Here is a 115,343-nt window from a genome sequence, read left to right as displayed (position 1 = left end):
CCGTCGGCAATTCCTTGCCGAGATAAGCGATGCGGCCTTCTGATGGGAGAAGACGCAGAATGGCGCGACCGAGCGTGGACTTGCCGGAACCGGATTCACCCACGATGCCGATGGTCTGGCCTTCTTTCAATGTCAGCGAGACATTGTTGACGGCGGTGAGATAGTTCGCAGCGCCGAGCCATGGTTTGCTGATAAGAAAATTGACCTTCACATTGTCGGCGCGAACAAGCACCGGCGCGTCGTCACGGGGAGGGGCCTTTTCGCCTTCCGGCTCCGCATCGAGCAGCATCTTCGTATAGGGATGCTCCGGTGCGGTGAAGAGCTTTTCCGTTTCGTTGGTTTCAACCACTTCGCCCGAACGCATCACATAGACCCGGTCGGCGAAGCGCCGCACGATGCCAAGATCATGCGTGATGAAGACCACCGCCATGCCCAACCGCTTCTGCAGATCGGCCAGAAGATCGAGAATCTGCGCCTGAATGGTGACATCCAGCGCTGTCGTCGGTTCATCGGCAATCAGGATATCCGGTTCGTTGGCGAGCGCCATGGCGATCATGACACGCTGCCTTTGTCCGCCTGACAGTTCATAGGGATAGCTGTCGATGCGGCGTTCAGGTTCTGGAATACCAACCAGCTTGAGCAGTTCAAGAATGCGCGGGCGCGCCTGCTTCTTGTTCATGCCGCGATGATAGCGAAGCGGCTCGGCAAGCTGGTCGCCGATGGGGTAAAGCGGATCGAGCGACGTCATCGGCTCCTGAAAGATCATGGTGATCTTTGCGCCGCGGATATTGTTCAGTTTCTTTTCGGACATGCCGATCAGATCCTGACCGCGATAGAGCGCCTGCCCGGTTGCCTTGCCGTTCTGGGCCAGAAGGCCCATCATGGCCATGGTTGTCTGACTTTTACCGGAGCCGGACTCGCCGACAATGGCGATGGTTTCACCGGCTTTGACATCCAGATTGATGCCGCGCACTGCCTCTACCGGACCGTCATGCGTGTCGAATGTGACCTTCAGGTCGCGCACGCTCAGAATGTTTTCACTCGTCATCTCAGCGATCCTTCGGGTCAAGGCTGTCGCGCAGGCCATCGCCAAGGAAGTTCAGCGCAAACAGGATGATGGTCAGCGTTGCGGCAGGCCAGATCAATTGCCAGCTTGCGCCGCGCATGTTCTGGGCACCTTCGGAAATCAGCAGCCCCAGAGAGGTGAGGGGGTCCTGAACACCGAGACCGAGGAAAGAGAGGAGACTTTCGAGCAGGATTGCCTTCGGCACCAGCAACGTCACGAAAACGATGACCGGGCCGAGCGCATTCGGAATGATGTGGCGGGTGATGACGCCGCGCCGTGTCGCGCCTAACGCTTCCGCAGCCTGCACAAATTCCTGACGTTTGAGGCTCAATGTCTGTCCGCGCACGATGCGCGCCATATCCAGCCACTCCGTCGCGCCGATGGCGATGAAGATGATGAAAATGGATCGCCCAAAGAAGACGAGCAACAATATCACAAAGAAGATGAAGGGCAGCGAATAGAGAATATCCACGAGCCGCATCATCACATTGTCGATGCGCCCGCCGAGATAACCGGAGACAGCGCCATAGGACACGCCCAGAACCAGTGCCATCGCCGAGGCAAGCAGGCCGATGGCAAGCGACATGCGCACACCGATGAAGATGCGCGTCATCAGATCGCGGCCCAGATTATCGGTGCCGAGCAGAAAATAATTGCGCGCCACGTCGAGGGTCAGCTTGCCCGACAGCCCGTCTGTAGCGATCTCGATTTTCGGATTGCTGAACAGGTCGGAGCGCTGGAAATAACGCAGCACACGTTCGTCCGTCGGACGCTGTGCGGTGAAGTCGACAACGACATTGTTGCCGTTCAGTTCCGGTTCGCCGGCAACTTTCAGCCGCGCACGGGCAAGTTCGCGTTCAAGGCCTGGCATGATTGTATCTTCACGCGGATAGGCTTCGAGGCTCGGTGCCACACGCACGAACTGCGGATAAATCTTGTCATAGGGGTGCGGGCTCAGCATCGGGCCGAAAATGCCCAGAAAGGCCATCAGAAGAAGGACGATAGCGCTTGCCACGGCAGCCTTGTTCTTGCGCAGGCGCAACCATGCGTCCTGCCAGAGCGAGCGGCTTGGAACTTCCAGCCGGGCTGTTTCCGTCGGTACAGTAAGATCAGTCATAGCGAACCCTCGGATCAAGCCATGCATAAAGAAGATCGACGATCAGGTTGAACACCACGACGAAGACCGAAATGACAACAACGGTTCCCATGACGAGGGTGTAATCGCGGCTAAGCGCGCCCTGCACGAAGTAACGACCGATGCCGGGAATGCCGAAGATCGTCTCGACCACGACCGAACCTGTGAGCAGGGCTGCAGCCGTCGGGCCGAGATAGGATACGGCGGGGAGCATGGCGGCACGCAAGGCATGCACGCCCACGACCACACGCGATGGCAAGCCATAGGCGCGGGCAGTGCGCACGTGATTGGCGCGCAATGCCTCAATCGTCGCGCCACGCACGAGACGCGCAATGACGCCGACCTGCGGCAATGCAAGCGTCAGGACCGGCAATATCCAGTAGGTTATATTGGCCGAAGACCAGCCGCCCGCAGGAACCCATCCGAGAATGACGCCGAACAGAAGGCTGAGGAGAGGGGCCACGACGAAGTTGGGCGTGGTGATGCCGAATGTGGCCAGCGCGACGACGAAATAGTCGACAGCTGAGTTCTGCTTCAACGCCGCCAGCGTGCCGAGGAATGTTCCGATGATCGCTGCAAGCGTCAGACCGAGCGTGCCGAGCATGATAGAAACCGGCAGGCCGGAAGCGAAAAGATCGTTCACCGAGAAGTCGCGTCGCGTGAAGCTCGGTCCAAGATCGCCGTGCAGAAGATTGCCCAGATAAATCAGATACTGCTGCCATAGCGGCGCATCCATATTATAGGCCTTCTTGAGGTTCTCCAGGATCAGTGGATCAATCGGCCTTTCAAGGTCGAAAGGTCCGCCGGGCGCAAGCCGGATGAGAAAGAACGTCAGCGTGATGATGATGAATATCGTGGGTATCGCACTACCCAATCGTCGGAGCGTATAGCCCAGCATGTTCTTTTCCCTTCTTTGCCGTACCGCTTTGAACGATCCGGCAAATCCCACTAAGGGCTTGTTTCATTTTGTTTTTAGTTCTTTGTCGATAACCAGCGCGTGCCGTGCGAATTCATGAGGTTATCTTCGTAACCCTGAACACGGTCGGCAACGAGGGCGGTGGACGAATAATACATCAGCGGCACGACAGCGCCGTCGCCGAGCAGTATCTTCTCTGCTTCAGCCAGGATTTTTGCGCGCTCGGCGAGATCGGTCGTCGTTGCAGATTTTGCCATCAACGCGTCGTAATCCTTGTTCGACCATTCGGCATAATTGAAGTAATTGCCGGTGGTATAAAGCTCCAGGAACGAATTCGGATCGTTGTAATCGCCGATCCAGCCGTCACGGGTGATGTCGAACATCCCCTTTTCCTGAAGGTAGTTGTAGAAGGTGGCGCCTTCGACTTCGTTGAGCGTTGCCTTGATGCCGATATTGCCCAGCATGTTGGCAAGCGCTGCCATGGTATTCTTGTGGTTTTCCGAGGTGTTGTAGCGCAGCGTCACGGAAAGGCTGCCCGGTTGGACACCGGCTTCCTGCAGCAATTCCTTGGCTTTATCTTCGCGGTCCAGCACATCCTCGTCGCCGAAATCCAGCTTCGGCGCGTCCTTGACGTAATTCGCAATGCCGGGCGGCACCATGGAACTGGCTGGCAGCATCACGCCGCGCCAGACTTCATTGGCGAGGAACTCACGATCGACGGCCATCGATATGGCCTTGCGCACGCGCGGATCGCGCAGCTTGCTCGATGGCTCGCCTTTGATGTCGACATAATAGATACCGAGATAGGGAGCGAGGCGGAACTGACCGCCGAGGTTCTTCTTCACATAGTCCATCTGTTCGGCAGGGACATCGGAGCAGATATCGACTTCCTTCGCCTCGAAGCGGCGCATGCAGCTTGCGCGATCCTCGAACGGTATCCAGTTCACCGCATCGATCTTCACATTGGAAGCGTCCCAGTAATTTGGGTTCTTCTTCATGGAGATCTTGTCATTGGGAGTGAAGCTGACAAGCGTATAGGCGCCATTGGTCACCATGTTGCCGGGCAGGGTGAACTTGTCGCCGAACTTCTCGACAGCCTTCTTGTTGACCGGGAAACCGGTCTGATGAGTGAGAAGTTCGAGGAAATAAGGGGCAGGGTTCTTGAGAGTGATTTGCAGCGTCTTGTCGTCAAGCGCCTTCACGCCAAGCTGATCGACCGGCGTCTTGCCGGTAGCAACTTCCTCGGCATTCTTAATGGCGTAAAGGACGCTGGCATAACCGGCAGCCGTCTTCGGGTCCATGATGCGGCGAAAGGAAAACTCGAAATCACCGGCGGTAACAGGGTCACCATTCGACCATTTGGCATTTTCGCGCATGTGGAACGTGTAGGTGAGGCCGTCCTCGGAAATATCCCACGATGCAGCCGCTCCGGGAATGGCTTCGCCCTTCTCGTTTTGCACCAACAAACCTTCATAAAGGTCGCGCAGAACACGGTTTTCCGAAACGGTGGTGGTATGGTGTTGGTCCAGCGTGGCGGGATCGGTATCGTTGCCCCGGTTGAGCACTGTTTCTGCCGATGCGGCACCGGTTAGCGCCATCAGGCAAACGCCTGTCATCAGGAATCCGCGAACCATTGTAAAAACTCCCATATGCTTTTTAAAAAATGTTAGCCCCGACAAAAGAGGGCCCTCCGGAACTGCCGGAAGAGAAAAGGGCCGCGCCAACAGGCGCAGCCCAAGCTGAAAATTTATTGCTTAAACGAGAGCCAGCGCGTCTTGTGGCTGTCCATGAGGTTGTCGTTCCAACCGTCGATCTTGTCCGAAACAAGGGCGCGCGACGAATAATAGAGGATCGGGATATTGCTCATCTCATCGAGCTTCAGCTTTTCGGCTTCCGCCAGCGTCTTGGCACGCTCGTTGAGATCGAGAATCTTTTCGGCCTTTGCCATCAGCGCATCGTAATCGGCGTTCTTCACCTTGGAATAGTTGAAGCTCACATTGCTCTGGCTGATGAACAGGAAGTTCTGCGGATCGTTATAGTCACCGATCCAGCCTGCACGGGCGATGTCAAATGGACCGTCGTCGCGCATGAAGTTGAAGTAGGTCGCACCTTCGGTCTCGTTCAGTGAAGCCTTGACGCCGATATTGCCGAGCTGATCGGCGATGGCGGCCATGGTATTCTTGTTGTTTTCCGAGGTGTTATAAAGCAGTTCGATTGAAAGCGTGTTCGGTTCGACGCCAGCTTCCTTCAACAGTTCCTTAGCTTTGTCTTCGCGTTCCAGCATGTCATCGGAATAGTCGAGCTTCGGCGCATCCTTCACATAATTGGCGATGCCCGGAGGAACCATCGAATAGCCCGGAAGCATGGTGCCCTGCCAGACCTGATCGGCGATGAAATCACGGTCGATAGCCATGGAAATGGCCTGCCGGACGCGTGGATCCTTCAGCTTGCTGTCGGCGGTCTTGCCCTTTACCGGCAGATAATAGACGCCGAGATAAGGCGCCATGCGGAATTCCTTGGAAAGGTTCTTCTTCACATAGTCCATCTGCTCGGCCGGAACGTCGGAGCAAATCTGCACTTCCTTTGCCTCAAAACGGCGCATGCAGCTTGCGCGATCCTCGAACGGTATCCAGTTGACCGTATCGATCTTCACCTGATCCGCTTCATAGTAATACGGATTCTTCTTCATCACGATCTTGTCGTTCGGTGTGAAGCTTTCCAGCATATAGGCGCCGTTCGTCACCATCTTGCCGGGCGTGGTGAACTTGTCGCCATTTTCCTCGACGCTTTTCTGGTTCATCGGGAAGCCGGTCTGGTGGGTCAGAAGCTCAAGGAAATACGGAGCAGGGGCGTTCAACGTGACCTTGAGCGTATGGTCATCGACGGCTTCAACGCCGAGCTGGTCAGTCGGCTTCTTGCCACCGGCAATATCTTCGGCATTCTTGATGATGAACAGCATGCTGGCGTACCCGGCGGCTGTCTTCGGGTCCATCAGGCGGCGGAAGGTGAACTGGAAATCACCGGCCGTGACCGGATCGCCGTTCGACCATTTTGCGTCATCGCGCAGATGGAAGGTGTAGACCGTACCGTCTTCGGAAACATCCCAGGATTTGGCAACGCCCGGAACTGCTTCGCCGTTTGCGTTCTGAATAGTCAGGCCGTCATACAAGTCGCGCATGACATTGCCTTCAGCCACCGTCGAGGTGCGGTGATGATCCAGTGTCGCCGGATCAGTGTCGTTGCCGCGATTGAGAACGACTTCAGCCGAAGCTGCGCCAGCCAGCGCCAGAAGACACACACCTGTCAGTAGAAATTTACGATACATTTGAGAACCCCTCCTTTGAAATTTTTGGAATGGCCCGCATCTTATGGATAAGCGCGCCACTTGCAAGAGAACTTATCAACACTTTGACTTAATTAACATATTCACATTTTCTTGAGCGAATTAAGTGCTCGCATTCTGGTACGGAACTATGGGTTTTCGCCGGATTTACAAAGTAGAAATGCTCGCTGAGCGCGCCCGAAAAACGCCGTAATTTCCGCCGTTTGCGACGTTTGAATGTCAGCTGAAACGAGGTGGAAAAACGGTCCGATTCGCTGGAAGTTACATGCTCGTTTTCAGTGCTATTTCTCTGGTGCTTGGTGCCGCGAATATTCAGGGCTTAGCCATCGATAGCGCCGCAAGCGGTTGTCGCCATGTTTCAAGACAGATGGATATGAGTTAGTTCCATAATACATGTTATGTGATCGACGTATATAGCAGGGGTGGGTTCTAGCTTGAAGTGCGACTTGCGAACGATAACAATGAGTTATCCCAAGCAAGGAACCCGTCATGGACCGCACCTACGCGCATATTGACTTGGATGAGCGGCGCAAGATCGCGCGCTGGCGTATGGCAAATATTTCTGTCGAAACTATCGCCGAGAAACTTGGCCGTCACCGTTCAACCATTTTCCGTGAGCTCAAGCGCAATCAGTTTAACGATGATGAGATCAAGGATCTGACCGGTTATTACTGCACGGTTGCGGATCAGAAAGCGCGTGAGCGGCGATCGCGGCAACGCAAGCTCATTCGTTTTGCTCATTTGCGTCAATCGGTTGTCGACCGCATAAGCCATGGGTGGTCACCACAACAGATTGCCGGCAGAATGCGGTTGGAACGTCACCCCATTTCTGTCAGCCATGAAACGATCTATCAGTTTGTCTATTCTGCCGAGGGTCGGAAAGATGGGCTTTGGAAGTATCTGCCCGAGCGCCGTACCAAACGACGGCCACGACATGCAAGACGACGTCATGGACGCCGTTTTTCGCCGGAACTGAGCATCCTGCACCGTCCAGACGTAGTGGCCAAACGCAAACAGTTTGGGCATTGGGAATGTGATTTGATCCAGTTTCGCAAGAAGTTCGGCAAGGCCAATGTAACGTCTCTGGTCGAACGGGTCAGCCGCTTTACCGTCCTGTTGCGCAACAATGATCGTCAATCAAGGCCGGTGATGGACGGTGTGATTAGGGTACTCCAACCCCTGCCCCAAATGGCGCGTCGCTCGATCACCTTTGATCGGGGCACCGAGTTCACAGAATGGGCCTATCTGCAGGCAGGGACTGGATCGCAAACATGGTTTTGCGACCCACAATCACCCTGGCAAAAAGGCACTGTCGAAAACACCAACAGACGCACCAGACGCTGGCTTCCAAGAGACATCGACCCGCTGGCAATAACTGACCGGGATCTGACATTCATTTGCAGTCGCCTCAACAATACGCCGCGCAAATGTCTGGGTTACAAAACACCGGCAGAGATCTTCCGTCAGAAACTTGTCGCAAACAGACATCGCTATGAATAAACTCATACCGAAAAGTCGCGCTTCAGCCTGAATTCACATTTCAATAATTCCGATTGGTCGAACAAGGATTATGACGCGCTGATTATAAGATCGGAAACGATGACGACACCAGAGCGCGGGCTGAAACCCTTGCTCAGGCAGAGCGTATTCTGCTGAAAGAGGTTCCAGTCATCCCACTGCTCTACCCATCTTCACAAGCGCTCGTGGCAGACAAGGTTGAAGGCTACAGCGACAATCTGATGAACATACACGCAACCCGCTGGCTGTCTCTTAAAAGCAAATGAAATAAAGGCTGGTTGTATGGCCATCGCGCGGACAGGTCGCGCGGTGGCCTGATTCCAATGTTTCAATCAAAACAGGAAATGCTCTAGCATAGCACTTTCAACTGAATCAGTTTCCGACGAGATCAAAACGGTGGGGTATGAATCCAGCAATCGAGCAGCTCTTTCCCGGCTTTGAGACGCGGGAGGTGGAAACGAATGATGTTCGTTTCGCGGTCATGACTGGTGGTAAAGGCCTGCCGGTTCTGTTGCTGCACGGTTATCCGGAAACCATGGCTGCATGGCATCGCATTGCCCCTGAACTCGCCCGCTCCCGCACAGTCGTCGTGCCTGATCTGCCGGGCTATGGACGAAGCCGCATCACGTCCAATCCGGTTGGATCCGGATCAAAACGCCGGATGGCCGCTAGTCTGGTCGCGTTGATGCAGGCGCTCGGGCATGAGCGGTTTGTTGTGATCGGGCATGATCGCGGTGGGCGTGTCGCCTATCGCATGGCACTGGATCACCCGGACAAGGTGGTTGGACTGGTATCCGTGACAGTCGTACCGACTCCGGAAATGTGGGAAGGCGCCAGCAAGGCTTTCGGCATGGGGGCGTGGCACTGGTTCATGCTGGCACAGCCCGAACCGCTGCCTGAAATGCTTCTTTCCGGCAATCCTCGTTTCATGATCGATACGTCCTTGCAGAAGATGGCGCATGGTCTCAACAAGCTGCATCCGCTTGCACTTGCGGATTATCGGGAAGCCTTTGACAGTGCGGAAGTCCGGCACTGGATATGCGAGGATTATCGCGCAGGCGCAGGTGTGGATGAAGCTGACGATCTTGCGGACCGGGCGGCAGGACGGCGCATTCATGCGCCGGTTCTGGTTTTCTGGGAACAAGGCCGACGCTATGGCGGCGGGCGTGAACCGCTCGATATATGGGCAGACTGGGCCATCGATGTTGACGGCGAAGGACTGGTTGGCGGGCATCTTCTGCCTGAGATGGCTTCAGGTCCAATACTGACTCGGTTAGACCCGTTCCTGCGGAGAATCGATGCCTGTGCATTGGCGGCAGAACAAGTACGTGACCGTTAATCTTATTGAAAATCCCGCTATGTGGCTTTATGCGAAAGCAATCTTCCATATTTTTCCGTGGCAGAGACGTAATGAAATTTTATTTGCCGGGCCTAGCAGGAAATCTGTTGCGCCAGGCTGACACCCGCATCGGAGGAGAACCGGAATGGATTTCACCCTGACACGCCGTCAGACATTGATGGGACTTGGTGCGTTGGGCATCAGCACGGCTTTCGGCTCCCCTGCCCGCGCCGCGACGCGAAATCTGGCCGTTCTCCATCTGGCGAGCCATGCACCGAGCTATATCGCGCACGAGCGTGGCTATTTCAAAGATGCTGGTCTCGATATCGAGTTGAAGTTCTTTGAAGCCGCCCAGCCCATGGCTGTTGCCATCGCATCCGGCGATGCAGATTTTGGTGTGACGGCAATGAGTGGCGGTCTGATCAGTTTGGCCGACAAGGGTGCGATCAAGGTCATCGGCGGTGCGCTTGCAGAAGAAAAAGGCATTACCGGCAATGTCATTCTGGCCTCCAACAAGGCCTATGAAGGCGGATTGACGGACCCGTCCAAGCTGGCAGGACACAGTTTTGGCATCACCACGGCAGGATCGTCATTCCATTTCATGGCGCACAAGATTGCCAAGGCCAACAATATTCCTCTTTCTGAAATCCAGCTGCGGCCATTGCAGAAGCTCGGCGCTGTTGTGGGTGCCCTGTCGACCGGGCAGATTGATTCCTGGGCCATCCAGCCCAATATCGCCAAGAAGCTCATCCGTGAGGGCGCTGCAAAGCAGATCGGCCTCGTCTCAGACTATGCGCCGGATTATCAGGTCACGACAGCATTCACATCTACCAAGAATGCGAGCGACGAGCGCGCCATGACTGAAGCCTTCGTCAAAGCCTATTCCAAGGCTATCGATGACTATAATGCGGCCTTTGTCGACAACACGGCAGACGACGCTGCGCGCGACGACATTGCAAAGATCGTGCACAAATATGTCGAAAGCGACAGCCCGTTCGAGACGGCAAAACAAAACCTGATCGATGGCGCTATGCGCATCAACAAGGGGCTGGCCCTGTCGCTCAACAGCTGCGTGGAGCAGCTCGACTGGTTCCGCTCCGAAGGTATGGTCAAGGAAGCTGTGACACAGGAAAAGCTGTTCGACACATCCTACGTCAAGACAATTTGAGACTGACCAAGGCTGGCTGAAATTGAACATTCAGTGCCCGACAGGTTTTGTCGGGCACAAAGTCCGACGACAGGCATTCCAAACCGGGATGTTAGAGCGCATCCCGAAAAGTGTGAAACGGTTTTCGGAAAAGATGCGCGTTGAACCAAAAAGATAGAGCGCGGATTTGATCCAATCATATCGAAACGCGCTCTGACGTCGAAGGGCGGACTTTCTGACTGGAGTTGAAATGGATCTGCAACTGAAGAATATCAGCCATTCCTATGGTCCGGTCGAAGTTCTCAAAGATATATCGCTTACCATCCCGCAGGGGCAGATCGTCTGCCTGATCGGCCCTTCGGGCTGCGGAAAGTCCACACTCCTGCGTTTTCTGGGCGGTCTTGAGCGGCCATCTTCGGGCGAAGTGCTGCAGATAGGTTCGCCGCCGAAGGATTCACTCAATCCCCTCACCTATGTTTTCCAGCACTTCGCGCTGCTGCCATGGCGCAGCGTGGAAGGAAATATCAAGCTGGTGCTGGAGGATCACGGTCTTGGCCGGGCGGAAATGGACAGGATCGTAACCAATGTTCTGAAGCGCACCCGGCTGTCGGATTTCCGACAGGCATTGCCGAAGCAGCTTTCGGGTGGCATGCGCCAGCGCGTGGCGATTGCACGCGCCTTGTCGGTACGTCCTGCCGTAATGCTGATGGATGAGCCCTTGTCGGCGCTCGATAGCCAGACACGGGAACTGCTGATGGATGACCTGATTGCGCTGTGGACGCGCCAGCCATTCACCTCAGTCTATGTCACGCACAATCTCAACGAGGCAGTGCGGCTCGGTCATCGGGTGGTGGTACTGTCGCGAAGGCCGGGACGGATCAGGGAAATAGTCGATATCGATATTCCCCTTTCCGAACGTCATCTTGGCGACCCTGTTCTGGAAGAAAAGCAGAAGCAGCTCTGGGAGCTGATGCGGGCGGAAGCGCAGGCAGCAGATCAGGAGTTGATCAATGGTTGAGATCGCAGAAATGAAGCAGTCCAGCCAGGATGTTCGCCCGGTTCCTTTCCGAGGTGGCGGTTTCGCACCTCAGCCGGTGCGCCACATGGCCCTAATCCTGTTTATAGCGCTGCTGGCGCTGGCGGAAATCGGAACCCGCAGCGGCTTCATATCCAATCTGACATTGCCGCGCCCATCCGCCGTGCTGGAAACCTTCGTCCAGCTCTGGCAGACCGGCCTTCTGTGGCAGCATCTGCTGCCATCGCTGCGGCGGCTTGTTGTCGGCGCCAGTCTTGGCATCGCGGTCGGTGTGAGTCTCGGGGTAATGATCGGCTTGTTCAGCTATGTCCGCGCCGGTCTGGTGCCGCTCGTTGCCGCCCTCTTTCCGATCCCGAAGATCGCACTCCTGCCGCTTTTCGTGATCTGGTTTGGCATCGACGAAATGTCGAAATATATGCTCATTGCCTTCGGCACCTTTACGCCCACCGTCGTCGCCACTTACGGCGCGGTCGACAATGTGGATCGTTCGCTTGTGCGCATGGGCCAGAGCTTTGGTCTCGGATGGTGGTCGATCGTGCGCAAGATCATCCTGCCCGGCGCATTTCCTGCGATCCTGTCCGGGCTGCGAGTGTCGATCTCCATCGCCATCATTCTGCTGGTCGCAGCCGAAATGCTCGGCGCCCAGTTCGGCGTCGGTTCCTATATCCTTGAAGCCGGATCACTCTACGATCTCGAAAAGCTGTTTGCCGGAGTCACAATCCTGTCGGTGATGGGACTGATCGTCAATTTCATCATCGGGCAGATCGAGAAGCGTTTCCTGACCTGGCGCGGCTGATCGCAATAATATTTCGTATAGACATATTTTGTCGACAGAATGAAATGCGTTGTTCGCTTTTCGTTGCATGTTCTTACCGGGGCGTTATACGAAGGGACTCTATCGCAAATTTTTGCGTCTCATTTTAGATGGGCAAGACACCGCGTCTTGTCTGTTTCCCCATTCATGAGGCGCTACCCGAAAAGGAGCGGAAATATGAGCCGTTATGGCAAAGCACATCGTCAGTTCACCGGATGTGACGAGCGATGAGCGCCGAACCAAGCCGTATTCAGCCGGAAGAAACACGCAAGACCGCAATCGCGCTTAAGGATGTGCAGATTTCGTTCAAGCTGGCCGATGGCGGCCGCTTCGATGCTGTCGCCGAAAGCAATCTTGAAGTTGCTGAAAACGAGTTCGTGGCGATTGTCGGTCCGACCGGCTGCGGAAAATCCACATTGCTCAATGCCGTTGCCGGGCTTCTTGTACCGGCCAGCGGTACTGTCGAAATCAGCGGCCAGCGGCTGCAGGGTCTCAATCGCAAGGCAGGTTATCTCTTCCAGCAGGATGCCCTCATGCCCTGGAAGACTGTCTTGGACAATGTCTCCATCGGGCTGGAAATTGCAGGCACCTCGAAGGCTCAGGCGCGCGAACAGGCCCGTGAGTGGCTCGGTCGCGTCGGTCTTGCCAGTTTCGGCGACCGCTATCCGCATATGCTGTCGGGAGGACAGCGCAAGCGCGTCGGCCTTGCGCAAGTGCTGATCCGCAATCCGAAATATCTGCTGATGGATGAACCCTTCGGTCCCCTCGACGCACAGACGCGGGTTATCATGGGCGACCTTCTGCTGGACCTGTGGTCGCAGGACAAGAAGGCGGTCATGTTCGTGACCCACGATCTGGAAGAGGCTATCGCGCTGGCGGATCGCGTCGTCATCATGTCCGCCGGGCCGCGGGCCCGCATCATGGCCGAATATAAAATCCCCCTCGCCCGCCCGCGCGAGATTTCCGAAATTCGTCTCGACGACAAGTTTCACGAAATTCATCGCGAAATATGGAGCGCGCTCAAGGAAGAGGTTCTCAAGGGCTATCAGCAGACGAGTGGGGAAAAGAAATGAAAAAGCCTATGCTGTTTCTGGCGCAGCTCAGCGTGGCTGTCGCCGTTATTCTGGTCTGGCACCTCTTCACCGCCACCCATCTGCTGGGTAATCCGGCCAAAGCGAAGTTCTTTTTTGCGACGCCGGGCGATGTGGCGCAGCGCATCTACAAATGGTTCTCCGATGGAACGATCTGGTATCATCTCGGCATCACATTGCTTGAAGCCATGCTGGCCTTTGCCATTGGCGCAATTGGCGGCGTGCTGATCGGGTTCTGGTTTGCACGCAAGCCCCTGCTCGCAGCAATCTTCGACCCCTATGTGAAGGCAGCCAATTCGTTGCCGCGCGTCGTGCTGGCGCCGATCTTCGCGTTGTGGCTCGGCCTCGGCATCTGGTCGAAGGTGGCGCTCGGCGTCTCATTGGTCTTTTTCATCGTCTTCTTCAACGTCTATCAGGGCGTGAAGGAAGTGAACCAGACAGTGCTCGCCAATGCGCGTATGCTTGGCATGAACGAGCGCCAGCTCCTGCGCAATGTCTATCTGCCATCGGCGCTGTCTTGGATGTTTTCAAGTCTGCATACGGCTGTCGGCTTTGCCGTCGTCGGCGCGGTTGTCGGCGAATATCTCGGCTCGTCGGCAGGTCTCGGCTATCTGATCCATCAGGCGGAAGGCGTGTTCGACGTCACCGGTGTCTTTGCCGGAATGCTGGTGCTGACAGCATTCGTACTGCTCATCGATTGGGTCGTGTCCATCGTCGAGGAGCGCCTGCTTGTCTGGCGCCCGAAAGCTGCCGGACACAATGGTTAAGAGGATTCAAGGAGGAAACCATGAGGACAACACGTAGAGATATATTGCTGGGCGCCGCCGCTTTCGGGCTTGCGGGTATTGCCTCGCGCTTGCCTGCCTATGCGCAGAATGCATCGGCGACGCCGGAAAAGCCGGAGCTAATGTTCGGTGTTGGTGGCAAGCCGCTCTTCTATTACCTTCCCCTCACCATTGCCGAGCGCAAGGGTTTCTTTGAGGAAGAAGGCATCAAGGCGACCATCAATGATTTTGGTGGCGGCGCAAAGTCCCTGCAGGCGCTGATCGGCGGTTCGGTCGATGTGGTGACGGGCGCATACGAACACACCATTCGCATGCAGAACAAGGGACAGGACATCAAGGCCGTCTGCGAGCTTGGCCGCTTTCCGGGCATCTGCATCGGCGTGCGCAAGGATCTCGCCGGCGAGATCAAGACGATTGCCGATCTCAAGGGCCAGAATGTCGGCGTCACGGCGCCGGGCTCTTCGACCTCGCTTTTGCTGCAGTATGCGCTCATCAAGAACGGTCTGGCAGCAGATGCCGCTTCGATCATCGGTGTCGGCGGTGGCGCAAGCGCGGTCGCAGCCGTCAAGAAGGGCGAAATTGCAGCCCTCGTCCATCTTGACCCGGTCATCACGCGACTGGAAGTGGATGGCGACATCACCTTGCTTCTGGATACGCGCACCGTAGAAGGCACGCGCCAGCTTTTCGGTGGCACCAATCCGGCCGCGACCGTTTATGTGCAGCAGAGCTTCATCGATGCAAATCCGGTAACGACGCAGCGGGTCGTCAACGCTTTCGTCAAGTCGCTGAACTGGATTCACAAGGCTTCTGCCGATGACGTGGCTGATGCTGTGCCGGAAGAGTATCTGCTGGGCGACCGCGAGCTTTACAAAACCGGCTTCGAGAAGTCCCGCGCCATGTACTCCGAGAAGGGCCTGATTGCGGAAGACGGCTTCAAGAGCCTGTTCGAAATGCTCAAGGCGCTCGATCCGGAACTGGCAAGTGCGGATATCTCATTTGCGCAAACTTTCGATCCACGTTTCGTGGAAGCCGCAAAGGCATAATCCGCGTTGGGCAGGGGTATTCCCTGCCCTTTGCACCTTCGTCGACGGAAATTCAAAAGCGGCTCTTGGCAAAGCGCTCCTGCAGCCATTGCGCGGCTGGCCCCTGCCGTCGCCGCTTGTTCCAGATAAGCTCAAGCGCGACCGGATGCGCACCTTCGTCGAACTGCAGTTTCGGAATGACGAGTTCCGGTGCCAGCGGTGAATCCTGCAAAATATGTTCGGGAATGAATGCCCAGCCGATCCCCCGCGTGAGGATCTGCAGGATAACCCAGTGGCTCTCCACCCACCAGACCTCGGCACCCACTCGCAGACGACGGCTTTCAGCCGTATCACTGTGCTTTCGGGCCATGATCTGGCGAAACGATCTCAAATCTTCCCAGCTGACCGCCGTATGAGCCAGTTGATGCTCTCGCCCGCAGACGAGAACCAGAGGCACCCATCCGATGGTGTGGAAGCCAAGTTCATCCGGCATCTGCTCGGCGCGCCACATCACGCCGAGGTCCGCCTTTCCTTCCAGCACAAGCCCGCTTATTGCCGTTGACGGCGGAAAAGTAAGCTCCAGTTCGACATGCGGGTATTCCTGCGCGAAGGCTGCAAACAGCGTCGCGATAGCCGGTTCGGGATAAAGCTCGTCGATTGCAACCACGAGACGGCTTTCAACATGATCGCCGAAATTTCTGGCGACGGAAATCAGATGTTCACGCCGGGCAAGCAGCAACCGCGCTTCCGGCAACAGCCTCGCACCGGCATCTGTCAGCACCGGATTGCGGGATGCACGGCTGAACAGCTTGACGTCAAGATCGTCTTCCAGCGAGGAAACCAGCACACTGACGGCGGACTGCGCCTTACGCAAATATCGCGCAGCAGCGGAGAACGAGCCGTGATCCGCTGAGACCACAAAGGCCTCTAGCTGTTCGAGTTCGATACTCATTTATCGCAAATCCAGATAGTATCTAACTTTTCTTATCGCCAGAATAAGATAGAAGCACGCGCATTAACAACAGGGATTAAAGGAAATGCGCAGTTTTATGGACCGTGTCCGCCACGCAACGATGTTCGAAATCATCGGTCTGGCGATCTTCATACCCGGTTCCGCCTTCATTCTGGACAAGCCTGCAGCAGAGATGGGCGTGATCGGGGTTGTTTCGGCAACCACCGCAACCGTGTGGAATTTTCTGTTCAATCTGGGCTTTGACAAGGCGATGCTGCGTTTCACGGGTAGCGTCAACAAGAGCATGGCTGTCCGTGTTCTTCACGCAATCCTTTTTGAAGCCGGATTGATCGTGCTGCTGATCCCGTTCATCGCCTGGTATCTGGGAATTTCGCTGATTGCCGCCCTTGTGATGGATATAGCGATTGTCGTTTTCTATCTGGTCTATGCGTTTGTGTTCAACATTGCATATGACAGACTGTTCCCGCTACCGCTCGGGCAGACCGCAGAAGCGGTTTGACATCGCTTCAAGAGTGGCGCGGCCGCGCCTTAGAGGCTGAATCCAAAAGCGGCATATGTGTGCGAAAATGGTGATTTTAGAGTACCGGAGCACAATGTACTTTTGGGTACATGAGCACCGGAACGGAGACAAATTGCCATTTGCAGCCACACAGGGCGAGTTTTGGAGCGCACTCTCAACAGGGGGCGCGGCGCTTGCGCAGGTTTGCCTGCCGTTGCTCCCAGGCGATGAGCAGCAGGCTTGCCAGCACGATGAGGAATGCACCGGCAAACACATTTGCTGCCGGAACTTCCGCCCAGATGAGATAACCGTAGATAAAGGCCCAGATGAGCCCGCTATATTCCACTGGCGCCAGCGCCGAGGCGGGTGCATGGCGAAATCCTTCATAGAGAAGGAACTGGCCCAGCGTCGATACAAGTCCCAGACAGATCATCAGAAGCCAGCCGGAGAGATCGGGGTCCTGCCATGTCCACGGAAAGGACAGCGCGCAGGCCAGACCGAAAAGCAGGCCGGTGGCATACATCTGCGTCATCGTGGTTTCGCTGCGGCTGACGAGCCGGACAAGGATCGTGCTGCACGCCCAGCAGAAACCTGCCATGATGCACATGGCGGCGGGAATGAGATTGGGCGAATGGGTGGGATTAGCAGCAACCGTTACACCGACAAAACCGACGGCGCAGGCGATCCACCTCCCCGGTCCGATTTTCTCCTTGAGCACGAGGATCGACAGGAACATGACCATGATCGGTGCGGAGAAATAAAGCGTGGTCAGTTCTGCCAGCTCGAGATGGCGGGCCGCATTGTAGAACAGCAGCCACGCGCCAAGCATAAGTGCGGCACGAAGGACGATGGTGTTGCGATATGGGCTTCGGAAAATGGACGGATGGCGGCGATAGCGTATCAGTACGCCGGTAATGACTACGATCACCAAACTGCGCATGAACAATATCTGCGGCACCTGATAGGTCGCGACGAGCCATTTTACCATCGCGTCCTGAAGGGCGAAACAGGCGTAACCGCCGCAAGCAAGCGCGATGCCTGCGAGCGGTCTTGAGTTAACTGACCCGGTGACCATGGATTCCTCGATCCGGCCCTAGAATCCCTACTGCGGAAAGGGCCACGAACGCTGAATTTGCAGGACTGGAGCGTGTAAGCAAGGGGCTGATATATGACGGCCGCAGACAGGTGTGCCAATGTAGCTAGATTGCAACAAATTGGGAGGCTAAAACACCAGAGATCGATGCGCCGCAGTTCCTGCCGTCACGCCATCAGCGACCGACCAGGCGACGCTGTGCGCGCCACGGGTAATATCGCCCGCCGCAAAAATTCCGGGAACCGTTGTCGTCTTCAACCCGTCTGTCTGTATCGTTCTGCCGAGTGGCAGTTCATCCATTGCGCAGCCGAACGTGTCGGCAATCTGGCTGTTCAGCCAATTGCGTGGCCCGATGTAAAGCGCATTGAGTGGGACCAGTCGCCCATCTTCAAGCTCGATCTCTGAAATGTCGATCCCCTCGCCGTGCAACGCGCGGACCGGGCTGTGTTCTATCTTCACGCCGCGCCGTTCCAGTTCTGCGAATGCCTCCGCATCCGGCTCCAGTCCCTTGTCAATGAAGAAGGTTGTCGATCCCCATTCGGAGATCAGCATAGCCTGATGCACCGACATCGGCGACATATTGAGAACGCCAAGCTGATGGTCGCTGAATTCATAGCCGTGGCAATAAGGACAATGAATGACGGAATTGCCCCATCGCTCCGTGAGGCCGGGAATATCCGGCAGTTCATCCGATATGCCGAAAGCAAGGATCAGTCTGCGCCCTTCAATGATTTCGCCGCTATCAAGTTTGATCGCGAAGTTGTCGATTTCGCCATTACCGGAAACAGCCTTCCCTTGTGTGAACGTGACAGTCGGATAGGCTTCGACCTGCGCTTTTGCTGTTTCCAGCATGGACAGCGGGTTGCTGCCGTCCTGCGCAAAGAAACCATGCGAATGTTCGGCGAAACGGTTGCGCGGCTTTCCAGCGTCGATCACGCGGACAGATCGTCTGCCGCGCGCCAGATAGGTTGCGGCAGACAAGCCAGCGAAGCTGCCGCCGATAATGATTGCATCATGATGCATGACTGCTCTCCAGATCGAATGTTACGCCGCGCTCCAGCGCGCGCTGATGAAAATCCGCGCTCAGCATGGCCAGCGTGACCTCGCCAAAACGCTCCAGAAGAAGGTTTTCGGCGTCTGTGAATGCCTTGCTGAGCGAGGCATTGACTGCCTGCTCCACCAGACAGCCTGGCATTTCGGTGCGGTTTCCCATGGCCAGAAGCGCTGGTTCCCCGATGGCCTCGTAAATATCGCGCAAGGTAACCTTATTGAGGTCGCAGGCGATCTCCCACCCGCCGCCATGTCCCTTTTCCGAGCGAACATAGCCCTGCTCACGCAGGCCGCCCATGACACGTCTCACGACGACTGGATTGGTGGTCATGGCCTTGGCGAGAACCTCCGATGTGACCGGCCCTTTATGTTCCGCCATGTGGAGAAGGACGTGCAGAACGCCCGATAATTTGCTGTCTCTTTTCATGTAACTATAAATGTTACGAGAATCAGTAAATGTCAACACAACCAGTGAAAAGCATTGGGTCAGATAATTGTGATCGTTACGGAGTGGTTTGGATTATCTATAGATTTCAGGTTTGTAACGGCTGCCAAGACGGTAACGATTGCCAGCGTAGATCAGCTTGTTGACGGTCGCAACCGTTTCACCCGTCCATGTCCGGCGGTCCAGAAGCAGGCAGGCAATACCATCATCGAGACGCAGCAGACGCGCAATTTCCGCGTCTGGTGTTATCGCCGAAATGACCTGCTCAACCTCGGTCATCGGGGTGCTTTTCTGAAGATAATCGTAAGTCGTGATAGCCCGGAAGTCCTGCAATTCGTAATGCTGCACGAGGCTCGTATTGACGAACCGCTCCTCAAGTTGCACCGGCACCTCGTTTTCGAGGTGCACAATCAGCGAATGGGCGATGGGGATACTCTTATGCAGTTCGAACGCATTGAGCAGTTCGGGCGTCGGTTCGATAATGTCGAGGGTGACGACTTCGGCGCGGTGCTGCCCGCCGCGCGCCTTGATTTCGTTGGCGATGTTGACGACTTCGATCAGCGTCGTTTCCGGCTTCGGGGGCGCGACGAAAGTGCCGACGCCCTGAATACGCTTCAATATGCCCTGATCGGTCAGTTCGCGCAGGGCCCGGTTGACTGTCATCCGGGAAATGCCGAGTGCATCGACCAGTTCATGTTCCGAAGGCAGGCGATGATTACCGGGCCAGCGACCGGAGCGGATGTTGTCCAGCACCTGCGCCTTGACCTTCTCATAGAGCGGCCCGGCGGTTTCGGGCAGTTCCATGTCGGCGGCATGATGGGATTCCGATTTGTCGCCAGCACCCATGAGTCACATCCCTGTCCGTATGATCGTTTTCAAGCCGTTCGCTTCACCGGCAATCAGCCGGGCATAGGCGTCCGGAACCTCATCGAGCGAAATTTCCCGGTCGACAAGCTGCAACAGCGACGCCTCAAGATCGGGCAGGACTTTTGCAATTTCACGCAGTTCGTCCTGATAGGCATGGCAGCCGATCAGGCTGATCTCCCGCTCGACCAGACTATTCGGATCAAGCTCGATCATGCCGTGGGATATGCCGACCAGTGCCAGCGAACCGCCGCCGGAAAGCACGTCGAGCATTGCCTTGAGGACGCCGATATTGCCGGTGGCATCAATGGCATAGCGGATTGGCTGGCCATCGAGTGCGGCTTCAATTGCCGCCTTGTCGAGCGGAACCCTGGTTGCGCCGGTGACAGTTGAAACAAGACTGGCGCGCTGCTCGTTGCGGTCGCAGACCAGCACCGGGCCGTCATGCAGGTGGGAAAGAAGAAGCGCTGCAAGCCCGCCGATTGGCCCGCAACCCACAACGAGAACCGCCTCGCCCGACGGTACGCGCTGCTTGCGGATGGCGTGCAACGCCACCGAAAGCGGTTCGCCCATGGCGGCGACCACCGGGTTGATGGCCGGATCGTAATGAACGAGGAGCCGTGCAGGAAGTGCTGTCTCCTCGGCAAAACCGCCATCGCAGACTTCACCGATGAACCCCAGCGTCTCGCAGACATTGTGCCTGCCGCTTTTGCAGGACTGGCATTCGCCGCACCAGTAGCGGGAGTCCGCGATCACCGTATCGCCGGGTTTGAAGCTGGTCACGCCAGCACCAGTTTCAGTCACGACACCTGCAAATTCATGGCCTGCGACCGAAGGTGACTGGTTGATCCACTGCCCGGTCATGAAATTATGCAGATCGGAGCCGCAGATACCGGCAGCCGATACTTTCAGCCGGACCCAGCCCGGCTTAGGCCGCAACGGCGGGTCGATTGTCTCGACCTGCAAATCCTTCGCCGCATAGAGCCGGACAGCCTTCATCGTCAGCCTCCCCGGCTCTTTCTAGAGGTAATCCCTGCGGATTTCCGACACGGCGTTCTCGTGTGAGGAGAACCCTTCGTAACGCGCCAGTGTGCGGGCATGTTTTGCAAATTCCGGATAGGCGGAAGCCGTCACATAGCCGATGGACGACCGCTTGACGAAATCCGTTACCGAAAGCGGACCATAGGTCCGCGCCCAGCGGCTGGTCGGCAGCACGGCGTTCGGGCCAAGGCCGAAATTGCCGATGACGACCGGCGTGTGCGGTCCCATCAGGATTTCGGCAGCTTCGGTGATATGGCCGAGATGCGCGAACGGATCGGTAGAAAGAAGCTCCAGATGTTCCGGCGCATAGTCGTTGATGAACTTGTAGCTCTCTTCCACGGATGACGTCAGGACGATACCGCCATATTTGCCGGTAAGCACGGTTTTGGAGAAGCCGACGCGCTGTTCGGTCATGCGCGCCCAATGGTCCGGCAATGCAGCCAGCGCCTCTTCCGCGACGCGGCGGCTATGCGTGACGAGCCACGCCGACGAGTCCGGGCCATGTTCCGCCTCGATCAGGAGGTCGAGTGCCGCAAGTCCACCCTTCACCGTATCATCGGCAAAAATGACAGCCTCGGAAGGGCCAGCAGGCAGGCCGGGATCAATGACACCGCCAAGCAGGCGCTTGGCTGCAACCACCCATGGGCTGCCGGGGCCGACGATCTTGAGCGCCGGTTTCACCGTTTCTGTGCCATAGGCGACAGCAGCGACTGCCTGCGCGCCGCCGACCTTATAGACGGTTTCCACACCGGCAAGTCGTGCGGCAACGAGTGTTGCGGCATCGACCGAACCATCCGGTGTCGGCGGGGTGACGATGGCAAGATCAGGCACGCCTGAAACGACAGCCGGAACGGCGGTCATCATGGTGACGGACGGAAAGGCTCCCTTGCCACGCGGAATATAGAGCGCGACGGAGCGGATCGGGGTGAAGCGGTCGCCCGCAAAGGCGCCCGGACGCATTTCCTTCAGCCACATGGCCTCCGGCTTCTGCTCCTCGTGGAAATGGCGGATATTATCGATGCCGAACTGGATGGCGTCGATCACGTCTTTTTCCACCTTGTCGAACGCGGCATCGAACTCGGCTTCCGTTGCCTTGATGCTCGCCGGATCGACTTCTGCCTTGTCGAGATCGCGCGCAAAGCGGACAAGCGCCGCGTCGCCTTCGGTGCGAACGGCTTCGATGATCGGCTTGACCTTCTCGATAAAGCCCGACAGGTCGGTTTCCGAGCGCTTGAGAAGTTCGGCGCGCGCTGCGTCGTCCAGTTTAGCCAGTTCGTGAAAAGAAACATCGGACATGATCGGCTCCTTGCTGGTTGCGGAGGTGGCGCAACCGGTCATTTCGATTTGAGGAAGATGTCGAGCCCGACCAGCCGGTCGAGCAGAAAGATAGCAGCAGCGGCACAGGCGATGAAGACGACGGAGATGGCCGCAAGGTCCGGTGTGATGATGGACCGGATCGAATTGTAGATCTGCACCGGCAGCGTGACGATGCGTGCATCGACCAGAAGCAGGCTTACCAGAAATTCGTTCAGCGCCAGAATGAACATCAAGAGCGAGCCGCTGATGACGCCCGGCACGACGACCGGCAGTGTGACGAAGAAGAAGGTCGAGATCGGCCCAGCCCCGCAATTGGCGGCGGCGAGTTCCAGATCGGCATCGAGATTGGCGGCACTTGCCGTTACGGCCCAGATCATGAAGGGCAGATTGATGACGCAGGCTGCAATCCCTACCGGCCAGAGCTGGCCCAGAATTCCTGCCTGACCGAAAACCAGCATGAGACCGATGCCGGAACCGATCAGCGGAATGGTGAAGGGCAGCAGCAGGTAAATCTGGATTGTCTTTTCAAACCGCACGGCATATTTCGCTAGCGCTATGCCAGCCAAGGTCCCGACCGGAATGGCGACAATGGTGCAGATGAAGGAGACATAGAGCGAGCGCAGGAATGCATCCCAGAGGTCGCTCGTTCCGGCGATCTTCTGATACCATTTCAGCGAGACCCCTTCCGGCGGGAAGGTAATCATGTTGCCGGATGTGAAGGAGGCTCCAAGCACCACGATGGTCGGTGCGGAAAGCAGCACCAGAACGGCGATCACGAATGTCCATATGACGATGGATTTTGACAGTGGCGAGGTCATTTGCGCGCCCTCCCCATGGCAAGCGTACCGGCCCCGAACAGCGTGAACACGATCCCGACGAGGATGGAACCGACGCCGACCAGAAGCAGCCCAAGCGTTGCGCCCAGTCCCTGATCGGATGTGCGGAAGAACTGGTCATAGATCGCATTGGCGATGAAATCCTGCGACCCGCCGCCAAGAATGGCCGGTACGGCAAAATCGGTGAGCGACAGCGTCATTACCACCAGTCCAGCGCCGATCAGGCCTGGACGGGCCATAGGCAGGACAACATGGGCGAAGGTCCGCAGCCAGTTCGCACCGAGCGAACTCGCCGCCGCTTCCATTTCCTCCGGTATGGCCGTCAGGGCTGGCGCCAGCATCAGCACGGCGAATGGCAACATATATTGAATGAGGCCGAACAGAACTGCCGGATAATTATAGAGTAGCCGCATTGGCGCGATACCGACAAGGCCAAGCGCTTCGTTGACCATGCCCTGATTACCGAGAATGATGAGCCAGCCATAGGCGCGCACGACCTGACCAATGAAGAAGGGCAGGAACAGCGCGATCAGCAGGAATTTGCGCAATGCAGCCGATGGCGTGCGCACCATGAGATAGGCATAGGGAAATGCCAGAAGAAGCGTGAATGCGGTCACGACGAGCGAGCCGAACAGGCTGCGCCATGCCACGGTTGCAAAGAGGCTTTCCGTCAGTGCGCGCTTGTAATTGGCGAGCGTGTAATAGTCCGACATCAGGAACGTCGAAGTGTCGAGCGTGCGCAGGCTGGTATCCGCGATCTGGATCAAGCCCAGCACCAGCAGTCCGACCAGAACAATCGCCGGAAGCAGCATCAGATAAGGCACGGCGCGATTGAACCGCGCGGGCCACAAAAAGGCTGCGATTGCTTCCAGCGCGTCCATGATGCGCCATGTCATGGGATAGGCAGTGCGTGCCGCTCGCATGTTTCAATTCCTGAATGTTTGCCCGAAATGTTTGCCCGGATATGTCGGGCATCAGGATCGCCCTTTCGGGCGACCCGTCTTGTTTTCACGGAGCTGGATCAGCCCTGCATGATGGCCTTGAACTTCGAGAACCATTCGCTTTCGTTTTCCACCTGCACCTTTGCCGAAATACGGATGAGGTGTTTGAAATCCTCGTCCTTGGTCGGATAGGCCGGGTCGTTCACCAGATCGGCGGGCGGGGTCAGGCCCGGCACGACACCCGGCAGGCCAAGGCCGTCGAGCCAGACCTGCTGCGCATCCTTGGTAAGCGCGAAATTGATATATTCCTTGGCCCAGTAAAGTTCGTTTTCCGGTAGGCCCTTTGGAATCCAAAGGCCGTCTGTGTCGAACTTCGCGCCCTCTTCCGGAACGGTCCAATCGATCTTGACGCCGTTCTTCTGGGCTTCGCGCGCATTGGTGGAAATGGTGCAGGCCAGATCGATTTCGCCCTTCTGGAACCAGGTGGTGAAATCCGGGTCTTCGCCGAGAAGCGGCTGCTGCTGCTTCACCTTGGTGATGAAATCCCATGCGGGCTGCATGTTGCCCGGAATGTCTTCCAGCTTGCCGCCACCGGCAACCTGCGCCGGGAAGTGGAAGCCGATGCCATCATTATAGAGCGCAATGCGTCCCTTGAACTTCGGATCGAGCAGAGCGTGCCACGACTTCGGCGGGCCATCCGGGAAGGCTTCCGGACGATAGGCCAACACATAGACATAGCCATAGGTGTTGACGATCGGATAGCCGTCGAGACCAACCGGCTTGGCAAGATCGGTGGTGTTCTTGAGATTGGACAGGTCCGACAGGTCTTCCGTCACGCCGCGCAATGCCGATTTGGTCGCATTGGTGGTCGTATCCCAGTTGACGTGGATCGGTGGAACACGCTTCTGCGCGACCGCAGCCCAGAGCTTCGGCTGGATTTCGTTGTCTTCCGTCAGGTCGTGACGGATGGAAATGCCGGTCTTGGCAGTAAACGGATCGGAAACGCCGGCTTTAAGCGCCTCCACCCAGCTGCCACCCCAGGCGCGCACGATCAGTTCCTTCGGCTTTGCCGGCTCTTCAGCAAATGCGCGCGACAGGCCGAGCGATGTCGTGCCGGCTGCAGCGGCAAAAGCGCCTGCGCTTTGCAGGAAGCGGCGGCGGTCGAGTATCAGAAAAGGTTTCTTCAGATTGCTCATTTTGTTTCTCCTCTGGAGTTTCCCCGTAACGTTTTAGTTCATGCGGCAAAGACGATGAGATCGCGGGCGTTCCAGCCAAGATGCACGGTTTCACCTTCCGCAAACTGGCTATGGCCGATGGGATCGTGGTCGAAGACGCGCATCAACACGTCTCCCAAGGCAGGAACCCGCAATTCATAGACGATGCGTTCGCCTTCAAAAATCGCGTCGGTAACGATGCCTTCAAGCACGGTATCGAGTTCTGCATGTGCCGCGGCGCTGCCGCCAATACGGATCTGTTCGGCGCGGATTGCACACGAGACATTTGCGCCGGAGCCAATCGGTCCGCGCCCCTCGCCTGCCACACCTACCAGAGCTATTCCGGCATCGACCCGCACGAGATTGCTGTCGAGCGAAGACGCCTTGCCGGAAATGAAATTGGTGACGCCGATGAAGTTCGCCACAAAGGCGTTGGACGGATTGCGATAGGTCTCGGATGGCTGTGCCATCTGCTGAATTTCGCCACCATCCATGACGATGATTTCGTCAGATACGACGAGCGCTTCGCGCTGGTCATGGGTGACATTGATGGTCGTAACGCCAAGTTCTCGCTGGATGCGGCGAAATTCAAGCTGCATTTCCTCGCGCAGCTTGCGGTCGAGTGCCGCCAGAGGTTCGTCGAGCAGAAGCAGGTCCGGTTCGAAAACGAGGGCGCGCGCGATGGCGACACGCTGCTGCTGGCCACCGGAAAGCTCGTGCACGCGCCGTTCGCCGAGGCCGTTCAGACGAACGAGGTCGAGATAGCGTTCCACCCGCTCAGGGATAGAACGCGCATCGAAGCGGCGCATTTTCAGCGGAAAGGCGACATTTTCAGCGGCCGTCATATGCGGGAAAAGCGCAAGCTTCTGAAAAACCATGCCGATGGAGCGCTTGTGCGGCGGTACGGCGCTGACAGCTTCATCGTTGATGAATATTTCACCGATGCTCGGTTTCTGGAAACCGGCGATGAGGCGGAGAAGCGTCGTCTTGCCGGAGCCGGATGGCCCGAGAATGGTCAGAAAACGGCCCTTGGCGAGATCGAAAGATGCCGCACGCACGGCATGGAAGCCGTTATAGATCATGCTGACATTGTTGACCGATACGGCAGCCGGTCCGTTGGAGACTTTACGGCCAGTTCCGGTTTCGGTTGTATTCATCGTTGTTTCCCATTTCAGTCAAAGTACCGGAAGGTATTTTATGAAGTTATTTCAATCCTGTTTCACAATCCGCTGATATTCCGCTGGAGAGTATCAAATGGATGCAAGGTAGCCTCCGTCTATCGGGATCACCTGCCCCGTGACATACGACGACGCAGCGCTTGCCAGAAACACCACAGCGCCCGCAACATCTTCCATCGCGCCGAAACGGCCCTGCGGAATCTTGCCCAGCATCGCCTTCTGCCAGTCGTCATTCTCGTAAAACACATCGGTCATGGCAGTGCGGAAATAGCCCGGCGCAATGCCATTGACGCGGATGCCGGAAGGCGCCCATTCTGTCGCCAGAGCATGGGTCATGCCCATGAGGCCGGATTTGGAAGAACCGTAGGGAGCGGCGGTTGGCACACCGACATAGGAGGTCAGCGAGCACAGATTGATGATCGTTCCCCCCTTTCCGCTGTCCGTCATCTGGCGGGCAGCAGCCTGCGCACAGAAGAACGCGCCTTTGAGATTGGTCGCCACGATGCGGTCCCAAAGCGCCTCGTCCACATCGAGCGAGGGGCGGATTTCTTCATAGCCTGCATTGTTGACTAGAATATCAAGACCGCCGAGCGCTTTCGAGGCTTGCGCGACAGCGGCTCCACAGGCGGCAACATCGCGCACATCGAGCGAAAGGGTGGCCGAGGCGCGGTCATGGGCGGCGATACGGGATGCCGTTTCGGAGAGGTCGTCGGACTTGCGCGCTGTAATGGCGACATCGGCACCAGCCGAGGCTAGCGCTTCGGCAATGGCCTGTCCCAGTCCCCGGCTTGCACCGGTAACCAGCGCTTTACGCCCGCGAAGGTCGAAAAGCGATAAAACCTGCATCATGTTCCCCTGCGGACCTTTGGCAAAACAATATTGTTGCCCGAACTTCTAACTGTTCCGGGTCGAATGTTTAGCAATTTTTTGTGGTCTGCCCAGCATAGGAACATCTTTTTCATAACTTGTCTATACATATATATACAAAATTGGATTTTAGTCTTAGAACTTCTCTCCCAAAGGCGCGCGACAAGTGACGCGCTGCACCAGAGGAGAACGTGAATGGCGCAGGAAAATGCCCGGTTTGGCGATCTGATTCGGCCCGAAATCCGTGGTCTCAGCCCCTATAATGCCGGTCTCACCATTGCCGAGGTGGAGGCGCGCTATCATCCTCCGGCAATCGCAAAACTCGGCTCCAACGAGAACCCGCTTGGACCGTCACCCAAGGTGCAGGCGCTCTTTTCCGGTGCCCATGATCTGCTGCGGCTCTACCCCGACCCGTCGGGACGCGAACTGGCGCAGGAAATTGCGATCGAGTTCGACTGGCCGCAGGACCGCATCATTCTCGGCAACGGATCGGAAGACCTGATCGGCGTAATCTGCCGCACCGTTTTGCGGCCGCGCGACCGGGTGGTCACACTTTACCCGTCCTTTCCGTTGCACGAGGATTATGCGACGACCATGGGGGCAAGTGTCGAACGGGTTGAAGTGACGCCGTCGCTTGAAGTCGACGTTGATGCGCTGGTGGCTGCAGTTGCGACCGCTCCACGTCTCGTGATGTTCGCAAATCCGCTCAATCCAGTCGGGAGCTGGCTGACACCGGAGGCTTTGCAGCGCGTTGTCAATGCGGTCTCGCCGGAGACGTTGCTGGTCGTTGACGAAGCTTATGCTGAATATGCAGCCGGTGACGATTATCCGTCTGCCGCCACACTTCTGCGCGACAGTGGCCTTCACTGGGTGGCGCTGCGTACCTTCTCCAAGGCTTATGGGCTGGCCGGTGTGCGTCTGGGATTCGGGCTTGTCAGCGACCTGGAATTGCGCGGGTTTCTGGACCGCGCCCGCACACCTTTCAACGCCAATGGCATTGCACAGACTGCGGGGCTGGTTGCGCGCCGGGATAAAGACCATCTCGCAAAGGGTATCGCGCTTGCGCTTAGCGAGCGGGACCGGATGGCCGGTTTCCTGAGCGATCGACAAATCCGTTTTGCGCCCTCCAAGGGGAATTTTCTGTTCATTGACGTGAAATCGGATTCTGTTGCGTTTGCCGAAAAACTGCTGGAAGACGGCGTCATCGTGAAGCCTTGGAAGCAGCAGGGCTACACGACTTTCATCCGCGTCAGTGTCGGCGCACCGGAAGAAAATGATCTTTTCATGCGCACTTTCGAAAACGCCACAGGACTGGCTTGAGTTTGAAAGCAGGTTTCGGGAGGCTGTCTCCTGATCTCGTGCTAGAAAGGTCTCATGAGAGACCTTTTCGACCAGATTGAACCGCGTAAAATCCTGGCGCCGGGCGCCGTGCTTCTGCGTGGCTTTGCGCTTCCAAGTGAGGATGCTGTTCTGAAAGCCGTGGCCGATGTTTCTGCCGTGGCCCCCTTTCGCCATATGACCACGCCGGGCGGATATCGCATGTCGGTTGCGATGACGAATTGTGGAGAATTCGGCTGGGTCACGGACCGGACCGGCTATCGCTACAGTACCGACGATCCGGAAACCGGCCTTCTCTGGCCGACGATGCCGGATTCCTTCCGCGCGCTTGCCCAAACTGCTGCTCGTGAAGCCGGTTATCCTGATTTTGCGCCGGATGCCTGTCTCATCAATCGTTATGAACTGGGTGCGAAACTTTCATTGCATCAGGACAAGGACGAACAGGATCTCAACAATCCGATTGTTTCGGTGTCGCTCGGTCTGCCTGCGACTTTCCAGTTTGGCGGGTTGAAGCGAACCGACCCGATTGCGAAATATATCCTGCATCACGGTGACGTGGTTGTGTGGGGCGGACCTTCACGTCTCTTCTATCATGGCATACTCACCCTGAAGCGCAGCGAGCATGAAAAACTGGGTCCGTTTCGCCTCAATCTGACATTCAGAAAATCGCGCTGACAGTTGCCAAACGCGGTTTTCGGAACGGACAAGCGACAGAAATCGCCTTTTAATTGCGGCGAAGGACCGTTCATTGTGCGGCGATTTTGTGGCAAGTGGAGTTTTAGTTAAACGCCCCGCCGTCGCTTTTACTCTCCGGACGCTCCTTCGCAACCTTATCGCGGTAGCCACTGGCTCGGTAGGCGGCAATCGGTTCGATGGCCCCGCCGGTGCGGCGACGTGCTTCCGCGAGGATCGGTTCGCCGTCGGTTCTATAGGCGCGTTTCAGGGTATCGGATGCCATCAGCGCATCGTTTTCCTGCTGATAGGTTTCCAGTGCCTCACGATCCACCAGAAGCGCCTGCGCATAGGCACGGCGGATTTCATTGGCGGATGAGATCAGGCTCTCCAGCGGGTCGGTCACATTGTGCGACTGGTCGATCATATGGGCCGGATGGAAGTCGGCCACACCACGATAATCTGCATCCACCAACTCATTGAAAACAAGGAATAATCGATACGGATCGATAGACCCGGCATCGAGATCATCGTCGCCATATTTGCTGTCGTTGAAATGGAATCCGCCGAGTTTCCCGAACTGAATCAGCCGCGCAACGATCATTTCGATATTGGTGTTGGGCGCATGGTGGCCAAGATCGACCAGACATTGTGCCTTCGGCCCTAGTGTCGAGGCGATGAGGTAATTGGTGCCCCAGTCCTGCACCACCGTCGAATAGAAGGCCGGTTCATACATTTTGTGTTCGGAGAACAGGCGCCAGTCGTCGGGTAGTGCGTGATAGATTTCACCCATGGAAGCCAGATAGCGCTCAAAGGCGCGGGTGAAATTCTGCTGGCCCGGAAAGTTGGAACCATCGCTCACCCAGACGGTCAAGGCTTTGGAACCTATGGCTTTTCCGATTTCGATACATTCGATATTGTGCTCTACGGCTTGCGCCCGCACTGCCGGATCGACATGGGTAAGCGACCCGAATTTGTAAGAAAGATTCTGGTCTGCGCCGTCGGCAAATGTATTGGAGTTCATGGCGTCGAAGCCGAGACCAAGCGCTTCGGCATGGGCTTTGAGCTTCTTCGGATCGGCCTTGTCCCATGGAATATGCAGGGAAACATTCGGTGTGGCACGGCAAAGCTCGTTGATGACGGCGCAATCATCGAGCTTGTCGAAAATGCCGCGCGGTTCGCCCTTTCCCGGAAAGCGCCCAAAGCGGGTGCCGCCTGTGCCTGTGCCCCATGAAGGCACGGCCACGTAATAGGCCGCCACCTTGTCTGTAATCGTGTCGATCTCGATGCCACGGCGCAAAAGCTGTTCGCCGAGCGCCTGATAATCACTCTTCAATGCATTTTCGAAACCGGAATTATGCTCGGCGATGAAATCTGCCGCAATGCGTTGCTCGGACATGGTTCCTCCCAGAATGTCCAGATTATATGGTCAGCGCGGAAAACTCTGCTGGTTTCCGGCGTCGACATTGATGATGTTGCCGGTCGACTTGGCCGAAGCATCGCTTGCAAGAAAGTAGATGGCTTCGGCAATGTCTTCGGGGAAGACATTCAGCTTCAGCATGGAGCGCTTGCGATAATGTTCCTCAAGCTCGGAAACATCAATCTTCGAGGATGCTGCACGCTGTTCGCGCCACTCGCCGTCCCATATCTTGGAGCCGCGCAGGACAGCATCCGGGTTGACCACATTGACGCGGATTCCGGCATCTGCACCTTCCAGCGCCAGACAACGCGCCAGATGGATTTCTGCGGCCTTTGCAGCGCAATAGGCCGAAGCATTGGGCGAAGCTGCAAGCCCGTTCTTCGAGGCGACAAATACCACATTGCCGCCGATTTGCTGGCGGCGGAACAAGCGAAACGCCTCCCGCGAAACGAGGAAGTAGCCGGTCGCCAGAATGTCGATATTGCGGTTCCACATGGAAAGTTCGGTGGCTTCTACCGGCGCGGATGATGCAATACCAGCGTTGGAAACCAGAATGTCGATGCCGCCTAGCTCGACACTGGCTTCGACAAACGCACTCGCGACGCCTTTTTCGTCGGTGACGTTCAGTTCGACACTGCGCACCTGATCGGCACCAAAGCGCTTTACGAGATTTTCGTGAGCGATTTTGAGCGATCCTGCATCGATATCCGCCAGAACCACGCAAGCACCCTCGCCTGCCAGCCGTTCTGCTGTGGCAAAGCCGATGCCACCAGCGCCGCCGGTAATGAATGCAATGCGCCCCGCGAGGCTCTTCGGCTTTGGCATGCGCTGCAGCTTGGCTTCTTCAAGCAGCCAATACTCGATATCGAAGGCTTCCTGTTCAGGCAGGCCCTGATATTCCGATACGCCGGATGCACCACGCATCACATTGATCGCGTTGACATAAAACTCACCGGCGATGCGCGCAGTCGCCTTGTCGCGTGCGAAGGACAGCATGCCGACACCGGGGATCAGGAAAATTACCGGATTGGGATCGCGCATCTTCGGCGAATTGTCGTGCTTGCACGCCTCGTAATAGCGCTTGTAGTCGGCGCGATAGGCTTCCAGTGCACCCTCAAGTCCGGCAACCACGGCATCGATATCGGGCTTGGCCGGGTCGAAATTAACGACCAGCGGACGGATTTTGGTGCGCAGGAAATGGTCCGGGCAGGAGGTGCCGAGTGCCGCGAGCGGATGCAATTCTTTCGAGTTCACGAATTCCAGCACGGCATCCTGATCATCGAAATGACCGAGCTTGCGCTCATCCTTTCCGATAAGTCCGCGAATTTCCGGCATCAGCCGCGCGGCAATGGCCCGGCGCTCGGAAACTGGGAGGCTCTGCGTGACAGCGCCGCCGAAAGCAGGCTTGCCTGCCGTCTTCTGATCCAGCCATTCAATGGCCTTGTTGATGATGGCGAGCGTGGTTTCGTAGCAGGCTTTAGCATCATCGGCCCAAGTGAAAAGTCCATGACTTTCAAGGACAACGCCCTTTGCCTTGGGATTTGACTTCACGAAGGCTTCAAGGTCAAGACCGAGCTGGAAGCCGGGACGACGCCACGGTAGCCAGCCGATTTCGCCACCGAAAATCTCGCCCGTCAGTTCACGGGAATTCCGGGATGCGGCGATTGCGATGACCGCATCGGGATGCATATGGTCCACATGCCTGAAGGCGACAAAACCATGCAGCGGCGTATCAATGGAAGCGGCGCGCGGGTTGAGATTGAAGGTGCAGTGCGGCAGGAAACCGACCATGCGGTCCTCGTCCTCGACACCCTTATAGATACCTTTCAGCGCGTCGAGCTTGTCCTGATAAAGCGTGGCAAAGCCATCGAGCTTGATTGTGCCGACATCACCGCCCGAACCCTTGACCCAGAGAACCTGAACTTTTTCGCCAGTCAGCGGATCGGTTTCCTCCACCTTGGCGGAAGTGTTTCCGCCGCCGTAATTGGTGATGCGCTTGTCGGAACCGAGCAGATTGGAGCGGTAAAGCAGCTTGCCCGGCTCATCCATCGTTGCTGCTCTGGCGTCATCCCACCGGTTTTCGAGAAGCCTGCTCTGGGCCACCATGTCATCCTCCCAAGTCTGTTATGGTGAATCGCAAGCCGCCTGTACGTTGCATGCCCGTTCAATGTGCCAGCGATCATGTTGCGGCAGATATGACGTATCAAACGAATTGCTGTCAATCACAAACGATCATAATCAATCATTAATGTGATTATCGTGCGCCATTGTGATTGTTTATGATTGACAGGCGCGACATTTATGCCCGATACAAAGACAAGGAGGAGCCATGCACGAAAGAGAGCGCCACCGCATCATCCTGAGTGCTGTTCAGGAAAAGCCGGTGATTACCATTCAGGATCTGGTGGAATTGACGGAGGCGTCGGAAGCGACCCTTCGCCGGGATATTGCTTCTCTCCATATGCAGGGCCGTATCAAGCGCGTGCGTGGTGGCGCAGAGGCTATTCATCCGCCGCAGTTCGGCAATCTTGCGGGCCGTCCTTTCAAGGTTTCGGAATCGGAAAACGCGGATTGCAAGCGCGCAATAGCTCGTGAAGCGGTTGCGCTGTGCGAGGAAGGCGACAGCATCATCATTAATGGCGGGTCCACGACTTTCCAGATGGTGCATTATCTTGCTCCGCGCCGCCTTCAGGTGCTGACCAATTCGTTTGCCATCGCCGAACATCTTCTGCACCAGTCGAAAAGCACGGTGATCGTGCCCGGCGGTGCGATCTATCGCGACCAGAGCCTTATCCTGTCACCTTTCGACAATGACGTTATTCGTAATTTCTACGGACGGCGCATGTTTATGGGCTGTCAGGGGATCAGCCCGCTCGGCGTCATGGAATCCGATGCGCTGATCATCCAGAGCGAACAGAAACTGATGGGCCAGGCGGACGAACTTGTCCTGATGGTCGATTCAACGAAATTCACACGCCGTTCCAGCCTCATCCTTTGCCCTCTCGACCGGGTCAGCACGCTGATCACCGATGACGGCATTTCGGATGAAGCGCGGCGCATGGTGGAAAATGCGGGCATCCGGCTCATCGTGGCGCAGGTCTCCGCAAATGCTGGCAAGGGCGACCCACGGGAGGATTCCGCCGAGGTGGCCTGAGCCGGAACAAGCGAAACATATGTCTTTATACTGGGAGGAATGAGACATGAAACTTTTCAAGAAACTGGCATTAGGCACTGCACTGGCCGTTGCCTTCATGGCTGCCCATGCGCAGGCCGCCGACATGAAGATCGGGCTTGTTGCGAAGTCGCTCGGCAACGGCTTCTTTGAAGCTGCCAACAAGGGCGCGCAGGAAGCTGCGAAGGAACTGGGCGGCGTAGAGGTCATCTATACCGGCCCGACCACCACGACGGCGGAAGGTCAGATTGAGGTCATCAATTCCCTGATCGCGCAGGGCGTGGATGCCATCGCTATTTCGGCCAACGACCCGGATGCTGTCGTCCCTGCCCTGAAGAAAGCCGCACAGCGCGGCATCAAGGTGATCTCGTGGGATTCGGGCGTCGCACCTGAAGGCCGTATCGTCCACCTCAACCCGTCTTCCAACGAACTGATCGGCAAGATGTGTCTCAAGCTCGCAGCCGATCACCTGCCGGACGGCAAGGGCGATTTCGCGATCCTGTCTGCCACCACCACCTCGACCAACCAGAATATCTGGATTGGCGAGATGAAGAAGCAGCTCAAGGACTTCCCCGGCCTCAATCTGGTGACCACCGTTTATGGTGACGACCTGGCCGACAAGAGCTACCGCGAAGCGCAAGGACTGCTGACTTCAAACCCGAATGTGAAGGTCATCGTGGCACCGACGACTGTTGGCGTTCTCGCTGCCTCGCAGGCCGTGAAGGATGCAGGCAAGATTGGTGATGTCTATGTGACCGGCCTTGGTCTTCCGTCCGAAATGGCCGGCGCCATCAAGACGGGTGCAACCAAGGAATTCGCCATCTGGAACCCGATCGACCTTGGCTATTCGGCAACCCAGATTGCCTATCATCTTGTAAAGGGTGATGCCGATGGCAAGCCGGGCTCGGAAATCGAAGCCGGACGCATGGGCAAGATCAAGATTGGTGACAATGGCGAAGCCGCAATGAGCGATCCGTTCGTCTATGACGCGTCGAATATCGACGAATTCTCCAAGGTCTTCTGATCGGTAAGCGCGTCCCGAAAAGTGGAAACCGGTTTTCGGAAAAGATGCGCGTACAAAAGAAGCGGCATTGGATATGCAACCCCAATGCCGCCTATCGTTTTCCAAACCCGACTTCAGGTATCTGCTATGAATGCAGCCTTTCAATCCAGCGGCCTATCCGGCGGAGAGCCGACGCTTTCCACCACGGATCAGCCCATTCTGGAAATGCGCGGCATAGCCAAGACGTTTCCGGGCGTGCGTGCGCTTGATGACGTGAACATCGCGCTTTATCCCGGCAAGGTGACGGCGCTGATCGGAGAGAATGGCGCTGGCAAATCCACGCTTGTGAAAATCCTGACTGGGATCTATCAGCCCGACGAAGGCGAAATCTTCATCGACGGCAAGCCGGTGCATTTCGCAACTGCACAGGATGCGACCGATCACGGCGTAACGGCCATTCATCAGGAAACCGTGCTCTTCGACGAATTGTCGGTGGGTGAAAACATCTATCTCGGCCATGCGCCCCGCACGAAGTTCGGTTTCGTCAACTGGAAGGCTGTTTATGCACGCTCGCAGGCGTTGCTTTCGTCGCTCGAAACGACTGTCGATGCCCGTATCAAGCTGAAAGAACTGTCCATTGCCCAGCGCCATCTGGTCGCCATTGCCCGCGCGCTGTCGGTGGATTCGCGCATCGTCATCATGGATGAGCCGACCGCGGCGCTCTCGCGCAAGGAAGTGGACGATCTGTTCCGCATCGTGGCGCGGCTAAAGGCACAGGACAAAGCCATCCTGTTCATCAGCCACAAATTCGATGAAGTATATGAAATCGCCGATAATTACGCGGTTTTCCGCGACGGGCACGCCGTCGGCCACGGCACGCTTGCTGATACGCGGCAGAATGAGATTGTCCGCATGATGGTCGGGCGTTCTGTCGAACAGGTTTTCCCCAAGCAGGATGTCGCCATCGGCAAACCAGTGCTCAAGGTCGAAAATTATTCGCATCCAACCGAATTTCGCGACATTTCCTTTGAGCTGCGCAAGGGTGAAATCCTTGGCGTCTACGGCCTTGTGGGGGCCGGTCGCTCGGAATTTGCACAATCGCTGTTCGGCATCACTAAGCCTTCCCATGGCCGCGTGACGCTCGAAGATCGCGAGATCAGCATCCGCCGTCCCGGCGATGCGGTGGCGCATGGCATCGTCTATGTGCCGGAGGAGCGCGGACGCCACGGGGCCGTGCTGCAACTGCCGATCTTCCAGAATGTATCGCTGCCGTCGCTTGCCCGCACCTCGCGCAATGGTTTTCTGCGCATGGCGGAAGAACTGGCGCTGGCGCGCAAATATGCCGAGCGTTTCGACCTGCGCGCCGCCGCCCTTTCCGTACCGGTAGGTACGCTGTCCGGCGGCAACCAGCAGAAGGTCGTCATCGGCAAGTGGCTCGCGACCAATCCGAAGGTCATCATTCTCGATGAGCCGACCAAGGGCATCGATATCGGTTCCAAGGCAGCGGTTCACGCCTTTATCAGCGAATTGGCTGCAGAAGGGCTCAGCATCATCATGATCTCGTCGGAACTGCCGGAAATCATCGGCATGTCTGACCGTGTGATGGTCATGCGCGAAGGGCTGATGGGAGGCATCTTTGAGCGCGCCAGCCTCGACGCGGAAGTGCTGGTGCGCGCCGCCACCGGAAACACGGAGTAGACGATGAAACAGTCGCTCAAGCAGCGCGAACTCCTGCTTCTTGTCATCATCGCTATTCTGGTGGGGCTGTTCGCAAGCCGCGCTCCGGGTTTTGCCAGCGCGCATAATCTGGTGAATATTTTCAACGACACGTCCATCCTCATCATTGTCGCGCTTGGACAGATGGCGGTGATCCTGACCAAGTCTATTGATCTGTCGGTCGCCGCCAACCTCGCCTTTACCGGCACGGCAGTGGCGATGCTGAATGCGACCTATCCGGGCCTGCCGCTCGTGTTTCTCATTGTGCTGGCCATCGGCATCGGCGCGGTTCTGGGCGCCATCAATGGCATTCTGGTCTGGAAGCTCAACATTCCGGCGATTGTCGTCACGCTTGGCACGCTTACCATCTATCGCGGCATGGCTTTTGTGCTCTCCGGCGGCGCGTGGGTGAACGCGCATCAGATGACCGCACCCTTCCTCAACACGCCGCGCACGTCCTTTCTTGGCCTGCCGCTCCTCGGCTGGACGGCGATCCTGATTGTGGCGCTCGTCTATGTACTGCTGACGCGGACATTCTTCGGCCGCGCGCTTTATGCTTCCGGCGGCAACCCGACCGCCGCCGTCTATGCCGGGATCGACGTCGGCCGCACGCGCTTCTTCGCCTTCGTGCTGTCGGGTGCGCTCGCCGGGCTTTGCGGCTATCTCTGGGTGTCGCGCTACGCCGTCGCCTATGTGGATGTTGCAGCCGGATTCGAACTCGACAGCGTTGCGGCCTGCGTCATTGGCGGCATCTCGACACTTGGCGGGATAGGTTCTGTTGCCGGTGCGGTTCTCGGTGCGCTGTTCCTCGGCGTCATCAAGAACGCACTGCCGGTCATCGACATATCGCCCTTCTGGCAGATGGCGATTTCCGGCTCTGTTATCATCTTGGCCGTGATCTTCAATGCACGACAGGAAAAGCGGCGCGGACGCATCATCCTGCGCGACAAGGCTGCAAAAACTTACGAGGAGGTTGCGGCATGAATAATGAACAGCGCCGTCATATCCCCGACCGGCTCGGAACGCCATTCTCCCGCATCTTCGCAAGCTGGGAAATGCTTTTGCTTGGCGTGGCAATTGCGATCTTCATCGCTAATTCCTTTACCTCGCCCTACTTCCTCAATGCCTGGAACCTGTCGGACGCCACGTTCAATTTCACCGAAAAGGCATTGATCGCCTTTGCGATGACGCTTCTCATTATTTCCGGTGAAATCGATCTTTCGGTCGCCGCGATCATTGCGCTCGCCTCGACGGCGATGGGGGCAGCGACGCAGGCAGGTGTCGGCACACCCGGCCTCGTGATGATCGGCATCGGCACCGGCCTCGTCTGCGGCGCAATCAATGGCGGGCTGGTGGCCGGGTTGAAACTGCCATCCATCGTTGTGACCATCGGCACGATGAGCCTTTTCCGCGGTATTTCCTATATTGTGCTGGGCGATCAGGCCTTTGGCGGCTACCCGGCAAGCTTTGCCTATTTCGGACAGGGCTATGTTTTCTGGGTGATCTCTTTCGAATTCGCACTGTTCGTTCTGTTTGCCGTTCTGTTCGGCGTGCTGCTGCACTGGACCAGCTTCGGACGCCGCATCTATGCCATCGGCAACAATGAATTCGCAGCGCGCTTTTCCGGCATCCCAGTCGAGAAAACCAAATTCGTGCTCTTCTTATTGACCGGCGTGATGAGCGGTATCGCCGCCGTCTGCCTCACCTCGCGCCTTGGCTCGACACGCCCATCCATTGCACAAGGCTGGGAACTGGAAATCGTCACCATGGTCGTGCTGGGCGGCGTGTCGATCCTTGGCGGCTCGGGCACAATTGTCGGCGTGGTGATTGCGGCCTTCGTCATGGGCCTTGTGACCTTCGGGCTTGGGCTTCTCAATGTGCCGGGCATCGTCATGTCGATCTTCATCGGCCTCCTGCTGATCGTCACCATTTCACTGCCGATCCTCATCCGGCAGTTCAAAACGAGGCGTGCAGCATGACTAGCGAACGCTATGCATTTCGCATGAAGCTCAATCCGGGCATGGAAGCGGAATATCGCCGCCGTCATGATGAGATATGGCCAGAACTGGTGGACCTTCTCCACAAGGCAGGTGTGTCGGATTACGCGATCTATCTCGATGAAGAGACCAATATCCTGTTCGGCGTGCTGGTACGTAAGCCCAATCACGGCATGGCCGCCCTGCCTGATCATCCGGTGATGAAAAATTGGTGGGTGCATATGGCGGATATCATGGCAACGAATGCCGATAATTCGCCGGTTTCCGTGGACCTCAAGCCAGTGTTTCACATGCCATGAAGCGCATTGCCATTCTGGATATAGGCAAAACAAACGCTAAAGTCGTTGTGCTTGATGCGGCAAGCGGCGAAGAAATCGTCGCAAACCGCATCTCCAATACGGTGCTGTGCGATGGCTCCTATCCACATTATGACATCGAGGCTCTGTGGCGCTTTTTCCTGAAAAGCCTTGCCGCTTTTGTCAAAGAGCCGGGCTTCGACGCCATTTCCATCACCACGCATGGCGCGGCGGCGGTTCTCGTCGCGAAGGACGGCACGCTGGCCATGCCTGTCCTCGACTATGAACTCGACTATCCGGCTGAAATCCGCGCGGCCTATGCGGCCATAAAGCCGGATTTCAAAGATACATTCTCGCCACCGCTGTCGCTCGGCCTTAATCTCGGTGCGCAGCTTCATTATCTGAAGACGGTATTTCCCGCCGATTTTGCGCGGACGCATTTCATATTCACCTATCCACAATATTGGGCATGGCGTCTGACCGGCATTGCCGCTTCGGAAGTGACCTCGCTGGGCTGCCACACCGATTTATGGCTACCGCAGAAATCCGCCTTCTCGCCCCTCGTTGACCGGCTGGACGTTCGCGCAAAATTCCCGCCGCTTCGGTCTGCCTTCGATGCGTTGGGCGAAGTTCTGCCCGAGATTGCATCAGAAATCGGCCTTTGCAAAGCCGTGCCGGTTCTTTGCGGCATTCACGATTCCAATGCATCGCTGCTCGCGCATCTAATGGATCGGGAGGGCCCGTTCTCGGTCGTCTCGACCGGGACGTGGGTGGTGAGTTTCGCCGTTGGCGGCAATTTCGACGGGCTTGCCCCGGAACGCGACACGCTTGCCAATGTCGATGCCTATGGTCGTGCTGTTCCATCCGCCCGTTACATGGGCGGGCGCGAATTCGATATCATGACGGAAGGATTGACCGTCCCCCCGGTCATCGACCAGCCCGATATTGCAGCAAAGGTTCTGGCGCAGCACATCATGGCGCTGCCGTCAGCCGTGCCGGGTTGCGGTCCCTATCCGAGGTCCAATCTTCGCTGGATCAATGTTGACACAGCCAGCGATGCAGAGCGCTATGTAGCCGCCTGCATCTATGCGGCGCTGATGACGGAAACCTGTCTCCATCTGCTGGGTGCCGATGGACCGGTTATCGTCGAAGGGCCGTTTGCCGGAAACCCGGTCTATCTTGAAGCGCTGGCGAATTTTACGGGACGAGACGTCGAAGCTGTATCAGGATCGACCGGCACGTCGCTTGGTGCCGGATTGCTCGCAGGTGCAACGGTTCCGGAGAAACACGGCAGGATTTTCAGACCGGGCAATGAAGCCTACGCTGATTACCGAAAGCAATGGATAAAGAATACGACATAAATTACTGAAATAATATATAATATGCCCGGAAATAAAATGATCTCTGGGTTGTTTTCCTAACATGTCTCCCAAAACCGGTTCCCACTTTTGGGAGACATGTTCTAGTTCAAAGCTTTCTGCCGTGTCTCCACATCGATGAAAAAGGCGATAATACCGGCCAGCGCCAGAAGTCCCGCAAACAGTGCCACGGCGACATAGAAGCTCTGGCTGATGACGAGTGCCAGCGCGGACGGCGCAAGCAAGCCGCCAAGGCGGGCCATCGCACCCGCCGCTCCCATTCCGCTTGCGCGCAATCCCGTCGGATAAAGCTCCGGTGTGAAGGCATAGAGCGCGCCCCATGTGCCAAGCAGGGCAAAGCTCATGATGAGAATGGATGCACCGACAACCGCTGAACTGTTGGCCACTGTAAAGAGAGCACAGGCAGCTGCGCTGATGAACAGAAAGGTGATCAACGTCTTCTTGCGTCCCCACGCTTCCACGCCATAGGCGGCGAGTGCGTAGCCCGGCAATTGGGCCAGTGCAACCACGACAAGGAAGCCGTAGCCGCGGACGAAGCCAAACCCATCACCGGCAAGCTTGGCCGGTATCCAGGTGAAAATACCGTAATAGGACACCGAAACGAGAAACCAGATTGCCAGCGTCGTCAGCGTGCGCTGGCGCAGATTTGGCGACAGAAGCTTTTCGCCTGTCACCATAAGGGGCGCTTCAAGCCGGGCCTTCGGCGGTAACTCCGGTTTGCCATTACGGCGAAGCACGCGGTTCATGACCGATTTGGCTTCTTCCGGGCGTCCCGATTTCAGAAGATGCATCGGGGATTCCGGCACCCAGAGGCGCAGCCAGATGCCGATGAGCGCCGGCGCAGCGGTGACGATGAAGATATAACGCCATCCATCTTCTACGCCTGCAAGGCTGGTGGCCCATGCCGCAAGGGCGATGACAACGGTGCCGACCGCCCAGAAACCTTCGAGCATGACGAGCCAACGGCCGCGATTTTTGGCGGGAAGGAATTCGGCCATCATCGCATAATCGACCGGCAATGTTCCGCCGACTGCCACGCCCGTCATGAAGCGCAGGAAGAGCAAAATGCTGAAACTTGGCGCAAATGCCGAAAGCAGTCCGAATACGGCATCACAGGCGACAGTGATGAGAAGCACGCGACGGCGACCATATTTATCGGCCAATCGTCCGAATACGGCTGCGCCGATCAGCATGCCGAGAAAGAACAGCGTGCCGGTCTGCAATGCTTGTGGGACGGTCAGGCCAAAAGTCTTTGCAATGGCAGCACCGGTAAAGCCGACCGCCAGCACCTGCATGGCATCGGCGGCCCAGACAAGGCCAAACACACCCAGAAGACCGCGCTGAAATGCGCCCGTACCCGCCTGATCGAGCGTCTGTTCGATGGTAACTTTCATGCCGCGACGTGTCCCCTGCTACCGGCTGAAGATATGCTGCCTTTTACAGCGCCGACGATGGGCTGCTGTCAATCGCCCTTTTCAGATATTGCCCGATCTTTTGCCTGCAAATATTCCCAGAAGCTCTCGGCATGGGCCGGAAGTGCCGCATCGTGACGATAGATACGGACCTCAACCGTGAAATCCCAATAGGGATCAGTTGAGGCTGGCACAAGTTCACCGCGTTGCAGTTCATCATAAATGAGGCTTTCGGGCAGCCAGGCCATCCCCCAGCCTGCAAGCGCCATGGCCTTCAGACCGATCGACATGGTGTTTTCGTGAACCACCTGACGCTTGAACGCGGTACCGGATGCAAATTTTTGCGACAGGGCAGCGCCAAAGAAGGAAAAGTCGCCATAGCTCAGATATGGCAATGGCTCCCCGCTGGCAACGGCATGATCAAGGATCGGGCCTGTCGGAGACGGGCGCGAGACCGGCATCAGCCGTTCCGTGCCGAGCACGATATAAGGAAACTGCGTGCGGTCGATCAGGATCGGCACTGAATTATGCGCATAGGTCAGGAAGAAATGAACCTCTCCTTCCGTCAGCGTCGCGATATTGTCCTCGAAGCCACCCCGATCCGGACTGAGCAGAGAGCGTATGCTGCCAACATCGTCATCGATCTGCTTCAGCCAGTGCGGAAAGAATGTGACTGTCAGCGTGTGCAAGGCTGAAAATGTCAGGACGGGGTTTTTGACCTCGCGGCTCGGCTGCAGCGCCTTGCGTGTGTTGTAGAACTGGCGAACGGTATCCTGCGCGACCGGCAGAAAGGTTCGTCCCTCGCGAGTAAGCTCTGCAGGAAAAGTCGCGCGATTGACGAGAGTAACGCCAAGCCAGAGTTCAAGCTGCTTGATGCGACGGGAAAACGCGGATTGCGTCACATGCCGGGTATCCGCCGCGCGCGAGAAACTAGACGTTGCCGCCAGCGCGATGAAGTCTTCCAGCCATTTCAGTTCCATTGGGTCGGGGCCTTTCCAACAAAGGGCAATAAGGCAGTATGTTTGGTTCGGCTCGAACGAGACCTTTTTCCTGCTACCTTACCCCTTATGCAATTTCTGCATAGTGATTGCAAAACATAGCATTGGCAGCTCTCAAGCTTTTTCCATACCGTCCGGTAAAACTGTTAAACGCGCATCTGTTCCGAAAACCGCTTCACGTTTTTCGGAGTGCGCATAATCAATCACATAGATGTCCGAGGACGTGTTTTGGCCAGGGTAATTTATTTGAACGGCGCTTTCGTTGCTGAGAACGAGGCGAAAGTGTCGGTGTTCGATCGCGGCTTTCTGTTTGGTGACGGTATTTACGAAGTCAGCGCTGTCATCGATGGCCGCCTTGTTGATAACGAACTTCACCTCGCCCGTCTGGAGCGCTCCGTCAGGGAACTCGGAATTCCGTTGCCTGCTTCGCTGGACGCCATTCGCGCCGCACAGATCGAGCTGATGAAGCGCAATGAACTGCATGAAGGCGTCGTCTATATGCAGGTGACGCGCGGCGAAGCCGAACGCGATTTCGTCTATACCGACGACATCAAGCCGAATTTCGTCATGTTCACGCAGGCCAAGAACCTCGCCAATTCGCCGTCGGTCCAGAATGGCGTAAGGGTGGATATTGCACCGGATACGCGCTGGGCGCGCCGCGACATCAAGACCGTCATGCTTCTGGCGCAGGTGCTGGCAAAGAAGCAGGCCAAGAGCAAGGGCTACCATGAAGTCTGGCTGGTTGAAGACGGCTTCGTTACCGAAGGCGGTTCATCGACGGCATTCATCATCACCAATGACAATGTGCTGGTAACGCGGCCGAACTCGCACGCTATCCTCCCTGGCTGCACGCGTCGCGCCGTGATCAAGATCGCGGAAGAACAGCACCTTCGCATTGAAGAGCGCCTGTTCACGGTCGATGAGGCGAAGGCCGCCAAGGAAGCGTTTCTCACGAGCGCATCAAGCTTCGTGACGCCAATCATCGGCATTCAGGATCATACGATTTCCGACGGCAAGCCGGGGCCGGTCACCCGCCGTTTGCAGGAGATCTACATGGATATGGCTCGCACGGGATCTGAGCCGGTACTTCAGCCGTAACTAACGAACGGGTTTTGCCTGCGAGGTTGCGAACAAGACCTGTTTTCTGCAAAACGATAGAATCCTAGAGCAAGGCCCGTCGATGCGGGCTTTCCTCATGCGCATTATCGAGGCCAGCACACGGAAATAACCATGACAGGCAAGGCACGCGACTACGGCATCATCTGCGGCATCATGCAGCCGGGCGAAAACAACGCCATCACCGATGTTCCGGGCGTGCGCGTGGGGCACCGCACCTTGCGCAACGGCGATATCAATACCGGCGTGACAGCAATCATCCCACATGACGGCAACATATATCGCCGCAAGGTACTGGCCGCTTGCGATGTCATCAATGGTTTTGGCAAAAGCACAGGTCTCGTGCAGGTCGAGGAACTGGGCACGCTGGAAACGCCGATCCTGCTCACCAATACATTTGGCGTCGGAACCTGCGCCAATGCGTTGATCCGAGAGGCGATTGCAGGCAATCCCGATATCGGGCGCACCACGGCGACCGTCAATCCGGTCGTTCTGGAATGCAATGACGGCCCGCTCAACGACATTCAGGCCATGGCCGTCACGGAAGCCGATGCGCAGGAAGCGTTGCAGATTGCGGGAACAGACGTTGGCGAAGGCAATGTCGGTGCAGGAACCGGTATGAGCTGTTTCGGATTCAAGGGTGGCATCGGCACATCCTCGCGCCGGTTCGAACTTGGCGGCAAGGTGCATCACCTCGGTGTTCTGGCGCTGACCAATTTTGGCCGCGCCGGTGATCTGGTTCTTCCGGACGGGCGCAGGCCCTCGCCGAAGGCCGAAGCACAGCCGGAAAAAGGTTCAGTCATTCTGGTGCTCGCGACAGATGTTCCGATGGAACACCGACAGTTGAAGCGCGTGACCCGCCGCTGTGGCGCGGGACTAGCACGTCTGGGTGCATTCTGGGGCCACGGAAGCGGTGATATCGCCATCGGCTTTTCAACGGCGGTGATATTCGACCATGATGAAACGCGTGATGTGGTCGAGATCGCGGTGCTCAACGAAAGCCGTATCGACACGCTGTTTCGCGCAGCAGCTGAATGCACGCAGGAAGCCGTCCTCAACTCCATGTGCATGGCTGAACCTATGCGCGGACGCGCCGCAAACCGCCGCTCGCTGGCCGACTGGCTGGAAAGCAACAAAGATTAGGCCCGGCAACCTCTGACGGGGTCCACATCAAATCCTGATATTTTCTGTGTATTGCCACATTTGGCTTCGATCATTCCCTAATGGTCGAAGTCGAAGGATGGCAATATGCGGCAAAACCGCGACTCGGCGCGACCCATGGCACGCTCCCACGAGTTTGGGCTGCTTAGGCACAACCGTTGGCGGTATAAGGGCGCTTCGTTTTCGGGGTAGTCATATACCGAATCGATGACAGCGCTGAAATTTCAGGACCAATTTTTTGACGACATCGTTTGTTCGCCTGACTGTACTGGGAAGTATCCTGCCATTGCTGGCGGCATGCGTCACCGTTGGTCCCGACTATCAGAAGCCAAATGTGCTGACGCCTGCTGGTTGGAACAGCAAGGCTGACAAGCGTGCCCCTCAATTGGGCGATTGGTGGAAAAACCTGAAAGACCCGGTTCTGGATCAGCTGATAGCGGACGGAATTGCCGGTAGCCCGGATGTTGCTACTGCGAAGGCGAAGGTGCGGCAGACCCGCGCCAATTACACCTCGGCCGGTGGCGCGCTTTATCCGCAGTTGGATGGAAGCGGAAGCTTCACGCGATCTGACAGTGGAACTACTCTTGCCTCCAATCAGTCGAGCATGGGTTTCAAAACCCAATGGGAACTCGATCTTTTCGGCGGCAACAGGCGCGGTGTGGAAGCAGCCTACTACAATGTCGAATCCGCAAATGAGCAATTGCGGGCAGCGCTCGTTACGCTGATCGGCGACATCGCAACCAACTATGCAAACTTGCGCGGTGCGCAGGCCAATATTGCCATTGCGCAGCGCAATGCGGCGTCCCAGCGGCAGACCGTAGCATTGACGCGCAGCCAACTGGAAGCCGGACAAATCTCGCAGGTCGATCTTTTGAGCGCCGAGACACAGGCAGCATCGACTGAAGCCCAGATACCAGGTCTGCGGATCAGCTACGCCCAATATCTCAATCAGTTGTCAGTGTTGACGGGCCGGTCTTCTTCGGCACTGGCGAGCGTTCTGGACAAATCACGTCCGATACCCGCGATCCCACGCAAAATTTCAGCCGGCCTGCCTGCCGATTTGCTGCTTAGCCGCCCGGATGTCCGCGCAGCGGAACGCGATTATGCAAGTTCAACTGCCAGCATCGGCCAGAAGCAGGCCCTCCTCTATCCAAGCATTTCGCTCACCGGTAACATCAACACCGGCGGCGCCAATTTCGGCGACCTTGGAAAACTGTCTACAATCAGCTGGGCTTTTGGTCCAAGTTTGAGCGTACCGATCTTCCATGGCGGCCAGTTGAATGCGGATGTCGACGCGGCGAAAGCGGCACGCGACCAGTCGTTTATCGCCTATCGGAAGTCAATCCTGATGGCGCTCAGCGAAGTCGAGAATGCCAGCGTATCGCTCAACCAGAACCGTTTGCGCACCGCGCAGCTACAGAAAATCGTTGGCAACAGCCGCAAGATCAACGAGCTGACGCTGGAGCAATATAGAGCTGGCACGAAGAGCTTCGTTGATGTGCTGACTGCACAACGCGACCTTCTGAGCGCAGAAACCAACCTTAGTCAGGCCCGGACCGATCTGGTCCTGAATTATGTCGCCCTGCAGAAAGCACTGGGTGGTGGCTGGAACGGCATCATTGATGTTGCGAAACCTGAAGTCGTTGACGGCTATACAGGTCCGCGCATCGTCAAGACCCCGCCGCTTCCTCCGCTGACAACCGATAAGAGACCACTATGAAACCCAAGTCGAAACGCCGTTTTCGCTGGCGCCTGTGGCTGGCCGTCCTCATCGCATTGCTGATCGTGGGCTATTTTGTCGTCCGCTCCCTCACGAAAGAAGAACCTCTGCCCGCCACGACTGAAATCAAGCGCGGCGAGATCGAAAGTTCGGTTCTTGCAACGGGTACTTTGCGGCCTAAAAATCTGGTTGCCATCGGCGCGCAGGCGACAGGCCGCATTCTCTCGCTCAAAGTCAAACCGGGCCAGCAGATAAAGGCCGGCGAAGTCGTTGCCCTGATTGACTCGACCAATCAGCAGAACGAGCTGAACAAGGCCCAGGCGTCGCTTCGCCAGAACGAAGCCACCCGTGCACAGAACCTTGCCGATCTGGAGCTGGCCAGGCAGGATCTGGCGCGAAACCAGATGATGATCGGCAAGAATGCCGTTGCACGTGCGGATTACGATAAGGCGGTCAGCACCGTAAAGTCGAAGGAAGCACAGGTCGCCAACAGCGAAGCGGCGATTGCGGCGGCGAAAGTCGACGTCCAGATCGCCGAAACCAATCTCGCTTATACCCGCATCACAGCGCCCATTGACGGCACGATCCTTGCGACGGTGGTTCAGGAAGGCCAGACCGTTAACGCGCAGCAAAGCGCGCCGACGATCGCTATTCTCGGGCAGCTCGACACGATGACCGTCGAGGCGGACATTTCGGAAGCGGATGTTACTCAGGTTCGCGAAGGAATGCCGCTTTATTTCACCATATCGGGACAAAACCTGAAGCGTTATGACGCGACGCTGGAAAAGATTGAACCGGCTCCGGATTCCATCGTCAGTGACAAAAGCTTCACGACAACGGCTGTGAGCGCATCGAGCTCGGCGACTGCCTCGGCCATTTACTACAAGGGTATTTTCAGCGTTCCCAATCCGGATGGGCTGCTCAGAACCTACATGACGACCGAGATTCACATTCTGCTTGCGAAGGCTAAAGATGTCTTGATTGCGCCTGTGACCGCTCTCAAGGACACGAGTGAACCGGGCAAGGCCACGGTTCGCGTGGTGACAAGCGCAAACAAGATCGAAGAACGCACGGTCGAAACCGGCATTACCGACAAGGTCAACACCGAAATCCGTTCGGGTCTGAGCGAGGGGGACAAAGTCGTCACCGATAATCAGGTTACCGTTCCTGCCTCGGACAGTTTCTGACATGAGCGATACGCCGCTTCTCTCGCTCAAGGGCGTTTCCCGACAATATCCGTCGGGTGACGACTTCACGACGGTTCTAAACCATGTGAACCTGACCATCGAGCGCGGAGAGATGGTGGCGATCATTGGCGCGTCCGGTTCGGGCAAATCCACGCTGATGAATATTCTCGGCTGTCTGGATCGTCCGTCGGAAGGCGAATATCTGATTTCCGGTCGCGCTACGTCGGAGCTTGAAGCTGATGAGTTGGCACAATTGCGGCGTGAGCATTTCGGTTTCATTTTTCAGCGCTATCATCTGCTTGGTGAACTGGATGCCGTAGGCAATGTCGAGATCCCGGCCATTTATGCAGGCCAGAAAAAGGCGGAACGGCGCGAAAAGGCTGAAATGATCCTTCAGCGGCTTGGTATGGGTGAACGCACCCATCACCGGCCCAGCCAGCTTTCCGGCGGCCAGCAGCAGCGCGTTTCCATCGCTCGCGCCCTTATCAACGATGCTGATGTCATTCTGGCGGACGAGCCCACGGGTGCGCTCGACAGCCATAGCGGCGAGGAAGTCCTTGGCATCCTTCAGGAGCTGAACCGCGAAGGACGCACTATCGTCATCGTCACGCATGACCGGCAGGTTGCAGCGCGGGCGCAGCGCATCATCGAAATTCGCGACGGCGAAATCATCTCCGACACACATAACGGTGAGACGGAGCGGCGAGTGATGTCTGTGCCGGTTGAGCAGCAGCAGGCCAAGCCAAGACTGCTCGCCGGGCTTCGCGACCGCTTCAACGAGGCATTCGCGATGGCGCTCCGGTCGATGAATGCGCATCGGCTGCGCACGTTTCTGACGATGCTCGGCATCATTATTGGTACGGCATCGGTCGTCTGCGTCGTGGCGCTCGGGCAAGGGTCACAGCGGCAGATTCTCGAGCGGATCAGCGATCTTGGCACCAATACGCTCTACATCAGTCCCGGCAGGGGATTTGGTGACCTGAAAGCCGCGCAGATCACGACGCTCAATCTGGGCGATGCCAAGGAGATCGCGAAACTGCCTTACGTGGTAGCTGCGACGCCATCCGGTTCGACAAGTTCCACGATCCGTGTCGGCGACAAGGAAGTCAGCGTTTCGGTGAATGGTGTGGGTGCGGAATATTTCGTCACACGCAACAGCAAGTTGCTCGAAGGCCGGTTTTTCGATCAGCGCAATGTCGATGATCTGGAACAGGTGGCTGTGGTTGATGAAACAGCCAAGACGACACTCTTTCCCCATGAAGTGGGGTCCGTCATCGGCAAGATCATCCTTTTGAACAAAGTGCCAGTGCGCATCGTCGGTGTCGTCAAGGCCGAGGAACGTGGACCGGGTGGCGCGCAGACGCTTGAAGTCTACCTGCCCTACACGACTGTGCAGACACGTATGACCGGCTCACGTTCATTGCAGATGATCCTCGTTCGCGTCGCCGACACAATGGACCCGTCGGAAGCCGAAAAACTGATTACGGCTTTCCTGACCAAACGGCATGGCGAGAAGGACTTTTCAGTCTTCAATACCGACAGCCTGCAAAAGACCATTCAGGCCACAACGGCGACGCTTGCCCTTCTCGTGTCCAGCATTGCAGGCATATCGCTTTTTGTCGGCGGCATTGGTGTCATGAACATCATGCTTGTCGCCGTATCCGAAAGAATCAACGAAATCGGTGTCCGCATGGCCATTGGCGCACGCCAGAGCGATATCTTGCAGCAGTTCCTGATCGAGGCGATTCTCGTCTGTCTGATTGGCGGCGTGCTTGGTGTTCTCATCGCTGCCGGATTCGGCCTGCTGTTTGCGCAGTTCAGTTCGATGTTCCAGCTCATCTATTCTCCCGCCTCCATCGTGGTTGCGCTTGTCTGCTCGAGCCTGATCGGCATCGGATTCGGCTTTATTCCGGCTCGCAACGCCTCCAAACTCGATCCGGTCGTCGCCCTCGCACGGGACTGATCGGTGAGTCTCGGACTTGACGACTCTCTGCCGCCGGATGCCGTTCACGGCTGCAAAATTAACAGGTAGCGGAAACTACCCATGATTGTTGCATTGCGCATAAATCAATATAAGAAATATCTTTATTAGATTGATATTATTTATTTTATATATGCAACCGAAGGTAATATAGCCTTTGGGAGGCTATGCATGAGGATATATGTCCCGCAAGAAATTTCTGTCTTTGGGGTCGTTTCGGAAGGGGGTTGTTAACCTTCATTTTTTATTACTTGGGCTCATTCAGGCGACAGTATCTATGGTTCAGGTATCATGCGTAATTTGAGAGAAAATTTCCCCCAGTCTACAGGAAATCGTGCAGAGAACGCTCAGGACCCGAAGCAGCCTAGCGGTCAGACGGGCAGTCAAAATCCCGCCAGTGACGATGCCTGGAAAATCCATTTTTCGCTCGGTGCGAATGTTCGTTTTACCCGCACGCCAGAAGTTGAGCTTTTGCGTCGTCGCGGCGAGGAACTCCCGAGCATCAATGAGCGCACTCAAACTGAAGCTGCGCCAGAGATCAGTGTCGAGAAGGTTGCCGAAGCCCAGCCTATGGCTGTCGCAAAATTGCAAAAGACCGTGTCGCAGAGCATGGTTCGCTCGCCAATAGCACCGGTGCCGCCTGCAATGCCTTTGGTTCCTGTGGCAGTTGTCGCAGCTCCTGCAGAGCCCGCTCTGGAAGTAGCCCCAGTTGTGGCTGAACCGGTCGCGGCTGACATTGTAAATCCGGCCCAGCCATCGGCCTTTGCCTATCTTTCAGACTTCGCTTTCTGGGAAGGTTGCGACATCGATACGGCAATCGTGCCGGCGGAGCCTCTGGTTTCTGCTGTTCCAGCAGAACCGCGCAAGCCTTTGCCGACCGTTGAATCCATTCTGGCACAGTTTCGTATTCGCGAATGGAACAAGCGACCGGAGCCACCTGCAGTAACCCCGATTCAGCCAGTCGTACAGACACCGGCTGCCGCTGCGCCAGTTGAAACGGTTGCACCGAAACCTGTTGCCACCGTTCAGGTCGAAACGCCCGCGCCGCAGCCGATTGTGGCTGCGCCTGAGATCACACCCGAAGTTATCGGCGAAGCCACCGAGGACGAAGTTGTACTCACCGTTGCGGAAGCGGAGGAACATGTCGTTGAGGAAGTAGTGGTTTCAGAGCCGATCATCGGAAAGCCTGCCCCGGTCAAGGCGGCGCCTTCGATTGCATTGTACCAGCCACAGCCCCTCCCCCGCGCCGAAGCGCCTGTCATTCACGGCAGCTATGAGTTTCCGCCGCGAGACCTTCTGCAGATGCCGCCCGAACAGGACGGAAATGTCATCACGCAGGAAATGCTGGAACGCAGCGCGGGGTTGCTCGAAAGCGTGCTGGAGGATTTCGGCGTGCGCGGCGAGATCATTCATGTTCGCCCTGGTCCGGTCGTTACGCTCTACGAGTTTGAACCGGCGCCCGGCGTCAAGTCCTCGCGCGTCATCGGCCTTGCCGACGATATCGCCCGCTCCATGTCGGCGCTTTCCGCCCGCGTGGCTGTGGTTCCCGGCCGCAATGTCATCGGCATCGAACTGCCGAATGCCAATCGCGAAACCGTTTACCTGCGTGAAATGATCGACAGCCGCACTTTCGAGTCATCGAACTACCGTCTGCCGCTTTGCCTCGGCAAGGGTATTGGTGGTGAGCCGATCATCGCTGAACTGGCCAAGATGCCCCACCTTCTGGTGGCCGGCACCACCGGTTCGGGCAAGTCGGTTGCCATCAACACGATGATCCTCTCGCTGCTCTACCGTTTCAAGCCGGAAGAATGCCGCCTGATCATGGTTGATCCGAAGATGCTGGAACTGTCCATCTATGATGGTATTCCACACCTGCTGACCCCGGTTGTTACCGATCCGAAAAAGGCCGTCGTCGCTCTGAAATGGGCCGTGCGCGAGATGGAAGAACGCTATCGCAAGATGGCCCGCCTTGGCGTGCGTAACATCGAAGGCTTCAATGCCCGCGCCGCCTCGGCCAAGGGCAAGGGCGAAACCGTGATGTGCACGGTGCAATCCGGCTTCGACAAGGAAACGGGTGAAGCGACCTATATTCAGGAAGAGCTCGACCTGACGCCGATGCCGTACATCGTGGTCATCATCGACGAGATGGCCGACCTGATGATGGTTGCTGGCAAGGATATTGAAGGTGCTGTCCAGCGTCTTGCCCAGATGGCCCGCGCCGCCGGTATCCACCTCATCATGGCAACCCAACGCCCTTCGGTCGATGTCATTACCGGCACGATCAAGGCAAACTTCCCAACCCGCATCTCGTTCCAGGTAACCTCGAAGATCGACAGCCGCACGATCCTCGGTGAAATGGGTGCCGAGCAGCTTCTCGGTCAGGGCGACATGCTTCATATGGCAGGCGGCGGGCGCATCGTCCGTGTCCATGGCCCGTTCGTTTCCGATGAGGAAGTCGAAAAAGTGGTCAACCACCTGAAGGAACAGGGACGTCCGGATTATCTGGCGACCGTCACGGAAGACGAGGAAGACGAAGACGCAACGCAGGAAGCAGCGGTTTTCGATGCAACCTCCATGGGTTCGGAAGATAGTGACGACGTATATGAGCAGGCCATCAAGGTCGTGATGCGCGACAAGAAGTGTTCCACGTCCTATATCCAGCGCCGCCTCGGTATCGGTTATAACCGTGCTGCCTCGCTCGTGGAGCGTATGGAAAAGGATGGTCTGGTCGGCCCTGCCAATCATGTCGGCAAGCGCGAGATCCTGACAGGCAACCGCGACTGAGTACCACTAAATCCAAGTTAAAAAAGCCGGATCGCACACGCGATTCGGCTTTTTTCTGTGCCTTGCCAATGGGTTGGAAACTGTTGCGCCAATGCGCTTGTCAAGATGTAAAATTTGGTTAATACTTAGTTCATTCGTACATTCTTGATAATCGGTCGAGATAGCCTCGAAAGCGGTCTCGCGCCCAGAAGATAGGGAGAATGATCGATGAAGAGCATTATTATCGGTCCTGCGGCTACCGAAAAGGATCGTACAGTTACGCAGCAGATTTTGCTGCGCATTCATGAGCAGATGCCAAAGCCCTCGGAGGACAAAACACAGGTTTGCAACGTATTGCGCTTGTCGAAGGGCGGCTACTCGCACCGCAGACGCAGAATTCATAAACTTGCTTGATAACAAAGCGATATAATAGCAATCCTGTTCAGCGCCACGCATTCACTGCGATGCGGCAGGCGCTGTAATTTTATCTGACATGATATTCAGTGCTGAAGATCGAGCGCGCGATGAAGCTCGATATCCTTTGTCTCACCGTTCATCCGTTCTGCCAGAATTCGGCCTGTCGTTGGCCCAAGCGTGAAACCTTGGTGACCATGTCCGAAATTCAGCCATAAACCGTTGTGTCGCGGGGCTTCTGCTACGACGGGAAGCATTCGCGGCATGCAGGGGCGACTGCCGAACCACGGGATGCTTTCCAAGGGTACGCCAATGTCAAAAAGCTCGCTTATGGCCTTGATGGACCTGTTGAGCTGCCGATGGCGAGCCGCGCTATCCAGCGGCGTCAGTTCCGCCCCGGTCAGGATGCGCAAGCCTGCGCGCATCGGCGTTGCAACTGTTGAATTGCCTACATCAACAATGGGCACCTTCGGTCCGGCACCTGAAAAGTGCTGATGATATCCGCGCTTGATAACAAGCGGTACTTTATAGCCGAAACCGCGAAGGACTTCCGGGCTCCATGGACCGAGAGCAAGCACGACGTGACGCGCACGATGCGGTCCTTCCATCGTGTCAACCTGCCAGCCGGAACCATCTTGCCGCAAACTGCGCGCATCACTGTGCTGAAAGATGCCGCCGCGCTTTACGAACAGACTGACATAGGACCGGACAAGCGCACCCGGATCGGAGCAGGACCAAGGGTCAGTCCAGTGTATGGCCCCGGCCAGAGCGGCCTTCAAGGATGGTTCAGCAGCGCTTACAGTCCTGCTGTCCTCGATGACGCTGCCAACACCGAACTCCTGTTTTTTCCGCTCCGCATCACGCGCAGACATCTCGAACGAGTGGACGGAGCGATGCAGCTCACGCAGTCCTGTCCGTCTTATCAGCTTCTCAGCGCCGGAAGCTTTGATTAATGGCGCATGATCGTCAGCTGCGCGCCGGATCATGCGTGCATAGAGCTGTGAAGCCATGCGGTGACGCCTCGCTTCCGAATTATGCCAATAGCGCGACAAGGGGCCGACCTGCCCTGGCAAATCGCGAAGCCGCCATGCAACCTGATTATTGGCACCGAACGCGGCCTTCAGCAGTTCCAGTGGGGCGCGTGGCAAGGCATAGGGGCTGACGGCTTCGGTCTGGATTATCCCGGCATTGCCATAGCTCGTTTCGGTTCCCGGATCGCTTCGGTCGACAAGAAGCACCGACCAGCCCCTTTCCTGCAAGGCGAGCGCAACCCCGACACCCACCATACCGGCACCCAGAACGATGCAATCTGTCATATCCAGCTACTTCTCAGAAATGGTGCGATTCTCTTTTAGCCAGTATGTGAAATCCGGCCCGCGACTGACAAGTTCAGCGATCACGTTCTTTTGTGGCTCGGCTCGTTCTTGCCATTGCATTTTTGCTATAGAAGGTCACTTTCTGAATCAGGCTTTGTTGATCGCGGTGATTGAAGGACAAGATAATGCCCTCCTCCAGAAATGAACAGGCAGTCCAGAAGACCTCCTCCCGTTTCCTTCTCGGTCTGATGTCGGTTTTGGGAGTGGCTTTCTTCATTCTCTTCATGGGGCTGGGCATCTGGCAGGTGGAGCGTTTGCAATGGAAGCTCGATCTTATTGCACGGGTCGATGCGCGGGTTCACGCCGAGCCGATTGCAGCGCCGGGTCCGGATGACTGGGCCAATGTCAATCAGAAGGACGATGAGTACCGCCATGTCTCATTGACGGGTACTTATCTGAACGACAAGGAAGTGTTGGTTCATGCGCTGACCGAACGCGGCGCGGGCTATTGGGTTCTGACACCGATGCGTTCGCCCGATGGCGCGCTGACTTTCATCAATCGCGGGTTTGTTCCAAGCGACAAGCGCGATCCGTCATCGCGGCAGGAAACGCAAGTTGCCGGTGAAACCACTATATCAGGCCTGTTGCGTATGCCGGAACCTGACGGATTTTTCCTGCGTCCCAACGATCCAGCGCGTAATGACTGGAATTCGCGCGATGTCGCAGCCTTTGCACAGAAGGAAAATCTGGGGCCGGTTGCACCCTACTTTGTCGATGCTGATGCGACATCCGGCACTGGGGCGCTTCCCATTGGCGGGCTGACGGTCGTGAAATTCCGCAACAGCCATCTTTCCTACGCGATTACATGGTTTGCGCTTGCTGCAATGGTCGCCGGTGCTGCGATTTTTCTCTGGCGGCACGAGCGTAACACCAAGTCTCGTTGAGTTTGACTCATCGAGACTTGGTTAAGCCCGTGCGGCGATTGAGCATTTTCAGAGCGTGATGCGTAAGCATCTTAGCGCCCTGCTATAAGTCACAGAGCTAGATATGCAGCGCGTGGCCGAGCGCTTTCATGCTGGCTTCGGCAAAGCCTTCACTCAATGTCGGATGCGCGTGGATCGTAGCGGCGATATCTTCCAGTCTTGCGCCCATCTCCACCGCCTGCGCGAAGGATGATGAAAGCTCGGATATGCCGACGCCGACAGCCTGAATACCGAGGATGAGGTGATTATCGGCACGTGCAACGACGCGGATCATGCCGTCTTCCCGTTCGATGGTCATCGCCCGGCCGTTGGCCTGAAACGGGAAGATACCGACCTGAATTTCATGACCAGCCTTACGAGCCTCATCCGGTGACTGCCCAACAGTGACGATTTCCGGATCGGTGAAACAAACTGCGGGAATACAGCGCTTGTCCCAAAGCTGATTGCCACCTGCGATGATTTCCGCCACCATTTCGCCCTGTGCCATGGCACGATGCGCAAGCATCGGCTCGCCGGTCACGTCACCGATAGCATAGACACCGCGCATGGAGGTGCGGCAGCGCTCGTCGATACGGATGAAACGTCCGTCCATATCGAGGCGGATTTCGCTGAGACCCCAGCCATCGGTCTGCGGCTTGCGGCCCACCGTGACAAGTATCTTGTCGGCGTTGATGGTCTTCGTGGCTCCGTCGGCGGTCAGGACTTCAAGCCCTGCCTCATCCTTCGATAGTCCCTTGGCCGAAGTGCTGGTCAGGACTTCGACGCCGAGCGCCTTCAAACGTGCCATGACCGCACGCGTCAGTTCCGCATCATATTGCGGCAGGATGCGGTCTGTTGCCTCCACCACAGTGACTTTTGCGCCAAGCTTGGCAAGGGCGGTGCCGATTTCCAGCCCGATATAGCCACCACCGACGATAGCCAGCGTTTCAGGTATCTTTTCCAGTGATAGCGCTTCGGTGGATGAAATGATTTTTCCGCCAAATGGCAGCGCCTGAATTTCAACCGGAACCGAGCCGGTTGCGATAACGATGTTTTCGGCATGGATCGTCTGGCGGCCGGTATCGGTTTCGACCAGAACGGTTTTCCCGTCGAGAAAGCGTGCCTGTCCATGGAACATGCGCACGCGCGACCGTTTCAGGAGTCCAGCCACACCGCCATTAAGGCGGCTCACAATGCCGTCTTTCCATTCAAGCGTTCTGGCAAAATCGATGGCCGGATTCTGCGCCGTAATGCCGAGCGCGCCCTTCGATGCAAAGACGGAAAGGTGGTGGAATTCATCAGCTGCGTGGATCAGAGCCTTGGATGGGATGCAGCCCACATTGAGGCACGTGCCGCCCAGTCGTGTCTTTTCCACCAGCACCGTATCAATGCCAAGCTGGCCTGCCCGGATGCCGCATACATAGCCGCCGGGGCCGCCGCCGATGATCAGGAGTTTGCATGAAATCTCGCTCATTCGATCAGCCTTCTACAAAAATCATCGCGGGCGTCTCAAGAAGGCTTTTCAGCTTCTGCACGAAAACCGCTGCATCCCAGCCGTCGATCACGCGATGGTCGAAACTGCACGACAGGTTCATCATCTTGCGCGGCACGAACTGCACGCCATCCCACATAGGACGAACGGCCATCTTGTTGATGCCAACGATTGCGACTTCCGGGCGGTTGATGATAGGTGTCGTGGCGATTGCACCGAGCGGTCCAAGCGATGTGATGGTGATGGTGGAACCTGTCAGTTCCTCCCGCTTCGCCGTACCGTTGCGCGCCGCGTCGGTAACGCGCGACAATTCAGAAGCTGCAGCGAACACGCTCATGCTTTCCGCATGCCGTACCACCGGTACAATCAGACCGTTGGGTGTCTGCGTGGCGATGCCAATATGCACACCACCAAACTGGCGGATGATATCGGCCTCGTCATCGAAATGGGCATTGAGACCGGGCTGTTCTTTCACTGCCTTGACGATAGTACGAACAATGAAAGGCAGAAGCGTCAGACGCGGGCGATCTTCTTTCTTTTGATTGTTGAGGCCGCTACGCAGCTCTTCCAACTGTGTAACATCGACCTCTTCGACAATGGTAATATGCGGAATATGGCGCTTCGCCTCGGCCATGCGTTCGGCAATCTTGCGGCGAAGGCCGATGACCTTGATCTCGTTGACCGAGGTGTCGGTTGCATAACCGGACAGAGCCGGTGACGCGCCTGTTTCCTGCTGGAAAAAGAGGTCGAGATCTTCATGCGTGATGCGTCCCGCCGGACCCGTACCGCGAACACGACGCAGATCCACGCCTGCATCGCGAGCGCGCAGTCTTACGGACGGTGTTGCCAGCGGCCTTTCGCCCTCGCTGCGTATCGGACCCGCACCAGAGAATGCGCGGCTTGTGGCTTCACGCTTGGGGGCAGCCGCTTTTGGAGGAACCGGCGTCTGCAACAGAACTGGTGTTTCAGGAGTTGGTGCCGGTTGCGGCTTGGCTGTTTCAACAGCAATCGGAGCCGGTTCTTCTGCGTTCCCTTCGGATTTCTCTTCCGTCGCACCACCCTCGATCTCCAGACGGACGAGTTCCGAGCCGACAGCGATCTTCTCGCCGACTTCTCCATTGACGGCGATGACCTTGCCGCCGCGTGACGACGGAATTTCTACCGTTGCCTTGTCGGTCATGACGGCAGCGAGAAGATCGTCCTCGCGCACGACATCGCCAACCTTCACATGCCATTCGACCAATTCGGCCTCAGCAACGCCTTCACCAACATCGGGGAGTTTAATTGTAAAATGTGCCATCTTTCCCTCCCCCTCAAGCTTCCATGATGGATGTTAGCGCACGGCCAACCCGGTCGGGGCCGGGGAAATAGGCCCATTCCTGCGCATGCGGATAAGGCGTATCCCAACCGGTAACGCGGAGGATCGGCGCTTCCAGATGATAGAAGCAATCACGCTGCACGAGTGCGGCAAGCTCTGCGCCGTAACCGCAGGTCAGCGTCGCCTCATGCACGATTACGCAACGCCCGGTCTTCTTCACAGACGCCATGATGGTGTCCGTATCGAGCGGGAGCAGCGTGCGAAGATCGATCACCTCAGCATCGACGCCAGTTTCCTCGGCGGCAGCAAGCGCCACATGGACCATAGTGCCATAGGCAAGCACCGTCACGTCGCTGCCTTCGCGGCGAATGGCAGCCTTGCCGAGCGGCACGGTATAATAGCCTTCCGGCACATCACCGAGATCGTGTTTCTTCCAGGATGTCACCGGACGGTCATGATGCCCGTCGAAAGGACCGTTATAAAGACGCTTCGGTTCGAACATGATAACGGGGTCAGGGTCTTCGATGGCCGCCAGCAGCAACCCCTTGGCATCGGCAGGTGTGGACGGCATGACCGTCTTCAGGCCCGATACATGGGTGAAAAGCGCTTCCGGACTCTGGCTGTGCGTCTGGCCACCATAGATGCCGCCGCCGGATGGCATGCGGATCACGATAGGACAGGTGAACTCGCCCGCAGAGCGATAACGCAGACGTGCCGCTTCCGAAACGATCTGGTCGTAGGCCGGGTAGACATAGTCCGCGAACTGCACTTCGATACAGGGGCGAAGGCCATAGGCAGCCATGCCGATGGCGGTGCCGACAATGCCCAACTCGCTGATCGGTGCGTCAAAGCAGCGTTCCTTGCCGTATTTCTTCTGAAGGCCAGCCGTACATCGGAAAACACCGCCGAAATATCCGACATCCTCACCGAACACGACGACCTTCTTGTCGCGTTCCATGGCGATATCGTGGGCGTTCTGGATCGCCTCGATCATGGTCATCTTACTCATAGATTAGAACCCCGCTTCCTGACGCTGGCGGATAAGATGCGGCGGCGTTTCAGCATAGACATCCTCAAACATGTCGCGCATCGACGGCTTGCGACCGTCATGCAGCGTACCAATGGCTTCCGCCTCGCGCTGTGCAGCAACCACCAGATCCATCACCTCAGCTTCGGCTTGCTTGTGGCGCTCATCCGACCAGACGTCGCGCTTGATAAGATGGTTCTTGAGCCGCAGGATCGGATCGCCGAGCGGCCATGCATCGCTTTCGGCCTTGGGGCGATAGGCAGAAGGATCATCCGAGGTGGAATGCCCGCCAGCGCGATAGGTCACATATTCGATGATGGTCGACCCGAGATTACGCCGGGCGCGTTCCACAGCCCATTTGGCAACCGCGTGAACGGCCAGATAGTCGTTGCCGTCAACGCGAAGCGCCGGAATGCCGAAACCGTGCCCACGAGCTGCGAAAGTACCTGAGCCACCGCGCGCAATGCCCTGAAAAGTGGAAATTGCCCACTGATTGTTGACGATATTCATCACCACCGGGGCCTTGTAGGTCGAAGCAAAGACCAAAGCTGCGTGGAAATCACTTTCCGCGGTCGAGCCATCGCCGATCCATGCGGCAGCGATCTTCGTGTCGTGGCTGATGGCAGAAGCCATGGCCCAGCCGACAGCTTGCGTATATTGCGTCGCGAGGTTGCCCGAAATGGTGAAGAAGCCGTGGTCCTGTGACGAGTACATCACCGGAAGCTGGCGCCCCTTCAACGGGTCCTGCTCGTTGGAGAAAATCTGGTTCATCATTGTGACGAGCGGATAATCGTCAGCGATGAGCAGACCGGCCTGACGATAGGTCGGGAAATTCATGTCCCCCTTGCGCAGCGCCTTGCGGAAAGCGCAGCTCACCGCTTCTTCGCCCAGATGCTGCATATAGAACGAGGTCTTGCCCTGACGCTGGGCCATCATCATGCGTGCATCATATGCCCGCAGGATCATCATGTGGCGAAGCCCGTCCTTCAACTCGTCATCCGTCAGAGTGCCCGCCCAGGGACCGACTGCCTCGCCTTCGCGGTTCAAAACACGGATGATGCTGAAAGCCAGATCGCGCATCGCTTCCGGCTTTTCATCGATTTCCGGCCTGCGAACGCTTCCCGCACGCGGGATTTTGACATGGGAGAAATCCGGCGCGTCACCGGGCCGCCACTCCGGCTCGGGAACATGCAGGGATAGTACGACATCATCGCTCATGCGGGTAACCCTCGAAACTGGCCTCGCAACTGGCCTCGGGAACTTACAAAATGTCGAACGGGAGAATATTGGATTGGTTCCGTGCGTTTCGGAAACCCTATCGCCGGCGTTGTTGGTCACATCTGCCGACCTTGTTCCTCCCATGCGACATGGCGCCGATTTCCTCCTTCGGCACCATCCGTTTTCAGGGTGGAACGGGTTCAAAAATAAAGCAAGATTATTTTTCGGTCACTTCGGCACTCATTTGTGAAACGGGTTCGCTCGTGCTTTGGCAGCAGCTAAGGTGCACCGGACGAAACAAGCTTATTCCCGTGATTTCGATGGGATTTTAAGTGGAATGTTTAACTATCTACTACCGCAATAATATTGCTTTTGATTGACGAAAACGTCAGTACTTATTGGTACTCTTTCGACCCTTTCGAGCGCCGTTTTCGTTTCTTACAAACTCAGCATGAGGCGTTTTGTCCATGTATCCCAGCGAGAATTACGTCCATCAAACGATACCGATTCTTCAAAAAGAAAAGCCGCACCCGAGGGCGCGGCTTGTGGGTACGGCTTGGTAAGAAGCTGCGAAATGTTCGGTTCAGCGGATCGCTTTGCCGTTCACATCGAACCGATGCGTCTTGCTATCATCAGGCGTAATGAAGATCATGTCGCCTTCGTTGTAGTGATGTTCGCCGAAGAGCCGCACCGTAATCAGGCCTGCAGCTTCGGTTTCGACGTAAAGGATCGTATCGGCACCGAGATGTTCGGCGTGGATGACCTTGCCTTTCCACTTGCCGCCGTCGCGGCTGACGGAAATGTGCTCGGGACGGATACCGACCGTCTTCGCTCCTGTGTCGCCAACACGGGTGCAGTCCACGAAATTCATCTGCGGCGATCCGATGAAGCCCGCGACAAACAGATTGTCAGGCTTGTTATAGAGTTCCATCGGCGAACCGACCTGCTCAATGCGGCCGGCATTGAGGACAACGATACGGTCAGCAAGCGTCATGGCCTCAACCTGATCATGCGTGACATAGATCATCGTCGCCTTGAGCTCGCGGTGTAACTTGGCGATTTCAAGTCGCGTCTGCACGCGAAGTGCAGCATCGAGGTTCGACAGCGGTTCATCGAACAGAAACAATTCCGGTTCGCGCACCAGTGCACGCCCGATGGCGACGCGCTGGCGCTGGCCACCTGACATTTCAGCCGGACGGCGACCCAGATAAGGGTCAAGCGACAGCATTGCTGAAGCTTTCGAAACGCGTGTTTCGATTTCAGCCTTGGCCGTGCCTGCCTGCTTGAGGCCAAGCCCCATATTGTCCTTGACCGTCAGGTGCGGATAAAGCGCATAGGACTGGAACACCATCGCGATGCCGCGCTTGGAAGGCGGCGTGACTGTGACATCATCGCCATTGATGAGCACCTGACCGGAAGAAACATCTTCCAGACCGGCTATGGAGCGCAGCAGCGTTGACTTGCCGCAACCGGAAGGTCCGACGAAGATGATGAATTCGCCGTCCTGCACTTCAAGATTGATATCCTGCAGAACTTCCTGTGCGCCGTAGCGCTTGTGTACCGATTTGAGTAGCAGCGATCCCACGTAACAAATTCCCTTAAATTCTACCGGCTTACAGTTTGACAGGCTGGCCCGAGCGCACGCTTTCATCTGCCGCAAGACAGATGCGCAGCGATTGCAGCGCGTCATCCATATGTCGGTTGAGATCGATATCTTCGCGAATGGCCTTCAGCATGTAAGCCTGTTCGCGTTCACACAATTCCTGATGTCCGGGCTCGTCGGCCATCGAGAGGTCCGTATCCGGTTTCAGGAACTTTCCATCTGCTCCGCGCTCGGCGCGGTGAACACGGATGGTCGAGGTTTTGGTATGTGCGTCCACATCGTCGGACTTGGTCACGGCCTCGTTCATGACGATCGAGACGCAGCCGTTCGGCGAGATGACGTCCTTCACGAAGAAGGCCGTTTCCGACATCATCGGTCCCCAGCCCGCTTCATACCAGCCGACCGTGCCGTCATCGAACAACACCTGAAGATGGCCGTAATTATACATGTCCGGCTTGATCTCGTCGGAGAGGCGCAATCCCATGCCGCGCACTTCCACCGGCTTGGCGTCAGTGATCTGGCACATGACGTCCACATAATGCACGCCACAATCGACAATGGGCGACGTGGTGTTCATCAGGTTCTTGTGCGTCTCCCAGGTTGCGCCACTGGATTGCTGGTTGAGATTCATGCGGAAGACGTAAGGTCCGCCGAGCTGGCGTGCCTCGGAAATAAGCCGCATCCACGACGGATGATGGCGCAGAATATAGCCGATGACGAGCTTGCGCCCGTTGGCGCGTGCGCAGTCGATTACCCGACGCGCATCCTCAACCGTCGTTGCCAGCGGCTTTTCCACGAACACATGCGCGCCCTGCTCCAGCGCCGCGACGGCATAATCCGCATGGCTTTCCGAATAAGTAGCGACGCAGGCGAGATCGGGCTTCAGTTCCTTCAGTGCTTCATGGAAGGAAGGATGAATTTCATAGCCTGCCAGTTCATCCGGAACGGCAACCCTGGTGCGATTGACGAGGCCGATGACCTCGAAGCCGGGATTGCGGTGATAGGCCAGTGCATGGCTGCGGCCCATATTGCCGAGACCGGCGGAAAGAACACGAACAGGATTTTGCATTGCAGAACTCATTTTACAGCCCCCGCGGTGATGCCGCGGATCAACTGCCGCGAGAATATGACGTAAAGGACGAGGATCGGGAACATCGCCAGCGAAAGCGCTGACAGAACCGCATTCCAGTTGGTGACGAACTGACCGATGAACAGCTGCGAACCGAGCGTCACCGTCTTGGTGACTTCACTTGGCGCAAGGATCAGCGGGAACCAGAGATCATTCCAGATCGGGATCATGGTGAAGACGGCGACTGTGGCCATGGCAGGCCTGATCAACGGCAGCACCAGCTTGAAGAAGATCGCATATTCCGACATGCCGTCTATTCGTCCGGCATTCTTCAAATCGTCGGATACTGTTCGCATGAATTCCGACAGGATGAAGATCGCAAGCGGCAAGCCCTGCGCGGTATAAACGAGGATCAGCGCCGTCAGCGTGTTGACTAGACCTGCGGCTACCATGCCTTGCAGCAGTGCAACCGTGCCAAGCCGGATCGGGATCATGATGCCGATGGCGAGATAAAGCCCCATCAGCGTGTTACCCTTGAAGCGATATTCAGCGAGCGCAAAGGCTGCCATCGCACCGAACAGGATCACAAGGAAGATGCTCACCACCGTGACGATGGTGCTGTTCTGAAAGTAAGTCAGGAAGGAGCCCTGTTTCAGAACTGTTTCATAGCCGATGAGACTGAAACTTTCCGGTGTGGGAAACTGCAACGGCGTGCGGAAAATCGCATTGCGATCCTTAAACGAATTGATCAGCGTGAGCGCCACCGGGAACACGGCGATCAGCATGTAGAAGATCAGGGCCGCATGAACGAGAGTGGTGCGAATGGGCGATGTGCGTGCTTTCGACATGGTCTCGTCTTTCAGAACTGGTAGCGGCGCATGCGGCGCTGGATGCCGAACAGGTAGAGCGACACACCTGCCAGAATGATGAGGAACATCACGGCGGCGATGGTTGCGCCCATGGACGGATTGCCAAGCTGCAGTTGGAAGCCGAAGAAAGTACGATAAAGGAACGTGCCCAGAATATCTGTCGACTTGTCCGGTCCGGCAAGCGCACCCTGCATCGAATAGACGAGGTCGAACGCATTGAAGTTGGCAACGAAGGTCATCACCGAGATCAGGCCGATTGAAGGCAGGATCAGCGGCAGCTTGATCTTGAAGAACTGGCTCCAACCGGTGATGCCGTCACATTCGGCAGCTTCGATGATTTCATCGGGAATATTCAGAAGAGCTGCATAGATCAGCATCATCGGAATGCCGACGAACTGCCAGACCGAGACGAGCGACACGGTGACAAGCGCCGTATCCGCCTTGCCGAGCCACGGGCCAAACAGCCATTTGAGACCGACAAGGTCCATCATCCACGGTGCGACGCCCCAGATCGGCGACAGGATCAGCTTCCAGATAAAGCCCACGATCACGAAGGACAGCAGCGTTGGGAGAAAGATCGCCGTGCGGTAGAAGGCGGCAAAACGCAGCTTCGGCAGGGACAGCATGGCTGCCAGCAGAATGCCGATCGGGTTTTGAACAAGCATGTGAATACAAAAGAATATAACGTTGTTTTTCAACGCATTCCAGAAATCGCGTGACCAGTTCGGATCACCGAAAAGTGCCTGGAAATTGGCGAACCCCACAAAAGCCCGCTGTCCGTCGACGACATTGAAGAATGCCTGCCGAAGTGTCTCGATCAATGGCAGCACCATCACCGCCGTATAGATCAGGACGCAGGGCAGAAGAAATACAAGTATATGCCAACGCCTTGGGCGCTTGTGCACAATACCTGTCATGTCGGCAGATTGGCTCATATAGGCATTCGCTCTTCAAGAGCATTTCCAGCAAAGGTATGAACCATTTGCGTTCGGAAATGCATAAAACCGATGGTTAGCGTTCTCGTTCAAGAGAATGCGTGCAAACCGGGAAACCATATTTCCCATCCCTGCCCGCTCGCGTCATTTTAAACTGACACGGAATGCACCGATTGCAAAACTGCATGTCGATGCGACAGACGAAAAGATATGGGCGGCGCGCCCCCGCGATCGCCGCCCATATTGTCCCGCGTTTTTACTTCGCAGGCTTGTACCAGCTGTCCAGACCTTCCTGCAGCTTCTTCGCGGCATCTTCCGGCGTCACAGTGCCGTTGATGACGTTGGCCGACTGAACCCAGGTTTCATTTTCGAGGTTCGGCGTGCCACGCGAGAGAATCTGGTAGGTCGAACGAATGGTTGGCTTGCACTTTTCGCGCCAGGAAACGAATTCCTGTGCCAGCGGATCGCTCATCTTCACTGCCGTCGAATTGAGGCTGAAGAAGCCCGGCAGCGCATTGGCGTAGATTTCAGCGAACTCAGGCGAAGATACCCAGTTCAGGAATACCTTTGCCTGTTCTGCGTGCTTGCTCGAAGCGTTGAGGCCAAGGCCGATATCGTTGTGGTCGGAGATGTAGCAGGTATCGCCTGCATTCTTGACCGGTGGCGGGAAGGCACCCATCTTGAATTGCGCCTGCGTATTGAACAGGCCGATTTCCCACGAACCAGCCGGATAGATGGCGGCGCGGCCAAGCGTGAACAGGTTCTGGCTGTCCGGATAAGTCTGCGCTTCGAAACCGTCGCCCAGATAATCCTTCCACTTGGCAAGAACCTTGAACGGTTCGACCCACTGCGGATCGGTGAGCTTTTCCGTACCGGCGATCAGAGCCTTGCGGCCTTCTTCGCCTTTCCAGTAGGTTGGTCCGATATTCTGGTAGCCCATGGTTGCGGCTTCCCACATATCCTTCGTGCCCATGGCCATCGGGATGTAGGTGCCGTCTGCCTTGATCTTGTCGAGTGCTTCGAAGAATTCGGCTTCCGTGGTCGGAGCCTTGAGCCCCAGCTTGTCGAAGGCTTCCTGATTGTAGATGAAGCCGTGAATAACCGATGCCATCGGCACGCAGAAGGTCTTCGAACTGTCGTCGGTGCTCCAAGCGGACTTGGCGACGTCGGAGAAGTTCTTCATGCCTTCGAGATCGGTCAGATCGGAGAGCTTGCCCTTGTTGAACAGTTCGAGCGAGGTGTCGAACGGACGGCAGGAAATAAGGTCGCCACCTGAACCGGCATCGAGCTTGGCATTGAGGGCCGCGTTATACTCGGTTGGCGCACTCGGTGCGAAATTGATCTTGATGCCAGGATTCTTGGCTTCAAAAGCCGGAATGATCTTTTCCTGCCAGATCTGCAGATCGTCGTTACGCCAGCTTTCGACCGTCAGCGTGACGTCTTCGGCAAGCGCAGCCGATCCCGACGCCAAAAGCGTGGAACCCAGCAGCATGAGTTTCAACGTATTACGAACCATTTGACCTTCTCCCGTTTTTTAGCGCGGATGCGCAACAGAGGCGAAAGTACGCCAGACCGCTTCAGTACGATCGCTCCTCGCGTTGTGGGAAAAGTACCGGCCCCCGCCGGTGATCTCTATCCCTATTCCGCGTGCTCCTCGCCCTCAGCGGCATTGCGCTCCCCTTCTGTTGAAATTAATGCCAAAAACGTACCAATTGTCCAGAGAAGTTTACAACTTTCGCGCATAAAAATTTAAAGCAGTCTGTTTTCTCAAATTTTATCAATGAATTAATCAATTTTTTCACAAGCCGACAAATCTGCTTGGTTAATGGTATTTTTTTGGTATCTTCAAGCCGGAGGTATCTTCATGACTGAATTCTTCATTGGCGTCGATGGTGGCGGCACGGGATGTCGCGCCGTGGTGGCGGGTAGCGATGGTGCGATTCTGGGTTCGGGGCGCAGCGGCTCCGCCAATATCGTCACCGATCCGCGAACGGCGCTGATCAATGTGATCGCGGCGATCGATAACGCTTTTGATGATGCCGGGCTGGACAAGACGCATTATGCGACCAGTCACGCGGTTCTCGGTCTGGCAGGCGGTAATGTCGAGGGTGCAGGCACCCTGATAGAACGCGGCCTGCCCTTCGCGCACTCCAATGTGGAGTTTGACGGCGTGATCGCCCTGCAGGGTGCGCTTGGCGATCAGGACGGTATCGTTGCCATTCTCGGCACGGGCACGGCCTATATCACACGCCGGAACGGTCGAATTCATTCAGTCGGCGGATGGGGTTTCCCCCTGAGCGATCTCGGCAGCGGTGCGCGGCTCGGTCAAAGCTTGTTGCAGGAAAGCCTGCTCGTGCATGACAGAATTCATCCACGCACACGCCTGACGACCGACCTTCTCAACGAGTTCGACAACAATCCGGATAATCTGGTCGAATTTGCGTGGACGGCGAAGCCCGGTGACTTTGGCAAATATGCTCCACGTATTTTCCAGTATGCGAACGAGGGAGACGCGACAGCGCGGATGTTGCTTGAGCGTTCTGCTGGTTATGTGAGTGAAACGCTTGACGTACTGATCAAACAGGGCGCTGAACGCATCAGCCTACTTGGCGGCATGGCACCGCTTTATGTGGAATGGCTGCCGCTACACCAGCAGAAGCTTCTGGTCAAACCGGCTGCGGATGCTTTGACAGGCGCTCTACAACTGGCCCTCAAGCGATATGGGTCGCAAAATGGAAAGGCGCGTGAATGAGTGGAAATTTCAGCGCTTTCCTGCCCAAGAACCTGCAGGGTTCTGCTCCCCCTTCTGGTGGCCCACTCTATATGCAGCTGCGTCAGTCACTGGAGACTGCAATCCGCGCCGGGCAGCTGGTTGACGGTGAGGCCCTGCCACCGGAACGCGACATTGCAGAGTATGCCAATATCAGCCGCGTGACAGTGCGCAAGGCGGTGGATGATCTCGTCAAGGCCGGGCTTCTGGTGCGCCGCCATGGCTCGGGCACGTTCGTTGTGCGCCCGAGCGAGCGCGTGCAGCAGTCACTCTCGATGCTGACCTCATTTACCGAAGACATGGCGCGCCGTGGCATCACCACGGAATCCAGATGGCTGGAGCGCGGCCTTTATTATCCTTCGCCTGAAGAGATGATGAAGCTGGGCGTTTCCTCGGAAACCCGCGTTGCCCGCCTCGGTCGTCTGCGCATTGCGAGTGACATGCCGTTGGCCATCGAGCGCGCAAGTCTTTCAAGCGAAATCCTGCCCGACCCGGATGCGGTCAAGGGCTCGCTCTATGCCGAGCTGAGCCGCACCGGATTTCGCCCTGTGCGTGCGGTCCAGCGCATAGCAGCCTGCAACATCAAAGACCCCGACGCGCGCATTCTGGGCGTCAAGGAAGGCGATGCGGGCCTGTCCATCGAACGGATTTCCTATCTGTCGTCCGGTCGGGTGGTGGAGTTTACAAAATCACTCTATCGCGGCGATGCCTATGATTTCGTAGCCGAGCTGACAATACCGCAGCCTTAGAGCGCGTTTCGATCTGATTGGATCAGATCGAAACGCGCTCTAACTTCTTCTGTTTTAAGCATAATCTTCTCGATCCTCGTTTCACTCCGGTCGGATTATGCTCTAAGCGACCTCTATCGACGAAAACGGCCCGTTTCCGGGCCGTTTTTATTTCATGTCAGTGATGTTTCTTGCCTTCACGAGCCAGATCCGCTGTTGGATCGGCCGTGAGACGCTTGCGCGCCCGGTCATCCATCAGCTCATACCACATGGCGTTGAGCACGGCGAAAGCCGCAGCAAGCGGAAGCCCCAACAACCAGGAAAAATACCACATATTGCTTTCCTTTCTCGGTTGTTCCAAGCGCATCCTGAAAAGTATGAAACGGTTTTCGGGATGCGCGTTGAAACGAAACTTATAGAGCGCCGATCTGATGCAATCAGATCAAAAAGCACTCTAGTAAGCGTGATTGCTGTCGTCTTCGATCATGTCCTTGTCGACCTTGCCCCACAGGACCTTGTAAACCCAGGACGTGTAGACAACGATCAGCGGCAAGAAGATGAGCGTTACAACCAGCATGATGAACAGCGTCATATGGCTGGAAGACGAATCCCATACCGTCAGGCTTGAGCGCGGATCGAGCGACGATGGCAGAATGAACGGGAACATCGACACGCCGACCGACGAAATAATGCCGAAGATCGACAGCTTTCCGAACAGAAGCGGGGCTAATTCACGACGGCTACGCAATGCGATGAAGACCGCCAGTGCCCCCAAAATGCCGAGCGCCGGAGCGATCAGCAGGACAGGATAGTTCACATAGTTGGTGAACCATGCGCCGTGATCCAGTTCCACAGTCTTGCGCAGCGGATTGGATGGCCCGTCAGTGACGATGGCGCTCGTGATCCGGTAGCCCGAAACCCAGAACCAGCTGACGACGCCAGCCAGCACATAGAGCACGACAGTCAGAAGAGCTGCGATGCTGCCGTAGGACCGGGCACGCGCCTGAATATCCCCAGTCGTCTTCAGCACAAGCCACGACGCGCCGTGCATGCTGAGCATTACCACCGAAAGCACGCCGCAAAGCAGTGCAAACGGGTTAAGCAGACCGAAGAACGAGCCTTCGTAATAGATTTGAAGGTCGTCTGCGAGACGGAAGGGTATGCCCTGCAAGACATTGCCGACAGCGACGCCGAAAATGAGAGCAGGAACAAAACCACCGATGAAAAGTGCCCTGTCCCAACCTCTCCTCCAGGCCTCACTGTCACGCTTGGAACGATATTTGAACCCGACTGGACGCAGAATGAGTGCGAACAGAATGAGAAACATCGCCAGATAGAATCCCGAGAAAGACACCGCATAGAGTGGTGGCCAGGCGGCGAAAATAGCGCCGCCCCCGAGGATCAACCAGACCTGATTGCCTTCCCAGACCGGGCCAATCGTGTTGATGATGATGCGTCGCTCGACATCGGTTTTGCCAACGACGGGCATGAGTATGTCGACACCGAGGTCGAACCCATCCATCGCGGCAAAAGCGATCAGCAATACGCCGAGCAATACCCACCAGATGAGACGCAGGGTTTCATAGTCCAACAAGTCGCTGAGTATCATGATCCTTACTCCGCAGGTGCGATGCTGGCCGGGGCGAGAATTGCTTCCGGCTTGCTGTCGGGTTCAGGTCCAGCCTTGATGGCGCGGATCATCAGGCCCATCTCGATGACGAAGAGAACCGTATAGATCGCCACGAAACCAAGTATGGTCAGCAGCACTGTGGACGCTCCGAGATTGGAGACACCGACTGCTGTCGGCAATATGCCTTCGATGACCCAAGGCTGGCGGCCGAATTCCGCGACGATCCAGCCCATTTCGGCCGCGATCCATGGCAGCGGTATCGCAAACACGGCGATCCGCAACAGGAACGGATAGCGGTCAAGTTTACGACGCGCGGAAAGCACAAAGAATGTGCCCGTCAGCAGGATCAGGAAGAAGCCGATGCCGACCATGATGCGGAAGGCCCAGAACAACGGCAGGACGCCGGGAACGGTGTCGTTTGCTGCCTGCGTGATCTGCGCGTCGGTTGCCTGACGCGGATCGTCGACATAGCGCTTCAGCAGAAGCGCATAGCCCATCCATTGGCTGTTATCGGCAAAGACGTCTTTGACCTCCTGCGGAACGGCGTTCGTATCGCCAGCCGCGCGGATTTTCTGCAAGGCATCGTAAGCGACAATACCGTTGCGGATATGGTTCTCGGCACTGTCAACAAGATCGTTGATGCCCTGGATTGGAGTCGTGAGAGACCGCGTACCGATCAGGCCCATGACCCATGGAATATGCACCGCGAAATGGGTTTCTCGTGCTGCCTGGTCGGGGAATCCGAAGACGGTAAACGAAGCGGGAGCAGGCTCGGTTTCCCACATGGCTTCAATCGCCGCAATCTTCATCTTCTGATGTTCGTTGGCCAGATAGCCGCTTTCGTCGCCAAGGACGACAACGGAAAGTGTCGCGGCAAGGCCGAACGATGCTGCGATGGTCATCGAGCGCTTGGCGAGTTCTACCGAGCGTCCCTTGAGCAGATACCAGGCCGAAACACCGAGGACGAAAACGGACGCGGTGACATAACCGGCAGAAACCGTATGCACGAACTTGGCCTGCGCGACCGGGTTCATCAGCACTGCAAAGAAATCGGTGATTTCCATACGCATGGTTTCGGGATTGAAGGCCGACCCGACCGGATTCTGCATCCAGCCATTGGCGATCAGAATCCACAGCGCCGAGAAGTTGGAACCTGCCGCGACCGCATAAGTCGCCATGAGGTGCCCGACTTTCGACAGGCGATCCCAGCCGAAGAAGAACAGACCTACGAAGGTCGCTTCAAGGAAGAAAGCCATAAGGCCTTCGATGGCGAGCGGTGCGCCGAAGATGTCGCCGACATAGTGGCTGTAATAACTCCAGTTCATGCCGAACTGGAATTCCATCACGATGCCCGTCGCGACGCCCATGACAAAGTTGATGCCAAACAGCGTACCCCAAAATTTCGTCATCTGCCGCCAGATGAGTCGCCCCGTCATCACGTAAACGGTTTCCATGATGGCAAGCAGCACGGAAAGACCCAAGGTCAGAGGTACGAAGAGGAAGTGATAAAGTGCCGTGATTGCAAACTGCAATCGCGACAGGGAGACAATATCGAGTTCCATCTCTTTAAGCCGGTAACCCGGCCCTCCTGGTGTTATGAGCGGCGCTTCAACGCGGCCCCCTTTTTGAAAACGGCGGCTTCCTGGAAACCGTACTCCGCTTCAATTTCAAATATCGGTCCAGATATGGACACGGACTTCAAATCATTTCCATGTCCGCGCAGCTCACCTCATGGTTTCGAGGATTTCGCCGAAGCGCGGCGAACTCTTACCTACAGACTCAACTAGAGCGCCTTGATTTAAAACAATGATCCGTTCGCAAATTCGCGCTTCGCGACTGATATGCGTTGCGATCAGCAATGCGCGCGAACCTGTTCTCGCCTTGAGGCGATCGAGAACATCCTGTGCGGTTGCGTTATCGAGACCTTCGGTCGGTTCATCCAGTAGCCAGAGCGGCGCATCGGTCAGGAAAAGCCGCGCCAGGGCCAGACGACGTGCTTGCCCGCCCGAAAGCCCCAGCCCGCCCTCGCCCAGCATTGCGTCCAGTCCGGCAGGCAATTCATCGATAAACGCGCCAAGGCCCGCAGCCCGCAAAGCGGCAATCAGTTCCTCATCGCTCGCATCGGCACGCGCCAGCCGGAGATTGTCGCGAAGACTATCCTGAAATAGCTCTGTCCGCTGCGTGAGAAGGCGCGCGGGCAAAACCGAAGCGCGGCCCTGATCAGCCGGAATTTCTCCGGCAAGGAGATTGAACAAGGTCGATTTGCCTGCGCCGCTTGTGCCGACGATGGCAATACACTCGCCCGCTGCAATATCGAGATCGAGGTTTTTGAGGGCGTCGTGATCCGCGCCCTCGTGACGAACCGACACGTTTTTCAGCTGAACCGCTACGCCATTCTCAGGTTTTTTGGGTGCCGTTAGTTCAGCGTCATCGTTCGGTTGAGGTGCAACCCGCCTGGCAGCAAGTATCGTGCGCCCGAGTTCCATCGCGCCGCGCCGCAATGCTGAAAACGGCTCCATCGCACCAAGAATGATAAGCATTCCGAGCGCTGCGACGGGCGCACCGATCATTCCTGACTGCATCAGCAAACCAACGGCGACAAGGCCACCTGCAAGCAACGCAGCGTGAACAATGCCGAAACCCGCGCCGGTTACGATCTCTATGCGATTAAGCCTGCGATCCGAAGCGGCGACATAGCCGTCTGCACCGACCAAAGCCAGCTTCTGATCTTCGAGGCGCCCAACCATAAGAAGTTCAGTCTGCCCGGCAACGAGATCGACGGTGCGGGCGCGCAGCGCTTCCGTACCTTTTGCTCGTTGTCGCATGGATTTTTCGGAACGACGAGCCGCAGCAAGCGGAAGGCCCAGACCGGCAACAAGCAGGACAAGAGTAATCAGTAACCCGAAAAGGGGGCTCATCAGGCCGAGAGCGATGCCAGCCACAAGCGCGGTAGCGAGTGCAGCACCGGCAGGCACCACCACGCGCAGATAAAGCGAGTCGAGTGCATCAATGTCTGCCGTCAGGCGGAACAGCAGACGCGCAGGGCGCTTCAATAGCGCGTTTGCAGCACTCGGGCGCGCCCAGCTACGGAACAGCTTTTCGCGCAGTGCGGCAAGGATCGCAAGCGTTGCATCATGAGTGACGAGCCGCTCCAGATAACGCGACCCAGTGCGCAGGATCGCCAGCAGACGAATACCGGCTGCAGGAGCGAACACATCGAACACAACCGCCGTCGCCATGCTCAAGCCCGCAATCGCCGTTGCCGTTATGAACCAGCCTGACAGGCCGAGAAGAGCGATACCGGCAAGGACCGTTACAGTAGCCGTCGCTATACCCGCAAGAAGTGCTGTCCCCTTGGTGCGGAAAAAGAGGCGCAGGATCGGTTGCAACGATTGAAAACCGTTCATTCTGCCGCCCTCCTCTGCCAGACAGGATCGTTATCCACGCTGCCGTCCAGACGGACGATACGGTCCATCCTGCGGGCAAGGGTTTCGTCATGGGTAGCGACGATGAGCGTCTTGCCTTTGGCTAGTCTGAGAAGGCTGTCGGCAATGACCTTCGCTGTTTCCTGGTCAAGATGGGCTGTAGGTTCATCGGCCAGGATAATATCGGCATTGAGATCAACTGCCGCTCGGGACAGCGCCAGCCGTAGGGCTTCGCCACCGGATATTCCAGCACCGTTCTCGCCGATGAGACGGTTGCCGGTGACACCCAGAACATGACCCAGCGCCATGTCATCAATAATGGCTTTGGTGGTTTCCACATCGGCTTGCCGACCGAGCGTGATGTTCTGACGAGCAGAACCGGCAAAGATATGCGGCTTCTGTCCGATCCAGTTCATCCTTGAGCGAAGCGCCTCTGCTGTATCGTCGGCCAACCCGATTCCACCGATTTCGATTTGACCAGTTTGAGGAGCCGTCAGCCCGGCAACAAGGGCCAGAACAGTCGATTTCCCATAGCCGCTCGGCGCCAGCAGAGCCACGTGCTCGCCTGCCGCAATATCGAGATTGAATGCGGTGAGAACCTTGCCCCCAGTCCCATAACCAAAGTCGATATTGTGTAGAGTTACGGTAGGAGCATCACCAGTTGCTGCGTGGCTTCCAACCTTGCCGACAATTGGCATCGGATGTTCAGCCAGCTTTTCCAGTGCATCAATTGAAGATTCGCCCGATGCACGGTCGTGCCAGACCGCTGAAAGATCGCGCAATGGTTCGAAGAATGCAGGCGATAGAAGCAGGACGAAAAGACCTTCGGCCAAAGTCAGCTTATGGCCCCACGCTCCGAAGTTGAGTTGGCCCAGCAGATGGAAGCCGATATAAACCGCGACCATGGCAACGCCGATAGCAGCGAAGAGTTCAAGCACAGCCGAAGACAGAAATGCGATGCGCAGGACAGACATCGTCTTGAAACGCAAGGTTTCGGCGTTCTGGCGCAGCCGGTTCGCCGTCGCGTCCACGGCATGGAATGTGCGAATGGTTGCAAGGCCGCGCAGACGGTCAAGCAGAAAGCCGTTCATTCCGCCAAGGGCTGTCAGTTGCTTTTTGCTGGCGGCCTTTGCACGCCAGCCGATCAATGCCATGAAGATCGGTATCAGCGGTGCGGCCACCATCAGGACAAGCGCTGCAGCCCAGGAATACCAGAGTGCGACGGCAAGTATTGCGAATGGGATCAGCATCACGCGGATGCGGACTGGCACGAAGCGCGAAAGATAAGGAACGACCATTTCCGCCTGTTCGGCAAGAATGCTTGCCGCCTCACCGGATGACGGGCGCGTCACATCAAGCGGTGAACGTTGCGCAAGCGCTGAAACAGCATTGGTTCGAAGTCGGGAAAGCTCCAGTCGGGCGGCGTCGAAAGCTTTGGTAGCGCCTGCACTATCAAGAACGCTGCGCAGACAGCCGAGAACGAATATGCCCGCCGCGCTGTAATAGATGGAATTATCGAAGCCGGTGTCGGCCAGTCGTCCGATTGCGTATGCGAGAATGCCCGCTTGCGGCAGCCACAAAAGTGCGGCTAACGCCTGAAGATATGCCCCCCGCTTCAGCAAAGGCGGAACAGGACGACGCTGCGAGCGGCGCGAACCTTGTTGGTCGCTTGCCGCTTCGCCGTCTTCTGCCGTCAAAGTTTCCGTTCGGGGGACAACGGATTTCACTCTCTCTTAGGCTCCTTTTTGGCCGATGTTCGCCCGCGTCCGAGCGCCACGATCCTGTCCGTGGTTTCAAGGAAGCGGGTCACCTTGGCGCCAAGCGCCAGAAGACTTGTCAAACGATCGGTATCGAGTCGCTTGACGTCGTCGTACCAGTTGGTCAGCCTTTCGATCAGGCCGTACATGTCCTTCATGCGATCCTGCGCATAAAGATCGCTGTCGCCTTTCGGCTGCTCCATCAGGATTTCACGCAGAACCGAGAGCGTGGGATCGATCTCGCGCTTCTTGCGCTCTTCAGCGAGCGTGCGCAGAATCTGCCACACATCGTCGGGCGTCGTGAAGAAATCACGGCGATCACCGGGAATGTGCTTCAGCAGCACCAGATTCCAGCCCTGCAATTCACGAATACCCATGGACACATTCGAACGTGACACACCGAGAGCATCGACGATCTGGTCAGCGCAAAGAGGCTCAGGCGACACGTAAAGCAGTGCATAGATCTGCCCCACCGTGCGGTTGATGCCCCAACGGCTGCCCATTTCTCCGAAGTGGAGCACGAACGACTGAACGATTGGCGACAATTCCAAAATTCTCTCTCCCGTAAATTCTGAATTTTCAGAAATTACTGAAATTCAGATAATTCAAATGGCTTTAACCTTCAATCCGTTTGTCCCGGGCGAAAGCCCGAATGGACAATTGGCCGCAGCCCCGGACACTCCTCCAAATGCCCAAAAACACGAAAGGCCACCGCTTCCGCTCCGCAGTCGGTGGGCAGTCAGGCCAGAGATTCGGCAAATGGGAGATAATGTTTCCGATCGGCAGGATAGCCGGTCTTGAAGCGAACTCCAAAACAGGTCTCCGATCAGCCCGGAAGCAGCCGCCGCCGCTTCCATGACGGAGCAGCGAATTTCCCCATTTGGTGCGACGGAAAACGCAAGCTTTCCGCCCTCTCCGCACCCTCAAGCATGATACCTACAGACCTATAGCGGGTCGGAAGATGAAGGCAGCTCCTTGCTGTCCTGCGTTCTGTCGCGATGGATCACGGCGCGGCTGAGCAGCATGAGCGTTACCGGCGTTGTGACGACCACAAAGACGGTAATCAGCACTTCATGCAGAATCGGCTTCGATTGCAAGATGGAGAAAAATATGATCGAAGCGATCAAGATTCCGCCAGCACCAAACGACGAGCCAAGCGTGGGGGCGTGAACACGCTCATAAAAGCTTTTGAAGCGGACGAGTCCGATGCATCCGACGAGTGTCAGGAAGGCGCCGGAGACCAGAAAGAACGCAATGATCACAGCGGCCCATACAGGAAGTTCACCTGCATTGATCATTCGATCACCTCCCCGCGCATGAGGAATTTTGAAAGCGCCACGGTGGCAACGAAACCCAGAAGAGCGATAATCAGCGCCGTCTCGAAATAAATGATGCTGCCCGTGCGTATGCCGAACGTGACCAGGAGAAGCAGCGCGTTGAGGTAGAGCGCATCGGCCGCAAGAATGCGATCCTGCGCACGCGGGCCTACAAGCAGCCGATAAACCACACAAGCCAGAGCGCCAAGAAGCATCAGCTGAGCAGCAAGCAGGGACCAGAAGATGATGACTGCACTCATGCGGATTTCTCCTCTTCCATGACGTCCGCCGCTCCGAATATCTTGATGAGCGGCTGCTCATATCTTCCCTTGATCGTGTCCCGCCACGCCTGCGCATCATCCAGATCGAGCACGTGGATGGTCAGTTCGTGCCTTGCGGCGTTGTAATCCACCCAGGCCGTGCCCGGCGTCGCTGTGATTATGCAGGCGAGAACGGCAAGAGCGGTCCGGTTTTCCAGATCGAGCTGGATAACGACAAAGCCCGGACGTCGCTTGCGCTTGCGTGACAGAATAATGCCAGCCACCGCGATATTGGATTGCAGGATGTCGTAGCTCATGGTGCCGAACAGCAAGAGCATCGTCGGGATCGAACGAATATGGTTCTTCTGCGGTTGCAGGGCCGTCATGATGAGACACGCCACGAGCGCGATGATCGCGCCAAGCAGAAGCTGTGCCCGTGTGAAGCCGTTCAAAAGCAGCCAGAACAGGAGCAACGAGGCGAACAGAAGCGGGTAAGGCAGGATCTTTTTCACTGTGTCCCCTCCGTTTCGGTGCCTGCGCGGGGCGCATTGAGGACACTGCTGATATAAGATGCGGGATTGTGCAGCGAACGCGCCGTTTCATCCATATAGCGCATCGCCGGACCGGCAGCGATTGTCAGCGCCAGACAGATTGCCAGAAGCCCCGCAATCGGCACGACCTCCCGGACCAGAACGCGTGGCACGTTGCCTTCGAGCGATGCCCAGAAGGTACGAATGCCGGTACGTGTCATCGCAATCAACGCTGAAAGACCGGACAGCAGAAGAAGCGCGACCAAAGCCCAGCTTGCTGGGCTGACTGGCATTGCAAGCTGTGGTGTCGGACTGTCGCCGTTGAAAACCGCTGCCAGGATCAGGAATTTGGCAATGAATCCAGAGAATGGCGGCAAGCCGATCAGCAATATCGCACAAATGCCGAAAAACGTTCCCAGAACGGCAAGGGTTGCGGGCAGTACTGCGCCGACTTCGTCTTCGTCTTCTTCCTCCTCATCGTCACCATAGGCTTCCATGGTAACGGCGAGAACGTTTGCAGCCGCATCCTGACCGCGTTCGATCAGTTCAATCAGCAGGAAGAACGCAGCGATGGTAAGCGTGGAACTCACCATATAGAACAGCGCGGCACCGGTCATGGCGGTGTTACCGCTGCCAATGGCAGCCAGCAACGTGCCCGAGGATACGAGGATACTATAGCTGGCAAGACGTCCCATTGCTTGCGATGCGACCACCCCGATCAGGCCGAAGGCAAGCGTGACCATTCCACCGAAATAGAGCCAGTCATTGCCGAATCCATAGGATGAACCGGCACTGATACCGAACATCAGCGGCGACAGGCGCAAAAGGACGTAAATGCCGACCTTGCTCATGATGGCGAAGACCGCTGCCACCGGTGCTGCTGCTGCCGTATAGGTTGGCGCAAGCCAGAAATTGAGGGGCCACATGCCTGCCTTGACGAGGAATGCAACGCCCAGAACCGCAGCACCTGCTTCAAGCAGCATACGATCTTCAGCCGCGACCTGCGGAATTCTCTGCGCAAGATCGGCCATATTCAATGTGCCGGTCACGCCATAGATCAGGCTGACGCCGATCAAAAACAGAGACGACGCGACGAGATTGACGGCAATATAATGCATGCCGGCCTTTACGCGCGCCGGACCTGACCCGTGCAGCGCCAGGCCGTAGGATGCCGCCAGCATCACTTCGAAGAAAACGAAGAGATTGAACAGATCACCAGTCAGAAATGCGCCGTTCAGCCCCATCAGCAAAAGCTGGAAGATTGTATGGAAATGCGGGCTGGCTTTGTGCCAGTGCGCGAGTGCGAAGCTGAGTGAAGCCATGCCGAGCAGGCTTGTCAGCACAAGCATAAGGGCCGCGAGACGATCCAGAACCAGCACGATACCAAACGGTGCGGGCCAGTTGCCAATCAGGTAAACGAGAGCGTCAGGCGCCTTGTCGCTCGCCATTCCGGCAAGGGTGATGGCAATCGCGATCAAACCCAATGTCGAGATGGAGTTGATGGCCATCTTGAGCTTGCGCTTGCGCTCATCGAACAGCAGCAAGACAGCTGCCGTGACGAGCGGCAGAATGATTGGAGCAACGATGAGGTGCGTTTTCCAGTCCAACATCAGTTCTCCTTGCCGTCCACGTGGTCCGTACGCGTCAACCCGCGCGAAGCGAGCAGCACGACAAGGAAAAGTGCGGTCATTGCGAAACCGATGACGATGGCGGTCAGTACGAGCGCCTGTGGCACCGGATCGGTATATTGTGCGGCCTGAACGTCAACACCGCTATCAAGCACAGGTGCAGCATTCGTGCGCAAGCGTCCCATCGAAAAAATGAAGAGATTGACGGCATAGGAAATCAGCGACAGGCCGATTGCCACCTGGAAGGTACGCGGGCGGAGAATGAGCCAAACGCCGGATGCCATCAATACGCCGATTGCCAGAGCAAGAACGAGTTCCATCAGTTCTCCTCCTTCGTTGCGGCAAGCTTCTCGACACGGTGTTTACGGAGTGATTGGTGTGCGAGTGCAATCAAAACCAACACGGTAGCGCCAACCACGAGGGTGAAGACGCCAAGATCGAACAGCAGTGCGCTGGCTGTCGGCATTTTTCCGATATGCGGTATTTCCGTATATTGGAAAAATGTGGTGAGGAACGGATAGCCGAAGAACCACGACCCCGCACCTGTTGCCGCTGCAAACAGCAGTCCGAGCCCGATCCAGCGCAATGGCAGAATGCGCAAGCGGTCCTCGACCACGCGTGCGCCAGACGCCAGATATTGCAGCAAAAATGCAATTGCGAGCGTAATACCGGCCGCAAATCCGCCGCCTGGCAGATCATGACCGCGCAGGAACAGATGCACTGCCAGTACAATGATAACCGGGAACAACCATTGCATGATGACGGACGGCACGGCCAGATAATCGGCCAGTGTTTCACCTGCCTTGCGGTCAGGCGCCGCCTCGTCATAGGCGTCCTGGATTTGCTGCTGGGCTGTCGATCCGGTTGTATCAGGGGCAGGACGGAAACGACGCAGGAGCGCAAAAACCGTGAGGCCCACAATACCGAGGACGGCAATTTCGCCAAACGTATCGAAAGCACGGAAGTCGACCAGAATGACGTTCACGACATTCTTGCCACCGCCGCCTGAATAGGCGTTCTCGAGGAAATAATCGCCAATGCTGCTGGGCGAAATACGCGTCATAACAGCATAGGCGATGACAGCGACCCCTGCCCCGCTGCCGATTGCAAGCAGCAAGTCGCGATAACGGCGGATGCGCGGGCCTATCTGCACCGGAAGCGGGTCAGGATCTTCCCAACGCTTCGGCAGCCAGCGAAGCCCGAGCAGCAGCAGAACAGTGGTGACGATCTCGACCAGCAACTGGGTCACAGCAAGATCGGGCGCGGACAGCCAGACGAAGGTGATGCAGGTAACGAGCCCCGCCCCTCCGAGGAGGATCAACGCCGCAAGTCGGTGGTACTTGGCCTGATAGGCCGCGCCGATAGCACAGGCACCACCAAGTATCCAAAGTCCGGCAAAAATCGGGTCCACGGGCTGGGCGCCAAGCGAACCTGACTGCAAGCCGGAAACGAAAATCGGCCAGGCAGCTGCAAGGACGGCCACCGCAACCACGATACGGAGCTGCGGCTGCAGACGACGCGTGCTGAGGAAGGATTCTGCCTTACGTGCCCAATTCCATGACAAGGTCACGAGAACACGTTCGAAAATGCGCTGCCCTTGCAAATGCCGGAATAAGGGGGGGCCGTCTTCACTGGTGGCAAGATAGTTTTTCAGCATCCAGTGCAGAAGAATACCGCCGATCATGGCAACGATACTCATCATCAGCGGCAGGTTGAAGCCGTGCCAGACCGAGAGACTATATTCTGGCGTCGCCTTGCCCAGCACCGACAGAACTGCCGAATGCAGGAACGGTCCGATGGAAAGGCCCGGAATGATGCCGATCAACAGGCAAAGCAAGACCAGAAGTTCAATGGGACGACGCATCCAGTGCGGCGGTTCGTGCGGCTCATGCGGCAGGTCATGCGGTGGTGGTCCGAAGAACGTCGAATAAATAAAGCGCACCGAATAGGCGACCGTGAAGATACCGGCAATCGTGGCGACATAGGGCGTGATCGTATCTAGCCACGACGCCATGTGCGTTTCCACCGCCTCAGCGAAGAACATTTCCTTGGAAATAAAGCCGTTGAGCAACGGTACGCCTGCCATGGCCGCACTCGCGACCATGGCGAGCGTTGCCGTATAGGGCATGGGACGCAATAGCCCGCTCAGTTTTCGCATGTCGCGCGTGCCGGTCTCATGATCGATGATGCCCGCAGCCATGAACAGCGATGCCTTGAAAATCGCATGGTTGACCATGTGGAAGATCGCGGCAACCGCAGCAAGTGGGCTGCCAAGAGAAAGCAGAACGGTAATCAAGCCAAGGTTACTGATGGTCGAATAGGCAAGCAGGCCTTTGAGGTCTTGTTGGAAAACCGCAAAGAAGCTTGCAATCAGAAGCGTGATCAGCCCTGCTGAACCGACGATCCAGAACCACTCTTCCGTTCCGCTGAGAACCGGCCACAGGCGCGCCAGCAGGAAGACACCAGCCTTCACCATGGTGGCCGAATGCAGATAGGCCGAAACGGGCGTCGGCGCTGCCATCGCATTGGGAAGCCAGAAGTGGAACGGAAACTGCGCGCTTTTCGTAAAGGCACCGAGCAGGATCAGAATGAGCGCCACGCTATAAAGCGGATGTGTCCGAACGATGTTCCCCGCTGCCAGAACTGTGTCGAGATCGTAGCTTCCGACAATATGGCCGAGGATCAGAACGCCTGCCAGCAGACAGAAACCGCCGATACCCGTCACGGTGAGCGCCATGCGTGCACCGTCGCGGGCACTGGCATTGTGATACCAATAGCCGATCAGCAGGAACGAGAAGATGCTGGTCAGCTCCCAGAACACGGCGAGCAATATCAGATTGCCGGATAGAACCACGCCGAGCATCGATCCCATAAAGGACAGAAGGAACGAGAAGAACCTCGGCACGGGATCTTCGGGCGACATGTAATAACGCGCATAAATGACGACCAGCAGGCCGATACCCGTGATGAGCATCGCGAAAAGCCAGGCGAAGCCATCCATTCGGAACGTGACATTGAGGCCATAGGCCGGAAGCCATTCCACAGTGCCATGAAGCACCTTGCCGTCCGACACGATGGGATAAAGGCTGGCGGTGACAATAAAGGCAACAAGCGCAATTGCTGCCGTAAACCAGGCCGAACCGCTACGATCCGCCCCCCTGAATAAGCCGGTTATGGCGCTGCCAAGAAATGGTAGAAGGACAAGCAGGAAAAGCATTCTGCCGTCCATCGTCATGCGCCACAGGCCTCCTAGCCGAAATCAAGGTTGATCCGAAGCAGGCACCGCTCAAGAAAACAGCAACAGAATCGCTCCGGCAAGTTGTAGTGAGGAATCATATATTCCGATGGCCTTATTATGACCGGCCACGGAACATTATGGCAATAGCTTTCAATGGCTTATCGCATAGATTTGAATCATTTTATTGTTCCCTGCGCCGAAAAATCTATAATTTATCAACCGCTGCGAACCGCGACGCCTGACTGTCGGCCATACTGACTTGAAAATCTTTCAGCCGGATGACACAAAACTTGCCATGAATTTTACCGCAGATGCGGCTTCATCCTTCAAGCAAAATTGCCGATAGCCGTTCGGCCTGAACACGAATGTCCGGTACGGCAGTAACCTCCCAGAACGCGCCTTTCGTAACAGGTCCGATAGCAAAAAACGGACCGGATGGCTCTCCTCGCTTATTCAGAATCTGCAGATCCCGTGTGACGTCAAAACCGAGATCGAGTGGATCCGGTCGGGCCAAGCCATGTTCCATAAGACCGATCAGTGCCACATTGCGGGTTGTCGAAAAACGTGGATTGCCGCCACGACAATCAATAACCGTCGATACCTGCAGTTTTTCGACATGCTCACTACGCCGAGGGCGATAACGGACTTCAATCTCGTCGCCTTGGTCGCGCACCGAAACCAGATGGCCTGCTGCGACTTTAAGCTGGCCGCTGTTAACGGCAGCTTCAATACGCTCTGCGACAGCCGGTGCCATGCGATGCCGGTGCACATCCCACCAAGGACGCAGATGACGGAGGAAGCTGCGGCGTTGCGACGTCGGCAGGCTCGCCCAGATGTGTTGTGTATGCGGACGCAGACCATCCATCACGCCACGCCAGCAGGAACCGGTTTTTTCCGCTTCCGCCATCATGACACGCACGCGCTGCATAAGTTTGGAAAGGCCCAGCGATACCGGGAGGTCGTCGGCCTCGACCGGGAAAGCTTGCGCAGGGGCATGAACCACAGGAAGAAGCCCACGGCGCGAGATCGCATAGATTTCCGCACGATGCCCGTTGTCGAGCAGCGACAGGACGCTATCGACCATCGACAGACCTGTGCCGAATATCGCCACCAGCGCATCTGTCGGCACATCGAAATAACCATTGCTCGACCAGTATTCCGTAACGTGATTGCCGGATTTCGCGATGGCGGCTTCGTTGCCCGTGCTCACAATCACCGCATCGGCAGTGAACGTGTCTCCTGTCTCAGCGATAACGGCTGGTCTGCCGTCCTTCAGCGCGACATCGACGACGCCGGTCTTTTCAACCTTCAAACGTGTATCAACGTCGGAAAGATAAGGCGCGATAAGATGCTTCAGATAGGGGCGGTAGAGTTTGCGTGGTGCAAAACTGTGCGGCTCCCACAAATGGCCGGGAGCGGCAATGTCGCTCGACTGCAACCAGTTCAGGAAATGATCCGGCTGATCGGGATATACGCTCATATTGCTGGCGCGGACATTGAGAAGATGGCTCGGGTTTTCCGTCGCGTATGCGATGCCTGCCCCTAATTGACCTGAACGCTCGAAAATCCGCACAGTCGAATCTGGTGAGCGCCGAAGCAATTGTGCAGCCAGGATGATGCCGCTTGCGCCCGCTCCGATGATAATGAATGACTTCAAACTATCGTGACCTCGTCCCTTTTCACGACAACGACAAGAAAAGCGCGTCGTCAAACTGTCGTTTTTAAATCCCACTGTTTTAGTTAGATTCCAATAAACAATCGCCCTTGTAAACCCCATAAAGCTGGGAAGGTTGCCCTGTTCAGACGCCTGCAGGCGCGGACAGCGCATGGACGCAACGATCAAAACGTAAACAGTAAAACCCGGCTAACAACGGATCGTTGACAGTGTGTTTCAGAAACACGGGCTGGCTTCGACAGCCAAAATAACAATATTTCCCTCAACATCATTCATGAGGTTGTCTTGAAAATCCCAAGCCAGACAGCCTGTTGGACCGCTGAAACACAGGACAGAATAATGAACAATTCCCTGCTGAATTCCATCAAGAAGCGCCGCACACAGTACGCTCTGGGCAAGTCCCTTCCGCTGTCGAATGAAGACACCGCCGAGCTGATCCGTGAAGCGGTCAAGCACACGCCGTCTTCGTTTAATTCGCAGAGCTCGCGCGCTGTGATCCTGTTTGACGCCGAGAGCGACAGGCTGTGGAACATCGTGAAGGAAACACTTCGCCAGATCGTTCCTGCCGACGCTTTCGCCCAGACCGAAGCCAAAATCGACAGCTTCTCCGCCGGTGCAGGCACGGTTCTGTTCTATGAAGACCAGAACGTCGTTAAGGGTCTTCAGGAAAACTTCCCGCTTTACGCTGACAACTTCCCGGTCTGGTCCGAACAGTCGGGCGGTATGGCGCAACATTCGGTCTGGACCGCGCTCGCCAACGCCGGCATTGGTGCCAGTCTTCAGCACTACAACCCGCTGATCGACCACGAAGTCGCCAAGGCTTGGGACGTTCCGGCTTCGTGGAAGCTCCGCGCACAGATGCCGTTCGGCTCGAACGAACAGCCTTTTGCTGAAAAGGCTTTCATGGACGATGGCGACCGCTTCAAAGTGTTCTTCTAATCGCCTGATTGTACTGTATGAATTGAGCCGGGGGAATTTCCTCCGGCTTTTGCATTTCCGCGGAAAAATATTTCATCAGACCGTTGTCGCCTCCCCAAAAGCTGGCTGTAATGGAGACGCTTTGAAGAGAGTCGCGAACAAAGCGACAGGCTCTTGAAGCTTCATCAATGCAGGGCTGCGATTGCGTAACATATGCGTATTGCACAGCCCGGAGGGGAAGTTGCATGACGACTGTAATACTGTCACTCATTCAGAATAACTCGAAGGCTGACCATACAAGACATGGCCTTGCACGAAAGCTGCTGCGCGCATCGATTCCAGCCGCACTGGCTTTCACGCTCGTTCTATCGGCATCACCCAAGGCAGTGGAAGCAGCTACACCGACTGACACGCTCGTCATTGCTATGAGCATAGATGACGTCATTTCGCTCGACCCGGCGGAAATCTTCGAGATCACGACGTCTGAAGTGCTGACCAGCACTTATGAACGCCTCGTCACGACCGACACCAAGGATCCGACGAAGATCATCCCCCAGATTGCTGAAAGTTGGGCCTTTTCCGATGACGGTAAGTCGATCACGTTCAAGATCCGCAAGGACCTAAAATTCGCCTCCGGCAACCCGCTGACAGCACACGACGCCGCCTATTCGCTGCAGCGCGCGATCAAGCTCGACAAGAGCCCGGCCTTCATTCTCAGCCAGTTCGGTCTCACTCGCGATAATGCCGATCAGAATATTGTCGCCACCGACGACGAAACGCTTGTGTTCACGACCGACAAGGCGTTTGCGCCAAGCTTCGTCCTGAACTGTCTGACATCCAGCGTTGCGTCGATTGTCGACAGTAAGTTGGTCAAGGAGCATGAGCAGAAGGCAGAGAAGACCAAGGATTTTCCTTACGAAACCGATTTCGGTTATGAATGGCTGAAGACCAATTACGCCGGTTCCGGTCCTTTCGCATTGAAGCAATGGCGCGCAAATGAAGTCCTGCTTCTGGAGCGCAACGAAAATTATAGCGATGCAAAACCGGCAATGAAGCGCGTCATCTATCGCCATGTGAAAGAAGGCGTTTCGCAGCGCCTGCTCCTGCAGGCGGGCGACATCGACATTGCACGCAATCTGGAACCTGGCGATATCGAGGAATTGAGCAAGGATCAGAAGTACCATGTCATCAACGCCCCGAAGGGGCGCGTCTATTATCTGGTCGCCAACCAGAATGTACCTGAACTCGCAAAGCCCGAAGTCCGGCAGGCACTGAAATACCTGGTCGATTACGATACGATAGAAGCGAAGCTCATCAAGGGTATCGGTCGCACGCACCAGTCCTTCCTGCCACTCGGCATGTTCGGTGCTGTCGGCGACAAGCCATTCACCTACGACGTCGATAAAGCCAAGGAATTTCTCGCCAAAGCTGGCCTCAACGACGGTTTCAAGGTGACGCTCGATGTACGTAACAGCCAGCCATTCGTCGGCATAGCGGAAAGCATTCAGCAGACGATGGGTAAAGCAGGCGTTCAGGTGGAAATCCTGCAGGGTGACGGCAAGCTGACCACCACCAAGGTTCGCGCACGCAAGCACCAGTTGGCGCTGGGCATCTGGGGACCAGATTATTGGGATCCGCATACCAATGCGGTGACGTTCACCAACAATCCAAACAATGGCGAAGATGTCTCGATGCGCACCAACGCCTGGCAGGCGCATTGGGAAATTCCGGAACTGACGGCGGAAACGATGGCTGCTGTTGAAGAGCGCGATACAGCCAAACGTGAGACGATGTATCATGATCTTCAAAAGAAGTTTCAGGAAACAAGCCCGTTCGCAATCATCTATCAGCAGATTGAAACGGCTGTGACGGGTCCGAATGTGCACGATTTCAACATGGTGGCCGATGCCAACTATGTTCAGACCGTAACGAAGGACTGATGCGATACGAAAAGGCCGGGCAAAGTGCCCGGCCTTTTTACTCGTCGTCGAAACTGAACGGCGGCAATTTTTCCAACGCGGATTTTAGCGCTTCCGACCAGCTTTCCGATACGGTCTGATAATAAGGATCGGTGGCCTCGAACCGTCTGCGAGCGCCAGTTTCAAAACTGTACGCTTCATAAATCTCCATGTCGAGCGGAAGCCCAACTGAAAGGTTGGCTTTCAGTGTGGAATCGAACGAAACCAGCAGCAGCTTCACCGCTTCCTCGAAACTCATCTGCTTCTGATAAGCGCGCACGAGGATCGGTTTTCCATATTTGTTCTCGCCAATCTGGAAAAAAGGCGTATCGGCCGAGCTCTCGATAAAATTGCCTTCGGGATAGATATAGAAAAGGCGCGATTGCCCGCCCTTGATCTGTCCGCCGAGAATGAACGATGCGCCGAAAGCATCGGCATTCTGTCCACCGGTAGCGGAGTTCTGGATCACTTCCTTGACGGTGTCACCGACAAGACGCGCAACCTGAAACATGGAAGGCGCGTCGAAAACCGAGGGGTGCCTGTCTGCCGGAGCTTTCATCCGTTCTTCCAGAAGACTTGCAACGGCTTGCGTTGTCGCGAGGTTTCCCGCCGAGAGCAGAACAATCACGCGCTCGCCGGGCTCTGACCAGCTTCGCATTTTTGAGAAGACAGAAATATTGTCGAGCCCGGCATTCGTCCGTGTATCGGACATGAACACAAGGCCACGATCGATTTTCATTCCAACACAATAGGTCATAAGCAATATCCGGCAGGCAACTCGCTATCCAGAAAGATCACTGCCCTACATTGATGTGAACCGCAAGGCTTTCCACCGTGCCGCCCAGACGAACGCCGGAAATCGGGGCCGCATCACGATAGTCGAGGCCGGTTGCAATCCGCACGTAACGGTCATTCGGACAAATATTGTTGGCGGCATCGAACCCCACCCATCCCAGACCATCGATATGGGCTTCAGCCCATGCGTGACTTGCGGTTTGTTCTTCCACACCTTCCATCATTAGATATCCCGATACGTATCGCGCCGGAATACCGATCAATCGGGCTGTGGAAAGGAAAACATGCGTGTGATCCTGGCAAACGCCCTTCCCACTTTCCAGCGCGCTTTCAGCATCCGTTGAAACGCTCGTCGTCCCCGGCATATAGGCGACCGCCTTGTGGATGGTGTTCATCAGATCGTGCATCAGGGCAAGCCGTTCCTGCCCGGTCGTGAGATCAGCTGCCAGCGCCTTGATGCGTTCGCCCGGCGCAGTCAACGGCGTCTCGCGCTCGAAGAGCCAGAGCGGCGCATAACCATAGACTGGTCCAAGCACTCCGGCCCGGTCTTCCATCTCGACGCTGCCGCTGGCGGTTATGACAATTTCATTGATATTGCGAGAATGCTGGACCAGATCGGTCTTGTTGCCGAAGCCGTCGACATAGGAAACCTCCGGCTCACCGCCTTCGATTTTCAACTCCCAGTGCTTGACCATCTGGCCCGGCACTGTTGGCGGACGCAACCGCAACCTTTGCACCGCATAAGGAACCGGATGCTCATAGCGATAATGCGAAACGTGCCGGATGTTGAGCAGCAAGCGAAGACCTCAATAGAAATTATAGGTTTCAGCAATCTCGTTGCCGAGCCGGTTATTGCGAGTGATAAATTCGGTCAGAAACTCATGCAAGCCCACATCGAAGATCGCGGATATGTCCTGATTTTGCAGGCTTGCATAGATTTTGTCCGCTGTCGCGTGGCAGGCAGCACGATTGCCATAATCTTTCGACAGGTACTCCAGATGTTCGGCGATGCTGCGATAGCAGTAATGGAGCGAACGCGGCATACGGCCGTTCAGGATCAGGTAGTCCGCGACCTGCGCCGGACGGTAATCACCATCATAAACCCAGCGATAGGAGCGATGTGCAGAGACCGACCGCAGGATCGACTCCCATTGGTAATTGTCCAGCGTCGTGCCGACATAGGATATCGCGGGCAACAGGACATAATATTTCACATCGAGAATACGAGCCGTATTATCAGCGCGTTCGATGAAAGTACCAAGGCTTGCAAAATCGAAGATTTCGTTGCGCAGCATCGTGCCATGGAAAGAGCCGCGAATGAGCGCCGTCTCGCGCTTGATCTGGTCGAGAAGCTGCGGAAGATCACTTTCCTTCAACGGCTTGCACAGCGACTTTTTCAGTGACATCCATGCTTCGTTGACGCTTTCCCACGCCTCGCGTGTCAGCGCCGTGCGCACCATGCGGGCATTGGAACGCGCGGTTTCAATGCAGGTCATCACGCTTGATGGATTGTCTGCATCGCGCAGCAGGAAGTCCGCAACATTGGCAGCATTATAGACGTCGTATTTTGCAGAGAAGCCCTGACTTGCACCCGCTGAAACCGCGACCGAAGACCACTCCTCCGGTGCGTCAGACGTTTTCGTCAGCGCCATGCGAAGCCCCGCATCGACGAGACGTGCCATGTTTTCGGCACGCTCTATGTAGCGGAACATCCAGTAAAGTCCGTTTGCCGTACGGCCAAGAAGCATAAATCATTCCCCTTTTCGCGCCCTGATCTTGTCGTCAGTTGCAGCACGTTAATGCAGTTTCAGTCGTCGAGTACCCACGTATCCTTGGTTCCGCCGCCCTGGCTGGAATTCACGACAAGCGATCCCTCCTTCAATGCCACACGGGTGAGCCCGCCAGGTGTGATGCGGATGCGATCCGAAACCAGAACAAATGGGCGCAGATCGACATGACGTGGCGCCAGCCCGCTCTCGGTAAAGATGGGCGTCGTTGAAAGCGCAAGCGTGGGCTGCGCGATATAGTTGCGCGGCCTTGCCTTCAGTTTCTCTGAAAAAGCATCGCGTTCGGCCTTTGTCGAAGCGGGACCTACCAGCATTCCATAACCACCGGAGCCGTGCACTTCCTTGACGACAAGCTCGACAAGATTGTCGAGCACATAAGCAAGGCTATCTGGTTCGGAACAACGCCAGGTCGGAACGTTTTCGAGAATGGCCTTGCGACCCGTATAGAACTCCACGATCTCCGGCATGTAGGAATAGATCGCCTTGTCGTCGGCGATGCCGGTTCCGGGCGCATTAGCAATCGTGATATTCCCTGCCCGGTAGACATCCATAATGCCTGCAACGCCGAGCGTCGAATCCGGCCTGAATGTCAGCGGGTCGAGAAACGCGTCGTCCACGCGCCGGTAGAGCACATCGATGGCGCGATAACCTTGTGTTGTTCGCATCGCGACGCGTCCGTCAACGACGCGCAGATCGCTTCCCTCGACCAGTTCGACGCCCATCTGGTCGGCAAGGAATGCGTGTTCAAAATAGGCTGAATTGTAAATGCCGGGTGTCAGCACCGCGACGGTCGGCACATCCTGCGTGCCGGGAGGTGCAACGCTTGCCAGCGACTGGCGCAGCAATTGCGGATAATTCTCAACCGGGCGAACCTTGACGTTCTGAAACAGCTCGGGAAAGAGCTGCATCATCGTCTCACGATTTTCCAGCATATAGGAAACGCCGGATGGCGTGCGGGCATTGTCCTCCAGCACATAGAACTGGTTCTCGGCGGTGCGCACGATATCGACGCCGATAATATGGGTGTAGACATTGCCCGGAGGGCGGAAGCCGATCATCTCGGGCAAGAAGGCTTCATTCTTGGAAATCAGGTCTTTCGGAATGCGCCCTGCCCGGACAATCTCCTGACGGTGATAAATGTCATCGAGGAAGGCGTTAAGCGCCATCACACGCTGTTCGATGCCCTGCGACAGACGCCGCCATTCCTGACCTGAAATGATACGCGGGATGATATCAAAGGGAATGAGGCGCTCGCCCGCTTCCTGATCGCCGTAGACAGCAAAGGTGATGCCCGTCTTGCGGAAAACGCTTTCGGCGTCATCGCTTTTCTGCAGAAGTTTGTGCGGGTCCTGCTGGTCGAGCCACTGCTTGAGAAATTCATATGGTTGGCGGACATTCCCGCCATAGTTGAGCATTTCGTCAAATGGCTTCACCTAATTCCCCTTCTTTTTCCCTATTATTCAGTCCTGACTCAGGGAAAAGCAAGCATGGAAATTATGCAAAAGCGCAAAGCTGGGTTGCGCAATTTCGTCACGACATGACCCCCGAGGTGCGATCTACTACGCCCGCAAACACAGCTCTGGCGAAAATTCAGCCCGGTCGATGGGCTTTCACTACTGCCGGATCGGTGTCGATACGCCCGGATTCGATGAGGTCGAGACAATAAGGCACTGCCGGAAAAATCGCCTGCAAGGTCATGGCAATTGAAGCTGGTTTACCGGGAAGATTGAGGATGAAGCTCTTGCCGCGACTGCCTGCCGTTTGGCGGGATAGAATGGCGGTCGGGGTTTGTTCCAGGCTGACGCGGCGCATCAGTTCGCCGAAACCGGGCAGCTCCTTATGCAGAACGGCCTGCATGGCTTCCGGTGTTTCATCGCGCGGGCTTGGTCCCGTGCCACCCGTGGTCAGGATAAGATCACAGGCCTCGTTGTCACAAAGATCGATAAGCGTGTCGCGTACCGATTCCATGCCATCGGGAATGACACGGCGGATTGTTTCATAAGGCGTGACGACAGCGCTTTTCAGCCATGCTTCCATGGCAGGGCCACTCAGGTCTTCGTACTCCCCGCGACTTGCGCGGTCGGAAACAGTCACGAAACCGATCTTTACCATCACACCCTCACAGTAAGTTTTTGGCTCTCAGCAAACGTCTGGCGATCTTATAGGCGCTCGTCGGTTTGATGTGAAGGTTTGCATACTCCCAAATGAAAACGCCGCCCGAAGGCGGCGCCTTGCTTATGATGTCACTCGAAAATTACGGCGTAACGTCGAAGCCGAACCACTTTTCCGACAGACGCTTGATCGTGCCGTCAGCCTTTGCAGCTTCAATGGCAACGTCGAACATCTTCTTCAGTTCGGTATCGTCCTTGCGCAGACCGACAGCAACGCCACGGCCCAGAATGCCACCCTTGAAGAACGGACCGGTCATGACGATGTCTTCGTTGCCCGGCTTCTTGGCCGCATCCGTGAGGTAAGCGAGCGAAGCCACGATCAGATCTACACGGCCAGACTTCAGGTCGAGGTCGTGCTGTTCCGTCGTCTTGTACTCACGGATGTCGATGCCATCCTTGAAATACTTGTCGAGCAGCGACAGGCCGAGCGAAGCGGTCTGGACGCCGACGGTACGGCCTTTGATTTCAGCCGATACTTCGTCGATTGCCTTCTGGGCAGCCGCTTCATCCTTGGCGAGATAAAGGGTTTCGCCGGTATGCGGCAGCTTGGCGTAAGGGCTGTCCTTCAGCGTCGCAAAGGTCTGCGGCGTCAGGCCATAGGAAATCGAGAAACTGATAGTTTCCTCGCGCTTCGGCGTAGCAGTAAGGCCAGCCATGATCGCATCGAATTTGCCAGCATTGAGCGCCGGAATGATGCTGTCGAAAGGCTGTGCAACCATCGTGCACTCAACCTTCATGCGGGCGCAGAGGTCCTTGTAGAGATCGACTTCATAGCCATCCAGCGAGCCATCGGGCTTGGTGAAGTTGTAAGGGCGAAAAGCACCTTCCGTGGCGATAGTGATCTTTGTCCACTTCTTTTCCTCGGCATGGGCCGAGATGCTCGTCAGAGCGAGAGCGGAAATGAACACGGCTTTGAAAAGTCCGGTGGTCTTCATTGCAGATATCCTGTTGCGGTTATTTCTGTCCGGTTTACGCCGGAACACAGAATTTCGGTAATTAGGCAGCGTTTTCGTGGCTGATAAACTTGCGGAAACGTTCCGACTTCGAGTTGCCGAACACGTCTTCCGGCGCACCGTCTTCTTCCACCAGACCCTGATGGAAAAATACGACGCGGTTGGAGACGTCGCGCGCGAAGCCCATTTCGTGGGTCACGACCAGCATGGTGCGGCCTTCTTCGGCAAGGCCGCGCATGACGCGCAACACTTCACCGACCAGTTCCGGATCGAGTGCTGAAGTCGGCTCGTCAAAGAGCATGACCTTCGGCTTCATCGCCAGTCCGCGGGCGATTGCAGCGCGCTGCTGCTGTCCGCCCGAAAGATGGGCCGGATAGAAATCGCGCTTGTCGGCAATGCCGACCTTTGCCAGCAAGGCTTCTGCTTCCGCCACGCATTCCGCGCGCGGGCGTCCCTGCACATAGATCGGCGCTTCGATGATGTTTTCCAGTATGGTCTTGTGCGACCACAGATTGAAGCTCTGGAACACCATACCCAGTTCCGAACGAATGCGCGAAACCTGTTTCTTGTCGGTCGGGTAGGCTTCACCCTTTGAATTCTTCGCCATGCGGATGGTTTCACCCGAAACCGTCACAGTGCCTGACGTCGGCGTTTCCAGAAGATTGATGCAGCGCAGGAAAGTCGACTTGCCGGAACCCGACGAACCGAGGATCGAAATGACCTCACCTTCACGTGCTTCAAGCGAAATGCCTTTCAGCACTTCATTCGCACCGAAGCTCTTGCGCAGGTTTTCGACTTTCAGCGCCACCGGTGCATTGGGGGAAACGATTTTGCTCACGATGTTTGTCCTTCGGAGGAAAGCTTGACGACCGGCTGGCGCAGATAAGGGGTCAGCTTATATTCTGCGAACATCAGCGCACGTGTCAGAACGAAGTTGATGGCAAGGTAGATCGCACCGGCGATCACGAAGATTTCTATGGCCCGATAGCTCTCGGCGATCAGCTTTGCCGCAATACCGGTCACTTCCATGAGCGTGATGATCGATGCAAGCGAGGTTGCCTTGATCATCGATATCATCTCGTTGCCGTAGCCCGGCAGCGCCTGACGGATCGCAAGCGGCATGACGATGCGGCGGAAGCAAGTGAAGGACGACATACCACAGGCTTTTGCAGCTTCGATCTGGCCATGCGGCACCGACAGCAGGCCGCCACGGATGATTTCGCTCGCATAGGCGGCGTTGTTCAATGTCAGCGCAATGATCGCACACCAGTAAGGCTCGCGCAAAACCGGCCACAGGAACGAATAACGGATGGCCGGAAACTGGCTGAGACCGTAATAGATGATGAATATCTGCACCAGAAGCGGTGTTCCGCGGAACACGAACACATAAAGGCGGGCAATCCAGTCCAACACCTTGATGCCCGACAGGCGCATCAAGGCGAAAAGCAAGGCCAGTATGGCACCAAACACGATGGAAGTTGCCGCAAGCTTCAGGGTCAGCGGCACGCCGCCCAGCATCTGGAAGAATGCATCGGAATAGAATTCAAGATTCATTTTGCCCTCCGAACGCCGCGCGAGAAGTGGCGCTCGGCAAACTGCAGAAGCCCGCCGGAAACAGACGAAATCAGCAGGTAAAGCGCACCGGCAATGAGGAAGAAGTTGAAGGGCAGTCCGGTCGAGCCAGCGCCGATCTGTGCCTGACGCAGAAGCTCAACCACACCCGCAACGGACACCAGAGCGGATTCCTTGAGTGAAACCTGCCAGACATTACCAAGCCCCGGTAATGCGTGTCGCAGCGCGAGTGGCGCGATGATGCGGCGGAATTTCAGCATCTGGCCCATGCCGCAAGCAGTAGCGGCTTCGAGTTCACCTTTGGAAACGGCTCGGAATGCACCACGGAACACTTCGGTGTGGTGCGCACCACAGGAAATGGCAATTGCCAGCACACCTGCCAGAAAACCCGGAAAGCCGATGAAGCCTTCCGCACCAAAATATTTGCCCAACGCTGTAACTGCCGCACTGCCGCCGAAATAAAACAGATAGATGACGAGCAGATCCGGGATACCGCGAATGATCGTGGTGTAGCCATCGGCAACAGCGCGAAGCGTGCGCCCGCCGGAAATCTTCGCCCAGGCGGCAAAAACGCCGATGGCAGCGCCAAGAAGGAAGCCCAGGACGGCGAGCGCCACGCTCACCAGTGCACCCATCATCAGCACGTAGCCCCAGCCGTCCGGCCCGAAGCTCAAAATATCGAGAAAGCCCATCTGCTTCATGATGCGTCAGGCCCTGTTGGAATTGGGGGATTGAATGTCATTTCTATTTTCAGATTCTGTCTGCCCGCCCGCGTCATTTCGCGGTTTCGGGCAGAGCGGGTTGAACGCTATCTGGAATCGGATTGACGAACACGGTTCCGTCGAGCCGTTTTTCGTGATCCTGCTTGGCTTTCTTGATCTGCTCCGGATTACGGAACAATTCGATGGCCGTGCTGCCCATGATCTTTGCAGCATGGGCCATGCCTTTATGCGCCGCAGGCAGCTTGCCCTGCGCCACCATCTGCCACGAATGAAGCGGTGTGCCAATTGCGCAGGTCGCGCCGCGCATCTGCACGGTGGGTACGACCCAACTCACGCTGCCGACATCGGTCGAGCCGACGAGGGTGTTATCGCCTTTATAGGGCGTATAGATATCTTCGCAAAGCGCGAGACCATCCTTGGGCTCGACACCGAAGCGGCGGAAGGCATCTGAAATGTCTTCCCTCGACAGTGTCTTCTGGAAACGGCTTGCAGTTTCACGGTCCTGCTCATCGAAGTCCGGAGGTCCGAGCCGCTCGAGCTGAAGCTGCATCATCTGTTCCAGCGGCGTGTTGCCGATCAGATCGGCATCACCGCTGACGATTTCGCTGCGGACCGTCGTTTCGGTCATCAGTGCCGCGCCGTCGGCAATCTTCTTGACGCGTTCCAGAAGGGTCTGCATTTCCGGCAAGCTGCGGGCGCGAACGAGGTAACGTACCGTTGCCTTCGCCTGCACGACATTCGGCGCAAAACCACCCGTATCGGTCACAGCGTAATGAATGCGCGCCGTGGACGGCATATGCTCACGCATATAGTTCACGCCCACATTCATCAGTTCAACTGCGTCCAGCGCACTGCGCCCCAGATGCGGGGCTGACGAAGCATGGGCTGCGCGACCGCTGAAGTGAAAATTGATTTCGTTGCAGGCAAGCGAAACCGGATCGTTTACACCGGCAAAAGGCGCCGGGTGCCAGCAGAGCGCGATATCCACATCGTCAAAAAGTCCTTCGCGGACCATGAACCCCTTGGCTGAACCGCCCTCTTCCGCCGGGCAGCCATAATAGCGCACGCGGCCCTTGATGCCCTGTGCGGCAAGATAATCCTTCACTGCCGCAGCAGCGAGCAACGACCCTGAGCCCAACAGGTTATGACCGCAGCCATGTCCATGGCCGCCGGCCTCGACTGGCTGATCTTCAACCAGTCCAGATATCTGGCTGAGGCCCGGCAATGCATCGAACTCACCAAGGATGGCGATGACCGGTCCTTCGTCGCCAGCTTCGCCCATCACCGCAGTCGGTAGGCCAGCAATACCACGCTCGACGCGAAACCCTTCGGCTTCCAGCATCGCCGCATGGGCATCGCTCGATTTGTACTCTTCGTAGTTTGTTTCAGGATTATCCCAAACCGTATCGCTCAGTTCGAAATATGCGGCGCTCTTGGCGTCGACGATATCCCAGATATCGTGATGGTTTTTCAACTCGGCTCCATCGATCATTTCACCGACGCCATACAAGATGGCGGCGGGCACCAGGACGTTCCGGCAATGCAATTGCCGAACCTTCCTCAGACTGCAATTTTTGATGATGCTGATAGAACTCAGGCCCCGCTCTCGCAAGGGCAGATCGGAGAGTTGATGGGAAATTGTTCATTTTCAGGGAGTTTTCTGCCCTCAACAAGCTGTTTCGGTCCAATTCGTCCGATTGAAGTTAGCTGTTAGCCTCCCACACGCCTCAATATTCCTCGCACCTGTACTCAGCAGTACCCGAGACAAATGGCGGGGAGTAGCCACGATATTGGTCAAAATTATTGTGAGTTTTTGCAATATGAGAGGTTCCTCCTGACAAATTGCCAACAAGCTCGTTGAAGCGCTGCGATCGCCACTTCTGCTCCCCCTTGAGTGCCTATCGATGAAACGATAGTTCATCGTACAAATGAAATTTCGAAGGTGGCGGCCATGGTACACGAAAAGAAGCATGCGGATTTCATCATACGTCCACTGCAGCGCAGCGAAGTGACTGACATCTGGCAAATCGATCGCAGCGAGATCATCGAGGAAATGTATCGCCTCGAAGGAGAGCAACTCCTGCTGGAGCCACAATTCTACGATGTGCAGGGCTGGCCGGAGGGCGAAGCGGAAATCTACACACATATCCTGCTCGACTGTCACGACCATGGTGGCGTATTTCTTGGCGCCTATCTCGATGGCACCCTGGTGGCCGTCGCAGTTACGGATGTACGCCCTGTCGGTGCCTATCCCGAATTGTACCAGCTTGGCTTCATGCATGTGGGGAAGACAGTCCGGGGACTGGGACTTGCTGGTGAACTTTATCGTCGCAGCGTGGCCATTGCGAAGGAGGCCGGAGCAGAAGGTTTCTATATTTCTGCGACACCCACACGACGGACCATCGATTTTTATGTGAAGCAAGGTGCAAAAGTCACCACGACGCCTGATCCATTGCTCTTCGAGCGCGAGCCGGAAGATATTCATCTCATCCATCGTTTCAACGCCCAAGCTTCTTGACGCGGAACAGAAACCACTATCATCGTCACTCATGCGAATTCTGCTCGTCGAAGACAATCTCACCCTCGCAAACTGGCTGGCAAAAAGCCTGCAACAGTCGAACTACAGCGTCGATACCGTGCACGACGCGGCGGATGCGGAACAGGCACTCGCCTTCACGGAGTATGATCTCGTGGTTCTCGACCTCGGATTGCCGGACAAGACCGGGCTCGACGTGCTGGAGCACATCCGCAGCAGAGGCAATGAGGTGCCCGTTATCATCCTGACGGCCAATGCAAGTCTCGATGGGCGTATCCGTGGATTGGATGCCGGTGCTGACGATTATCTGGCAAAGCCGTTCGAACTCAGCGAACTTGAAGCGCGCATCCGTGCGCATCTTCGCCGGTCCAGTCAGCGGACAGCGCCTGTTGTGACCTGCGGCCTTTTGCGCTTCGACACCAACACCCGGCTGTTTTCACTCGAAGACGATCCACTGTCACTTGCACCCAAAGAACATGCAGTTCTGGAACAGCTTCTGCGGCGCATCGGAACCACCGTCAGCAAGACAACACTTGTTCAAGGTATTTACGATTTCGACAGCGAGACTGATGAGAACGCCATCGAGATTTACATTCATCGTCTGCGCAAGAAGCTGGAGGGCAGCAAAGCCGAGATCGTAACCTTGCGCGGCCTGGGCTATCTGCTGCGTGAGGCGAGTTGAGATGAAACGGCTGTTCACCCGCCTCTCCCAAAGCCTGCGTGCACAGCTCGTTTCCTGGATCGTGATTCCGCTGATTGTCGTGGCCGGGATCAACCTTTGGACCGCATGGCGTGCGTCGGAAAATATGGCCGGGATCGTGTCAGACAGAATGCTGACAGCGTCAGCACGCGCCATTGGCGAAGCGACTGCCGCCTCGCATAATGCCATCGATGCTGTCATTCCGCCGGTAGCGCTGGAGATGTTTTCGACGGGAAATGGCGACCGGGTCTATTATCGGGTCGAGACTTCTGACGGACGCCTGCTTGCAGGGTTTCCCGACTTGCCGAAACCGGCTGAAATCGCGAATTACGACCCACTCCATTATGAGGGCAGCTATCGCGACCATCCCTTGCGTCTGGTTGTCTTGCGCCATCCCGTTGCAGCACCGTCCAACCTGCCACAGGCTGTCGACGTGGTCGTGGGTGTCACCCTTGCAGGATACACCTCCATGCAGCGGGAGCTTTGGCTGAACTCTGTGCTGGAACAATCGCTGCTCATCATCGTCGCGGGTGCCCTTTCGTTAATGGGCTTGCGCTTTGTATTACGCCCGTTGATCCGGCTCCGCAACGAAGTTCGCAATCGCACATCCGAGCTGGAACCATTCGATCCACAGACAGTTCAGACCGAACTTCGACCGCTCGTCACAGCGCTGAACCAGTATATGGAACGCGTGCGCAAGCAGATGTCGGCGCAACATCGTTTCATCCAGAATGCAGCACATCAGTTGCGCACGCCACTTGCTACACTATCAACGCAGGCCAGTTTCGCAGAACGGACAACCTGCGAAAGTGACCGCAAAGACGTTCTGGCAGGTATCAAGAATACCACCATGCAGCTGTCGCGGCTTGCCGGACAATTGCTGACGCTTTCGCGTGCCGAACCAGGCAGCAGGCGTCCTCGCGCTGACCTGGTTGATCTGGCGGAAGCGGGACAACAAATTCTGGAAAGCCTCGCGGGCAAGGCGTTCGAGCGCAAGATCGATCTCGGGTTCGAGCTCAAAGCAACCAAAGCTATCATTTCTGGCGACGGCACTATGCTGCGGGAAATGATCGTCAATCTGGTGGACAACGCCCTTACCTATACGCCCGAAGGCGGCACAGTAACGCTTGTGATTGATCAGGATGGGCCCAAAATCGACATACGGGTCGAGGACAACGGACCCGGCATCCCCGCAAATGAATATGAACACGTTTTCGAGCGTTTCTATCGTGTTCCGGGCACCATCGCCGATGGAAGCGGGCTGGGCCTTGCCATCGTGCGCGAAGTTGCCGACACGGCGGGCGGCCATGTCGAGCTTTCCCAAACGAAAGGCGGCGGGCTTACGGTGACTGTCACCCTGCCCGCCGCCTGACTCGTTTGCATCTGTCCGACTATCAGCTTCCCTGTTCGGAAAGTGCCTGTGGACGCCATTTCACCAGATGGTTTTCGACCAATGTGATGATGTATTCCACGACGAGCGCCAGTACCGCCAGAATGACCATGGCCGCAAAGACGCCGTTGGCATTGAATGTGCCCTGCGCCGTGGAAATCATCAGGCCAACGCCCTTTTTCGCGCCGAGGAATTCACCGACAACTGCGCCGACGAGCGCGAAACCGAAACTGACGTGAAGGCTTGCCAGAATCCAGCTCATGGCTGACGGCACGATGACGGTGCGCGTGATCTGCGAACGGGATGCACCCAATATCTGCGCATTGGCGATCAGCGCGCGGTCGGCTTCGCGCACGCCCTGAAACGCATTGGCGAACACGACGAAGAACACCATGACGACGGCCAGCGCCACCTTGGATGCCATGCCGAGGCCAAGCGCGATGATGAAGATCGAGCCCAGCACGACACGCGGGATGGAATTGGCGATCTTGATATAGATCGAAAACACATCGGCGAGGAACTTGTTGCGACCCAGCAGGATGCCGCAAATGACGCCGCCGACCGCACCGATAAGGAAACCAAGCGCGGTTTCCTCAAGCGTTACGATGATCTGTTCCGAAAGCGGTCCCTGTGACGTGCCTTCCGTGACCCAGATCCATATCTGGTCGGCAATGCCGGACGGGCTTGCAAAGAAGAATGGGTCGATGAGGCCGGTCCGTGCACCGAGTTCCCAGCCGCCCAGAACAACGACAAGAATGGCGAGGCGTACGAGAATAACGACCGCGCGACGGCGGCGCATGTCGGCGCGAAATTTCGCTTCGGTGCGGGCAAGTTCGTCGGCACTTGCATTGACCTGCAAGCTTGGTGACGCGGAGAGAGCTTGTGTTGTCATATCATTTTCTCCGATTAGTTTCCGTTTGCCAGCGCGCGCTTCTGGCCGATCTGCACTTCCTCGCGCAAATCGTCCCAGATGACCTTGGCGATATCCACAAACTGGCTGTCGTAGCGGATGTCTTCCATGACGCGCGGGCGCGGGATGTCGATATCGTAGACACTCTTGACCGTGGCTGGACCGGCGGTCAGCACATAGACTTTATCGGCCAACGCAATCGCTTCTTCGAGATCGTGCGTGACGAAGATGACGGACGCGCCGGATTGTTGCCAGAGATCGAGCAATTCACCCTGCATCAGAGTGCGCGTCTGTACGTCAAGCGCACTGAACGGTTCGTCCATGAGCAGGATTTTCGGTTCGTTGATGAAGGTCTGTGCCAGCGCCACGCGCTTGCGCATGCCGCCAGACAACTGGTGCGGATAGTGCTTTTCAAAACGGGCCAGACCAACACGGGCGATCCAGCTACGCGCTTTCTCATAGGCTTCTTCCTTGCCCATACCGCGATAACGCGGCCCGGCACTCACATTGTCGATGACATTAAGCCACGGAAAAAGCGCATCGGCCTGAAACACGAAGCCGATATCAGGGCTGATACCTTCGATAGGCTTGCCCATCAGGCGGACTTCGCCGGCACTTGGCTTGGCGAGACCGGTTACGAGATTAAGCGTCGTTGACTTGCCGCAGCCGGTCGGACCGACAACACAGGCAAACTCGCCCTGCGCAACATTCATGGTGAAGTCACGCAATGCGGTCATCATCTTGCCGTCCGGGGTGACGAAACGGCGAGTTACATTGTTGAGCGCGATTGCAGCAGCTTTCTCACGCACAATGGTTCTGGGGGCTTCCATCAGCATGGGTTCCTCGCGGGTATGCGGCACCGCTCGCGCGCGATAGTTTCGTTATCAAAGATCTCCGAGCGCAAAACCGTCTTACACGTTTGCTGGAAATGCTCTGTCGCGCGCCTGCAATGCGGTTGAATCTTTGGAGGACAGCGGGACTGACGTTCATGTTTGAACGCCAGTCGAAGGCTGTTTACTTTGCAGCGTCAAGCGTTGCGTTGGCCTTGTCCACGAATTCGGTCGTGAAGGTCTTCGAAAGATCGACCTGCTTCTCCTGAAGCGGCTTCTTGAAGGTTGCGAGAACCTTGAGAACGGTTTCAGGTCCATCCTTCGGCATCCGGCCGTCCGGGGTGTACTGCGCCTTGCCCTCGGCAAGTCCCTTTACGTAAAGGTCCTTGTCACCGACGTAATAATCCTTGGGCATCTGGTCGGCGATTTCTTCGGCACTGTGCGAAGCGATGTAACGCATGGTCTTGACCAGAGCATTGGCAAGCTTCTGCGCGTCTTCCTTGTGCGTCTCAAGCCATGCGCTTTGCACATAGAACGACGCAGCCGGGTAAGGTCCACCAAGCGCTTCGATGGTTTTGTCGGGCGTGCGCATATCGACCAGCACCTTGGCATCGCCGCTCTTCAGCATATTGGCGACGGTCGGTTCCGTGGTCATGCCTGCCTGAACGGCATCCTGCTTGAAGGCGGCAATGAAAGTATTGCCCGCTCCGACAGGAAGCAGCGTGTAGTCGCCCTGCTTGAGGCCATTACGCATGGCAAGGTATTGAGTCAGGAAGTCCGTCGAGGAGCCGAGCCCGGTGACGCCAAGCGTATGCCCCTTGAAATCGCCCGGCGACTTGATCTGGTCGGCATATTTGCTGGAAACGAGTTCCACTTCACCCGGCGCCTGACTGAACTGGACGATGGACTGAATAAACTTGCCCTTCGACTGCAGGTCGATCGTGTGATCGTAAAAGCCGACCACAGCCTGAGCCGCACCGGCCAAAAGTTCGTTTTCAGCATCCACGCCGGCGCGGCTGTTGATCAGCTCGACATCAAGGCCTTCATCCTTGAAGTAACCCAGCTTTTCCGTCAGCACTGCCGGAAGGTAAATCTGCTTTTCCATACCGCCGACAATCACTGTCAGCTTTTCGGCATGGGCAACGCCTGCACCAAGTACCATTGCGCCGCCAATGAAGGCTGCGCCAAATAGATGGCGGCATGAATCGATAGAGATTTTCATCTACGCTCCTCCGAGAGCTCCTGTTGGCCCGGCAATGCCAGACCCCTCCTGATATGCAGCCGATTCCTCAATCGGTTTTGAATGGTTAGCGCAGGCAAGCTTTCAACCAGCTTTCAACAAACTCGCGGCGAGATTTCGAACGCCGTAAACCGGTAGCCAGAGATTATCGCTATTTATATTCGGAAGAACCGGATCACTAAGAACACTATCGTGATGCGCCTGATATCGCTGTCATAAAACGATCTGTTGCTTTCCCTCTGAATTAGAGGTTCAATCAATCAAACGGGGAGGCGTCCATGCCATTTCGCGGCAACAAATATCAGGGAACATATGCGCCAAACGATCTCCAAGTGCTGCAGATTGCCTATAATCGCTGCTGCGCACTGCTTGATCGATGTTCAACGACGCACGAAAGCAAAGAAGCGCTTGCACGCGCAATTATAAGAACATTTGAATCCGGTGAACAAAATCCAGACAAGATCGCTGAAATAGTAGCCAAACTGGAACTTGATCGCGTTTAACGGCATTGGTTGGAAAAGAGTCTGCTTACGATCCCTCAGCAAATTTTAGCTCTCTAATGCTTTCGGTTTTGCAACTGACTGAATATTTTACATAAACTAAATAATTCTGGATTATAATGCTTTGCAATCAGCTATGTTTTAGTATAGCGGGTCGCAAGAATTTTCAGGCTTTCAGATCGGATTATCTGTCTGTCGCCATCTGCGGAATGCATAAAATGCCATTTTCGAGAGATTACTACTTCGGGCGTTTCAAGCCCATTGAGTTGGAGGAGCTGCAAGCGGCTTATGTCAAGTCGTGTGAAGCGATGGCTCGTTGTCCAATCACTTCTCCCCAAAAAGACGAAATGGCGCGCGAAATCATCCAGATTTATGAATGCGGCGTCATGGATGCCGAGAAGATCGCCGAACTCATGGTGCAGATCGAAGCGGTCAAACCACGTCCGTTGAGCGAACAGATGCTCGACCGTGTGACGACGATCCAGCCCAAGATTGCCTGAGCAAAATTACTTCATGAAAAACACCCGGATGCAAATCGCATCCGGGTGTTTGTTTGTTCAGCGCTGAGCCACCGGGCGGACAAGCGGAGTCACGCGGCGGATCGTGACACGACGATTTTCCTGTTCGGCTGCCTGCGTGCGAATTTTCAGGAAGCGTTCGCCATAGCCTTGCGTGACAAGGTTTTCTGGTGGAATTTCATAGACTTCCGTCAAAAGGCTTGCAACTGATTCAGCACGTTTATCGGACAGGACGAGATTTGAACGGTCCGATCCAACCGCATCCGTATGCCCTTCAATGAAGAAGGTTTCGCCCGGATCCTTTGCCAGTACCTTCTGCATGGCGGTTGCAACCTTGCGCAGCGTCTTCGCCTGCGAAAGCGAAACCTCGGCGCTACCCGTCGCGAAGTGGATTGTATCCAGATCGATACGACGCACCTTGTCGCGCAGGCGGGCTGAATGACGAACCTCGTCGATCGTATAGACACGCTCCACACGCTCTACCGGAGGCATGGCAAGGAAGTCATAGAAATCGCGATCCGGATCGTCTGCGACGTCGATGATGTAATCTCTTACCGGAATGGTCAGACGCATCGGCGGCAGTTCGTAACCAACATCGATAATCGAAGCGCGCGGATTGTCGTCATATTCCGGCGCATAGATCATCAGATATTCATTGCCGTCCCGGTCGATACGGGAACGCTGAAGAATATCGCCGTAGCGATCATAGACTGTGACGATCTGGTTGCCACCCGGGCGGACAATGGTTTCACGGGTGCGCCCGCGCGGCAGTTCATCGTAATAGGTTTCCTCGGCATCACGGCGCAACCTTGGGCGATCATCGCCGCGAACGAAGATACGGTCGCCCACGTCCAGAATGACACGATTATCCACCTCCTCGATCACTTTGACGTTGGTGACATTGTTGGTCACGTTATTGACCGTCGTATTATTGATGACCGTATTGTTCACCACCGTGTTGTTGATGATATTGGTGGTTTCCGGCACTGCAAAAACCGGCGCTTCCTTGATACGGGTGCCCTCTTCCTTGAGATTGGCTTCGATCTTCTGCGGCAGCGCTGCCTTCACTTCCTCTGGAATCGCAACCTGTGCCGCCGCATCATTTGCGGGCGGTGGTGCACTTTCCTCAACGGAACGTTGCTGTTCGCGCTGCTTGCGACGCTCTTCACGCGACTGGCTTCCGCCGGAATTGTCGGCGTCCTTGTCGCTGTCGAGAATGGCAGCGCCATTTTCGACTGGCAAGACAACCGTATCGTCCGTCTTCGCAGGGTCTTTCGCAATCTCCTGATTTTCCTCGGTCGAACGCTGATCGACTATCTCTGGTGCTGGCTCCGAAGACGGTTTTTGCTGGTCTTCGGTTGATTGCGGCTGTTCAACCGGCTGTGCAGGCTGAGCCTCATTCTGTGGCTCTTCCGTTGCTTTCGGTTCTTGCGGTGGAGCTTCTTCGGGATGCTCAACAACGGATTCTTCCGCTGGTTCTTTCTGCGGAGGCGTGACCGGAGATGCGTCTGCCGGTTGTTCGGCTGGCTTTTCCGGTTCCTGCACCGGTGCTTCCTTGGCAGGTTGCTCAGCCTGCTTGGCCGGTTCTTTCGCCGTCGGCTGCTCAGGTTTCGCTTCCGGTTCCTGTGCGGGCTCTTCCTTCATCGGCTTTTCAGCGGGAGCGGTCTGTTCCTGCGGCTGATTGGCCTTGCGAGCAGCCTCTTCATCAGCCTTCTTCTGTTCTTCAGCGCGACGGTGAGCTTCCCCTTCAGCGGCCTTCTGCTGCTGTTCGCTCTGACGCTGTGCCTCTTCGTCAGCCTTTTTCTGTTCGGCAGCCTGCCTGGCCTGCTCTTCGGCCTGTTTCTGCGCTTCGCGCTCTGCTGCCTTCTGTTGTTCCTCGGCTTGCTTCTGTGCTTCGCGCTCGGCGGCTTTTTGCTGCTCTTCAGCCTGGCGTTGCGCCTCTGCCTCCGCAGCGCGCTTCTGTTCTTCCGCTTGACGCTGGGCTTCCTCTTGAGCAGCCTTCTGCTGCTCTTCGGCCTGACGACGGTTTTCTTCCTCGGCAGCGCGCTGTTGTTCCTCAGCCCGACGCGTTTCTTCTTCCGCTGCCTTTTGCTGTTCTTCAGCCTCGCGCTGTTGCTGCTGCAGCTGCTCGTCGGATGGCTGGTCTCCATTCTCCTGTGCCAGCAGGATTGGAGCCGTCAATGAATCCGCCAATACGGGTTGCGCTAGAATGGAGGCCGACAGAACCGGCACGGCAACAGTGGCAAGAAGCTTCGAACGAATAGACATAAATCCTTCTCCTTCTGGAAGGCAGAATTGATATGCGTCTCACCCACAGAATCGCGGGCAAAGACGCCGTAGAACCGCCAGCGATATCCATCGAATTGGGACAAATTCCGGCAACTTCACAAATCCGTTATCGTAATCCACATGAACGCAGCCTGAACCCAAGCGTTCCAAAACTACGAGATTTGCCGCATTCTTTTGGCCAGAAGCTCGATGCCTTCCGCAATCCGATTAATCGGAATGGAAGAATAAGCGATGCGAAAATAGCGGCATGGCCTGTCATCGCTCCAGAAGAAAGGGGACCCCGACTCGATCAGCACGCCATCCTCGCGCAGATCACGCGCGAGTTTGTCGGCATCCATGCCCTCCGGTCCTTCGATCCAGAATGCCGTACCGCCAAAGGCCGATTTACCAGCGATTTTCAATCCTTCGCGATTAAGGGCCTCGATCATGACAATATGGCGCTTGTGATATTCAATCCGCATACGATGAATAACCGCATCGTAGTGACCAAGAGCCAGAAAATAGGCCGCTGTTCGCTGCAAATGTCCGGGCGGATGACGAAGCATGAGCGCGCGTAGCGCCCTCGCCTCACGGATGACAGGTGCCGGAGCAACCAAGTAGCCAAGCCGAAGCCCCGGAAACAGCGACTTTGAAAAACTGCCCACATAGAGAACGCGGCCATACTGGTCGAGCGACTTTAACGCCGGCGTCGGGGGCTGCAAAAAGCTCATCTCGAATTCGTAATCATCCTCGACAATGACGAAATCGCGCTCGGCTGCAGCCTCCAGAAGTGCTATACGCCGCGCGCGTGGCATAGTGGCGGCCGTGGGTGACTGGTGGCTCGGCGTGACGAAGACCGCGTCGATCTCATCTGGTAGTAACTCGGGTGGTAAGCCGCCTTCATCAACGTCAAGCGCCGTTACATTGGCCCCAGTCAGATGGAGTGTGGCACTAATATCGGGATGTCCGGGATTTTCGCACACGACATGCGAGCGCCGTGTCAAAAGCAGATGACTGATGATCCAAAGCGCGTTCTGCGCGCCAACGGTAACAAGTATCTCGTCTGGCTCCGCGTGTATTCCGCGGCTAGGCAGCGTGCGCGAACGGATATAATTGACAAGTTCCACATCATCGGCAGCGGCAAAATCACCCGCCATAAGGATAAAGTCTTCTCTGGCCAGCGCGCGCCGTGCGCAATCGCGCCATGCGGCGAGATCAAACAAGGTCTGATCCATCTGGCCATAGAGAAAGGGGTAGCGATACTTCCGCCAATCCAGAGGCTTGCGAATGGTCTTGGCAATGTTGAAGCCGAGACGCAACTTGGATGACCAATCGACGGCGGTGTCAGGTGCTTGCAAAAAATCCTTGTCTGGACGGCTGATAGGCGGCGCTGCAGCCACGTGATAGGCACTGCGGGAATGCACTTCCAGATAACCTTGGGACACAAGCTCCTGATAGGCCAGCGTTACCGTGAGGCGCGAGACTTTCAGATAATCCGCCAACCGCCGAGTGGAGGGCATGCGGGCACCGGGCAAAACCGCGCCGGAAAGAATGGCTGATACCGTTGTTTCCCGGATTTGCGACTGCAATCCGGTATTTCTGCTGCCATCTATGAAGAAGATCGTCGGCGAGACGGCATCCAAAACGCTGCTCCATTAGTGAATCTGCGATTACACCCAAGTTCGCGTCAGTTTTTCCGCTTCGTGCTCTACTTAGCAATAGCGTTTCTTCTTTCTGTTTCTCCTCGTGGAATAATTTCGACGGTAAAGTGAGCACGAACCCCAATTTCCGGGTAGCACCATCTTGCTCGCTAAACTGGACTTATTGACTATTCCAACTGGATATAAGGCAAATTTCATGAGATGGCTATCGTTTGTAACTGGAACTGCAGATTGGCGAAAAACGTCAACAGTCGTGACCAAGTCAGGCATGGTTCTTAAATGGAAGGGGAACTCCATGAACTATTTCAAAAGCATAAACCGGGTGGTGTTATTTTCGGCCGTAGCAGCGCTTTCCACGTCTGCGGCCTATGCCGAAACCACGGTCGTGGTCGGTTATCAGCAGATCGTCGGGCCGTTTCTGACCGCAATCGCTAACGGAAAATTCGATGCGGCAGCCAAGGAAGCCGGATACAAGATTGACTGGCGCCAGTTCGCATCGGGTGGCGATATTTCGACGGCACTTGCTTCCGGCAACGTACCGATCGGCGTTATCGGTTCAACGGGCATCGCAGCAGCCGCCACACGCGGTGTTGACCTTCAACTCTTCTGGATTCTCGATAATATCGGCAAATCGGAAGCACTGGTAGCGCGCGAAGGTTCGGGCATAGAGAAGCCGGAAGACCTCAAGGGCAAGAAGGTCGGCGTGCCTTTTGTCTCGACCTCGCATTTCCATCTCCTTGTCGGCATGAGCGACATCTGGAAGATCAATCCGCGCGACGCGGAAATACTCAACATGACACCGCCGCAGATCGTTGCCGCCTGGCAGCGCGGCGATATCGACGCGGCCTATGTCTGGCCCCCTGCTCTTTCCGAAATCCTCAAGACCGGCAAGGAAATTGCCAATTCCGAAGAAATCGGCGCGAAAAGCGTCCCGACTTTCGACGGCCTTGTGGTGGATAAGAGCTTCGCCAGCGAAAACCCCAAATTCATGACCGCCTTCATCACGGTGCTGAAGGATGCCTATGCCGACTACAAGGCCAATGGCGGCCAGTGGACGGCAGACTCCGAACAGGTCAAAGGCATGGTCAAGCTGATCGGTGGCAATGCCGCTGACATACCGGGCTCACTCGCGCTGTTGTCCTTCCCCACCGTGGAAGAACAAGCCTCCCCGACATGGCTCGGTGGTGGCAAGGACAGCGGAGCGCTCAAATCCGTCACCCAGAGTGCAAAATTTCTTGTCGACCAAAAACAGCTAGACCAAGCTCTGGATGACTATAGCGGCAACGTAAATGGCAGTTTTGCCGAAGCCGCAGCGAAGTAATTACGTAAAGTAATTCAAGCGCCTCCGCCAGCGGCATGCCTTCGGGCAAGCCGCTGAACCGAGACGGTTCCTGCAATGTTGTGTGTGCCTTCTGGCTTTTGCCGGAACCGCTTCTTCGTTCCCGAAAGGTGACGTAATGGAAACCTTGAACGTATCGAATGTCAGTCTGACCTATCCCGGTCTTTATGTGGAAGAAGCCGTGATTGCGCTGAAGGGCGTTAATTTGCGGATCGACAGCGGGGATTTCGTGGTGGCGCTTGGTGCGTCCGGCTGCGGCAAGACCACGCTTCTCAATCTGATGGCGGGGTTCATGATCCCGTCATCCGGCGAAATCACGTTGGGCGGAAGGCAAGTGCGTGGTCCCGGCGCCGACCGGGGTGTCGTGTTCCAGAAACATGCTCTGCTTCCCTGGCTCAATGTCGTTGACAACACCGAATTTGGCCTGAAGCTTCAAGGTGTACCGAAGGCAGAACGCCGGGCGCGTGCCACAAAAAATCTGGCGCTGGTCGGCCTGCAGGATTTCCACAATCACAAGATTTACCAGCTTTCCGGCGGTATGCAGCAGCGTGTCGGCATTGCCCGCGCACTGACCTGCGACCCGGCGATGCTGCTTATGGACGAGCCCATGGCAGCGCTTGATGCCCTCACCCGCGAAACGATCCAGGAATTGCTTTTGCGGGTATGGCAAGTGACCAACAAAATGTTCTTCTTCATCACTCACAGCGTCGAAGAGGCCTTGTTCCTCGGTTCGCGGCTGATCGTCATGTCGCCGCGCCCCGGACGGATCACCCATACCTATGATCTGGATTTCAACCGACGCTTTCTGGAATGCGGTGACGCGCGCGCCGTCAAGTCCAGTCCCGACTTCATCAAGATGCGTGAGACAATTCTGGGGATTATCTATGGCGATGAACGTGCATCAGGAAACCCGGAACTGGTCCATGCTTGAGTTCGTAACTCGGGCAAGACCAGTCAAACCCGGTAAAATCTATGGCGCCCCCGGCGACGGCAATAGCGGCTTCATCAGCCTTGTAACTGCACTGATTTTGCTGGGGCTCTGGTTTCTCGTGACGGGAATGGGCTGGGTCAAGCCGCTGTTTCTCCCCTCACCGTTCGCTGTCTATGGCAAGTTCATGGTTGCCATGACCGACGGCGTCGCAAACTCCACTCTGGCCGAACATACGCTCGCCAGCCTTGGACGTGTATTGGGTGCCTTCGCGATTGCCTGCATCACGGCAATTCCCATCGGCATCATGATGGGCATGAGCAGCTTCGTTCGTGGCGTGTTGGACCCGATTATCGAGTTTTACCGACCACTGCCGCCGCTTGCCTACCTGCCGCTGATCATCATCTGGCTTGGTATTGGCGAGTTCCCGAAGGTGTTCCTCATCTTTCTCGCGATCTTTGCGCCAATGGCGATCGCAGCGAGAGCTGGCGTGCGCTCGGTCTCAACCGAACAGATCCATGCCGCCTATGCGATGGGCGCATCCCGGACGCAGGTAATAACGCAGGTCATCATGAAAGCGGCCATGCCGGAAATCTTCACCGGCATGCGCATCGGGATCGGTGTGGGCTGGACGACGCTGGTAGCGGCGGAAATGGTGGCGGCACATCGCGGTCTCGGCTTCATGGTACTCAATGCAGCGCAGTTTTTGGCCAGCGACACCGTCATCATGGGCATCATCGTCATCGGTGTGTTCGCTTTCGCCTTCGACCTTTTGATCCGTTACATGGAAAAGGTCCTCATCCCGTGGAAGGGTAAAGTCTGATGGCGCTGCAACCGCTTTAACCTGCCCGACCGAAATCCAATTCGCAATATCAATCGCGCGGCAACTCTGCCGCGCCACAGGAAAACTTTGCCCGAAATCAGTGCAGATTTCAGACGTATCAAGGAGCATTCGAATGTCCGCCGGACAACTCACAGAGAAGCATTTTTCCGACCTCTTCGACGCCTTCAACCGGCACGACATCGACGCGATCATGGCCTTCTTTGCCGACGATTGCGTGTTTTACACCATCGGTGGTGAGGAAGTTTACGGCACCCGCCTCGAAGGCAAGGATGCGATTGCCAAGGCTTTTTCCGGCGTCTGGGCTGCGATGCCCGACGTGAAATGGGACGGACACAGACATTTCGTGAGCGGCGACCGTGCCGTGTCCGAATGGACCTTTCGCGGAACGGATGCCAACGGCGCACGCGTCGAGGCAGAAGGCTGCGATCTCTTCACACAGCGCGACGGCAAGATCGTCCGCAAACAGGCATTCCGCAAGAACCGGCCTTTGCTGAAGGCGTAAGCCGCAACATCGCCAGTCGGTGTTTTGGAGGACCGACATATGGATACCCACACTCTCAACAGTTTCTCGGCCACCCAGCCATTCGACCCCGCTTATGATCCGGTGGTTTCGAAGACGCCAGGACAAGGCCGCGACTATGCCCCGACTTACTGGATAGGCACTGCCGGACCGGCGCCGGAAGACGATGGCCCTATTCGCGGAGACGTCGATGCCGATGTCGTTATCGTCGGCTCAGGCTATACCGGTCTTTCGGCGGCAATCCATCTCGCTCGGGATCATGGCGTCAAGGCCGTGGTGCTGGAAGCAAATGGCGTCGCCTGGGGCTGCAGCACCCGCAATGGCGGTCAGGCGCAGATTTCAGCCGGCCGGCTCAAGCGTTCACAATGGATCGAGCGCTGGGGTGTGGACGTCGCCCGGAAATTGCATAAGGAAATTGCCGAGGGTTTTGATCTCTTTCGTTCACTCATTGCCGAACCGGAAATTGATTGTGATCCGCAGGATGGCGGTCATCTCTACATCGCCCATCGCGACAAGGTCATTCCTTCGCTGGAGAAAGAATCCCGCCTGCTGAACGACGTATTCGGCTATCGGACGCGCATGGTCGGTCGCGACGAGATTCACCGCGATTTCATCCGGGATCAAGAAGCTCGCGGAGCTATGTATGAGCCAGACGGCATTGGCATTCACGCCGCGAAACTTGCCTTCGGCTATCTCCGGCTTGCACGCAAGCTGGGCGCAAAGGTGCACACCGCAAGCCCGGTTCTCAGCTGCCGCAAGAACGGCAATGTATTCCATCTCAACACGCCGAACGGTACGGTCACGGCGCGACAGGTTTGCTTCGCGACAGCGGGATACACCTCGCCCGGCCTCCATCCTCTCACCCGTTACCGGCTGATGCCGGTGCTGTCGAACTCTGTCGTGACACGACCGCTGACACCCGATGAAATTGAAGCATGCGGCCCCAAGACCGGTATTCCGCTAACCGACACGCGCACGCTTCGTCACTATTATCGTTTTCTGCCTGACGGGCGGATGCAGATCGGTAGCCGCAGCGCGATTACCGGGGCTGATGCACCGAACCCTAAACATTACGATCTGCTGCTTTCGGGCCTTTACCGGAAGTTCCCGGCTCTGAAAGGCATCAAGGTCGATTATTCCTGGTGGGGGTGGGTCGATGTCAGTCATGACATGATGCCCCGCATCTATCGTCCTGATCCGACGCAGGAAATCTACTATGCCATGGGCTACGGCGGCAACGGCGTGATGTATTCAGCGCAGGCCGGACGCCGGGTTGCCCAACTGATGACGGGTCGGGGACAGGAACTCGACCTGCCGATCTTCACCTCCGAATTGCCGAGTTACGGCATGCTGACGCCATTCAGGCGCATAGGCCAGCGCGCAATGTATCACTGGTATGCGCTGAAAGACGAAGTTCTCTGAATTCCAAGGAAAGGTACGCGCCATGAAAATGACGACGGAAGAAGCATTTGTTAAGGTTTTGCAGATGCATGGGATAGAACATGCATTCGGGATCATCGGCTCCGCGATGATGCCGGTATCGGATTTGTTTCCGAAGGCGGGCATTACCTTCTGGGATTGCGCCCATGAGACGAATGCGGCGCTGATCTGCGACGGTTATACCCGCGTGACGGGCAAGATGGGTATGGCGATTGCTCAGAACGGGCCCGGCGTAACCGGCTTCGTGACTGCCATCAAGACTGCTTACTGGAACCACACGCCGATGCTGCTTGTCTCTCCACAGGCTGCCAACAAGACCATCGGTCAGGGCGGTTTTCAGGAAGTTGACCAGATGTCGCTGTTCGAAGAGATGGTCTGCTATCAGGAAGAAGTGCGCGATGCGACCCGCATTCCCGAAGTGCTGAACCGCGTGATCGAGAAGGCATGGCGCGGCTGTGCACCGGCACAGATCAACGTTCCCCGTGACTTCTGGACTCAGGTCATCGACGTCGACCTGCCACAGATCGTCCGGCTGGAACGCCCGAGCGGCGGACGCGATGCCATTGCCGAGGCTGCAAAGCTTCTCACCAATGCGAAATTCCCGGTCATCCTTAACGGGGCCGGTGTCGTTATCGGCGGTGCGATCCCTGAATCCATCGCGCTTGCCGAAAGGCTCGATGCGCCGGTCTGCTGCGGCTATCAGCATAATGATGCCTTTCCCGGTACCCATCCACTGTCCGCCGGTCCACTCGGCTACAATGGCTCCAAGGCCGCGATGGAGCTGATCTCCAGGGCCGATGTGGTCCTGGCGCTCGGTACCCGTCTCAATCCGTTCTCGACCCTGCCCGGCTATGGCATCGATTATTGGCCGAAGGATGCAAAGATCATTCAGGTCGACATCAATCCTGATCGTATCGGCCTCACCAAGAAGATATCGGTCGGCATTTGCGGCGATGCCAGGCAGGTTGCGCAGCAGATTCTCGACCAGATGGGAGCCAATGCGGGCAATGCCGGTCGCGACGAGCGCAAGCAGCTCATCCATCAGCGCAAATCCGCCTGGTTGCAGCAGCTTTCCTCGATGGATCATGAGGATGACGATCCGGGCACGCATTGGAATGCCGGTGCGCGCGAGCGCGAGAAGGACCGCATGTCGCCGCGGCAGGCATGGCGTGCCATACAGGCTGGAATGCCGAAGAACGCCATCATGTCCACCGACATCGGCAATAACTGCGCCATCGGGAACGCCTATCCAAGCTTCGAACACGGACGCAAATATCTGGCACCGGGCATGTTCGGCCCCTGCGGTTATGGCTTCCCGTCCATCGTCGGCGCCAAGATCGGCCAGCCTGACACGCCAGTGGTCGGCTTTGCAGGCGACGGCGCGTTCGGCATATCCATGAACGAGATGACCTCCATCGGTCGCAAGGGCTGGCCTGCGATCACCATGGTCATCTTCCGCAACTATCAGTGGGGTGCCGAAAAGCGCAACACGACACTGTGGTACGACAACAACTTCGTCGGCACCGAGCTCAATCCGAACCTGAGCTACGCCAAGGTGGCGGATGGCTGCGGCCTGAAAGGCGTGACCGTCGATAGCCAGCAGGCGCTGACCGAAGCCTTGCAGACGGCAATCGACGAGCAGGCCAAGGGGGTGACCACCTTCATCGAAGTCGTGCTCAATCAGGAACTGGGCGAACCATTCCGCCGTGATGCGATGAAGAAGCCCGTTGTCGTGGCCGGCATCGACAAGGCCGACATGTGCCAGCAAATGCCCGTCTGAACCAGTCCGTCAGTGATCAGGCCGGGAGCGCAACTCCCGGCCTTTTGAAGAGATTGCGCCATGCTGCCGTTGGAAAAGATTTTTGAGAAAGCCCGTTCGAGGCCACGTCACATCGTGCTGGCCGAGGGCGAAGATCCGCGTATCATCGATGCGGCGCTGCGTGCCGAACGTGAAGCCATTGCCCGCATTACGCTTCTGGGCTCCGAAAGCGTCATCAGCAGGCAGATTGACGGCTCAAAGATCGCGATCATAAATCCAGTAGTATCGGACAAAAGCGCGGATTATGCGCAAAAACTCTATCGGCTGCGTCAGGCCAAAGGCATGACGGAAGAGCAGGCTGAGGCAATCGTGAAGACGCCACTCGGCTTCGCCGCCATGATGGTACGCGAAGGCGATTCGGACGGGACGGTGGCTGGCGCAGTTGCAACGACTGCCGATGTGGTGCGTCATGCCCTGCAGATCATTGGTAAGGCCGAAGGCGCATCACTCGTCTCAAGCTTCTTCCTGATGCTGCTGTGCCAGTCTCATCATCAGAAGAAAGGCGCTTTCGTCTTTGCCGATTGCGGCCTCGTGGTGGAACCGGATTCCGCGCAACTTGCCGATATCGCCATACAGTCGGCCGATTCATATCGCCAGCTCACGGAAAAAGATGCGGCCGTTGCCATGTTGTCCTTCTCCACCGGCGGCAGTGCTGCGCATGAGCGCGTATCAAAGGTCGTTCAGGCAACCCGGACGGTGCGGGAGCGCAAGCCTGCTCTGTGCATCGATGGAGAATTACAGTTCGACACGGCATTCGTCGAGGCAATCAGCCATGCCAAATCGCCGGATTCACCGCTCAAGGGCAATGCCAACGTCTTTGTGTTCCCCAATCTCGAAGCCGCCAATATCGGCTACAAGATCGCCCAGCGTATTGGTGGGGCGCAGGCCATAGGCCCTGTGCTTCAGGGCCTCGCCAAACCCGCTAATGACCTCTCACGCGGGTGCAGCGCTGACGATGTCCTCCACATGATCGCTATAACCGT

101 protein-coding genes and 1 pseudogene (1 of these 102 running past the window's edge) are annotated in these 115,343 nt (G+C 56.5%); 42 read left to right on the top strand and 60 right to left on the bottom strand.

What is annotated here, in order from left to right; genetic code table 11:
* From AAE521_RS00510 to AAE521_RS00490, 5 genes are all read right to left on the bottom strand, one after another.
* Nucleotides 1-1,048, bottom strand: partial view of an ABC transporter ATP-binding protein gene (locus tag AAE521_RS00510; RefSeq protein ID WP_342060240.1) — the 5' portion only. Its footprint begins 557 nt before the window's first position; 1,048 of the gene's 1,605 nt are visible here — the first part of the coding sequence; the start codon lies at nucleotides 1,046-1,048; its stop codon lies off the left edge, out of view.
* 1 nt (nucleotide 1,049) lies between these two features.
* Nucleotides 1,050-2,183 (bottom strand): ABC transporter permease, encoded by a 1,134-nt coding sequence (locus tag AAE521_RS00505; protein ID WP_342060239.1) that lies wholly within the window; start codon nucleotides 2,181-2,183, stop codon nucleotides 1,050-1,052.
* Nucleotides 2,176-3,099: an ABC transporter permease gene (locus AAE521_RS00500; protein ID WP_010658798.1), complete on the bottom strand. Its 924-nt coding sequence runs from the start codon at nucleotides 3,097-3,099 to the stop codon at nucleotides 2,176-2,178. The genes AAE521_RS00505 and AAE521_RS00500 overlap by 8 nt, the downstream gene beginning before the upstream one ends.
* A gap of 74 nt (nucleotides 3,100-3,173) precedes the next feature.
* Complete coding sequence (locus AAE521_RS00495) at nucleotides 3,174-4,751, bottom strand: peptide ABC transporter substrate-binding protein (protein ID WP_342060238.1); 1,578 nt, start codon at nucleotides 4,749-4,751, stop codon at nucleotides 3,174-3,176.
* 113 nt (nucleotides 4,752-4,864) lie between these two features.
* A complete protein-coding gene (locus tag AAE521_RS00490) occupies nucleotides 4,865-6,442 on the bottom strand; it encodes a peptide ABC transporter substrate-binding protein (protein WP_010658796.1) in 1,578 nt (525 codons plus the stop codon).
* Between the two features lie 507 nt (nucleotides 6,443-6,949).
* Here AAE521_RS00490 and AAE521_RS00485 point away from each other — a divergent pair.
* The 8 genes from AAE521_RS00485 to AAE521_RS00450 all read left to right on the top strand — a co-directional run bounded on the left by AAE521_RS00485 (nucleotide 6,950) and on the right by AAE521_RS00450 (nucleotide 15,233).
* Nucleotides 6,950-7,960 (top strand): IS30 family transposase, encoded by a 1,011-nt coding sequence (locus AAE521_RS00485; RefSeq protein ID WP_071633652.1) that lies wholly within the window; start codon nucleotides 6,950-6,952, stop codon nucleotides 7,958-7,960.
* A 421-nt stretch (nucleotides 7,961-8,381) separates the two neighbouring features.
* Nucleotides 8,382-9,317, top strand: coding sequence for an alpha/beta fold hydrolase (locus AAE521_RS00480; protein WP_071633653.1), 936 nt, complete (start codon nucleotides 8,382-8,384; stop codon nucleotides 9,315-9,317).
* 145 nt (nucleotides 9,318-9,462) lie between these two features.
* Nucleotides 9,463-10,485 carry an ABC transporter substrate-binding protein gene (locus tag AAE521_RS00475; protein WP_342060237.1) on the top strand — a complete coding sequence of 341 codons (1,023 nt, stop codon included), beginning with the start codon at nucleotides 9,463-9,465 and terminating at the stop codon, nucleotides 10,483-10,485.
* A 229-nt stretch (nucleotides 10,486-10,714) separates the two neighbouring features.
* Nucleotides 10,715-11,482: an ABC transporter ATP-binding protein gene (locus AAE521_RS00470; RefSeq protein ID WP_342060236.1), complete on the top strand. Its 768-nt coding sequence runs from the start codon at nucleotides 10,715-10,717 to the stop codon at nucleotides 11,480-11,482.
* Nucleotides 11,475-12,296 carry an ABC transporter permease gene (locus tag AAE521_RS00465; protein WP_012092987.1) on the top strand — a complete coding sequence of 274 codons (822 nt, stop codon included), beginning with the start codon at nucleotides 11,475-11,477 and terminating at the stop codon, nucleotides 12,294-12,296. The genes AAE521_RS00470 and AAE521_RS00465 overlap by 8 nt, the downstream gene beginning before the upstream one ends.
* 245 nt (nucleotides 12,297-12,541) lie before the next feature.
* Nucleotides 12,542-13,387 carry an ABC transporter ATP-binding protein gene (locus AAE521_RS00460; RefSeq protein ID WP_010658789.1) on the top strand — a complete coding sequence of 282 codons (846 nt, stop codon included), beginning with the start codon at nucleotides 12,542-12,544 and terminating at the stop codon, nucleotides 13,385-13,387.
* The gene (locus AAE521_RS00455; RefSeq protein WP_071633656.1) at nucleotides 13,384-14,172 is read left to right on the top strand and encodes an ABC transporter permease; all 789 of its coding nucleotides are present in this window, start codon (nucleotides 13,384-13,386) and stop codon (nucleotides 14,170-14,172) included. Before AAE521_RS00460 ends, AAE521_RS00455 begins: the two co-directional genes overlap by 4 nt.
* Nucleotides 14,173-14,192: 20 nt before the next feature.
* A complete protein-coding gene (locus AAE521_RS00450; RefSeq protein ID WP_071633657.1) occupies nucleotides 14,193-15,233 on the top strand; it encodes an ABC transporter substrate-binding protein in 1,041 nt (346 codons plus the stop codon).
* Between the two features lie 52 nt (nucleotides 15,234-15,285).
* Here AAE521_RS00450 and AAE521_RS00445 read toward each other — a convergent pair whose 3' ends face one another.
* On the bottom strand, nucleotides 15,286-16,164 hold the full coding sequence (locus AAE521_RS00445; RefSeq protein ID WP_342060235.1) for a LysR family transcriptional regulator: 879 nt from the start codon (nucleotides 16,162-16,164) through the stop codon (nucleotides 15,286-15,288).
* A gap of 85 nt (nucleotides 16,165-16,249) precedes the next feature.
* Between AAE521_RS00445 and AAE521_RS00440 the strand changes: the two genes are divergently transcribed.
* Nucleotides 16,250-16,684, top strand: coding sequence for a PACE efflux transporter (locus AAE521_RS00440; protein ID WP_012092982.1), 435 nt, complete (start codon nucleotides 16,250-16,252; stop codon nucleotides 16,682-16,684).
* Nucleotides 16,685-16,693: 9 nt separating this feature from the next.
* On the opposite strand, the pseudogene AAE521_RS00435 reads toward AAE521_RS00440, so the two are convergent.
* The 12 genes and pseudogenes from AAE521_RS00435 to AAE521_RS00380 all read right to left on the bottom strand — a co-directional run.
* A pseudogene (locus AAE521_RS00435) lies at nucleotides 16,694-16,824 on the bottom strand (flagellar basal body P-ring protein FlgI); the annotation flags it as partial.
* Nucleotides 16,825-16,859: 35 nt separating this feature from the next.
* Nucleotides 16,860-17,759 (bottom strand): DMT family transporter, encoded by a 900-nt coding sequence (locus tag AAE521_RS00430; RefSeq protein WP_071633659.1) that lies wholly within the window; start codon nucleotides 17,757-17,759, stop codon nucleotides 16,860-16,862.
* A 147-nt stretch (nucleotides 17,760-17,906) separates the two neighbouring features.
* Entirely contained in the window at nucleotides 17,907-18,800 is an 894-nt protein-coding gene (locus AAE521_RS00425; protein ID WP_071633660.1) for an NAD(P)/FAD-dependent oxidoreductase, read from the bottom strand.
* Nucleotides 18,790-19,254 (bottom strand): Rrf2 family transcriptional regulator, encoded by a 465-nt coding sequence (locus tag AAE521_RS00420; protein ID WP_012092979.1) that lies wholly within the window; start codon nucleotides 19,252-19,254, stop codon nucleotides 18,790-18,792. Before AAE521_RS00420 ends, AAE521_RS00425 begins: the two co-directional genes overlap by 11 nt.
* Before the next feature lie 93 nt (nucleotides 19,255-19,347).
* The gene (hutC, locus tag AAE521_RS00415) at nucleotides 19,348-20,118 is read right to left on the bottom strand and encodes a histidine utilization transcriptional repressor HutC (RefSeq protein WP_010658781.1); all 771 of its coding nucleotides are present in this window, start codon (nucleotides 20,116-20,118) and stop codon (nucleotides 19,348-19,350) included.
* A 3-nt stretch (nucleotides 20,119-20,121) separates the two neighbouring features.
* Nucleotides 20,122-21,135 carry a zinc-dependent alcohol dehydrogenase gene (locus AAE521_RS00410; RefSeq protein ID WP_342060234.1) on the bottom strand — a complete coding sequence of 338 codons (1,014 nt, stop codon included), beginning with the start codon at nucleotides 21,133-21,135 and terminating at the stop codon, nucleotides 20,122-20,124.
* A gap of 21 nt (nucleotides 21,136-21,156) precedes the next feature.
* A complete protein-coding gene (gene hisD / locus AAE521_RS00405; RefSeq protein WP_071633697.1) occupies nucleotides 21,157-22,473 on the bottom strand; it encodes a histidinol dehydrogenase in 1,317 nt (438 codons plus the stop codon).
* A gap of 38 nt (nucleotides 22,474-22,511) precedes the next feature.
* On the bottom strand, nucleotides 22,512-23,312 hold the full coding sequence (locus tag AAE521_RS00400; protein ID WP_071633662.1) for an ABC transporter permease: 801 nt from the start codon (nucleotides 23,310-23,312) through the stop codon (nucleotides 22,512-22,514).
* Nucleotides 23,309-24,253, bottom strand: coding sequence for an ABC transporter permease (locus AAE521_RS00395; RefSeq protein WP_071633663.1), 945 nt, complete (start codon nucleotides 24,251-24,253; stop codon nucleotides 23,309-23,311). Before AAE521_RS00395 ends, AAE521_RS00400 begins: the two co-directional genes overlap by 4 nt.
* Before the next feature lie 98 nt (nucleotides 24,254-24,351).
* A complete protein-coding gene (locus AAE521_RS00390) occupies nucleotides 24,352-25,467 on the bottom strand; it encodes an ABC transporter substrate-binding protein (protein WP_010658776.1) in 1,116 nt (371 codons plus the stop codon).
* 38 nt (nucleotides 25,468-25,505) lie between these two features.
* Nucleotides 25,506-26,642 carry an ABC transporter ATP-binding protein gene (locus AAE521_RS00385; protein ID WP_342060233.1) on the bottom strand — a complete coding sequence of 379 codons (1,137 nt, stop codon included), beginning with the start codon at nucleotides 26,640-26,642 and terminating at the stop codon, nucleotides 25,506-25,508.
* Between the two features lie 93 nt (nucleotides 26,643-26,735).
* Nucleotides 26,736-27,509, bottom strand: coding sequence for an SDR family NAD(P)-dependent oxidoreductase (locus AAE521_RS00380; RefSeq protein WP_071633666.1), 774 nt, complete (start codon nucleotides 27,507-27,509; stop codon nucleotides 26,736-26,738).
* A gap of 216 nt (nucleotides 27,510-27,725) precedes the next feature.
* On the opposite strand from AAE521_RS00380, the gene AAE521_RS00375 reads away from it, so the two are divergent.
* On the top strand, nucleotides 27,726-28,850 hold the full coding sequence (locus AAE521_RS00375; RefSeq protein WP_342060232.1) for a histidinol-phosphate transaminase: 1,125 nt from the start codon (nucleotides 27,726-27,728) through the stop codon (nucleotides 28,848-28,850).
* Between the two features lie 54 nt (nucleotides 28,851-28,904).
* On the top strand, nucleotides 28,905-29,543 hold the full coding sequence (alkB, locus tag AAE521_RS00370) for a DNA oxidative demethylase AlkB (protein WP_071633668.1): 639 nt from the start codon (nucleotides 28,905-28,907) through the stop codon (nucleotides 29,541-29,543).
* Nucleotides 29,544-29,646: 103 nt separating this feature from the next.
* Here alkB and rhaI read toward each other — a convergent pair whose 3' ends face one another.
* Both rhaI and AAE521_RS00360 read right to left on the bottom strand, forming a co-directional pair.
* Entirely contained in the window at nucleotides 29,647-30,939 is a 1,293-nt protein-coding gene (gene rhaI / locus AAE521_RS00365) for an L-rhamnose catabolism isomerase (RefSeq protein ID WP_071633669.1), read from the bottom strand.
* Nucleotides 30,940-30,969: 30 nt separating this feature from the next.
* The gene (locus tag AAE521_RS00360) at nucleotides 30,970-33,066 is read right to left on the bottom strand and encodes a bifunctional rhamnulose-1-phosphate aldolase/short-chain dehydrogenase (protein ID WP_342060231.1); all 2,097 of its coding nucleotides are present in this window, start codon (nucleotides 33,064-33,066) and stop codon (nucleotides 30,970-30,972) included.
* Between the two features lie 223 nt (nucleotides 33,067-33,289).
* On the opposite strand from AAE521_RS00360, the gene AAE521_RS00355 reads away from it, so the two are divergent.
* From AAE521_RS00355 to AAE521_RS00325, 7 genes are all read left to right on the top strand, one after another.
* On the top strand, nucleotides 33,290-34,114 hold the full coding sequence (locus tag AAE521_RS00355; RefSeq protein ID WP_071633671.1) for a DeoR/GlpR family DNA-binding transcription regulator: 825 nt from the start codon (nucleotides 33,290-33,292) through the stop codon (nucleotides 34,112-34,114).
* Between the two features lie 46 nt (nucleotides 34,115-34,160).
* A complete protein-coding gene (rhaS, locus tag AAE521_RS00350) occupies nucleotides 34,161-35,156 on the top strand; it encodes a rhamnose ABC transporter substrate-binding protein (protein ID WP_071633672.1) in 996 nt (331 codons plus the stop codon).
* Between the two features lie 126 nt (nucleotides 35,157-35,282).
* Entirely contained in the window at nucleotides 35,283-36,833 is a 1,551-nt protein-coding gene (locus tag AAE521_RS00345) for a sugar ABC transporter ATP-binding protein (protein WP_342060230.1), read from the top strand.
* A gap of 3 nt (nucleotides 36,834-36,836) precedes the next feature.
* A complete protein-coding gene (locus tag AAE521_RS00340) occupies nucleotides 36,837-37,835 on the top strand; it encodes an ABC transporter permease (RefSeq protein WP_071633673.1) in 999 nt (332 codons plus the stop codon).
* On the top strand, nucleotides 37,832-38,830 hold the full coding sequence (locus AAE521_RS00335) for an ABC transporter permease (RefSeq protein WP_071633674.1): 999 nt from the start codon (nucleotides 37,832-37,834) through the stop codon (nucleotides 38,828-38,830). The genes AAE521_RS00340 and AAE521_RS00335 overlap by 4 nt, the downstream gene beginning before the upstream one ends.
* Complete coding sequence (gene rhaM / locus AAE521_RS00330) at nucleotides 38,827-39,147, top strand: L-rhamnose mutarotase (protein ID WP_071633675.1); 321 nt, start codon at nucleotides 38,827-38,829, stop codon at nucleotides 39,145-39,147. Before AAE521_RS00335 ends, rhaM begins: the two co-directional genes overlap by 4 nt.
* Entirely contained in the window at nucleotides 39,144-40,505 is a 1,362-nt protein-coding gene (locus AAE521_RS00325; RefSeq protein ID WP_071633676.1) for an FGGY-family carbohydrate kinase, read from the top strand. Before rhaM ends, AAE521_RS00325 begins: the two co-directional genes overlap by 4 nt.
* A gap of 101 nt (nucleotides 40,506-40,606) precedes the next feature.
* Here the strand turns inward: AAE521_RS00325 and AAE521_RS00320 are convergent, their stop codons facing one another.
* Together AAE521_RS00320 and AAE521_RS00315 are read right to left on the bottom strand one after the other, a co-directional pair.
* A complete protein-coding gene (locus AAE521_RS00320) occupies nucleotides 40,607-41,917 on the bottom strand; it encodes an MFS transporter (RefSeq protein ID WP_071633677.1) in 1,311 nt (436 codons plus the stop codon).
* A gap of 68 nt (nucleotides 41,918-41,985) precedes the next feature.
* On the bottom strand, nucleotides 41,986-42,915 hold the full coding sequence (locus tag AAE521_RS00315) for a LysR family transcriptional regulator (protein WP_071633678.1): 930 nt from the start codon (nucleotides 42,913-42,915) through the stop codon (nucleotides 41,986-41,988).
* Between the two features lie 264 nt (nucleotides 42,916-43,179).
* Between AAE521_RS00315 and AAE521_RS00310 the strand changes: the two genes are divergently transcribed.
* From AAE521_RS00310 to AAE521_RS00280, 7 genes are all read left to right on the top strand, one after another.
* Nucleotides 43,180-44,031 (top strand): D-amino-acid transaminase, encoded by an 852-nt coding sequence (locus AAE521_RS00310; RefSeq protein ID WP_371264652.1) that lies wholly within the window; start codon nucleotides 43,180-43,182, stop codon nucleotides 44,029-44,031.
* 132 nt (nucleotides 44,032-44,163) lie between these two features.
* Nucleotides 44,164-45,192, top strand: coding sequence for a DmpA family aminopeptidase (locus AAE521_RS00305; protein ID WP_342060229.1), 1,029 nt, complete (start codon nucleotides 44,164-44,166; stop codon nucleotides 45,190-45,192).
* 256 nt (nucleotides 45,193-45,448) lie between these two features.
* Nucleotides 45,449-46,930, top strand: coding sequence for an efflux transporter outer membrane subunit (locus AAE521_RS00300; RefSeq protein WP_114048006.1), 1,482 nt, complete (start codon nucleotides 45,449-45,451; stop codon nucleotides 46,928-46,930).
* A complete protein-coding gene (locus tag AAE521_RS00295; RefSeq protein WP_071633682.1) occupies nucleotides 46,927-48,117 on the top strand; it encodes an efflux RND transporter periplasmic adaptor subunit in 1,191 nt (396 codons plus the stop codon). Before AAE521_RS00300 ends, AAE521_RS00295 begins: the two co-directional genes overlap by 4 nt.
* Before the next feature lies 1 nt (nucleotide 48,118).
* Nucleotides 48,119-50,080 carry a MacB family efflux pump subunit gene (locus AAE521_RS00290; protein ID WP_342060228.1) on the top strand — a complete coding sequence of 654 codons (1,962 nt, stop codon included), beginning with the start codon at nucleotides 48,119-48,121 and terminating at the stop codon, nucleotides 50,078-50,080.
* A 489-nt stretch (nucleotides 50,081-50,569) separates the two neighbouring features.
* Nucleotides 50,570-52,882, top strand: a complete 2,313-nt coding sequence (locus tag AAE521_RS00285; protein ID WP_425286370.1) for a DNA translocase FtsK — start codon at nucleotides 50,570-50,572, stop codon at nucleotides 52,880-52,882.
* Nucleotides 52,883-53,089: 207 nt separating this feature from the next.
* The gene (locus AAE521_RS00280; protein WP_010658754.1) at nucleotides 53,090-53,275 is read left to right on the top strand and encodes a hypothetical protein; all 186 of its coding nucleotides are present in this window, start codon (nucleotides 53,090-53,092) and stop codon (nucleotides 53,273-53,275) included.
* Between the two features lie 86 nt (nucleotides 53,276-53,361).
* Here the strand turns inward: AAE521_RS00280 and AAE521_RS00275 are convergent, their stop codons facing one another.
* On the bottom strand, nucleotides 53,362-54,591 hold the full coding sequence (locus tag AAE521_RS00275) for an NAD(P)/FAD-dependent oxidoreductase (protein WP_342060226.1): 1,230 nt from the start codon (nucleotides 54,589-54,591) through the stop codon (nucleotides 53,362-53,364).
* Nucleotides 54,592-54,776: 185 nt separating this feature from the next.
* Between AAE521_RS00275 and AAE521_RS00270 the strand changes: the two genes are divergently transcribed.
* Complete coding sequence (locus tag AAE521_RS00270; RefSeq protein WP_071633686.1) at nucleotides 54,777-55,535, top strand: SURF1 family protein; 759 nt, start codon at nucleotides 54,777-54,779, stop codon at nucleotides 55,533-55,535.
* Nucleotides 55,536-55,632: 97 nt separating this feature from the next.
* Here AAE521_RS00270 and lpdA read toward each other — a convergent pair whose 3' ends face one another.
* From lpdA to AAE521_RS00225, 9 genes are all read right to left on the bottom strand, one after another.
* Complete coding sequence (lpdA, locus tag AAE521_RS00265) at nucleotides 55,633-57,027, bottom strand: dihydrolipoyl dehydrogenase (RefSeq protein ID WP_342060225.1); 1,395 nt, start codon at nucleotides 57,025-57,027, stop codon at nucleotides 55,633-55,635.
* 4 nt (nucleotides 57,028-57,031) lie between these two features.
* Nucleotides 57,032-58,345 (bottom strand): dihydrolipoamide acetyltransferase family protein, encoded by a 1,314-nt coding sequence (locus AAE521_RS00260; protein WP_071633688.1) that lies wholly within the window; start codon nucleotides 58,343-58,345, stop codon nucleotides 57,032-57,034.
* Between the two features lie 13 nt (nucleotides 58,346-58,358).
* On the bottom strand, nucleotides 58,359-59,372 hold the full coding sequence (locus AAE521_RS00255) for an alpha-ketoacid dehydrogenase subunit beta (RefSeq protein WP_071633689.1): 1,014 nt from the start codon (nucleotides 59,370-59,372) through the stop codon (nucleotides 58,359-58,361).
* Between the two features lie 3 nt (nucleotides 59,373-59,375).
* Nucleotides 59,376-60,608 carry a 3-methyl-2-oxobutanoate dehydrogenase (2-methylpropanoyl-transferring) subunit alpha gene (locus AAE521_RS00250; RefSeq protein ID WP_342060224.1) on the bottom strand — a complete coding sequence of 411 codons (1,233 nt, stop codon included), beginning with the start codon at nucleotides 60,606-60,608 and terminating at the stop codon, nucleotides 59,376-59,378.
* Between the two features lie 583 nt (nucleotides 60,609-61,191).
* Complete coding sequence (locus tag AAE521_RS00245) at nucleotides 61,192-62,193, bottom strand: ABC transporter ATP-binding protein (protein WP_071633692.1); 1,002 nt, start codon at nucleotides 62,191-62,193, stop codon at nucleotides 61,192-61,194.
* A gap of 28 nt (nucleotides 62,194-62,221) precedes the next feature.
* Nucleotides 62,222-63,292, bottom strand: coding sequence for a Gfo/Idh/MocA family protein (locus AAE521_RS00240; RefSeq protein ID WP_071633693.1), 1,071 nt, complete (start codon nucleotides 63,290-63,292; stop codon nucleotides 62,222-62,224).
* Nucleotides 63,289-64,128 (bottom strand): carbohydrate ABC transporter permease, encoded by an 840-nt coding sequence (locus AAE521_RS00235; protein WP_342060223.1) that lies wholly within the window; start codon nucleotides 64,126-64,128, stop codon nucleotides 63,289-63,291. The genes AAE521_RS00240 and AAE521_RS00235 overlap by 4 nt, the downstream gene beginning before the upstream one ends.
* An 11-nt stretch (nucleotides 64,129-64,139) precedes the next feature.
* Nucleotides 64,140-65,084, bottom strand: a complete 945-nt coding sequence (locus tag AAE521_RS00230; RefSeq protein WP_010658745.1) for a carbohydrate ABC transporter permease — start codon at nucleotides 65,082-65,084, stop codon at nucleotides 64,140-64,142.
* A gap of 256 nt (nucleotides 65,085-65,340) precedes the next feature.
* Nucleotides 65,341-66,600 carry an ABC transporter substrate-binding protein gene (locus AAE521_RS00225; RefSeq protein WP_071633694.1) on the bottom strand — a complete coding sequence of 420 codons (1,260 nt, stop codon included), beginning with the start codon at nucleotides 66,598-66,600 and terminating at the stop codon, nucleotides 65,341-65,343.
* A 348-nt stretch (nucleotides 66,601-66,948) separates the two neighbouring features.
* Between AAE521_RS00225 and AAE521_RS00220 the strand changes: the two genes are divergently transcribed.
* Together AAE521_RS00220 and AAE521_RS00215 are read left to right on the top strand one after the other, a co-directional pair.
* Entirely contained in the window at nucleotides 66,949-67,836 is an 888-nt protein-coding gene (locus AAE521_RS00220; protein ID WP_071633695.1) for a glucosamine kinase nucleotide-binding domain-containing protein, read from the top strand.
* The gene (locus AAE521_RS00215; protein WP_071633696.1) at nucleotides 67,833-68,603 is read left to right on the top strand and encodes a GntR family transcriptional regulator; all 771 of its coding nucleotides are present in this window, start codon (nucleotides 67,833-67,835) and stop codon (nucleotides 68,601-68,603) included. The genes AAE521_RS00220 and AAE521_RS00215 overlap by 4 nt, the downstream gene beginning before the upstream one ends.
* A gap of 157 nt (nucleotides 68,604-68,760) precedes the next feature.
* Here the strand turns inward: AAE521_RS00215 and cydX are convergent, their stop codons facing one another.
* The 13 genes from cydX to AAE521_RS00150 form a co-directional block, all read right to left on the bottom strand.
* Nucleotides 68,761-68,916, bottom strand: a complete 156-nt coding sequence (gene cydX / locus AAE521_RS00210; protein ID WP_071634025.1) for a cytochrome bd-I oxidase subunit CydX — start codon at nucleotides 68,914-68,916, stop codon at nucleotides 68,761-68,763.
* 120 nt (nucleotides 68,917-69,036) lie between these two features.
* Complete coding sequence (cydB, locus tag AAE521_RS00205; RefSeq protein ID WP_071634026.1) at nucleotides 69,037-70,191, bottom strand: cytochrome d ubiquinol oxidase subunit II; 1,155 nt, start codon at nucleotides 70,189-70,191, stop codon at nucleotides 69,037-69,039.
* Nucleotides 70,192-70,196: 5 nt separating this feature from the next.
* Entirely contained in the window at nucleotides 70,197-71,774 is a 1,578-nt protein-coding gene (locus tag AAE521_RS00200; RefSeq protein ID WP_342060222.1) for a cytochrome ubiquinol oxidase subunit I, read from the bottom strand.
* A 162-nt stretch (nucleotides 71,775-71,936) separates the two neighbouring features.
* On the bottom strand, nucleotides 71,937-73,619 hold the full coding sequence (gene cydC / locus AAE521_RS00195; protein WP_342060221.1) for a thiol reductant ABC exporter subunit CydC: 1,683 nt from the start codon (nucleotides 73,617-73,619) through the stop codon (nucleotides 71,937-71,939).
* Entirely contained in the window at nucleotides 73,616-75,364 is a 1,749-nt protein-coding gene (gene cydD / locus AAE521_RS00190) for a thiol reductant ABC exporter subunit CydD (protein WP_342060220.1), read from the bottom strand. The genes cydC and cydD overlap by 4 nt, the downstream gene beginning before the upstream one ends.
* On the bottom strand, nucleotides 75,361-75,945 hold the full coding sequence (locus AAE521_RS00185; protein ID WP_012092941.1) for a GbsR/MarR family transcriptional regulator: 585 nt from the start codon (nucleotides 75,943-75,945) through the stop codon (nucleotides 75,361-75,363). Before AAE521_RS00185 ends, cydD begins: the two co-directional genes overlap by 4 nt.
* Before the next feature lie 393 nt (nucleotides 75,946-76,338).
* Nucleotides 76,339-76,692, bottom strand: coding sequence for a monovalent cation/H(+) antiporter subunit G (gene mnhG, locus AAE521_RS00180; protein WP_010658734.1), 354 nt, complete (start codon nucleotides 76,690-76,692; stop codon nucleotides 76,339-76,341).
* On the bottom strand, nucleotides 76,689-76,970 hold the full coding sequence (locus AAE521_RS00175; protein WP_071634031.1) for a K+/H+ antiporter subunit F: 282 nt from the start codon (nucleotides 76,968-76,970) through the stop codon (nucleotides 76,689-76,691). Before AAE521_RS00175 ends, mnhG begins: the two co-directional genes overlap by 4 nt.
* On the bottom strand, nucleotides 76,967-77,482 hold the full coding sequence (locus tag AAE521_RS00170; RefSeq protein WP_010658732.1) for a Na+/H+ antiporter subunit E: 516 nt from the start codon (nucleotides 77,480-77,482) through the stop codon (nucleotides 76,967-76,969). Before AAE521_RS00170 ends, AAE521_RS00175 begins: the two co-directional genes overlap by 4 nt.
* On the bottom strand, nucleotides 77,479-79,107 hold the full coding sequence (locus AAE521_RS00165) for a monovalent cation/H+ antiporter subunit D (RefSeq protein WP_071634049.1): 1,629 nt from the start codon (nucleotides 79,105-79,107) through the stop codon (nucleotides 77,479-77,481). The genes AAE521_RS00170 and AAE521_RS00165 overlap by 4 nt, the downstream gene beginning before the upstream one ends.
* 2 nt (nucleotides 79,108-79,109) lie before the next feature.
* Nucleotides 79,110-79,448: a Na+/H+ antiporter subunit C gene (locus AAE521_RS00160; protein WP_010658730.1), complete on the bottom strand. Its 339-nt coding sequence runs from the start codon at nucleotides 79,446-79,448 to the stop codon at nucleotides 79,110-79,112.
* On the bottom strand, nucleotides 79,448-82,363 hold the full coding sequence (locus AAE521_RS00155) for a monovalent cation/H+ antiporter subunit A (RefSeq protein WP_342060219.1): 2,916 nt from the start codon (nucleotides 82,361-82,363) through the stop codon (nucleotides 79,448-79,450). The genes AAE521_RS00160 and AAE521_RS00155 overlap by 1 nt, the downstream gene beginning before the upstream one ends.
* 322 nt (nucleotides 82,364-82,685) lie before the next feature.
* Nucleotides 82,686-84,023: an FAD/NAD(P)-binding protein gene (locus AAE521_RS00150; protein ID WP_342060218.1), complete on the bottom strand. Its 1,338-nt coding sequence runs from the start codon at nucleotides 84,021-84,023 to the stop codon at nucleotides 82,686-82,688.
* 357 nt (nucleotides 84,024-84,380) lie between these two features.
* On the opposite strand from AAE521_RS00150, the gene AAE521_RS00145 reads away from it, so the two are divergent.
* A complete protein-coding gene (locus tag AAE521_RS00145) occupies nucleotides 84,381-84,980 on the top strand; it encodes a nitroreductase family protein (RefSeq protein WP_010658727.1) in 600 nt (199 codons plus the stop codon).
* Between the two features lie 224 nt (nucleotides 84,981-85,204).
* Entirely contained in the window at nucleotides 85,205-86,899 is a 1,695-nt protein-coding gene (locus AAE521_RS00140; protein WP_342060217.1) for an ABC transporter substrate-binding protein, read from the top strand.
* A 37-nt stretch (nucleotides 86,900-86,936) separates the two neighbouring features.
* On the opposite strand, the gene AAE521_RS00135 is transcribed toward AAE521_RS00140, so the two are convergent.
* From AAE521_RS00135 to AAE521_RS00090, 10 genes are all read right to left on the bottom strand, one after another.
* On the bottom strand, nucleotides 86,937-87,674 hold the full coding sequence (locus tag AAE521_RS00135; protein WP_342060216.1) for a proteasome-type protease: 738 nt from the start codon (nucleotides 87,672-87,674) through the stop codon (nucleotides 86,937-86,939).
* A 37-nt stretch (nucleotides 87,675-87,711) separates the two neighbouring features.
* Nucleotides 87,712-88,509, bottom strand: a complete 798-nt coding sequence (locus tag AAE521_RS00130) for a transglutaminase family protein (protein ID WP_342060215.1) — start codon at nucleotides 88,507-88,509, stop codon at nucleotides 87,712-87,714.
* A gap of 9 nt (nucleotides 88,510-88,518) precedes the next feature.
* Entirely contained in the window at nucleotides 88,519-89,460 is a 942-nt protein-coding gene (locus tag AAE521_RS00125; protein WP_342060214.1) for an alpha-E domain-containing protein, read from the bottom strand.
* Between the two features lie 59 nt (nucleotides 89,461-89,519).
* On the bottom strand, nucleotides 89,520-90,932 hold the full coding sequence (locus tag AAE521_RS00120; RefSeq protein WP_342060213.1) for a circularly permuted type 2 ATP-grasp protein: 1,413 nt from the start codon (nucleotides 90,930-90,932) through the stop codon (nucleotides 89,520-89,522).
* A 157-nt stretch (nucleotides 90,933-91,089) separates the two neighbouring features.
* Entirely contained in the window at nucleotides 91,090-91,611 is a 522-nt protein-coding gene (mog, locus tag AAE521_RS00115; RefSeq protein ID WP_342060212.1) for a molybdopterin adenylyltransferase, read from the bottom strand.
* Nucleotides 91,612-91,753: 142 nt separating this feature from the next.
* The gene (locus tag AAE521_RS00110) at nucleotides 91,754-92,605 is read right to left on the bottom strand and encodes a transporter substrate-binding domain-containing protein (RefSeq protein WP_342060211.1); all 852 of its coding nucleotides are present in this window, start codon (nucleotides 92,603-92,605) and stop codon (nucleotides 91,754-91,756) included.
* A 61-nt stretch (nucleotides 92,606-92,666) separates the two neighbouring features.
* Complete coding sequence (locus AAE521_RS00105; protein ID WP_012092930.1) at nucleotides 92,667-93,461, bottom strand: ABC transporter ATP-binding protein; 795 nt, start codon at nucleotides 93,459-93,461, stop codon at nucleotides 92,667-92,669.
* A complete protein-coding gene (locus AAE521_RS00100; protein WP_010658718.1) occupies nucleotides 93,458-94,177 on the bottom strand; it encodes an ABC transporter permease in 720 nt (239 codons plus the stop codon). Before AAE521_RS00100 ends, AAE521_RS00105 begins: the two co-directional genes overlap by 4 nt.
* Nucleotides 94,174-94,896, bottom strand: a complete 723-nt coding sequence (locus AAE521_RS00095; RefSeq protein WP_010658717.1) for an ABC transporter permease — start codon at nucleotides 94,894-94,896, stop codon at nucleotides 94,174-94,176. Before AAE521_RS00095 ends, AAE521_RS00100 begins: the two co-directional genes overlap by 4 nt.
* A 73-nt stretch (nucleotides 94,897-94,969) precedes the next feature.
* Nucleotides 94,970-96,409: a M20 family metallopeptidase gene (locus AAE521_RS00090; protein WP_342060386.1), complete on the bottom strand. Its 1,440-nt coding sequence runs from the start codon at nucleotides 96,407-96,409 to the stop codon at nucleotides 94,970-94,972.
* 459 nt (nucleotides 96,410-96,868) lie between these two features.
* On the opposite strand from AAE521_RS00090, the gene AAE521_RS00085 reads away from it, so the two are divergent.
* The 3 genes from AAE521_RS00085 to AAE521_RS00075 are packed head-to-tail and all read left to right on the top strand — an operon-like array spanning nucleotide 96,869 to nucleotide 99,525.
* Complete coding sequence (locus tag AAE521_RS00085; protein WP_342060210.1) at nucleotides 96,869-97,435, top strand: GNAT family N-acetyltransferase; 567 nt, start codon at nucleotides 96,869-96,871, stop codon at nucleotides 97,433-97,435.
* Nucleotides 97,436-97,466: 31 nt separating this feature from the next.
* Entirely contained in the window at nucleotides 97,467-98,135 is a 669-nt protein-coding gene (locus tag AAE521_RS00080) for a response regulator (RefSeq protein WP_071634041.1), read from the top strand.
* Nucleotide 98,136: 1 nt separating this feature from the next.
* Entirely contained in the window at nucleotides 98,137-99,525 is a 1,389-nt protein-coding gene (locus AAE521_RS00075) for a sensor histidine kinase (protein ID WP_342060209.1), read from the top strand.
* Between the two features lie 22 nt (nucleotides 99,526-99,547).
* Here AAE521_RS00075 and AAE521_RS00070 read toward each other — a convergent pair whose 3' ends face one another.
* From AAE521_RS00070 to AAE521_RS00060, 3 genes are all read right to left on the bottom strand, one after another.
* Nucleotides 99,548-100,435: an ABC transporter permease gene (locus AAE521_RS00070; RefSeq protein WP_071634043.1), complete on the bottom strand. Its 888-nt coding sequence runs from the start codon at nucleotides 100,433-100,435 to the stop codon at nucleotides 99,548-99,550.
* A 14-nt stretch (nucleotides 100,436-100,449) separates the two neighbouring features.
* Complete coding sequence (locus AAE521_RS00065; protein WP_071634044.1) at nucleotides 100,450-101,289, bottom strand: ABC transporter ATP-binding protein; 840 nt, start codon at nucleotides 101,287-101,289, stop codon at nucleotides 100,450-100,452.
* Between the two features lie 178 nt (nucleotides 101,290-101,467).
* Nucleotides 101,468-102,505 carry an ABC transporter substrate-binding protein gene (locus AAE521_RS00060; RefSeq protein WP_036586306.1) on the bottom strand — a complete coding sequence of 346 codons (1,038 nt, stop codon included), beginning with the start codon at nucleotides 102,503-102,505 and terminating at the stop codon, nucleotides 101,468-101,470.
* Nucleotides 102,506-102,801: 296 nt separating this feature from the next.
* On the opposite strand from AAE521_RS00060, the gene AAE521_RS00055 reads away from it, so the two are divergent.
* The gene (locus tag AAE521_RS00055; protein ID WP_010658709.1) at nucleotides 102,802-103,026 is read left to right on the top strand and encodes a hypothetical protein; all 225 of its coding nucleotides are present in this window, start codon (nucleotides 102,802-102,804) and stop codon (nucleotides 103,024-103,026) included.
* Between the two features lie 215 nt (nucleotides 103,027-103,241).
* On the top strand, nucleotides 103,242-103,523 hold the full coding sequence (locus AAE521_RS00050) for a hypothetical protein (protein ID WP_010658708.1): 282 nt from the start codon (nucleotides 103,242-103,244) through the stop codon (nucleotides 103,521-103,523).
* 57 nt (nucleotides 103,524-103,580) lie between these two features.
* Here AAE521_RS00050 and AAE521_RS00045 read toward each other — a convergent pair whose 3' ends face one another.
* Nucleotides 103,581-105,809, bottom strand: a complete 2,229-nt coding sequence (locus AAE521_RS00045) for an OmpA family protein (protein WP_342060208.1) — start codon at nucleotides 105,807-105,809, stop codon at nucleotides 103,581-103,583.
* A 173-nt stretch (nucleotides 105,810-105,982) separates the two neighbouring features.
* Nucleotides 105,983-107,452 (bottom strand): MocR-like pyridoxine biosynthesis transcription factor PdxR, encoded by a 1,470-nt coding sequence (gene pdxR, locus AAE521_RS00040; RefSeq protein ID WP_071634046.1) that lies wholly within the window; start codon nucleotides 107,450-107,452, stop codon nucleotides 105,983-105,985.
* A gap of 313 nt (nucleotides 107,453-107,765) precedes the next feature.
* On the opposite strand from pdxR, the gene tauA reads away from it, so the two are divergent.
* The 7 genes from tauA to pta all read left to right on the top strand — a co-directional run.
* Nucleotides 107,766-108,791 (top strand): taurine ABC transporter substrate-binding protein, encoded by a 1,026-nt coding sequence (gene tauA / locus AAE521_RS00035; protein WP_342060207.1) that lies wholly within the window; start codon nucleotides 107,766-107,768, stop codon nucleotides 108,789-108,791.
* A gap of 136 nt (nucleotides 108,792-108,927) precedes the next feature.
* Nucleotides 108,928-109,740: a taurine ABC transporter ATP-binding protein gene (locus AAE521_RS00030; RefSeq protein WP_010658704.1), complete on the top strand. Its 813-nt coding sequence runs from the start codon at nucleotides 108,928-108,930 to the stop codon at nucleotides 109,738-109,740.
* Nucleotides 109,733-110,560: an ABC transporter permease subunit gene (locus AAE521_RS00025; RefSeq protein ID WP_010658703.1), complete on the top strand. Its 828-nt coding sequence runs from the start codon at nucleotides 109,733-109,735 to the stop codon at nucleotides 110,558-110,560. Before AAE521_RS00030 ends, AAE521_RS00025 begins: the two co-directional genes overlap by 8 nt.
* A gap of 133 nt (nucleotides 110,561-110,693) precedes the next feature.
* Complete coding sequence (locus AAE521_RS00020) at nucleotides 110,694-111,083, top strand: nuclear transport factor 2 family protein (protein ID WP_012092921.1); 390 nt, start codon at nucleotides 110,694-110,696, stop codon at nucleotides 111,081-111,083.
* Nucleotides 111,084-111,122: 39 nt separating this feature from the next.
* A complete protein-coding gene (locus AAE521_RS00015; RefSeq protein ID WP_071634048.1) occupies nucleotides 111,123-112,523 on the top strand; it encodes an NAD(P)/FAD-dependent oxidoreductase in 1,401 nt (466 codons plus the stop codon).
* A 22-nt stretch (nucleotides 112,524-112,545) separates the two neighbouring features.
* The gene (gene xsc, locus AAE521_RS00010) at nucleotides 112,546-114,321 is read left to right on the top strand and encodes a sulfoacetaldehyde acetyltransferase (protein ID WP_342060206.1); all 1,776 of its coding nucleotides are present in this window, start codon (nucleotides 112,546-112,548) and stop codon (nucleotides 114,319-114,321) included.
* A 60-nt stretch (nucleotides 114,322-114,381) separates the two neighbouring features.
* Nucleotides 114,382-115,343: phosphate acetyltransferase (gene pta / locus AAE521_RS00005; protein ID WP_342060205.1), on the top strand; the 962-nt coding region annotated here is incomplete at its 3' end.

Source organism: Brucella cytisi, from assembly GCF_038433355.1.
Lineage (GTDB): Bacteria > Pseudomonadota > Alphaproteobacteria > Rhizobiales > Rhizobiaceae > Brucella > Brucella cytisi.
The sequence above is the reverse complement of the archived record's forward strand: the minus strand, read 5'-3'. Positions and strand labels throughout refer to the sequence as shown.

What these genes read in the sequence shown, in the direction of transcription:
- AAE521_RS00505 (WP_342060239.1), bottom strand. Translation starts at nt 2,183, where the DNA reads ATGACTGATCTTACTGTACCGACGGAAACAGCCCGGCTGGAAGTTCCA.
- AAE521_RS00500 (WP_010658798.1), bottom strand. Translation starts at nt 3,099, where the DNA reads ATGCTGGGCTATACGCTCCGACGATTGGGTAGTGCGATACCCACGATA.
- AAE521_RS00495 (WP_342060238.1), bottom strand. Translation starts at nt 4,751, where the DNA reads ATGGTTCGCGGATTCCTGATGACAGGCGTTTGCCTGATGGCGCTAACC.
- AAE521_RS00490 (WP_010658796.1), bottom strand. Translation starts at nt 6,442, where the DNA reads ATGTATCGTAAATTTCTACTGACAGGTGTGTGTCTTCTGGCGCTGGCT.
- AAE521_RS00485 (WP_071633652.1), top strand. Translation starts at nt 6,950, where the DNA reads ATGGACCGCACCTACGCGCATATTGACTTGGATGAGCGGCGCAAGATC.
- AAE521_RS00480 (WP_071633653.1), top strand. Translation starts at nt 8,382, where the DNA reads ATGAATCCAGCAATCGAGCAGCTCTTTCCCGGCTTTGAGACGCGGGAG.
- AAE521_RS00475 (WP_342060237.1), top strand. Translation starts at nt 9,463, where the DNA reads ATGGATTTCACCCTGACACGCCGTCAGACATTGATGGGACTTGGTGCG.
- AAE521_RS00470 (WP_342060236.1), top strand. Translation starts at nt 10,715, where the DNA reads ATGGATCTGCAACTGAAGAATATCAGCCATTCCTATGGTCCGGTCGAA.
- AAE521_RS00465 (WP_012092987.1), top strand. Translation starts at nt 11,475, where the DNA reads ATGGTTGAGATCGCAGAAATGAAGCAGTCCAGCCAGGATGTTCGCCCG.
- AAE521_RS00460 (WP_010658789.1), top strand. Translation starts at nt 12,542, where the DNA reads ATGAGCGCCGAACCAAGCCGTATTCAGCCGGAAGAAACACGCAAGACC.
- AAE521_RS00455 (WP_071633656.1), top strand. Translation starts at nt 13,384, where the DNA reads ATGAAAAAGCCTATGCTGTTTCTGGCGCAGCTCAGCGTGGCTGTCGCC.
- AAE521_RS00450 (WP_071633657.1), top strand. Translation starts at nt 14,193, where the DNA reads ATGAGGACAACACGTAGAGATATATTGCTGGGCGCCGCCGCTTTCGGG.
- AAE521_RS00445 (WP_342060235.1), bottom strand. Translation starts at nt 16,164, where the DNA reads ATGAGTATCGAACTCGAACAGCTAGAGGCCTTTGTGGTCTCAGCGGAT.
- AAE521_RS00440 (WP_012092982.1), top strand. Translation starts at nt 16,250, where the DNA reads ATGCGCAGTTTTATGGACCGTGTCCGCCACGCAACGATGTTCGAAATC.
- AAE521_RS00430 (WP_071633659.1), bottom strand. Translation starts at nt 17,759, where the DNA reads ATGGTCACCGGGTCAGTTAACTCAAGACCGCTCGCAGGCATCGCGCTT.
- AAE521_RS00425 (WP_071633660.1), bottom strand. Translation starts at nt 18,800, where the DNA reads ATGCATCATGATGCAATCATTATCGGCGGCAGCTTCGCTGGCTTGTCT.
- AAE521_RS00420 (WP_012092979.1), bottom strand. Translation starts at nt 19,254, where the DNA reads ATGAAAAGAGACAGCAAATTATCGGGCGTTCTGCACGTCCTTCTCCAC.
- hutC (WP_010658781.1), bottom strand. Translation starts at nt 20,118, where the DNA reads ATGGGTGCTGGCGACAAATCGGAATCCCATCATGCCGCCGACATGGAA.
- AAE521_RS00410 (WP_342060234.1), bottom strand. Translation starts at nt 21,135, where the DNA reads ATGAAGGCTGTCCGGCTCTATGCGGCGAAGGATTTGCAGGTCGAGACA.
- hisD (WP_071633697.1), bottom strand. Translation starts at nt 22,473, where the DNA reads ATGTCCGATGTTTCTTTTCACGAACTGGCTAAACTGGACGACGCAGCG.
- AAE521_RS00400 (WP_071633662.1), bottom strand. Translation starts at nt 23,312, where the DNA reads ATGACCTCGCCACTGTCAAAATCCATCGTCATATGGACATTCGTGATC.
- AAE521_RS00395 (WP_071633663.1), bottom strand. Translation starts at nt 24,253, where the DNA reads ATGCGAGCGGCACGCACTGCCTATCCCATGACATGGCGCATCATGGAC.
- AAE521_RS00390 (WP_010658776.1), bottom strand. Translation starts at nt 25,467, where the DNA reads ATGAGCAATCTGAAGAAACCTTTTCTGATACTCGACCGCCGCCGCTTC.
- AAE521_RS00385 (WP_342060233.1), bottom strand. Translation starts at nt 26,642, where the DNA reads ATGAATACAACCGAAACCGGAACTGGCCGTAAAGTCTCCAACGGACCG.
- AAE521_RS00380 (WP_071633666.1), bottom strand. Translation starts at nt 27,509, where the DNA reads ATGCAGGTTTTATCGCTTTTCGACCTTCGCGGGCGTAAAGCGCTGGTT.
- AAE521_RS00375 (WP_342060232.1), top strand. Translation starts at nt 27,726, where the DNA reads ATGGCGCAGGAAAATGCCCGGTTTGGCGATCTGATTCGGCCCGAAATC.
- alkB (WP_071633668.1), top strand. Translation starts at nt 28,905, where the DNA reads ATGAGAGACCTTTTCGACCAGATTGAACCGCGTAAAATCCTGGCGCCG.
- rhaI (WP_071633669.1), bottom strand. Translation starts at nt 30,939, where the DNA reads ATGTCCGAGCAACGCATTGCGGCAGATTTCATCGCCGAGCATAATTCC.
- AAE521_RS00360 (WP_342060231.1), bottom strand. Translation starts at nt 33,066, where the DNA reads ATGGTGGCCCAGAGCAGGCTTCTCGAAAACCGGTGGGATGACGCCAGA.
- AAE521_RS00355 (WP_071633671.1), top strand. Translation starts at nt 33,290, where the DNA reads ATGCACGAAAGAGAGCGCCACCGCATCATCCTGAGTGCTGTTCAGGAA.
- rhaS (WP_071633672.1), top strand. Translation starts at nt 34,161, where the DNA reads ATGAAACTTTTCAAGAAACTGGCATTAGGCACTGCACTGGCCGTTGCC.
- AAE521_RS00345 (WP_342060230.1), top strand. Translation starts at nt 35,283, where the DNA reads ATGAATGCAGCCTTTCAATCCAGCGGCCTATCCGGCGGAGAGCCGACG.
- AAE521_RS00340 (WP_071633673.1), top strand. Translation starts at nt 36,837, where the DNA reads ATGAAACAGTCGCTCAAGCAGCGCGAACTCCTGCTTCTTGTCATCATC.
- AAE521_RS00335 (WP_071633674.1), top strand. Translation starts at nt 37,832, where the DNA reads ATGAATAATGAACAGCGCCGTCATATCCCCGACCGGCTCGGAACGCCA.
- rhaM (WP_071633675.1), top strand. Translation starts at nt 38,827, where the DNA reads ATGACTAGCGAACGCTATGCATTTCGCATGAAGCTCAATCCGGGCATG.
- AAE521_RS00325 (WP_071633676.1), top strand. Translation starts at nt 39,144, where the DNA reads ATGAAGCGCATTGCCATTCTGGATATAGGCAAAACAAACGCTAAAGTC.
- AAE521_RS00320 (WP_071633677.1), bottom strand. Translation starts at nt 41,917, where the DNA reads ATGAAAGTTACCATCGAACAGACGCTCGATCAGGCGGGTACGGGCGCA.
- AAE521_RS00315 (WP_071633678.1), bottom strand. Translation starts at nt 42,915, where the DNA reads ATGGAACTGAAATGGCTGGAAGACTTCATCGCGCTGGCGGCAACGTCT.
- AAE521_RS00305 (WP_342060229.1), top strand. Translation starts at nt 44,164, where the DNA reads ATGACAGGCAAGGCACGCGACTACGGCATCATCTGCGGCATCATGCAG.
- AAE521_RS00295 (WP_071633682.1), top strand. Translation starts at nt 46,927, where the DNA reads ATGAAACCCAAGTCGAAACGCCGTTTTCGCTGGCGCCTGTGGCTGGCC.
- AAE521_RS00290 (WP_342060228.1), top strand. Translation starts at nt 48,119, where the DNA reads ATGAGCGATACGCCGCTTCTCTCGCTCAAGGGCGTTTCCCGACAATAT.
- AAE521_RS00280 (WP_010658754.1), top strand. Translation starts at nt 53,090, where the DNA reads ATGAAGAGCATTATTATCGGTCCTGCGGCTACCGAAAAGGATCGTACA.
- AAE521_RS00275 (WP_342060226.1), bottom strand. Translation starts at nt 54,591, where the DNA reads ATGACAGATTGCATCGTTCTGGGTGCCGGTATGGTGGGTGTCGGGGTT.
- AAE521_RS00270 (WP_071633686.1), top strand. Translation starts at nt 54,777, where the DNA reads ATGCCCTCCTCCAGAAATGAACAGGCAGTCCAGAAGACCTCCTCCCGT.
- lpdA (WP_342060225.1), bottom strand. Translation starts at nt 57,027, where the DNA reads ATGAGCGAGATTTCATGCAAACTCCTGATCATCGGCGGCGGCCCCGGC.
- AAE521_RS00260 (WP_071633688.1), bottom strand. Translation starts at nt 58,345, where the DNA reads ATGGCACATTTTACAATTAAACTCCCCGATGTTGGTGAAGGCGTTGCT.
- AAE521_RS00255 (WP_071633689.1), bottom strand. Translation starts at nt 59,372, where the DNA reads ATGAGTAAGATGACCATGATCGAGGCGATCCAGAACGCCCACGATATC.
- AAE521_RS00250 (WP_342060224.1), bottom strand. Translation starts at nt 60,608, where the DNA reads ATGAGCGATGATGTCGTACTATCCCTGCATGTTCCCGAGCCGGAGTGG.
- AAE521_RS00240 (WP_071633693.1), bottom strand. Translation starts at nt 63,292, where the DNA reads ATGAGTTCTGCAATGCAAAATCCTGTTCGTGTTCTTTCCGCCGGTCTC.
- AAE521_RS00235 (WP_342060223.1), bottom strand. Translation starts at nt 64,128, where the DNA reads ATGTCGAAAGCACGCACATCGCCCATTCGCACCACTCTCGTTCATGCG.
- AAE521_RS00230 (WP_010658745.1), bottom strand. Translation starts at nt 65,084, where the DNA reads ATGAGCCAATCTGCCGACATGACAGGTATTGTGCACAAGCGCCCAAGG.
- AAE521_RS00225 (WP_071633694.1), bottom strand. Translation starts at nt 66,600, where the DNA reads ATGGTTCGTAATACGTTGAAACTCATGCTGCTGGGTTCCACGCTTTTG.
- AAE521_RS00220 (WP_071633695.1), top strand. Translation starts at nt 66,949, where the DNA reads ATGACTGAATTCTTCATTGGCGTCGATGGTGGCGGCACGGGATGTCGC.
- AAE521_RS00215 (WP_071633696.1), top strand. Translation starts at nt 67,833, where the DNA reads ATGAGTGGAAATTTCAGCGCTTTCCTGCCCAAGAACCTGCAGGGTTCT.
- cydX (WP_071634025.1), bottom strand. Translation starts at nt 68,916, where the DNA reads ATGTGGTATTTTTCCTGGTTGTTGGGGCTTCCGCTTGCTGCGGCTTTC.
- cydB (WP_071634026.1), bottom strand. Translation starts at nt 70,191, where the DNA reads ATGATACTCAGCGACTTGTTGGACTATGAAACCCTGCGTCTCATCTGG.
- AAE521_RS00200 (WP_342060222.1), bottom strand. Translation starts at nt 71,774, where the DNA reads ATGGAACTCGATATTGTCTCCCTGTCGCGATTGCAGTTTGCAATCACG.
- cydC (WP_342060221.1), bottom strand. Translation starts at nt 73,619, where the DNA reads ATGAACGGTTTTCAATCGTTGCAACCGATCCTGCGCCTCTTTTTCCGC.
- mnhG (WP_010658734.1), bottom strand. Translation starts at nt 76,692, where the DNA reads ATGATCAATGCAGGTGAACTTCCTGTATGGGCCGCTGTGATCATTGCG.
- AAE521_RS00175 (WP_071634031.1), bottom strand. Translation starts at nt 76,970, where the DNA reads ATGAGTGCAGTCATCATCTTCTGGTCCCTGCTTGCTGCTCAGCTGATG.
- AAE521_RS00160 (WP_010658730.1), bottom strand. Translation starts at nt 79,448, where the DNA reads ATGGAACTCGTTCTTGCTCTGGCAATCGGCGTATTGATGGCATCCGGC.
- AAE521_RS00155 (WP_342060219.1), bottom strand. Translation starts at nt 82,363, where the DNA reads ATGACGATGGACGGCAGAATGCTTTTCCTGCTTGTCCTTCTACCATTT.
- AAE521_RS00145 (WP_010658727.1), top strand. Translation starts at nt 84,381, where the DNA reads ATGAACAATTCCCTGCTGAATTCCATCAAGAAGCGCCGCACACAGTAC.
- AAE521_RS00140 (WP_342060217.1), top strand. Translation starts at nt 85,205, where the DNA reads ATGACGACTGTAATACTGTCACTCATTCAGAATAACTCGAAGGCTGAC.
- AAE521_RS00135 (WP_342060216.1), bottom strand. Translation starts at nt 87,674, where the DNA reads ATGACCTATTGTGTTGGAATGAAAATCGATCGTGGCCTTGTGTTCATG.
- AAE521_RS00125 (WP_342060214.1), bottom strand. Translation starts at nt 89,460, where the DNA reads ATGCTTCTTGGCCGTACGGCAAACGGACTTTACTGGATGTTCCGCTAC.
- mog (WP_342060212.1), bottom strand. Translation starts at nt 91,611, where the DNA reads ATGGTAAAGATCGGTTTCGTGACTGTTTCCGACCGCGCAAGTCGCGGG.
- AAE521_RS00110 (WP_342060211.1), bottom strand. Translation starts at nt 92,605, where the DNA reads ATGAAGACCACCGGACTTTTCAAAGCCGTGTTCATTTCCGCTCTCGCT.
- AAE521_RS00100 (WP_010658718.1), bottom strand. Translation starts at nt 94,177, where the DNA reads ATGAATCTTGAATTCTATTCCGATGCATTCTTCCAGATGCTGGGCGGC.
- AAE521_RS00095 (WP_010658717.1), bottom strand. Translation starts at nt 94,896, where the DNA reads ATGAAGCAGATGGGCTTTCTCGATATTTTGAGCTTCGGGCCGGACGGC.
- AAE521_RS00090 (WP_342060386.1), bottom strand. Translation starts at nt 96,409, where the DNA reads ATGATCGATGGAGCCGAGTTGAAAAACCATCACGATATCTGGGATATC.
- AAE521_RS00085 (WP_342060210.1), top strand. Translation starts at nt 96,869, where the DNA reads ATGGTACACGAAAAGAAGCATGCGGATTTCATCATACGTCCACTGCAG.
- AAE521_RS00080 (WP_071634041.1), top strand. Translation starts at nt 97,467, where the DNA reads ATGCGAATTCTGCTCGTCGAAGACAATCTCACCCTCGCAAACTGGCTG.
- AAE521_RS00075 (WP_342060209.1), top strand. Translation starts at nt 98,137, where the DNA reads ATGAAACGGCTGTTCACCCGCCTCTCCCAAAGCCTGCGTGCACAGCTC.
- AAE521_RS00070 (WP_071634043.1), bottom strand. Translation starts at nt 100,435, where the DNA reads ATGACAACACAAGCTCTCTCCGCGTCACCAAGCTTGCAGGTCAATGCA.
- AAE521_RS00065 (WP_071634044.1), bottom strand. Translation starts at nt 101,289, where the DNA reads ATGCTGATGGAAGCCCCCAGAACCATTGTGCGTGAGAAAGCTGCTGCA.
- AAE521_RS00060 (WP_036586306.1), bottom strand. Translation starts at nt 102,505, where the DNA reads ATGAAAATCTCTATCGATTCATGCCGCCATCTATTTGGCGCAGCCTTC.
- AAE521_RS00055 (WP_010658709.1), top strand. Translation starts at nt 102,802, where the DNA reads ATGCCATTTCGCGGCAACAAATATCAGGGAACATATGCGCCAAACGAT.
- AAE521_RS00050 (WP_010658708.1), top strand. Translation starts at nt 103,242, where the DNA reads ATGCCATTTTCGAGAGATTACTACTTCGGGCGTTTCAAGCCCATTGAG.
- AAE521_RS00045 (WP_342060208.1), bottom strand. Translation starts at nt 105,809, where the DNA reads ATGTCTATTCGTTCGAAGCTTCTTGCCACTGTTGCCGTGCCGGTTCTG.
- tauA (WP_342060207.1), top strand. Translation starts at nt 107,766, where the DNA reads ATGAACTATTTCAAAAGCATAAACCGGGTGGTGTTATTTTCGGCCGTA.
- AAE521_RS00030 (WP_010658704.1), top strand. Translation starts at nt 108,928, where the DNA reads ATGGAAACCTTGAACGTATCGAATGTCAGTCTGACCTATCCCGGTCTT.
- AAE521_RS00025 (WP_010658703.1), top strand. Translation starts at nt 109,733, where the DNA reads ATGCTTGAGTTCGTAACTCGGGCAAGACCAGTCAAACCCGGTAAAATC.
- AAE521_RS00020 (WP_012092921.1), top strand. Translation starts at nt 110,694, where the DNA reads ATGTCCGCCGGACAACTCACAGAGAAGCATTTTTCCGACCTCTTCGAC.
- AAE521_RS00015 (WP_071634048.1), top strand. Translation starts at nt 111,123, where the DNA reads ATGGATACCCACACTCTCAACAGTTTCTCGGCCACCCAGCCATTCGAC.
- xsc (WP_342060206.1), top strand. Translation starts at nt 112,546, where the DNA reads ATGAAAATGACGACGGAAGAAGCATTTGTTAAGGTTTTGCAGATGCAT.